102 protein-coding genes and 1 pseudogene (2 of these 103 running past the window's edge) are annotated in these 114,237 nt (G+C 59.6%); 43 read left to right on the top strand and 60 right to left on the bottom strand.

The window, feature by feature from the left end; translation table 11 throughout:
- Nucleotides 1-11: part of a retention module-containing protein coding region (locus AC3ZVB_RS00770; RefSeq protein WP_490145530.1), annotated on the bottom strand (this coding region is incomplete at its 3' end). 2,799 nt of the annotated region lie to the left of the window's left edge; the window shows 11 of its 2,810 annotated nt.
- 600 nt (nt 12-611) lie between these two features.
- Here AC3ZVB_RS00770 and AC3ZVB_RS00765 point away from each other — a divergent pair.
- The 3 genes from AC3ZVB_RS00765 to AC3ZVB_RS00755 all read left to right on the top strand — a co-directional run bounded on the left by AC3ZVB_RS00765 (nt 612) and on the right by AC3ZVB_RS00755 (nt 5,639).
- Nucleotides 612-1,970 carry a TolC family outer membrane protein gene (locus tag AC3ZVB_RS00765; RefSeq protein WP_162436863.1) on the top strand — a complete coding sequence of 453 codons (1,359 nt, stop codon included), beginning with the start codon at nt 612-614 and terminating at the stop codon, nt 1,968-1,970.
- A 132-nt stretch (nt 1,971-2,102) separates the two neighbouring features.
- Nucleotides 2,103-4,262 (top strand): type I secretion system permease/ATPase, encoded by a 2,160-nt coding sequence (locus tag AC3ZVB_RS00760; protein ID WP_162436864.1) that lies wholly within the window; start codon nt 2,103-2,105, stop codon nt 4,260-4,262.
- A gap of 9 nt (nt 4,263-4,271) precedes the next feature.
- A complete protein-coding gene (locus AC3ZVB_RS00755; protein WP_162436865.1) occupies nt 4,272-5,639 on the top strand; it encodes an HlyD family type I secretion periplasmic adaptor subunit in 1,368 nt (455 codons plus the stop codon).
- A 148-nt stretch (nt 5,640-5,787) separates the two neighbouring features.
- Here the strand turns inward: AC3ZVB_RS00755 and AC3ZVB_RS00750 are convergent, their stop codons facing one another.
- Both AC3ZVB_RS00750 and AC3ZVB_RS00745 read right to left on the bottom strand, forming a co-directional pair.
- Nucleotides 5,788-6,384 carry a tRNA-uridine aminocarboxypropyltransferase gene (locus AC3ZVB_RS00750; protein ID WP_490145529.1) on the bottom strand — a complete coding sequence of 199 codons (597 nt, stop codon included), beginning with the start codon at nt 6,382-6,384 and terminating at the stop codon, nt 5,788-5,790.
- A 13-nt stretch (nt 6,385-6,397) separates the two neighbouring features.
- The gene (locus AC3ZVB_RS00745; RefSeq protein WP_490145528.1) at nt 6,398-7,294 is read right to left on the bottom strand and encodes a LysR family transcriptional regulator; all 897 of its coding nucleotides are present in this window, start codon (nt 7,292-7,294) and stop codon (nt 6,398-6,400) included.
- 357 nt (nt 7,295-7,651) lie between these two features.
- Here AC3ZVB_RS00745 and speB point away from each other — a divergent pair, with 357 nt between their 5' ends.
- From speB to AC3ZVB_RS00720, 5 genes are all read left to right on the top strand, one after another.
- Nucleotides 7,652-8,602 (top strand): agmatinase, encoded by a 951-nt coding sequence (gene speB, locus AC3ZVB_RS00740; RefSeq protein WP_162436868.1) that lies wholly within the window; start codon nt 7,652-7,654, stop codon nt 8,600-8,602.
- A 9-nt stretch (nt 8,603-8,611) separates the two neighbouring features.
- Nucleotides 8,612-9,034, top strand: a complete 423-nt coding sequence (locus AC3ZVB_RS00735) for a YybH family protein (RefSeq protein ID WP_490145527.1) — start codon at nt 8,612-8,614, stop codon at nt 9,032-9,034.
- Between the two features lie 54 nt (nt 9,035-9,088).
- On the top strand, nt 9,089-10,600 hold the full coding sequence (locus AC3ZVB_RS00730; protein WP_490145526.1) for a purine-cytosine permease family protein: 1,512 nt from the start codon (nt 9,089-9,091) through the stop codon (nt 10,598-10,600).
- A 192-nt stretch (nt 10,601-10,792) separates the two neighbouring features.
- A complete protein-coding gene (locus tag AC3ZVB_RS00725) occupies nt 10,793-12,172 on the top strand; it encodes a sodium:solute symporter family protein (protein ID WP_162436871.1) in 1,380 nt (459 codons plus the stop codon).
- 169 nt (nt 12,173-12,341) lie between these two features.
- A complete protein-coding gene (locus AC3ZVB_RS00720; RefSeq protein WP_162436872.1) occupies nt 12,342-12,593 on the top strand; it encodes an acyl carrier protein in 252 nt (83 codons plus the stop codon).
- A gap of 63 nt (nt 12,594-12,656) precedes the next feature.
- Here the strand turns inward: AC3ZVB_RS00720 and AC3ZVB_RS00715 are convergent, their stop codons facing one another.
- Both AC3ZVB_RS00715 and ptrR read right to left on the bottom strand, forming a co-directional pair.
- Entirely contained in the window at nt 12,657-12,785 is a 129-nt protein-coding gene (locus tag AC3ZVB_RS00715) for a PA1414 family protein (protein WP_268932885.1), read from the bottom strand.
- 139 nt (nt 12,786-12,924) lie between these two features.
- Nucleotides 12,925-13,818, bottom strand: coding sequence for a putrescine utilization regulator PtrR (gene ptrR / locus AC3ZVB_RS00710; protein WP_162436873.1), 894 nt, complete (start codon nt 13,816-13,818; stop codon nt 12,925-12,927).
- Nucleotides 13,819-13,921: 103 nt separating this feature from the next.
- Here ptrR and AC3ZVB_RS00705 point away from each other — a divergent pair, with 103 nt between their 5' ends.
- Nucleotides 13,922-15,103: an MFS transporter gene (locus tag AC3ZVB_RS00705; protein WP_490145525.1), complete on the top strand. Its 1,182-nt coding sequence runs from the start codon at nt 13,922-13,924 to the stop codon at nt 15,101-15,103.
- On the opposite strand, the gene AC3ZVB_RS00700 is transcribed toward AC3ZVB_RS00705, so the two are convergent.
- The 3 genes from AC3ZVB_RS00700 to AC3ZVB_RS00690 all read right to left on the bottom strand — a co-directional run bounded on the left by AC3ZVB_RS00700 (nt 15,048) and on the right by AC3ZVB_RS00690 (nt 17,442).
- The gene (locus tag AC3ZVB_RS00700) at nt 15,048-15,980 is read right to left on the bottom strand and encodes a DMT family transporter (RefSeq protein WP_490145524.1); all 933 of its coding nucleotides are present in this window, start codon (nt 15,978-15,980) and stop codon (nt 15,048-15,050) included. The genes AC3ZVB_RS00705 and AC3ZVB_RS00700 overlap by 56 nt on opposite strands.
- A gap of 166 nt (nt 15,981-16,146) precedes the next feature.
- On the bottom strand, nt 16,147-16,539 hold the full coding sequence (locus tag AC3ZVB_RS00695) for a DUF2177 family protein (protein WP_162436876.1): 393 nt from the start codon (nt 16,537-16,539) through the stop codon (nt 16,147-16,149).
- A 66-nt stretch (nt 16,540-16,605) separates the two neighbouring features.
- The gene (locus AC3ZVB_RS00690) at nt 16,606-17,442 is read right to left on the bottom strand and encodes a CvfB family protein (protein ID WP_194690697.1); all 837 of its coding nucleotides are present in this window, start codon (nt 17,440-17,442) and stop codon (nt 16,606-16,608) included.
- Between the two features lie 349 nt (nt 17,443-17,791).
- Between AC3ZVB_RS00690 and AC3ZVB_RS00685 the strand changes: the two genes are divergently transcribed.
- The 3 genes from AC3ZVB_RS00685 to AC3ZVB_RS00675 all read left to right on the top strand — a co-directional run bounded on the left by AC3ZVB_RS00685 (nt 17,792) and on the right by AC3ZVB_RS00675 (nt 19,851).
- Nucleotides 17,792-17,980: a PFL_1563 family small protein gene (locus AC3ZVB_RS00685; protein WP_017337097.1), complete on the top strand. Its 189-nt coding sequence runs from the start codon at nt 17,792-17,794 to the stop codon at nt 17,978-17,980.
- 207 nt (nt 17,981-18,187) lie between these two features.
- Nucleotides 18,188-18,904 carry a TorF family putative porin gene (locus AC3ZVB_RS00680; protein WP_162436878.1) on the top strand — a complete coding sequence of 239 codons (717 nt, stop codon included), beginning with the start codon at nt 18,188-18,190 and terminating at the stop codon, nt 18,902-18,904.
- 77 nt (nt 18,905-18,981) lie between these two features.
- A complete protein-coding gene (locus AC3ZVB_RS00675; RefSeq protein ID WP_194690699.1) occupies nt 18,982-19,851 on the top strand; it encodes a DUF6279 family lipoprotein in 870 nt (289 codons plus the stop codon).
- A 119-nt stretch (nt 19,852-19,970) separates the two neighbouring features.
- On the opposite strand, the gene AC3ZVB_RS00670 is transcribed toward AC3ZVB_RS00675, so the two are convergent.
- Nucleotides 19,971-20,360 (bottom strand): transcriptional regulator, encoded by a 390-nt coding sequence (locus AC3ZVB_RS00670; protein WP_162436880.1) that lies wholly within the window; start codon nt 20,358-20,360, stop codon nt 19,971-19,973.
- 177 nt (nt 20,361-20,537) lie between these two features.
- On the opposite strand from AC3ZVB_RS00670, the gene AC3ZVB_RS00665 reads away from it, so the two are divergent.
- Entirely contained in the window at nt 20,538-21,269 is a 732-nt protein-coding gene (locus AC3ZVB_RS00665; RefSeq protein WP_162436881.1) for a DUF899 domain-containing protein, read from the top strand.
- A 94-nt stretch (nt 21,270-21,363) separates the two neighbouring features.
- A complete protein-coding gene (locus AC3ZVB_RS00660) occupies nt 21,364-21,639 on the top strand; it encodes a hypothetical protein (RefSeq protein WP_162436882.1) in 276 nt (91 codons plus the stop codon).
- Nucleotides 21,640-21,780: 141 nt separating this feature from the next.
- On the opposite strand, the gene AC3ZVB_RS00655 is transcribed toward AC3ZVB_RS00660, so the two are convergent.
- Nucleotides 21,781-23,127 carry a DEAD/DEAH box helicase gene (locus tag AC3ZVB_RS00655; RefSeq protein ID WP_090181378.1) on the bottom strand — a complete coding sequence of 449 codons (1,347 nt, stop codon included), beginning with the start codon at nt 23,125-23,127 and terminating at the stop codon, nt 21,781-21,783.
- A 193-nt stretch (nt 23,128-23,320) separates the two neighbouring features.
- Here AC3ZVB_RS00655 and AC3ZVB_RS00650 point away from each other — a divergent pair, with 193 nt between their 5' ends.
- Nucleotides 23,321-24,619 carry a mechanosensitive ion channel family protein gene (locus AC3ZVB_RS00650; protein ID WP_162436883.1) on the top strand — a complete coding sequence of 433 codons (1,299 nt, stop codon included), beginning with the start codon at nt 23,321-23,323 and terminating at the stop codon, nt 24,617-24,619.
- 82 nt (nt 24,620-24,701) lie between these two features.
- Here the strand turns inward: AC3ZVB_RS00650 and AC3ZVB_RS00645 are convergent, their stop codons facing one another.
- From AC3ZVB_RS00645 to AC3ZVB_RS00635, 3 genes are all read right to left on the bottom strand, one after another.
- Nucleotides 24,702-25,568 carry a carboxylate/amino acid/amine transporter gene (locus AC3ZVB_RS00645; protein WP_162436884.1) on the bottom strand — a complete coding sequence of 289 codons (867 nt, stop codon included), beginning with the start codon at nt 25,566-25,568 and terminating at the stop codon, nt 24,702-24,704.
- A 337-nt stretch (nt 25,569-25,905) separates the two neighbouring features.
- Complete coding sequence (locus AC3ZVB_RS00640; protein ID WP_162436885.1) at nt 25,906-26,505, bottom strand: FMN-dependent NADH-azoreductase; 600 nt, start codon at nt 26,503-26,505, stop codon at nt 25,906-25,908.
- 264 nt (nt 26,506-26,769) lie between these two features.
- On the bottom strand, nt 26,770-27,099 hold the full coding sequence (locus tag AC3ZVB_RS00635) for a 3-phosphoglycerate kinase (protein WP_162436886.1): 330 nt from the start codon (nt 27,097-27,099) through the stop codon (nt 26,770-26,772).
- 49 nt (nt 27,100-27,148) lie between these two features.
- Here AC3ZVB_RS00635 and AC3ZVB_RS00630 point away from each other — a divergent pair, with 49 nt between their 5' ends.
- From AC3ZVB_RS00630 to aqpZ, 5 genes and pseudogenes are all read left to right on the top strand, one after another.
- On the top strand, nt 27,149-28,072 hold the full coding sequence (locus AC3ZVB_RS00630; RefSeq protein ID WP_490145523.1) for a PA3225 family LysR-type transcriptional regulator: 924 nt from the start codon (nt 27,149-27,151) through the stop codon (nt 28,070-28,072).
- A 14-nt stretch (nt 28,073-28,086) separates the two neighbouring features.
- Nucleotides 28,087-28,892 (top strand): annotated as a pseudogene (locus AC3ZVB_RS00625) (alpha/beta fold hydrolase).
- A 3-nt stretch (nt 28,893-28,895) separates the two neighbouring features.
- A complete protein-coding gene (locus AC3ZVB_RS00620; RefSeq protein ID WP_490145522.1) occupies nt 28,896-29,453 on the top strand; it encodes a peptidylprolyl isomerase in 558 nt (185 codons plus the stop codon).
- A gap of 84 nt (nt 29,454-29,537) precedes the next feature.
- Complete coding sequence (locus AC3ZVB_RS00615; protein WP_490145521.1) at nt 29,538-31,370, top strand: ABC transporter ATP-binding protein; 1,833 nt, start codon at nt 29,538-29,540, stop codon at nt 31,368-31,370.
- A gap of 296 nt (nt 31,371-31,666) precedes the next feature.
- Entirely contained in the window at nt 31,667-32,362 is a 696-nt protein-coding gene (gene aqpZ, locus AC3ZVB_RS00610) for an aquaporin Z (protein ID WP_490145520.1), read from the top strand.
- Nucleotides 32,363-32,377: 15 nt separating this feature from the next.
- Here aqpZ and AC3ZVB_RS00605 read toward each other — a convergent pair whose 3' ends face one another.
- A complete protein-coding gene (locus tag AC3ZVB_RS00605) occupies nt 32,378-33,502 on the bottom strand; it encodes a GNAT family N-acetyltransferase (RefSeq protein ID WP_490145519.1) in 1,125 nt (374 codons plus the stop codon).
- Nucleotides 33,503-33,783: 281 nt separating this feature from the next.
- Here AC3ZVB_RS00605 and AC3ZVB_RS00600 point away from each other — a divergent pair, with 281 nt between their 5' ends.
- Nucleotides 33,784-35,115 (top strand): putative porin, encoded by a 1,332-nt coding sequence (locus AC3ZVB_RS00600; protein ID WP_162436893.1) that lies wholly within the window; start codon nt 33,784-33,786, stop codon nt 35,113-35,115.
- 227 nt (nt 35,116-35,342) lie between these two features.
- On the opposite strand, the gene AC3ZVB_RS00595 is transcribed toward AC3ZVB_RS00600, so the two are convergent.
- The 3 genes from AC3ZVB_RS00595 to aceK all read right to left on the bottom strand — a co-directional run bounded on the left by AC3ZVB_RS00595 (nt 35,343) and on the right by aceK (nt 42,915).
- A complete protein-coding gene (locus AC3ZVB_RS00595; protein ID WP_490145518.1) occupies nt 35,343-36,464 on the bottom strand; it encodes a beta-ketoacyl-ACP synthase III in 1,122 nt (373 codons plus the stop codon).
- A 438-nt stretch (nt 36,465-36,902) separates the two neighbouring features.
- A complete protein-coding gene (gene hrpA, locus AC3ZVB_RS00590; RefSeq protein WP_490145517.1) occupies nt 36,903-40,814 on the bottom strand; it encodes an ATP-dependent RNA helicase HrpA in 3,912 nt (1,303 codons plus the stop codon).
- 382 nt (nt 40,815-41,196) lie between these two features.
- Entirely contained in the window at nt 41,197-42,915 is a 1,719-nt protein-coding gene (gene aceK, locus AC3ZVB_RS00585) for a bifunctional isocitrate dehydrogenase kinase/phosphatase (RefSeq protein WP_490145516.1), read from the bottom strand.
- A 237-nt stretch (nt 42,916-43,152) separates the two neighbouring features.
- On the opposite strand from aceK, the gene AC3ZVB_RS00580 reads away from it, so the two are divergent.
- Nucleotides 43,153-44,061 (top strand): DMT family transporter, encoded by a 909-nt coding sequence (locus AC3ZVB_RS00580; protein WP_490145515.1) that lies wholly within the window; start codon nt 43,153-43,155, stop codon nt 44,059-44,061.
- Nucleotides 44,062-44,223: 162 nt separating this feature from the next.
- On the opposite strand, the gene AC3ZVB_RS00575 is transcribed toward AC3ZVB_RS00580, so the two are convergent.
- From AC3ZVB_RS00575 to AC3ZVB_RS00550, 6 genes are all read right to left on the bottom strand, one after another.
- Nucleotides 44,224-45,804 carry an aldehyde dehydrogenase (NADP(+)) gene (locus AC3ZVB_RS00575; protein ID WP_490145514.1) on the bottom strand — a complete coding sequence of 527 codons (1,581 nt, stop codon included), beginning with the start codon at nt 45,802-45,804 and terminating at the stop codon, nt 44,224-44,226.
- A 119-nt stretch (nt 45,805-45,923) separates the two neighbouring features.
- Nucleotides 45,924-46,919, bottom strand: a complete 996-nt coding sequence (gene araD1 / locus AC3ZVB_RS00570) for an AraD1 family protein (RefSeq protein WP_490145513.1) — start codon at nt 46,917-46,919, stop codon at nt 45,924-45,926.
- A gap of 30 nt (nt 46,920-46,949) precedes the next feature.
- Nucleotides 46,950-48,125, bottom strand: coding sequence for an L-rhamnonate dehydratase (locus AC3ZVB_RS00565; protein WP_122476260.1), 1,176 nt, complete (start codon nt 48,123-48,125; stop codon nt 46,950-46,952).
- A 329-nt stretch (nt 48,126-48,454) separates the two neighbouring features.
- A complete protein-coding gene (locus AC3ZVB_RS00560) occupies nt 48,455-49,459 on the bottom strand; it encodes a 4-hydroxythreonine-4-phosphate dehydrogenase PdxA (protein WP_162436900.1) in 1,005 nt (334 codons plus the stop codon).
- Nucleotides 49,456-50,412: an amidohydrolase family protein gene (locus AC3ZVB_RS00555; protein WP_194690712.1), complete on the bottom strand. Its 957-nt coding sequence runs from the start codon at nt 50,410-50,412 to the stop codon at nt 49,456-49,458. The genes AC3ZVB_RS00560 and AC3ZVB_RS00555 overlap by 4 nt, the downstream gene beginning before the upstream one ends.
- Nucleotides 50,405-51,751 (bottom strand): MFS transporter, encoded by a 1,347-nt coding sequence (locus AC3ZVB_RS00550; protein ID WP_194690713.1) that lies wholly within the window; start codon nt 51,749-51,751, stop codon nt 50,405-50,407. Before AC3ZVB_RS00550 ends, AC3ZVB_RS00555 begins: the two co-directional genes overlap by 8 nt.
- Nucleotides 51,752-52,128: 377 nt before the next feature.
- Here AC3ZVB_RS00550 and AC3ZVB_RS00545 point away from each other — a divergent pair, with 377 nt between their 5' ends.
- The 4 genes from AC3ZVB_RS00545 (at nt 52,129) to AC3ZVB_RS00530 (ending at nt 56,269) form a co-directional block, all read left to right on the top strand.
- Nucleotides 52,129-53,145, top strand: coding sequence for a Bug family tripartite tricarboxylate transporter substrate binding protein (locus tag AC3ZVB_RS00545; protein WP_162436903.1), 1,017 nt, complete (start codon nt 52,129-52,131; stop codon nt 53,143-53,145).
- Nucleotides 53,146-53,198: 53 nt separating this feature from the next.
- Nucleotides 53,199-53,732 carry a tripartite tricarboxylate transporter TctB family protein gene (locus tag AC3ZVB_RS00540; protein WP_162436904.1) on the top strand — a complete coding sequence of 178 codons (534 nt, stop codon included), beginning with the start codon at nt 53,199-53,201 and terminating at the stop codon, nt 53,730-53,732.
- On the top strand, nt 53,729-55,258 hold the full coding sequence (locus AC3ZVB_RS00535) for a tripartite tricarboxylate transporter permease (protein ID WP_162436905.1): 1,530 nt from the start codon (nt 53,729-53,731) through the stop codon (nt 55,256-55,258). Before AC3ZVB_RS00540 ends, AC3ZVB_RS00535 begins: the two co-directional genes overlap by 4 nt.
- 69 nt (nt 55,259-55,327) lie before the next feature.
- On the top strand, nt 55,328-56,269 hold the full coding sequence (locus AC3ZVB_RS00530; RefSeq protein ID WP_162436906.1) for a LysR family transcriptional regulator: 942 nt from the start codon (nt 55,328-55,330) through the stop codon (nt 56,267-56,269).
- Between the two features lie 48 nt (nt 56,270-56,317).
- On the opposite strand, the gene AC3ZVB_RS00525 is transcribed toward AC3ZVB_RS00530, so the two are convergent.
- The 4 genes from AC3ZVB_RS00525 to cysK all read right to left on the bottom strand — a co-directional run bounded on the left by AC3ZVB_RS00525 (nt 56,318) and on the right by cysK (nt 59,853).
- Complete coding sequence (locus tag AC3ZVB_RS00525) at nt 56,318-57,181, bottom strand: DMT family transporter (protein WP_162436907.1); 864 nt, start codon at nt 57,179-57,181, stop codon at nt 56,318-56,320.
- Between the two features lie 97 nt (nt 57,182-57,278).
- A complete protein-coding gene (locus AC3ZVB_RS00520) occupies nt 57,279-57,443 on the bottom strand; it encodes a hypothetical protein (protein ID WP_194690716.1) in 165 nt (54 codons plus the stop codon).
- A 253-nt stretch (nt 57,444-57,696) separates the two neighbouring features.
- Nucleotides 57,697-58,635, bottom strand: a complete 939-nt coding sequence (locus AC3ZVB_RS00515; RefSeq protein WP_490145512.1) for an aspartyl/asparaginyl beta-hydroxylase domain-containing protein — start codon at nt 58,633-58,635, stop codon at nt 57,697-57,699.
- A gap of 243 nt (nt 58,636-58,878) precedes the next feature.
- Nucleotides 58,879-59,853: a cysteine synthase A gene (gene cysK, locus AC3ZVB_RS00510; protein WP_162436909.1), complete on the bottom strand. Its 975-nt coding sequence runs from the start codon at nt 59,851-59,853 to the stop codon at nt 58,879-58,881.
- Between the two features lie 127 nt (nt 59,854-59,980).
- Here cysK and AC3ZVB_RS00505 point away from each other — a divergent pair, with 127 nt between their 5' ends.
- From AC3ZVB_RS00505 to AC3ZVB_RS00495, 3 genes are all read left to right on the top strand, one after another.
- A complete protein-coding gene (locus AC3ZVB_RS00505) occupies nt 59,981-61,057 on the top strand; it encodes a DUF748 domain-containing protein (protein WP_490145511.1) in 1,077 nt (358 codons plus the stop codon).
- A 188-nt stretch (nt 61,058-61,245) separates the two neighbouring features.
- A complete protein-coding gene (locus AC3ZVB_RS00500) occupies nt 61,246-62,091 on the top strand; it encodes an AAA family ATPase (RefSeq protein WP_162436913.1) in 846 nt (281 codons plus the stop codon).
- Between the two features lie 11 nt (nt 62,092-62,102).
- Complete coding sequence (locus AC3ZVB_RS00495) at nt 62,103-63,281, top strand: vWA domain-containing protein (RefSeq protein WP_122837858.1); 1,179 nt, start codon at nt 62,103-62,105, stop codon at nt 63,279-63,281.
- A 93-nt stretch (nt 63,282-63,374) separates the two neighbouring features.
- Here AC3ZVB_RS00495 and AC3ZVB_RS00490 read toward each other — a convergent pair whose 3' ends face one another.
- The 4 genes from AC3ZVB_RS00490 to AC3ZVB_RS00475 are packed head-to-tail and all read right to left on the bottom strand — an operon-like array spanning nt 63,375 to nt 67,073.
- A complete protein-coding gene (locus AC3ZVB_RS00490) occupies nt 63,375-64,292 on the bottom strand; it encodes a 5-oxoprolinase subunit C family protein (protein WP_490145510.1) in 918 nt (305 codons plus the stop codon).
- Nucleotides 64,289-64,993: a 5-oxoprolinase subunit B family protein gene (locus tag AC3ZVB_RS00485; RefSeq protein WP_490145509.1), complete on the bottom strand. Its 705-nt coding sequence runs from the start codon at nt 64,991-64,993 to the stop codon at nt 64,289-64,291. The genes AC3ZVB_RS00490 and AC3ZVB_RS00485 overlap by 4 nt, the downstream gene beginning before the upstream one ends.
- Nucleotides 64,990-65,742: a 5-oxoprolinase subunit PxpA gene (locus AC3ZVB_RS00480; RefSeq protein ID WP_194690721.1), complete on the bottom strand. Its 753-nt coding sequence runs from the start codon at nt 65,740-65,742 to the stop codon at nt 64,990-64,992. Before AC3ZVB_RS00480 ends, AC3ZVB_RS00485 begins: the two co-directional genes overlap by 4 nt.
- 44 nt (nt 65,743-65,786) lie before the next feature.
- The gene (locus tag AC3ZVB_RS00475) at nt 65,787-67,073 is read right to left on the bottom strand and encodes an MFS transporter (protein ID WP_490145508.1); all 1,287 of its coding nucleotides are present in this window, start codon (nt 67,071-67,073) and stop codon (nt 65,787-65,789) included.
- 173 nt (nt 67,074-67,246) lie between these two features.
- Here AC3ZVB_RS00475 and AC3ZVB_RS00470 point away from each other — a divergent pair, with 173 nt between their 5' ends.
- From AC3ZVB_RS00470 to AC3ZVB_RS00455, 4 genes are all read left to right on the top strand, one after another.
- Nucleotides 67,247-68,176, top strand: a complete 930-nt coding sequence (locus AC3ZVB_RS00470) for a LysR family transcriptional regulator (protein WP_162436918.1) — start codon at nt 67,247-67,249, stop codon at nt 68,174-68,176.
- Nucleotides 68,177-68,286: 110 nt separating this feature from the next.
- Nucleotides 68,287-70,206 (top strand): IucA/IucC family protein, encoded by a 1,920-nt coding sequence (locus AC3ZVB_RS00465; protein WP_490145507.1) that lies wholly within the window; start codon nt 68,287-68,289, stop codon nt 70,204-70,206.
- Nucleotides 70,196-71,353 (top strand): MFS transporter, encoded by a 1,158-nt coding sequence (locus AC3ZVB_RS00460; protein WP_490145506.1) that lies wholly within the window; start codon nt 70,196-70,198, stop codon nt 71,351-71,353. The genes AC3ZVB_RS00465 and AC3ZVB_RS00460 overlap by 11 nt, the downstream gene beginning before the upstream one ends.
- Nucleotides 71,354-71,416: 63 nt before the next feature.
- The gene (locus tag AC3ZVB_RS00455; RefSeq protein ID WP_490145505.1) at nt 71,417-73,528 is read left to right on the top strand and encodes a TonB-dependent receptor; all 2,112 of its coding nucleotides are present in this window, start codon (nt 71,417-71,419) and stop codon (nt 73,526-73,528) included.
- Between the two features lie 196 nt (nt 73,529-73,724).
- Here AC3ZVB_RS00455 and AC3ZVB_RS00450 read toward each other — a convergent pair whose 3' ends face one another.
- The 3 genes from AC3ZVB_RS00450 to AC3ZVB_RS00440 are packed head-to-tail and all read right to left on the bottom strand — an operon-like array spanning nt 73,725 to nt 75,586.
- Nucleotides 73,725-74,267 (bottom strand): DUF2937 family protein, encoded by a 543-nt coding sequence (locus AC3ZVB_RS00450; RefSeq protein WP_162436922.1) that lies wholly within the window; start codon nt 74,265-74,267, stop codon nt 73,725-73,727.
- A gap of 11 nt (nt 74,268-74,278) precedes the next feature.
- On the bottom strand, nt 74,279-75,055 hold the full coding sequence (locus AC3ZVB_RS00445; protein ID WP_162436923.1) for a class II glutamine amidotransferase: 777 nt from the start codon (nt 75,053-75,055) through the stop codon (nt 74,279-74,281).
- 33 nt (nt 75,056-75,088) lie between these two features.
- Entirely contained in the window at nt 75,089-75,586 is a 498-nt protein-coding gene (locus tag AC3ZVB_RS00440; protein ID WP_162436953.1) for an MFS transporter, read from the bottom strand.
- 180 nt (nt 75,587-75,766) lie between these two features.
- On the opposite strand from AC3ZVB_RS00440, the gene AC3ZVB_RS00435 reads away from it, so the two are divergent.
- Both AC3ZVB_RS00435 and AC3ZVB_RS00430 read left to right on the top strand, forming a co-directional pair.
- Nucleotides 75,767-77,821, top strand: coding sequence for a S9 family peptidase (locus tag AC3ZVB_RS00435; protein WP_490145504.1), 2,055 nt, complete (start codon nt 75,767-75,769; stop codon nt 77,819-77,821).
- Nucleotides 77,822-78,070: 249 nt separating this feature from the next.
- Nucleotides 78,071-78,544, top strand: coding sequence for a Crp/Fnr family transcriptional regulator (locus AC3ZVB_RS00430; RefSeq protein WP_490145503.1), 474 nt, complete (start codon nt 78,071-78,073; stop codon nt 78,542-78,544).
- Here the strand turns inward: AC3ZVB_RS00430 and AC3ZVB_RS00425 are convergent.
- The gene (locus tag AC3ZVB_RS00425; protein WP_162436926.1) at nt 78,541-78,831 is read right to left on the bottom strand and encodes a hypothetical protein; all 291 of its coding nucleotides are present in this window, start codon (nt 78,829-78,831) and stop codon (nt 78,541-78,543) included. The two genes, AC3ZVB_RS00430 and AC3ZVB_RS00425, sit on opposite strands and share 4 nt — an antisense overlap.
- Nucleotides 78,832-78,924: 93 nt before the next feature.
- Here AC3ZVB_RS00425 and AC3ZVB_RS00420 point away from each other — a divergent pair, with 93 nt between their 5' ends.
- The 4 genes from AC3ZVB_RS00420 to AC3ZVB_RS00405 all read left to right on the top strand — a co-directional run bounded on the left by AC3ZVB_RS00420 (nt 78,925) and on the right by AC3ZVB_RS00405 (nt 81,196).
- Nucleotides 78,925-79,611 (top strand): spermidine synthase, encoded by a 687-nt coding sequence (locus AC3ZVB_RS00420; protein WP_162436927.1) that lies wholly within the window; start codon nt 78,925-78,927, stop codon nt 79,609-79,611.
- 48 nt (nt 79,612-79,659) lie between these two features.
- Nucleotides 79,660-80,034: a YajD family HNH nuclease gene (locus tag AC3ZVB_RS00415; protein ID WP_162436928.1), complete on the top strand. Its 375-nt coding sequence runs from the start codon at nt 79,660-79,662 to the stop codon at nt 80,032-80,034.
- A gap of 221 nt (nt 80,035-80,255) precedes the next feature.
- Nucleotides 80,256-80,726, top strand: coding sequence for an RNA methyltransferase (locus AC3ZVB_RS00410; protein WP_007911337.1), 471 nt, complete (start codon nt 80,256-80,258; stop codon nt 80,724-80,726).
- A 92-nt stretch (nt 80,727-80,818) separates the two neighbouring features.
- A complete protein-coding gene (locus tag AC3ZVB_RS00405) occupies nt 80,819-81,196 on the top strand; it encodes a YgaP family membrane protein (RefSeq protein ID WP_162436929.1) in 378 nt (125 codons plus the stop codon).
- 95 nt (nt 81,197-81,291) lie between these two features.
- Here AC3ZVB_RS00405 and AC3ZVB_RS00400 read toward each other — a convergent pair whose 3' ends face one another.
- Nucleotides 81,292-82,521 (bottom strand): hypothetical protein, encoded by a 1,230-nt coding sequence (locus AC3ZVB_RS00400; RefSeq protein WP_490145502.1) that lies wholly within the window; start codon nt 82,519-82,521, stop codon nt 81,292-81,294.
- A 42-nt stretch (nt 82,522-82,563) separates the two neighbouring features.
- The gene (locus tag AC3ZVB_RS00395) at nt 82,564-83,013 is read right to left on the bottom strand and encodes a YcgN family cysteine cluster protein (protein WP_162436931.1); all 450 of its coding nucleotides are present in this window, start codon (nt 83,011-83,013) and stop codon (nt 82,564-82,566) included.
- A gap of 281 nt (nt 83,014-83,294) precedes the next feature.
- On the opposite strand from AC3ZVB_RS00395, the gene AC3ZVB_RS00390 reads away from it, so the two are divergent.
- Nucleotides 83,295-83,888 carry a nitroreductase family protein gene (locus tag AC3ZVB_RS00390; RefSeq protein WP_490145501.1) on the top strand — a complete coding sequence of 198 codons (594 nt, stop codon included), beginning with the start codon at nt 83,295-83,297 and terminating at the stop codon, nt 83,886-83,888.
- Between the two features lie 92 nt (nt 83,889-83,980).
- Here the strand turns inward: AC3ZVB_RS00390 and AC3ZVB_RS00385 are convergent, their stop codons facing one another.
- From AC3ZVB_RS00385 to AC3ZVB_RS00360, 6 genes are all read right to left on the bottom strand, one after another.
- Nucleotides 83,981-84,913 (bottom strand): D-2-hydroxyacid dehydrogenase, encoded by a 933-nt coding sequence (locus AC3ZVB_RS00385; RefSeq protein WP_490145500.1) that lies wholly within the window; start codon nt 84,911-84,913, stop codon nt 83,981-83,983.
- A gap of 134 nt (nt 84,914-85,047) precedes the next feature.
- Entirely contained in the window at nt 85,048-85,341 is a 294-nt protein-coding gene (locus tag AC3ZVB_RS00380) for a YcgL domain-containing protein (protein ID WP_007898694.1), read from the bottom strand.
- Nucleotides 85,338-86,471 carry a ribonuclease D gene (rnd, locus tag AC3ZVB_RS00375; RefSeq protein ID WP_490145499.1) on the bottom strand — a complete coding sequence of 378 codons (1,134 nt, stop codon included), beginning with the start codon at nt 86,469-86,471 and terminating at the stop codon, nt 85,338-85,340. Before rnd ends, AC3ZVB_RS00380 begins: the two co-directional genes overlap by 4 nt.
- A 123-nt stretch (nt 86,472-86,594) precedes the next feature.
- Entirely contained in the window at nt 86,595-87,257 is a 663-nt protein-coding gene (locus AC3ZVB_RS00370) for a class I SAM-dependent methyltransferase (protein ID WP_490145498.1), read from the bottom strand.
- Nucleotides 87,258-87,327: 70 nt separating this feature from the next.
- A complete protein-coding gene (locus tag AC3ZVB_RS00365) occupies nt 87,328-88,977 on the bottom strand; it encodes a phosphoethanolamine transferase (protein ID WP_490145497.1) in 1,650 nt (549 codons plus the stop codon).
- Nucleotides 88,978-89,155: 178 nt separating this feature from the next.
- Nucleotides 89,156-90,538 carry a glutamine synthetase family protein gene (locus AC3ZVB_RS00360; RefSeq protein WP_194690731.1) on the bottom strand — a complete coding sequence of 461 codons (1,383 nt, stop codon included), beginning with the start codon at nt 90,536-90,538 and terminating at the stop codon, nt 89,156-89,158.
- Nucleotides 90,539-91,222: 684 nt separating this feature from the next.
- On the opposite strand from AC3ZVB_RS00360, the gene AC3ZVB_RS00355 reads away from it, so the two are divergent.
- From AC3ZVB_RS00355 to AC3ZVB_RS00345, 3 genes are all read left to right on the top strand, one after another.
- Nucleotides 91,223-92,407 carry a cyanate transporter gene (locus tag AC3ZVB_RS00355; RefSeq protein WP_490145496.1) on the top strand — a complete coding sequence of 395 codons (1,185 nt, stop codon included), beginning with the start codon at nt 91,223-91,225 and terminating at the stop codon, nt 92,405-92,407.
- Nucleotides 92,408-92,423: 16 nt separating this feature from the next.
- Nucleotides 92,424-93,344, top strand: a complete 921-nt coding sequence (locus tag AC3ZVB_RS00350; protein WP_490145495.1) for a DMT family transporter — start codon at nt 92,424-92,426, stop codon at nt 93,342-93,344.
- Nucleotides 93,345-93,417: 73 nt separating this feature from the next.
- Nucleotides 93,418-94,350 (top strand): LysR family transcriptional regulator, encoded by a 933-nt coding sequence (locus tag AC3ZVB_RS00345; protein ID WP_490145494.1) that lies wholly within the window; start codon nt 93,418-93,420, stop codon nt 94,348-94,350.
- Here AC3ZVB_RS00345 and AC3ZVB_RS00340 read toward each other — a convergent pair.
- The 17 genes from AC3ZVB_RS00340 to AC3ZVB_RS00260 form a co-directional block, all read right to left on the bottom strand.
- Complete coding sequence (locus tag AC3ZVB_RS00340) at nt 94,347-94,712, bottom strand: 5-carboxymethyl-2-hydroxymuconate Delta-isomerase (RefSeq protein WP_162436941.1); 366 nt, start codon at nt 94,710-94,712, stop codon at nt 94,347-94,349. The genes AC3ZVB_RS00345 and AC3ZVB_RS00340 overlap by 4 nt on opposite strands.
- Before the next feature lie 57 nt (nt 94,713-94,769).
- A complete protein-coding gene (locus AC3ZVB_RS00335) occupies nt 94,770-95,696 on the bottom strand; it encodes a LysR substrate-binding domain-containing protein (RefSeq protein ID WP_490145493.1) in 927 nt (308 codons plus the stop codon).
- Between the two features lie 72 nt (nt 95,697-95,768).
- Nucleotides 95,769-97,883 carry a DUF6311 domain-containing protein gene (locus AC3ZVB_RS00330; RefSeq protein WP_490145492.1) on the bottom strand — a complete coding sequence of 705 codons (2,115 nt, stop codon included), beginning with the start codon at nt 97,881-97,883 and terminating at the stop codon, nt 95,769-95,771.
- The gene (locus tag AC3ZVB_RS00325) at nt 97,880-98,266 is read right to left on the bottom strand and encodes a GtrA family protein (RefSeq protein WP_490145491.1); all 387 of its coding nucleotides are present in this window, start codon (nt 98,264-98,266) and stop codon (nt 97,880-97,882) included. Before AC3ZVB_RS00325 ends, AC3ZVB_RS00330 begins: the two co-directional genes overlap by 4 nt.
- Nucleotides 98,263-98,973, bottom strand: a complete 711-nt coding sequence (locus tag AC3ZVB_RS00320; protein WP_490145490.1) for a class I SAM-dependent methyltransferase — start codon at nt 98,971-98,973, stop codon at nt 98,263-98,265. The genes AC3ZVB_RS00325 and AC3ZVB_RS00320 overlap by 4 nt, the downstream gene beginning before the upstream one ends.
- A gap of 2 nt (nt 98,974-98,975) precedes the next feature.
- Entirely contained in the window at nt 98,976-99,956 is a 981-nt protein-coding gene (locus tag AC3ZVB_RS00315; protein ID WP_490145489.1) for a glycosyltransferase family 2 protein, read from the bottom strand.
- Nucleotides 99,957-100,170: 214 nt separating this feature from the next.
- Nucleotides 100,171-100,875 carry an NAD(P)H-dependent oxidoreductase gene (locus tag AC3ZVB_RS00310; RefSeq protein ID WP_490145488.1) on the bottom strand — a complete coding sequence of 235 codons (705 nt, stop codon included), beginning with the start codon at nt 100,873-100,875 and terminating at the stop codon, nt 100,171-100,173.
- A gap of 9 nt (nt 100,876-100,884) precedes the next feature.
- Nucleotides 100,885-102,555 carry an ABC transporter ATP-binding protein gene (locus AC3ZVB_RS00305; RefSeq protein ID WP_490145487.1) on the bottom strand — a complete coding sequence of 557 codons (1,671 nt, stop codon included), beginning with the start codon at nt 102,553-102,555 and terminating at the stop codon, nt 100,885-100,887.
- Between the two features lie 2 nt (nt 102,556-102,557).
- Complete coding sequence (locus AC3ZVB_RS00300) at nt 102,558-103,385, bottom strand: ABC transporter permease (RefSeq protein ID WP_162436948.1); 828 nt, start codon at nt 103,383-103,385, stop codon at nt 102,558-102,560.
- Nucleotides 103,386-103,388: 3 nt separating this feature from the next.
- Complete coding sequence (locus AC3ZVB_RS00295; RefSeq protein ID WP_194690742.1) at nt 103,389-104,348, bottom strand: ABC transporter permease; 960 nt, start codon at nt 104,346-104,348, stop codon at nt 103,389-103,391.
- A gap of 242 nt (nt 104,349-104,590) precedes the next feature.
- Nucleotides 104,591-106,192 carry an ABC transporter substrate-binding protein gene (locus tag AC3ZVB_RS00290; RefSeq protein WP_490145486.1) on the bottom strand — a complete coding sequence of 534 codons (1,602 nt, stop codon included), beginning with the start codon at nt 106,190-106,192 and terminating at the stop codon, nt 104,591-104,593.
- A 107-nt stretch (nt 106,193-106,299) separates the two neighbouring features.
- A complete protein-coding gene (locus AC3ZVB_RS00285; protein ID WP_490145485.1) occupies nt 106,300-107,715 on the bottom strand; it encodes an aldehyde dehydrogenase family protein in 1,416 nt (471 codons plus the stop codon).
- Nucleotides 107,708-108,898 carry a pyridoxal phosphate-dependent aminotransferase gene (locus tag AC3ZVB_RS00280; protein WP_490145484.1) on the bottom strand — a complete coding sequence of 397 codons (1,191 nt, stop codon included), beginning with the start codon at nt 108,896-108,898 and terminating at the stop codon, nt 107,708-107,710. Before AC3ZVB_RS00280 ends, AC3ZVB_RS00285 begins: the two co-directional genes overlap by 8 nt.
- A 36-nt stretch (nt 108,899-108,934) precedes the next feature.
- A complete protein-coding gene (locus AC3ZVB_RS00275) occupies nt 108,935-110,542 on the bottom strand; it encodes a 5-guanidino-2-oxopentanoate decarboxylase (protein ID WP_490145678.1) in 1,608 nt (535 codons plus the stop codon).
- A 10-nt stretch (nt 110,543-110,552) separates the two neighbouring features.
- Complete coding sequence (locus AC3ZVB_RS00270; RefSeq protein ID WP_490145483.1) at nt 110,553-112,652, bottom strand: acetate--CoA ligase family protein; 2,100 nt, start codon at nt 112,650-112,652, stop codon at nt 110,553-110,555.
- Nucleotides 112,653-112,670: 18 nt separating this feature from the next.
- Entirely contained in the window at nt 112,671-113,831 is a 1,161-nt protein-coding gene (locus tag AC3ZVB_RS00265; RefSeq protein WP_194690746.1) for an acyl-CoA dehydrogenase family protein, read from the bottom strand.
- Between the two features lie 52 nt (nt 113,832-113,883).
- Nucleotides 113,884-114,237: the 3' portion of an enoyl-CoA hydratase/isomerase family protein gene (locus tag AC3ZVB_RS00260; RefSeq protein ID WP_194690747.1), read on the bottom strand. 438 nt of this gene lie beyond the right edge of the window; 354 of the gene's 792 nt are visible here — the last part of the coding sequence; its start codon lies off the right edge, out of view — the gene reads right to left on this strand; the stop codon is at nt 113,884-113,886.

Genomic DNA, 114,237 nt, shown 5'->3' with positions numbered 1-114,237 from the left:
AGCGTAGCCATGTGCATCTCCTCTGCCGCCAACCAGTGCCGGCAACCAAATTTTTTTGCGAAGAAAGTGCCCATGTCTGAAGCGAGCCGCTTTGCGAAAACACCTGCCGGACAGCTTGATTTACGTTACGTAATCCGCTGCCCTGGCGACACTCTCGCCAAACCTGTCGCTCATCGATGACCTGCGCCGGAATCGGACAAACCCAATGTAATCAACGACTTTGGGATCCCGTTTGGCAGAAATGATCACCTCCGAGCGATGCGTAACAGTCCTGAATCAGCAAAGTGACAAAAAAATGTCACCCCCTCAACTGCCCCGCCTCCCTCCCCTCCAGCACCTCTTCGTCCCTTATCGATAAATGGATGGAACTTAAATTTTGCCCTTGCAAGCTCCCTAGGGCTCGTAATACAAGGGTTCCACGAGAGAACAATGTGCTGGATTTTTCGGAGCGCATAAGTTTTTTTTGGCATAAGGCTTATGAGAAATATTTCTTAGCTATGCGCTAGAATGTTCTTAGCTGTGTTGTTACAAGCTTGAAACGGTTTTCACTATAAATGCCGTCAAATATTTGGCGACTGATAAGCATCATTAGGACTCAGGGAGATTCATCCATGCGCGTTTTAACCCCCCTCTGCAGCGCGATCCTGCTGGCAATGGCCTGCACATCTCAGGCTAACGCCATGTCGTTAACCGAGGCGATTCAGAGCACTATTGCCACACACCCGGAACTGGCTTCACGCGTGGACTCGCGCCTGTCCGCGGACGAAGAAGTCAAAGTCGCCAAAGGGGGCTTTTATCCATCGGTTGACCTGAACGCCGCATACGGGCGCGGGTACAGCGATAACACCAACACACGTTCGCTGGGCAATCACAACACCAAGATCCTGACCTACACCCAATCCGAGCTGCGTCTGCGGCAGATGCTGTTCGATGGTTTCAACACGGCCAACGAAGTCGAGCGCACCAAAGGCGTGGTCAACTCCCGTGCCTATTACGCGCAAGGCACCGCCCAGGACCTGGCACTGCGCACCATCGAGGTCTACCTCGAAGTGCTCAAGCGTCGCGAACTGGTGACCCTGGCAAAAAACAACTTGCAAGCCCACCTTCGGGTCAACGACCAGATCGGTCTGCGGACCGAGCGCGGTATTGGCAGCACCGCCGACTCCGACCAGTCCACCGCTCGTCGGGCACTGGCGCAAAACAACCTCGACACCGCGGAAGTGGATCTGGCCGATGCCGAATCGAATTTCTTCAGCGTTGTAGGGCGCCTGCCGGATGAGCTGGAAACTCTGCCATCGACGCGCGGCGAATTGCCTGCCACCTTGACTGAAGCCCAGCAGAGCATGGTGGATAACAACCCTTACCTGAAATCTGCCCAAGCCGACGTGCAATCGGCCGAAAGCCAGTACGAAGTTTCCAAGTCGCCGTTCTTTCCCCGCTTCGACGCCGAAGCAGCGGTGGGCGCGAACAACAACGTGCAAGGCGACGAAGGTCACGATAACGAGTGGCGCGTCGGTGTGGTGATGAACTACAACCTGTTCCGCGGCGGCAGCGACAAGGCCCGCCTGCAGTCCAATGCGCACCAGATCAACCAGGCCATGGACATCCGCAACAACGCCCTGCGCCAGCTCAACGAGAACATCCACCTGGCGTGGAACGCCATGCTCAACGCGAAGAAGCAAACGCCGACCGCCCGCGAATACGCCGAGACGACCAAGCGTGTACGTATGGCCTACCAGGATCAGTTCGGCCTCGGCCAGCGGACCCTGCTCGACCTGCTCGACAGTGAAAACGAACTCTACAACGCCAACCGCCGCTACACCGAAGTGCGCTACACCGAGGAATACTCGATGTACCGCGTGCTGGCGAACATGGGTCAGTTGTTGAGCAAGCAGCGTGTGGTGTTGCCTGCCGATGCGGTCGCCCAGTCTGAAGTGAAAAGCGAAGCTCGTTTGCCTGAACTGAGATAACCCCACAGGCTCGGGCCGTGTTCGGACGATCTTTTGATGTGATTCTGAAAAAAACAAAATCAAAAGATCGCCGGCTGCGGTAGTTGCTTCAGGGATTTGTATTGATGTGACAGTTCAACTGGAGCGATCAATGTGACCAGCATGGAACCCGGCAACATCGGTGTCGATCCGCGTCTTAGCTTCGATGACCCCCTTCTTGATGGTCTCTTGATCCTCTGCAAACTCCACGGTGCGACGGTCAGTCGCGCCAGTCTCAGTGCCGGCCTGCCGTTGAACAAGCAGCGCCTGAGCCTGGACCTGCTGCCTCGCGCAGCGGCCCGGGCAAGTTTGCAGGCGCGCATGCTGCGTCGTGAGCTGGCGGACATTTCCCCCCTCAACCTCCCTGTGATGCTGATCCTCAATAACGGTCGTACCGCGATTCTGCGGCGCTTCGGCGATGACGGCCGCTTGCTGATCCTGCCCAGCGAAGCCGACGGCGGGGAACAATGGGTCAGCCGTGAAGAGCTGGCTGAAAATTACAGTGGCCAGGCGTTGTTCGCCCGGCCGCGCCATGAACTCGAAGACTTGCGCTCACCGCTGGTGCCGCGCGTCGAGGCCTGGTTTCGCGACACGCTGAAACTGTCGAAATGGCTGTACAGCGATGCGATCCTGGCGAGCTTCCTGATCAACCTGCTGGGTTTGATGGTGCCGCTGTTCGTGATGCAGACCTACGACCGGGTGGTGCCAAACCAGGCCACCTCCACGCTGTGGGTGCTGTCCATCGGTTTGTTGATCGGCACCGGTTTCGAGCTGGTCCTGCGCGTGGTCCGCGCGCATTTGCTGGACACGGCGGGCAAGAAAACCGACGTGATTTTGTCGGCCACTCTGTTCGAACGCATTACCGGCATGTCGATGAAATCGCGACCTGCCACGATCGGTGGGTTTGCCCAAAGCATTCACGATTTCCAGGGCCTGCGCGAATTCCTCACGGCGGTCACGCTTACCAGTCTGATCGACCTGCCCTTCGCCGTACTGATGCTGGTGGTGATCGGCTTGCTCGGTGGCTGGCTGGTGGTGATTCCAATGCTGGCGTTCCCGATCACCATCATCTTCGCCATGGTGATTCAGGTCCGCCTGCGCGATACCGTGCAAAAAAGCCTGAGCCTGGGCGCCGAACGCCAGGCCTTGTTGATCGAAACCCTCGGCGGGCTGGAAACCCTCAAGGCCTGCAGCGCTGAAAGCGAGCGCCAGCACAAATGGGAAAGCACCCACGGCGCCCTCACCCGCCTCGACAGCCATGCGCGCAACCTCTCGGCGATGGCCACCAACGGCACGTTATTCATCCAACAATTTTCGGGCATGGCGACCATCGTTGCCGGGGTCTACAGCATCATTGCCGGCAACCTCAGCGTCGGCGCACTGGTGGCGACCTACATGCTGGGCAGTCGGGTACTCGCGCCACTGGGGCAGATCGCCGGGTTGATCACGCGCTACCAGCAAGCGCAACTGACGATGAAAAGCACCGATGCGCTGATGGGGCTGCCGCAGGAACGCGACGGCAAACAGCGGCCACTGGAACGCACGCAACTCCAAGGCGCTTTGGACGTCAGCAACGTGACCTTCCACTACAACGGGCAGAATGCCCCGGCGCTGCACAACGTCAGTTTCAGCATGAAACCCGGTGAGCGCATCGGCATCATCGGCCGCAGCGGCTCGGGCAAAAGCACGTTGGCGAGGTTGGTCATGGGTTTCTACGAACCCGAAGAAGGCCAATTGCTGCTCGACGGTCTGGACCTGCGGCAACTCGACGTCGCCGACTTGCGCCAGCAGATTGGCTACGTCGCCCATGACCTGCCACTGCTGGCCGGCAGCCTGCGCGACAACCTGACCCTCGGTGCCCGCTACATCAGCGACTCCAGAATGCTCGAAGTGGCGGAGCTCACCGGCGTGACCGAACTCGCCCGCTCGCATCCTCAGGGTTTTGACCGGCCCGTGGGAGAACGCGGTCAACTGCTTTCCGGTGGCCAGCGTCAGGCTGTGTTGCTGGCCCGAGCCTTGCTGCTCGACCCGCCGATCATGCTGCTCGACGAACCCACCAGCGCTATGGACAACAGCAGCGAAGACGTCCTGCGACAAAAACTGCACAGCTGGGTCCAGGGCAAAACCTTGCTGCTGGTGACCCACCGTACCTCCATGCTCAGCCTCGTGGATCGTCTGGTAGTCCTCGACAACGGACGGATCGTCGCCGACGGTCCGAAAGAAGCGGTCATCGATGCACTGCGCAAGGGCCGTGTCGGCTCTGCGGCGGTCTAGGAGTAGCCCATGGCTGGTACATCGTCCGACGCTTCAAAGGATCGCGGCTACTTCGGCAGCTTCAGCAAAAGTGCCGAAAGCGAATTCATGCCGGAAACCGCCGGCGCCGCGTTGCAGGACTCACCGCGCTGGTCGCGGATCACCGTCTGGCTGGCGGCCGGTCTGCTTATCAGCGCGGTGGTCTGGGCCAAGTTTGCCGTGTTGCAGGAAGTCACCACGGGTGAAGGCAAGGCGATCCCGTCGAGCAAGGTGCAGGTGATCCAGAACCTGGAAGGCGGCATCGTCACTGAAATATTCGTGCGCGAAGGGCAAATGGTGAACAAGGGCGACAAATTGCTGCGCCTGGATGACACGCGGTTTCTGTCGAACAAGGGTGAAAGCGAGGCGGACCGTTATGCCTTGACGGCGCAGGTCGAACGGTTATCTGCCGAGGCCGAAGGACGACCTTTCAAGCTGTCGGCAGAAGTGATTGCCAAGGCACCGCAAGTGGCCGAGGACGAACGCTCCCTGTACGAACAACGGCAGCGTCGACTGGCCAGCGAACAGCGCACGTTGAGTGAGCAACTTCGGCAAAAAACCCAGGAACTGGCGGAATTTCGCTCCAAACAGGGCCAGTTCAGTTCGAGCCTCGCTCTGCTGCAACAAGAGATGAACATGTCCGCGCCCCTGGTGGGAACCGGGGCGGTGTCCCCGGTGGAAATCCTGCGCCTCAAACGCAGCGCCGTGGAGATACGCGGCTCGCTGAACGCCACGACGCTGGCGATTCCCCGAGCCGAATCGGCGATCAACGAAATCAAAAGCAAGATTGACGAGTCGGAACAGTCATTCCGCTCGGACGCCGCCAAAGAGCTGAATGAGAAACGCACCGATCTGTCGAAAATCACGGCATCAAGCATTGCCATCGACGACCGCGTCACCCGCACCACGGTGGTCTCGCCAGTGCACGGGATTATCAAGGTGCTGAAGGTCAACACCATTGGCGGCGTGGTGCAGCCGGGCAGTGACATGGTGGAAATCGTGCCCTTGGAAGACAACCTGCTGATCGAAGCCAAGGTCCGGCCGCAAGACGTGGCATTCCTGCACCCCGGCCAGAAAGCCATGGTCAAGTTCAGCGCCTACGACTACACGATCTATGGCGGGCTGAGTGCGAAGCTGGAGTTGATCGGGGCGGACACCATTACCGACGACAAGGGCAACAGCTTTTATCTGATCCAGGTAAGGACCGACAAGAATCACCTGGGTGGGGACGTGAAGCCTTTGCTGATCATTCCCGGGATGGTGGCGACGGTGGATATCATTACCGGGGAGAAAAGTGTGTTGGATTACCTGCTTAAACCGGTGCTCAAGGCACGGACCGAGGCGATGCGCGAACGATAGATCAGGCCAGAATCTTCATTGACTGTGCACTGGCTATCGCTAGCAGGCTAGCTCCCACAGGGGATTTGGGAGCGATCAAGACTTTGTATTCTCAACTGATCAACTGTGGGAGCTAGCCTGCTGGCGATCAGGCCAGCACTAGCAACACCTATCTCGGCCCATGATTGCGCTGGAAGGTATCCTCCCCCATCGCCGCAATCTGCCCCTCGATCAATGCCTCGAACGGCTTCAGCAACGGCTCGAAAGAGCTCGGCGCTTCCAGCGTTTGCAAGGCCTGGACGATCGCTTCAACCGTCGACAACGCACCCGGTCCCGGCGCCTTGCGCAATCGATATCGCGACACCCCGCCCTCAGCCAGGGTCACCCGGGGCAACGCTGCCAGCAGCGGATTGAGGTGCAGCATTTTGCGCGCCTTGCGCCAGGTACCGTCCGGCACGACCAGCAACAGCGGTTCCTCGTGTTCGGTGTACGCCTGCAACGTCTGCGCATCATCGGCAGGAAACAGCAATCGCGCCCTATAGCCTGGGCGATTCAACAGCGCCGGCAAATCCTCGAACACTTCGCCGACGACCAGCTCGGCATTCTTCAGCCCCAATGCCGCCAACCGCGCGGTGTTCAGCGCATGGTTCACCTCACTGGGATGCTGTAACAGCAACACCCGGGTGCGGCTATCGAGGTGCGGGATCAGCGGGCACAGGCAGTGGGTTTGCGGGCGCAGGCAGCGTGGGCATTGGAGTCTGGACATGCTTGCTTTTCCTTTAAGCAGCCTGATTGAGCTGTGCTTTGAGCAAATCGCGGAAGGTCTGGATCAACGGTTCACGGCTGCGGCCACGGCGCACGATCATCGAAAATGGCGCCTGATAGCCGAACGTCGCCGGCAACAGCACGCGCAAATCGCCCTTGTCGGCCCAGGCCTGGGCGTAATGCTCCGGCAAATAACCGATGTAGGCGCCCGACAGCACCAGAATCAGCTGCGCCTCCATACTCTCCACCGTCGCCGCGCTGTGTTTGAAGCCATGACGCGCCAGTTCCGCCTGGCTCCAGTAGCCGCGCCCCACCATGCGCTGCTGGGTGATGACTTGCTCGGGGATACGTCGTTCGGTGAACAGCGGATGGCGACTGCTGCAATACAACCAGTGCTGTTCACGGTACAGCGGCATGTAGACCAGACCGCTCATGCGCGTCGAGAAAGCACCGATGGCCAGGTCGAGGCGATTGTCCTGCACGCCGAGTTGCAGCTCATAGGGGCTCATGACCGACAGGTGCAAATGCACCGCCGGGTGTTCCTGGCTGTAGGCGCCGATGGCTTCGGCGAAGGGCAAGGCCTTGTCGCTGACGGTAGAGTCGATCACCCCCAGATTCAGCGTGCCACGCAGCTCGCCTTTGAGGGCCGCGGCGTATTGCTCGAAACCTTCGAGCTCGGCCAACAGGCGCAAGGTTTCCTGATGAAACAGTTCGCCCTTGCTGGACAGGCTGAAACCACCTCGACCGCGATGGCAGAGCACCAGGCCAAGCGCAGCTTCGAGCTGGCTCATGTAAGTGCTGATCGCCGACGTGGAAAGGTTGAGCTCATGCTGGGCAGTGGCGAACCCCTGATGACGGACCACGCTGACGAAGATGCGCAATAGTTTCAGGTCGGGTAAAGCGTTGGCCATGGGGGCTCCAGACAGCAGCTGATCATTTCCTGAGTTTCTCCGCCGCTTTGTAGGAGCTGTCGAGTGAAACGAGGCTGCGATCTTTTGATCTTGATGGTTGAAGATCAAAAGATCGCAGCCTCGTTTCACTCGACAGCTCCTACAGGAGATCAGTCGCGCAGTCGCGCAGGGCGAGGTCCTCAGGCGGAGAAGTCTATCGCCCCTCCCGTCATTAGTTTAGAAAAATCTGAACTAAGTATTTGCCCGTAGCGATTCTTCCCGGGCACTACATTTCGCAGAATCGGCCCACAGCGGTACCCGTGCTTCCATGAACGGCGTAACCGACATAAATAAAACAACGACGATGAGGCCCTACCCGTGGACAAGATTCTTCACCAACCACTGGGCGGCAACGAAATGCCGCGCTTCGGCGGCATCGCCACCATGATGCGACTCCCCCATTTGCCTACCGCTGCTGGTCTGGATGCTGCCTTTGTTGGCGTCCCGCTGGACATCGGCACCTCGCTGCGCCCTGGCACCCGTTTCGGGCCTCGCGAAATACGCGCTGAATCGGTGATGATCCGTCCTTACAACATGGCGACCGGTGCTGCGCCGTTCGACTCCCTGTCGGTGGCCGACATCGGTGACGTCGCGATCAACACCTTCAACTTGCTGGATGCCGTGCGGATCATCGAAGAATCCTACGACAACATCCTCGAACACGACGTGATCCCGTTGACTCTGGGCGGCGACCACACCATCACCCTGCCGATCCTGCGTGCCATTCACAAGAAGCACGGCAAGGTCGGCCTGGTGCACATCGACGCCCACGCCGATGTGAACGATCACATGTTCGGCGAGAAAATCGCCCACGGCACCACCTTCCGTCGCGCCGTTGAAGAAGGCCTGCTGGACCCGGATCGCGTGGTCCAGATTGGTCTGCGCGCCCAGGGCTACACCGCTGACGATTTCAACTGGAGCCGTAAACAGGGTTTCCGCGTGGTGCAGGCCGAAGAATGCTGGCACAAATCCCTGGCTCCCCTGATGGCTGAAGTTCGCGAGAAAGTTGGCGGTGGTCCGGTGTACCTGAGTTTCGACATCGACGGCATCGACCCGGCTTGGGCACCGGGCACCGGCACTCCGGAAATCGGTGGTCTGACGACCATTCAGGCAATCGAGATCGTGCGGGGCTGCCAAGGCCTCGACCTGGTGGGTTGCGATCTGGTAGAAGTCTCGCCCGCTTACGACACAACCGGCAACACCTCACTGCTGGCCGCCAACCTGCTGTACGAAATGCTCTGCGTACTGCCAGGCGTGGTCCACCGCTGAGAATCGGTCATGAACGAACGCGATCAGGTACTGAAAGCCGCCGCCGATCTGGTGTCGGCCTTTGCCCGTAACGATCGCGAAGCCTACTTCGGCGCCTTCAGCGCCGATGCCAGCTTCGTGTTCTACACCCTCGAGCAACCCCTGCTGTCGCGCGATGCCTACCAGGCGTTGTGGGACACCTGGCGCTCGGAGGATGGCTTCGAAGTGCTGTCGTGCACTTCAAGCAACGCCTTTGTCAGCCTGCAAGGTGATGTGGCGATTTTCATCCATGACGTGGCCACCGAGCTGCGCATGCAAGGGGAGCAACACTTCAGCCAGGAGCGCGAGACGATTGTTTTCAAAAAACAAGCGTCTGGCCGAGAACAACAAGGCCTATGGCTGGCCTGTCACGAACATTTGTCCGCCATGCCGGAAGGGCTGCCACCCCCTTAGCCAAACAGGTGACGCTCACGCACGATGAGCGCGCCTTTATGATCGGAGCAGATCATGAATAACAACAACAAAGAAAAAAGCCTTAGCAGCATTGAAACAAACGGGGTCGAACAGATTCCGGATCATGAGCGTGACGCCCGACCCAGCGACCTGTTTCGCTTGATCTTCGGCGGCGCCAATACCTTTGCTACCGCAGTGCTTGGCAGTTTCCCGGTGTTGTTCGGACTGTCGTTTCAGGCCGGTGTCTGGGCGATTGTGCTGGGCGTATTGCTGGGCGCGCTGATCCTTGCACCGATGGGCTTGTTCGGCCCGATCAATGGCACCAACAACGCCGTGTCTTCCGGTGCGCATTTTGGCGTGCACGGGCGGATCGTCGGTTCGTTCTTGTCGCTGTTGACCGCCATCGCCTTCTTCTCACTGTCGGTCTGGAGTTCGGGCGATGCGTTGATTGGTGGCGCCAAACGCTTGATCGGCCTCCCGGAAACCGACCTGACATTGGGCCTGGCCTACGGTCTGTTCGCGATCCTGGTGTTGACCGTGTGCATCTACGGTTTCCGATTCATGTTGTGGGTCAACCGCATTGCGGTGTGGGCTGCCAGCGCGCTGTTCCTGCTCGGCATCTTCGCGTTCGCCCCGACGTTCGACAGCCATTTCGCCGGCACTGTCGCTATGGGTCAGGCCGGTTTCTGGGCCGCCTTCATCGGCGCGGCACTGGTCGCCATGAGCAACCCGATTTCCTTTGGGGCGTTCCTCGGTGACTGGTCGCGGTACATTCCACGGGAGACCCCGAAAGGTCGAATCATGCTTGCCGTGGTCGGCGCACAGATCGCCACCCTTATCCCCTTCCTGTTTGGCCTCGCCACCGCCACGATCGTTGCAATCAAGGCGCCGGACTACATCGCGGCCAACAACTATGTGGGCGGGCTGCTGGCGGTTTCCCCGAGCTGGTTCTTTTTGCCGGTGTGCCTGATCGCCGTGATCGGCGGCATGTCCACGGGCACCACTTCCCTCTATGGCACCGGGCTGGACATGTCCAGCGTGTTTCCGCGCGTGTTGTCGCGGGTCAAGGCGACCTTGCTGATCGGTGTGATGTCGATCGCCTTCATCTTCATCGGACGCTTTGCGGCCAACCTGGTGCAGAGCGTGTCGACCTTCGCCGTGCTGATCATCACCTGCACCACCCCTTGGATGGTGATCATGATCATCGGTCTGCTGGTGCGTCGCGGCTTCTACTGCCCGGATGACCTGCAGGTGTTTACTCGCGGCGAGAAAGGTGGCCGCTACTGGTTCACCCACGGCTGGAACTGGCGTGGCCTGGGTGCCTGGATCCCGAGTGCGCTGGTGGGTTTGTGCTTTGTGAACCTGCCGGGCCAGTTTGTCGGACCTTTGGGCAATCTCGCCGACGGCATCGACATCAGCCTGCCGGTCACGCTGGGCCTGGCGTCAGTGGTGTATTTGGCACTGCTGAGCCTGTTCCCGGAATCGGCTGCTGTGTTCGGGCCAAATGATTCACGTAGCAAGGGCACGGATTCGCTCGTTAAACCGGCGATGCGGCCAGTCGCCTGATTCGAAAAAACGGTGGTTAACGGAACCTCTGTGGCGAGGGAGCTTGCTCCCGCTCGACTGCGCAGCAGTCGCAAAAGATTTGGGGCTACTGCGTAGCCCAGCGGGAGCAAGCTCCCTCGCCACAAAAAGCGGCCTGATTGCCACATTGCTTTTCAGCCTCACCATAAAAAAGACAATCGGAGACACGCCATCATGGCTTTGGATTTATTCGTCGTACTCATCTACGCCGCCGCGATGCTGGTTCTCGGCTACTTCGGCATGCGCAAGGCCAAGACCCACGAAGACTACCTGGTCGCCGGTCGTAACCTCGGCCCGAGCCTCTACATGGGCACGATGGCCGCGACTGTGCTGGGTGGCGCGTCCACCGTCGGCACTGTGCGCCTGGGCTACGTCCATGGTATCTCCGGTTTCTGGCTCTGCGCCGCACTGGGTTGCGGGATCGTCGCGCTGAACCTGTTTCTCGCCAAACCCCTGCTCAAACTTAAAGTGTTCACCGTCACCCAGGTGCTGGAAAAACGCTACAACCCAATGGCCCGTACCGCCAGCGCCACCATCATGCTGGCCTATGCCCTGATGATCGGCGTGACCTCGATCCTGGCAATCGGCACCGTGCTACAAGTGCTGTTCGGTCTGCCATTCTGGATATCCTTGCTGCTGGGCGGCGGTGTCGTCGTGATCTACTCGACCATCGGCGGCATGTGGTCGCTGACCCTGACCGACATTGTCCAGTTCGGGATCCAGACCGTCGGCCTGATGTTCCTGCTGTTGCCGATCTGCCTGTACCGCGTGGGTGGCTGGGATCAACTGGTAGCGCAATTGCCGGCTACCAGCTTCAGCTTCACGGCCATTGGCTGGGATACCATCATCACCTACTTCATGATCTACTTTTTCGGGATCCTGATCGGCCAGGACATCTGGCAACGGGTGTTCACTGCACGCAGTGAAAAAGTCGCCAGGTACGCCGGCACCACTGCGGGCATCTACTGCATCATCTACGGTCTGGTGTGCGCCCTGATCGGTATGGCCGCTCACGTGCTGATCCCGGACCTGGACAACGTCAACAACGCCTTCGCCGCCATCGTCAAACTGTCCTTGCCGGACGGCATCCGTGGCCTGGTGATCGCTGCGGCCCTGGCAGCCATGATGTCCACCGCCAGCGCCGGCCTGCTGGCCGCCTCCACCACCCTGACCGAAGACCTGCTGCCGAAACTGCGTGGCGGTAAACAGTCGAGCCTGGGCATCAACCGTATATTCACCCTGCTGACCGGCCTCGTGGTGCTCGGCATCGCACTGGTCGTCAACGACGTGATCAGCGCACTGACGCTGGCCTACAACCTGTTGGTGGGCGGCATGCTGATTCCGCTGATGGGTGCGATCTTCTGGAAACGTGCAACCACCGCAGGGGCCATCGCCAGTATGGGCATGGGCTTTGCCACTGCGCTGGTGTTCATGTTCAAGGATGGTCTGGACGCCAACACCCCGATCTACTACAGCCTGGGCGTCGGCTTGGTGAGTTTCGTGCTGGTCAGCCTGATGTCCCGTCGCCCGACCATGGTGGCGAGCGCACTCTGATCTGAAAAGAATGCCTTAACGTTTTCTTCGACGGGTGTGGCGTCGGTTGCCACACCCGTTTTTTTCGCCTGCAGAAAGGTGCTGCACAGACGAGTGGCAGGGCTGGCGTTGCGCAAGCCTGCTGTACTCAAGAACGGGAAAACTATAATAACGCCCTCGAAGAACGACCATGAAAAGAGCCGCCATTCGTGCCGCCGTGCATCGCTTTATCAGCCGCTTACTGGAATCTCAGGATGACTTCGACGACAACGCGAGCCTGGAAGCGTTGGGACTGGATAAACAGGAAATTGAAGAGCTGATCTTCCATTTGGAGGATGAGCTGGGATTGACCGCGTTTACGGGCGAGGAAGATCAAATGCTCAGAAACGCAAAAACGGCCAATGACTTGAGCCGTTTTTTAATAGAGGTAGGTAGGCATTGAGGGATAGGTCATCTATCCCTCTGACGAAACCAGGTCTGCAGTACTACCGAACCTGACTCAGCTTTACCGGCGGCGTGGCTGGCGTCGACGCTGCTCGTCGTCGGTACGGATTGGCACAGGTTGCAGAGGCGGTTCGATCAAACCGAGTGCGATACCCAGGTCGTGCAGCCAGTTTTGGATTTTCTCTTTCATGGTGCCCCCTTCAGGGTAGTGCCGAGCGGCCGGAATTCTGTAGCCGCTTCGCACTGATAATAGTCCGAAGTCCTACGCAATGCTCGGCAAAAGTCGCAATGATCTGTTACTGAATTGATCCAAATCATTCAGTGATAGTTCAAGCAATCGCCTGAACCGGATGTGTGGCCGACGGATAGACCGTTTGTTGCTGTTCGATCCACGCATTCAGATTGGCACCCACCATGCCTTTGCGCCACATCAACCAGGTGGTCGCGCTCGCGAACGGCTCGGCCAATGGGTGCACCGCCACGCTTTCGCGCCCCGGCAAGCTGGCCAGCATTGACTCTGACATGAGCGCCACTCCAGAGCCTGCGATCACACACGCCAGCATCCCCGGGTAAGACTCAATCTCCATCGCCCGTCCCATGGCCGCGCGGTCATGGGCGAACCAGGCTTCCAGTCGCATGCGGTATGAGCAACCCTGGCGGAACGTGAACACCGAGCGCCCCTCCACATCCAGGGCACTGCGCACGGGTGGATGATCAGCCTCGCTGATCAGCACCAACCGCTCGTCGCATAATGGCACGCCGTCGAGCCCGGCCAGTTCCAGCGGCCCGTCCACCAGCGCCGCATCGAGTCGACCGGTCAGCAAGCCTTCCAGTAATTCTCCGCTGGGTCCCGACTGCACCTGCAGGTTTACCGCCGGGTAGCTGCGGTGATAGCGCGCCAGCAATGCTGGAAGGTGGATGGCGGCGGTGCTGTACATCGTGCCCAGCACGAAGTCGCCAGCCGGCTCCCCGCCCTGCACGGCGGCCCGTGCTTCGTCGTGCAGGCTGAACAGCCTGGCGGTGTAGTCCAACAGGACTTTTCCCGCAGGGGACAGTTGCAAACGCTGTCGCTCGCGAACGAAAAGTTCGACACCGAGCTGCTCTTCCAGCTGCTTGAGCCGGGTCGACAGGTTAGACGGTACGCGGTGCAGGCGCTCAGCCGCTCGGGTGATCGAGCCTTCTTCGGCGACGGCCTGAAAGATCCGCAATTGACTGAATTCCACACCATTCTCCAAATAAGAACAAGTTACTCACTATTATTCATTTTTAAAGAAAGTCAATCAGTCCTAGCCTGACGGTCATTGATCCTCTGCCGGAACTCAGACCATGTCTCCTCTGATTCGCTTACTCGCCTGTTTCATCGCGCTCATGATGGCCATGGGTATCGGCCGTTTCGCCCTCACCCCGCAACTGCCACATTTGATCAGCGAAGGTCAGATAGACCTGACCGCTGCGGGCCTGATTGCTGCCGCGAACTACCTGGGCTATTTCGTCGGTGCCGTGGACGCCATGTTTTCCCGACGCCCTGATCAGGTTCGCCGGCGCCTTTTGGGCGGATTGTGGCTGTGTGTGCTGCTGACCCTGGCGTCTTTCTGGGCCAGTGGTTTCTGGTCCCATCTGCTATTGCGCTTTGGCACGGGCGTCGCCAGCGCCTGGGTCTTGGTCATGATCACCGCATTGAGCCAGCCATTGGCAGCGGCAGCCGGTCGCCCACGACTGGGTGCGCTGGTATTTGCCGGACCCGGCCTGGGTATTTTTCTGACAGGACTGTTGGCGCTGGGCTCGAACCTGCTGGGCCAGACGTCCGCCACGCTGTGGCTGGTGTATGCCGCGGTCGGGCTGGTGATGTTGTTGGCGATCCTGCCCTTCTTGCCGCAACAGGTCGCGAACGTCACCGCACCTATGAATGATGCCGGCACAGGCAGCCCGGGCATCGGCCGCTTGGGCGTGATCTATGGCTTGTATGGCTTGGGCTACATCATCCCGGCCACATTCCTGTCGCAAATGGCCAACGCGCAATTTCATGGGCAATGGCAGGCTGACCTGTTCTGGCCCTGCTTTGGACTGGCGGCAGCGACGGGCGTGGTCGTGGTGAGTTTGCGCCGACACAATCCGGACGCAACGCGGCATTGGTTGATGGCGACATTGTGGCTGCAAGCGGCCGGGGTTTTCGCTTGCCTGCTGGGCAGCGGCCTGGGCCTGGCGCTGGGCGTCATCTTGTGTGGCACACCGTTCCTGGCCTGCATGCAATTGGTGATGCAACGCTCCCGGGAGCTGGCGCCACACGCCACGCAACGCAACGCCGGATTGCTGACCGCCTGCTTTGCCGTGGGTCAGCTCGCCGGCCCGCTGCTGGCCGCGCTAAGCAGCCATTTCAGTGGCGGCCTGCAAGCCGCATTGATCTTCGCCGGCAGTGGCCTGCTGATCGCGGGGGTACTGTCGATCAGTGGGATCACGACTGCCCGAGGGCTTTGCGCAAACGACGGCGTACCCACTGTTCAGCGCTGACAAACGTGATGCCAAGCAATACCAGCACCGCGCCAATGACGAAGTTCAGGCTCAATTCTTCGCCCAACAGCACAACGCCGAAGGTGACACCGAATAACGGCGTCATGAACGAAAACACAGCCAGGTTTGCCGCCATGTAACGGCGCAGCAGCCAGAACCATGTCAGGTAACTGAAGAACGAGACGATCAGCCCCTGAAACAGCACGCTGGCCACCGCAACGGTGGTCAGGCTGACATGGGTCACCTGGCCGCTGATGATCGCGATCAGCAACAGACCGATAAAGCCCACCATCAATTGATAAAACAACGTCAGGGTTACCGGTGCTTCAGACAGACGCGAAGCGCGCACGACCACGGTTGTCGCGCCCCACGCAGCGCCAGCCAGTACGCCCAAGGCATCCCCCATCAACATGCGTCGATCGAGGTTGTCCCAGGAAACGCCACCGGCGAACGCGACGGCGATGCCAATGAAGGACAGAAAAATGCCCAGCCATTGCACCGGCCTCAGACGTTCGCTGGGCAATAGCCAGTTCACGCCCAGCGCCGTAAAAATGGGAGCGGTGTACAGAAAGACGGACATGTGGGCCGCTGTCGTCAGTTGCAGGCCTTCGGAGATGAAGAAAAACTCCAGCCCGAACAGCGCACCGGCCAGCAAACCGCCGCGCCAGGTGGTACTTACCTGATCCCAGCCGCCTTTCCAGCAGATCAACAAGCCTACGAGCACGGCGGAAATGCCTGACCGCCCTGCTGCCTGCATGACCGGAGCAATATCCGGCGCCGCCCATTTGATCATGACCTGCTGGACACCCCAGATCAGGCACAAACCGAGCATGACTTGCAGGGCAAACCCATCGGCGCTACGCCGGGTGGCGCTCACCGGAACACCTCGACAACACAATCCATGGCAGAAACTCGTCAGTCAACGCAAAGCCCCGACCATCCATTGAGCAATGGCGTCGGGGCGAAAAATTATACGTTCGATTATTAACCAATCGGGCAGGAAATAGCGTCTGCAAGAGACATTTGAATCTCTGGTTGCGTCATCACCCGGCTTTGCGCATTGCCCAATAGCCAACGGTGCACGCAACACAGGTCAGCAGCGCGCCCCACGCCATGTCCATCAAGGCCAGTTGCGCAGACCATCCCTTCAGGGTCGCCCAGTTGGTCAGGTCATAGGTGCCGTACGCGACCAGCCCCAACAACGCGCCCATACCCGCCGCACGTTGCCAGCTCGTCGCCGGTAGCACGACGAACACCACGCAACCGAGCACATAGAGAAGGTAGAAAACCGCAGCCGGGGCCAGCAGCGGCCGGTCGAGCATCAGCGAACCGAGCAAAGACCGGTACGTGCGCGCCATCAGCACGCCCAGCCAGAGGCCGTCGAGCACGAGAAACGCCAGCAAGGTGCCTGCGTAGGCAAACAACATTCTTTTCATGATTTGCGACCCCAAAGCCAATGTAGGCACTGCTACGGACAGCGCCTACAAGAGGCCGTGTCGAGGTCAGCTTAGTTCAATGCGATCCGCATGAATCACGATCTGGCCGTTCTTGTACAACGCACCGATGGCTTTCTTGAAGTTGCCTTTGCTGACGCCAAACAGGCTGCTGATCACGGTCGGATCGCTTTTGTCGCTGACCGGCAGGCTGCCGTTGTTTTCACGCAACTTGGCGAGGATCTTCGAGTTGAGGCTGGTGGCGGCTTCTTCGCCAACCGGTTGCAGGCTCAAGCTGATCTTGCCGTCGGGACGGACTTCCTTGATGAAACCCTTCTCTTCTTTACCGGCACGCATGAATTTGAAGATTTCGTTCTTGTGAATCAAGCCCCAGTGCTTGTTGTTGATGATCGCCTTGAAGCCCATATCGGTCGCTTCGGCTACCAGCAAATTCACTTCCTGGCCCGGCGTGTAGTTGGCCGGGGTCTTGTCCAGGTAACGATCCAGACGTGCCGTCGCGGTGATGCGGCGGGTGTGTTTATCGAGATAAACGTGCACCACGACATACTCGCCGGCCGTCATCTGACGTTTTTCTTCCGAATACGGCAGCAGCAGATCCTTGGGCAAACCCCAGTCCAGGAAAACGCCAATGCTGTTGACTTCAACTACTTTCAAACTGGCGAAGTCACCGACTTGAACTTTCGGCTTTTCAGTCGTTGCGATGAGTTTGTCATCGCTGTCCAGGTAAATAAAAACGTTGAGCCAGTCTTCATCTTCGCTGGGAATATCTTTGGGAATATAACGATTAGGCAGAAGGATTTCGCCGTCCGCGCCACCGTCCAGATATAAACCGAAGTTAGTGTGTTTAACCACTTGCAAACTGTTGTAACGCCCGACTAAAGCCATGTCCAATACCCTCATTGCGTGGGCGGCATTCTACCCGGTTTTGCGGGCCGCGCTCACCGACCGGTCCAGCGGCGACAGAAAATCTGGTCAAAGGACTGGTTTTTTCGGATTTCAGGCACAGAGCGGCCACTCGTCTGACTATGCCGATGAATAATGTTCTGGCATCGCCGCTATAAATTGCTTTTTTCAGAGGCACGTTTTTAGTTAAAACAGCAGCTTAGGGTGATAATACGAAGACAGTTTCCCGACGACACTTCAGCCCGGCAAAAGAGTTTCAGGGGGATATTTGCCAAGCAATTGTCAAGTATTTCCTGTACGATGCATGGCCAAGTTAATTTTCTACAGGTTAATGGCCGCCATGCGTGTAAAAGCATCCAACAGCAAAGCAAAGCCTGCTCCAGCCGTTGAAACCAGCGAATCGATCAACAACCAGATCGCTGCGTTCCTCAAGTCTGGCGGCGAAATCCAGCAAATTGCCAAAGGCGTCAGCGGCCAGACGTTCGGCCCGTCCAAGCAGATCACGCTGGGCAAAAAGTAACATCCGCTGCAACTGGTCCCTGGGTGCTTTGAGCTTCAAAGCGCCTGGACTGGAACCTCCCCGCAACACCCTCCTCAATAAACCAATATTTCAAAAATCGACGAACGGCCTTCGAAGCCGAGCATTCGCCGGTATGCTTGCACACGTCTAGATCAAGCGTTTGCGTAGGTTTTTGGTTCCTGCTCCTCGCTGTTCATGGAGTGACGCATGCTCAAGCCCCCCCTCATATTGCTCGGCACCTTGTTGTCGTGCTCGGTCGCCAATGCGCAAATTTTTCAGCGTGAAATGGGCGACTTCGACCTGAAACTGGGTACGACCCCAAGCCGCAGCATGGCTCAAGGGCTGGTCAAACCCGCCAGCACCGGCTCCTTCCACGGAGGCCTGGACCTGAGTCACGACAGCGGTTTCTATGTGGGCCAATGGGCGCCGAGCATGGGCCTGAGTCCGGGAAAGAACCTCGAGGTCGATTCCTACGTAGGTTTTAAACAACCCTTCGACCAAACCCTCGGCTACGAAGTCGGCATGATCCATTACAGCTATCCGAAAGTGGACACGCTCGACAGCCAGGAGCTTTTCGGCGGCCTGACGTTTCTGGGCAGTCGTTTCGGTGCGGCCTTCAGCAACGACCCCGACAAACAGAACAGCACCGTCTTCGCCGATCTCGGCGGCAACCAGCCCTTTGGCATCGGGATCAGCATGAAATACACCACCCATCAGCTCAACGCGCCCGTCTCCGTCGATGGCGGCTACATAGGGAGCTTCACCGATTGGTCGGTGCAACTGTCCCGCCCGTTCATGGGCATTGACCTGGACCTGATCTACAGCGATTCCAACCTCAGCGGCAACGACTGCTCCGCCTATTCCGGGCACAACAGCCAGTGCGACGGCCTGGTGACCCTCAAGGCTGAACGCGCCTTTTATTGATAGGCTGAACTGCGAGGCTCATCCTGCGTTCACATGAGCATCCCCTCAAGAAGCCAGGCTTTCGCAAGGACTCGCCCATGTCGCGCTGGTTAAAATATCTCGCCGTCGTTATCACCCTCAGCCTTGCTCTCGGCGCCTGCAGTCGCGTGGGGCTGGCCTATCGCAACCTCGATGTGATCATTCCGTGGACGCTCAGCGACTACCTGGACATGAACGGCGAGCAGAAAGGCTGGTTCAACGAACGCCTCAAGGAGCACCTGAGCTGGCATTGCACCACGCAGTTGCCCGGCTACCTGGATTGGCTGGACCGGTTACAGGGGATGGTGGAAACCAATCAGGTGACCGATGCCGCCCTGCAAGCCCGCACCCAGGAAGCCAAAGCGGCCATCGCCCAGACCGCTCGTGAAATCACCCCGTCGGCCATTGAGTTATTGAAAGGACTGGACGACAAACAAGTCGCGGAGATGAACGACGCGTTCGCCAAGGATCAGCGCAAACGCCAGGAGGAATACCTCAAGCCGTCTCTCGATCAGCAGATCAAAGAACGTGCGCAGCGGATGGAAAAGCGTCTGGACGACTGGCTCGGCCCCTTGAGTGAAACCCAACGGCAACGTGTCATCGCCTGGTCAACAGCCCTGGGTGACCAGAACACTCAATGGATCGCCAACCGCGTTCATTGGCAGAAGCAATTCAGCGCCGCCGTTGCGCAACGGCAAAGTCCCGAATTCCCACAAAGAATCGAGACGCTTCTGGTGAATCGCGAGAGTTTGTGGACGCCGGCCTACCGCGAAGCCTATGCCAAGACAGAAGCCCAGGCGCGGGGATTGTTCGTTGATTTGATGGCAGAGAGCACGCCGATGCAACGTCAGCGTTTGCTGAAAAAGATTGAGGGGGTGAGGAAGGATTTCAACGATCTGAAGTGTCTGAAAGCAGCACAAAAAAGTTAAATGCTCGGCAACCCCATGTAGGAGTGAGCCTGCTCGCGATAGCGGTTTCACAGCCGACAACGACGTTGACTGACCGACCGCTATCGCGAGCAGGCTCACTCCTACATTGAGAGATGCGTTCAGGCGATCTGTGCCTTGGACGCTACTTCATCAAATGTCAGCTCATCCAGCGCATCTTCCTGCTCATCCAGCACCTGCCGTGGATGATCATTCCCCGGAATGCTGCTGTCGATCAGGCTCAACAGGCTTGAGCCACGGGGCGTCAAAATGTAATTCGAGCCTGTACCGCCCTGCTCTTCAGGCCGAGGTTCAATATATCCGCGCTCCAGCAGTAACTTTTCATACTCGCCTGCCACCGCCTTCAGGTGATCGAGGTTTTCAGTTTGTTCGCCTTCCGAGGCTTTTTCCGCGGCGTATTGCTCGGCGTAGGGTCGCGGCGTAAAGCTGCTCGCGCCGTTTTGCACTTCGTGCAGCAGGCGCTCGATTAGATCCCAGTTATAAGTCGTCATCCTGATTCAACCTCCAAGCCAGAGAGTGAGGTGGCCTTCATAACGTGTGACCTGCGCGTCGGGCAGCCGTTCAGCCGAGGTTTTCAACCATGCCGACCGGCGGCATGTCGAATCACGCCAGGGTGCAACGACTAGTCTGTGTAAGTCACCTCCCCGCTGCTCGCAGGAGAATCTCTCATGAACCTTCAGAATCATCCGGTCGTGTCCCGAGAAGAATGGCTCGCCGCCCGCCGACAACACCTGGCTCACGAAAAAGCCTTTACCAGGGAACGGGACAAACTCAGCGCTGAACGCCGCGCCCTGCCCTGGGTGAAGATCGACAAGGATTACCGCTTTCAGGGGCCCAATGGCGAATTGAAACTCGCCGACCTGTTCGGTGGGCGCAGCCAATTGGTCATCTATCACTTCATGTTTGGTGAGGGCTGGAAAGAGGGCTGCTCCGGCTGCTCTTTCCTGTCCGACCACATTGATGGCGCCAATCAGCACCTGGCGCATCATGACGTTGCCGTGGTCGCGGTTTCTCATGCGCCGTTTGCCGAATTTCAGGACTTTAAACGGCGCATGGGCTGGAGATTCGACTGGGTATCGTCAGCCGGTTGCGATTTCAACTATGACTTTGGCGTCTCCGCCCGCGCAGACGAAGTCGCCGCTGGCACGTCCACCTACAACTACGAAAAATCCGACGGCGCGGAAGAAGAACTTCCCGGCCTCAGCGTCTTTTATCGCAACGATGCGGGCGAAATCTTCCACACGTATTCCACCTATGCCCGCGGCCTGGACATGTTGGTCGGCGCCTACAACTACCTGGATCTGACGCCGAAGGGGCGCAATGAGGAGGAAATCATGGAATGGGTGCGCCATCACGACCGCTATGACGAAAAGGCATCTTCAAGCTGCTGTCACAGTTAGCAGTAAGGAGCGAGCGGTGCGTGTGCTGATGAACTTTTTGCGCGTTCGGACCCTCAACCAGATATCCCGCCTTAACCGGAACTGAGGCCTGCCCATGAAAACCCTGCTGAAACTCACCCTCGCCGCCACCCTCGCCTGCGCCCTGCCCGTTTGGGCTTGCACGCCCGAGGAAGCTACCGCCAAACGCGAACAGCTGGCCAAGGAAGTCACCAAGCTGACCGAGCAGAATCCCGCCAAAGCCAAGGAGATCAATGCCGAATTGCAGAAGATGGACCTGGGAACGGCCAGCGCAGATTTGCCGGACAAATGTCAGTTGATTGATCAGCGGCTGAAGGAATTGGGTTCAGCTGAGAAGAAGGCTGAAGGCTAAAGGCAAAATCAAAAGATCGCAGGCTGCGCCAGCTCGTACATGAGATTGCAATTCGCTGCAGTAGCTGGCGCAGCCTGCGATCTTTTGACGTAAAAAAACCCGGACATCGGTCCGGGTTTTTTTATGGGGCGCTACACGTGCTTATTCAGCCGCCGGCGCTTCTGGCTTGCGGCGCTTGAGCGGCGCCATGCCGTCCTTGCTGACCAGCGACAAGGCGTCGGTCTTCGGCCGATTGGCGATCTTGCGCTTGGTGGGCGCCTTGGCGCCGGTTTTCTTCTTGTCGCCCTTGGCGTCGACCTTTTTCTTCTTCACGCCAACAGCCTTGCCCGAAGCCTTGACCTTCTTCGGCCCGCCGTAGGTGCCTTTGACTTCCTTGATGGTGCGGCGCTCGAAGCTCTGCTTGAGGTAGCGCTCGACGCTCGACATCAGGTTCCAGTCGCCATGGCAGATCAACGAAATGGCCAGGCCATCGTTGCCGGCACGGCCAGTACGACCGATACGGTGAACGTATTCGTCGCCGCTGCGTGGCATGTCGAAGTTGATGACCAGGTCCAGACCTTCCACGTCGAGGCCGCGAGCAGCAACGTCGGTGGCAACCAGGATCTTCACGCCGCCCTGTTTCAGACGGTCAATCGCCAGTTTGCGGTCTTTCTGGTCCTTGTCGCCGTGCAGGACAAACGCTTTGTAGTCCTGAGCCACCAGGCGACCGTAGATGCGGTCTGCCATGGCACGGGTGTTGGTGAACACGATGGCCTTCTGATAGGTCTCGTTGGCCAGCAGCCAGTTCACGATTTGTTCTTTGTGCTGGTTGTGGTCAGCCGTGATGATCTGCTGACGGGTCGTCGCATTCAGGTCACTGACGTTATTGAGTTGCAGGTGCTCTGGATTGTTCAGCACCTTGGCAACCATTTCGCGCAGGCCCGAGCCACCGGTAGTGGCCGAGAACAGCATGGTCTGCTGGCGGTTGGTGCACTCTTCGACCAGACGCTGGACGTCTTCGGCAAAGCCCATGTCGAGCATGCGGTCGGCTTCATCGAGCACCAGTACTTCGACTTCTTTCAGGTCGAGGTTGCCGGCGTTCAGTTGCTCAATCATCCGGCCCGGCGTGCCGATCAGGATGTCCGGCACCTTGCGCAGCATGGCGGCCTGGACCTTGAAGTCTTCACCGCCGGTGATCAGGCCGGACTTGATGAACGTGAACTGCGCAAAGCGCTCGACTTCCTTGATGGTCTGCTGGGCCAGCTCGCGGGTCGGCAGCAGGATCAGGGTCTTGATGCTGACGCGAACCTTGGCCGGACCGATCAGACGGTTGAGGATCGGCAAAACGAAAGCAGCGGTTTTGCCGCTACCGGTTTGCGCTGTCACCCGCAGGTCACGCCCTTGGAGCGCCAGCGGAATAGCCGCTGCTTGCACAGGCGTTGGCTCGACAAATTTAAGCTCGGCCACGGCTTTGAGCAGGCGTTCGTGCAGGGCGAATTGGGAAAACACGGGTGCTACCTCGAAGAAATACAAAAAAACAGCTGCATAGGGTAACGGTTTCGAGCGCCGAGGCCGAGTTTCTTTATACAAACGGCGCTAATCAGTGGTTTTTTTGTTGCCTGATTTGTCTCCAAACGTAATACAAAGCGTCTTAGATGCTCTAATCGCCCTGTCGCGTCCTACAGAAGAATCGTTTTTGCTTATGGATATCAAACAGCTCTGGCTCAACGTCCAAGACCTTTGGGGGGCGCTTGATCAGCACCCGCTCCTGCATTCAAGCCTGGCACTGATAGTGTTGCTGGTGATTGCGCTGGTCCTCGGACGAGTGGCGCGTTACCTGATTTTACACGCAGCCAAGTTGCTCGGCCGCCAACCGGCCCTGCATTGGCTGAACGACCTGCGCCACAACAAGGTTTTCCATCGACTGGCGCAAATGACGCCGTCGCTGGTGATTCAGTTCGGCCTGCATCTGGTGCCGGAGCTGAGCAAGACCAGCCTGATTTTCCTCGGCAACGTCGCGCTGGCATTCACCATCCTGTTCCTGCTGCTGGCCTTCAGCGCCCTGCTCAGCGCGCTACTGGACATCTACGCACGCACCGAACACGCCCGCACGCGTTCGATCAAAGGCTACATACAACTGACAAAAATGGTCTTGTATGTGTTTGGCGCGATCATCATCGTTGCCACGCTGATCGATCGTTCGCCGTTGTTGCTGCTGTCCGGTCTGGGCGCCATGTCGGCAGTGATTCTGTTGGTCTACAAGGACACCCTGCTGTCGTTCGTCGCCAGCGTGCAGCTGACCAGCAACGACATGCTGCGGGTCGGCGACTGGATCGAGATGCCGCAAGTCGGCGCCGACGGCGATGTGGTGGACATCACCTTGCACACGGTGAAAGTACAGAATTTCGATAAGACGATCGTGTCGATCCCGACCTGGCGCCTGATGTCCGAGTCGTTCAAGAACTGGCGCGGCATGCAGCAGTCCGGTGGCCGCCGGATCAAGCGCAGTCTGTTCATCGACGCCAGCGGCGTGCGCTTTCTGCGTGATGACGAGGAGCAGCGCCTGTCTCAGGTGCACCTGCTGACGGACTACATCGGCCGCAAGCAGGCCGAACTGAAGGCCTGGAACGCAGCACAGGGCAATGTCGCGGCAATGTCGGCCAACCGCCGGCGGATGACCAACCTCGGCACTTTCCGCGCGTACGCGCTGGCGTATTTGAAGAGCCACCCGGAGATTCAGCCGAACATGACCTGCATGGTCCGCCAGATGCAGACCACGGCGCAGGGCATACCGCTGGAGATTTACTGCTTCACTGGCACCACGGCGTGGGCTGATTACGAGCGGATCCAGGGGGATATTTTCGATTACCTGCTGGCGGTGCTTCCGGAGTTCGGCTTGAGCCTTTATCAGCAGCCCAGCGGTGGAGACCTCAGGGCCGGTTTACTTCCGGCAATGCTCGGCGCAAGCCACATCCCCGAGCAAGAAAAACACATCATGTGACCGCTGAAAAACCCTGTAGGAGCTGGCGCAGTCTGCGATCTTTTGATTTTCAAGATCAAAAGATCGCAGGCTGCGCCAGCTCCTACACGGGTTGAACGTGTGGTTTGATACCCAGCCGGCTGATCCACACCGCCGCCAGAATCACCATCCCGCCGAAGAATAACCGCCCCAATTCCTCATGCTGATTCCAGATCAGCAAGTTGATCAGCAACCCCACCGGCACATGCAGATTGTTCATCACGGCCAGCGTGCCGCCGTTGACCATACAAGCGCCCTTGTTCCACCAGTACAACCCGAGCGCGGTGGAGACCAGGCCCAGGAACACCAGCACGCTCCACTGCAGAGGCGCTTCGGGCAGGAAATTTTGTTTGCCGAACAGCAGAAATGCCGGCAACGCCACCGCCAGTGCACCCAGGTAGAAGTAACCAAAACGCCGGTAATGGGGCAGATCGCTCGGGTGACGCGCCACCAGATGTTTATAAAGCACCTGCCCGGCGGCGTAGGTGAAGTTGGCCAGTTGCAGCAGCACAAAGCCCATGAAGAAGTCCGGATTGATCCGGTCGTAGCGAATCACCGCGGCGCCGAGCACCGCCACCAACGCCGCCACCAGCGCCCACGGATTGAAGCGCCGGTTCAGCGCGTCCTCGATCAAAGTCACGTGTAACGGCGTGAGGATGGTGAACAGCAACACTTCCGGCACCGTCAACACGCGGAAGCTCAGGTACAGGCAGACGTACGTCACGCCGAACTGCAGCGCACCGATCAGCAACATGCCGCGCATGAATGCGGGTTCCACCGACCGCCAGCGGGTCAGGGGAATGAACACCAGTCCCGCCAGCACCACACGCACCAGCACTGCGAAGTAACTGTCGACATGCCCGGCCAGGTATTCGCCGATCAGGCTGAAGGAAAACGCCTGAATCAGCGTGACAAAAAGTAGATAGCCCATGTGCGCCTCATTTTGAATGGCGGCGACGATAGCGGGTTTTGCCCGTTATCGCGAGAACCCCTAAACCCTGTGGGAGCCGAGCTTGCTCGCGATGACGGCGGCACATCCACTATTGATACCCAGTGACACACCGCCATCGCGAGCAAGCTCGGCTCCCACAGGGGATCTGTGCCGTTTCACTAAATTGCAGGCAAAAAAAAGCCCGATCTCGCTAAAGCGTTCAATCGGGCTGCAGCACTCAGGAGCAACAAGTGCAAAGGGAGGTCGATGCGCGTACAGGCTTGAAGGGTTGCGCCAGGTCACTAGAACATTCAGCGATTATCTGGCGATTAAACGGTCAGGCGACTTGCGAAAGCTTGGCGTTGGCCTGGTTGAGGCCCTTCTCCTGGAAGTCGCCACCCAGGTTCATGCCTTCAGCGTGAATAAAGGTCACGTCGTGAATCCCGATGAACGCCATAACCTGACGCAGGTACGGTTCCTGATGATCCGCCGGACCGCCAGCGTAGATACCGCCGCGTGCAGTCAGGACATAAGCACGCTTGCCAGAGAGCAAACCCTGAGGGCCGGTGTCGGTGTACTTGAAGGTCACGCCGGCACGCAGCACATGGTCGAGCCAGGCTTTGAGGGTGCTCGGAATCGCGAAGTTGTACATCGGCGCGGCCATGACCAACACGTCGGCGGCGAGCAGTTCGTCAGTCAGCTGGTTGGAGCGTTCCAGCGACGCCTGTTCGATGTCGTTGCGTTGCTCGGCAGGCTTCATCCAGCCACCCAACAGGTTGATGTCCAGGTGCGGCACCGGGTTGACGGCCAGGTCACGTACGGTGATCTGGTCAGCCGGGTGCGCGGCTTTCCATTGGCTGATGAAGGTCTGGGTCAGTTGACGGGAAACCGAGTCTTGCTGACGGGCGCTGCTTTCGATGATCAGAACGCGTGACATGGGATGTAGGCTCCATCTGAGAATGCTGTAAGGCGATGGAGTGAAGGTTAAACAGAACCATATCGATGAAAAAGCGCAAATAACTGCTATAACCCATCAATAAATTCGTTTATAAGCAGAGCACACCGATAAGGTTGGGCATAGATCCTGTAGGAGTGAGCCTGCTCGCGATAGCGGTGTGTCATGAACATCTCTGCACCTGACACACCGTTATCGCGAGCAGGCTCACTCCCACAAAATCTTCCTCGGCCTCCGGATTCGGTGCTATTTCGGCGTGCAGGTCAGGTCGATGCGCATTTTGATGATGGTGCGGGTGAACTTGGCAGTCGCATTTTTGTGTTTGCCAGCCGGCACATCGATCTTGCGGGTGCGGGGCGCTTCGGGGCCATTGCTGAAAACCACCTTGCAGGTCGCATCGGTGGTGCCGTAGTTGTTGACCTGAATGGACGCGATGTCGTTATCCGTGTCGTAGGCGTTGTAGTCGATGCTCAAACCATTCAACTGTTTCTGCACATCGATCGGATAAGCAAAAGCCGTCAGCGGCAGCATCGCCAGCAGTACGCAACCTGACACGACACAACAAAGTTTTTTCATTCGGCAGTCTCCAGTAAGGACCGCCAGCTTAGGACAAGAGGAGCTCAACATGAAAGCGCCCCGCGTGACCCTTGATCAATGGCGAACGCTACAGGCCGTGGTCGATCACGGAGGTTTCGCCCAGGCCGCCGAAGCGCTGCACCGTTCGCAATCGTCGGTCAGCTATACCGTGGCGCGCATGCAGGACCAGCTCGGCGTGCCGCTGCTGCGTATCGATGGCCGCAAGGCCGTGTTGACCGAAGCGGGTGGCGTATTGCTGCGCCGGTCCCGGCAACTGGTCAAGCAGGCCAGTCAGCTGGAAGACCTGGCCCACCACATGGAGCAAGGCTGGGAAGCGGAGGTGCGGCTGGTGGTCGACGCCGCTTACCCAAGCGCCCGCCTCGTGCGCGCCCTGACCGCGTTCATGCCGCAAAGCCGTGGCTGCCGGGTGCGGCTGCGCGAAGAAGTTTTGTCGGGTGTGGAAGAAGTGTTGCTCGAAGGCGTGGCCGACCTGGCCATCACCGGTTTCAGTATTCCCGGATATCTGGGCGCGGAGTTGAGCGACGTCGAATTTGTCGCCGTCGCTCATCCCGATCATCCCTTGCATCGGCTTAAGCGCGAACTGAACTTCCAGGACCTGGAAAGCCAGATGCAAGTGGTGATCCGCGACTCCGGTCGCCAACAGCCACGGGACGTCGGCTGGCTCGGTGCCGAACAGCGCTGGACCGTGGGCAGCCTGGCCACGGCGGCTACATTTGTCAGCAGCGGGTTGGGTTTCGCCTGGCTGCCTCGGCATATGATCGAACGGGAACTCAAGGAAGGTTCGCTCAAGCTGCTACCGTTGGATCAGGGTGGAAGTCGTAATCCAAGCTTCTATCTGTATTCGAACAAGGACAAACCCCTGGGCCCGGCAACGCAAATTCTCATCGACCTGCTGCGTACCTTTGACACCGCGCCACTGGATGCGCCGTTTGCCGCCCCTGAACAAGCCTGACATGGAGTGACTGCATGGCCTATTTCGAACACGAAGGTTGCAACCTGCACTACGAGGAATACGGCCACGGCACCCCTTTGCTGCTGGTCCATGGTCTCGGCTCCAGCACCCTGGACTGGGAGATGCAGATCCCGGTGCTGTCAGCCCGCTACCGGGTGATCGTACCCGATGTGCGCGGCCACGGACGCTCCGACAAGCCGCGCGAGCGCTACAGCATCGCCGGGTTCAGCGCGGATCTGGTGGCACTCATCGAGCACTTGAACCTGGGCCCCGTACATTACGTGGGACTGTCCATGGGCGGGATGATCGGCTTCCAGCTGGCAGTCGATCAGCCGCAACTGTTAAAAAGCCTGTGCATCGTCAATAGCGGGCCCCAGGTCAAATTGCGCAGCCGCGACGATTACTGGCAGTGGTTCAAACGCTGGAGCCTGATGCGAGTCCTCAGCCTGGAGACCATCGGCAAGGCCTTGGGCGGCAAGTTGTTTCCCAAGCCGCAACAAGCCGCTCTTCGTCAAAAAATGGCCGAGCGCTGGGCAAAAAACGACAAACATGCTTATCTCGCCAGCTTCGATGCCATTGTCGGTTGGGGTGTTCAGGAACGACTTTCGAAGGTGTCCTGTCCAACCCTCATCGTCAGCGCCGACCGTGACTACACACCGGTCGCGCTAAAAGAGAATTACGTAAAACTGCTGCCCAATGCGCGACTGGTGGTGATCGCCGATTCACGCCACGCCACGCCGCTTGATCAGCCGGAACACTTCAATCAAACCCTGCTCGAGTTTCTCACCGAAGTCGACACCACCCCACTCAGGATCACTGACCCATGCTGAAAAAAATCGCCCTCGCCGCTGGCACCGTTCTGTTCGCCGCCAACCTGATGGCCGCGACGCCTGCCAAGGCTCCCCATGTGCTGCTGGAAACCACCAATGGCCAGATCGAAATCGAACTGGACCCGGTCAAGGCACCGATCAGTACCAAGAACTTCGTTGATTACGTGAACAGCGGCTTCTACAACAACACGATTTTCCACCGCGTGATCCCGGGCTTCATGGTCCAGGCCGGCGGTTTCACTCAACAGATGCAACAGAAAGAAACCAAGGCGCCGATCAAGAACGAGCACAAGAATGGCCTGGTCAACGTTCGTGGCACCTTGTCCATGGCCCGTACCTCGGCGCCGGATTCGGCCACCAGCCAGTTCTTCATCAACGTCAAGGACAACGATTTCCTCGACCAGGGTGATGGCTACGCAGTCTTCGGCAAGGTCGTCAAAGGCATGGACATTGTGGACATCATCGTCAATTCGCCGACCACCAGCCGCGGCGGCATGAAAGACGTGCCAGCCGATCCGGTGTTCATCAAGTCGGCCAAGGTCATCGACTAAGCTTCACCCGATGTATGAGCGGCGACCGTATGGCGGCGTCGCTCACACTGTTCAAGGAAAAGCCCGAGCGCGGGCGGAGATCCGATGCTTTATCGCCGTTTCGAACAACTGATCGACATTTTCCGCGACGCACCGACGGCGGCTCCGCCGGACCGGGTTCTCCCCTTCTATACCTATTACCTCAAGCAGGTCTGGCCGAGTTTCGCCGCCCTGTTGGTCGTCGGCTTGATCGGTGCACTGATCGAAGTGGCACTGTTCAGCTACCTGAGCCGCATCATCGACCTGACCCAAGGCACGCCCAACGTCAATTTCTTCCAGGAACACGGCATCGAGCTGGCCTGGATGGCGGTGGTTGCCCTGGTTTTTCGGCCGATATTCGTCGGCCTCCATGACCTGCTGGTGCATCAAACGCTGAGCCCCGGCATGACCAGCCTGATTCGCTGGCAGAACCACAGTTACGTGCTCAAACAGAGCCTCAATTTCTTCCAGAACGACTTCGCCGGCCGCATCGCCCAACGCATCATGCAGACGGGTAACTCGCTGCGCGATTCGGCCGTGCAAGCGGTGGACGCGCTCTGGCATGTGCTGATCTATGCGGTCAGTTCACTGGTGCTGTTCGCCGAGGCGGACTGGCGCCTGATGATCCCGTTGCTGACCTGGATCGCCGCCTACATCGGCGCGCTCTGCTACTTCGTCCCTCGGGTCAAGGAGCGCTCGGTGGTGTCCTCCGATGCGCGCTCCAAACTCATGGGTCGCATTGTTGATGGCTATACCAACATCACCACGCTGAAGCTGTTCGCCCACACCAACTTCGAGCAGCAATACGCCAAGGAAGCCATCGAAGAACAGACCGTCAAAGCCCAGCTCGCCGGCCGCGTCGTCACCAGCATGGATGTGGTGATCACGAGCATGAACGGCTTGCTGATCGTCGGCACCACCGGCCTGGCGCTGTGGTTGTGGACGCAATCACTGATCTCGGTCGGGGCGATTGCCCTGGCGACGGGCCTGGTGATTCGCATCGTCAACATGTCCGGCTGGATCATGTGGGTGGTCAACGGCATCTTCGAAAACATCGGCATGGTTCAAGACGGTTTGCAGACCATCGCGCAACCGGTCAGCGTCACCGACCGCGATCAGGCCAAACCGCTGACCGTGCCCCGTGGTGAAGTGCGGTTCGAACACGTCGATTTCCATTACGGCAAGAAACGCGGAATCATCGGCGATCTCGATCTGACGATAAAACCCGGCGAGAAAATTGGCCTGATCGGTCCGTCTGGTGCCGGTAAATCCACCTTGGTGAACCTGCTGCTGCGTCTCTACGACGTCGAGGGCGGGCGGATACTCATCGACGGTCAGAACATCGCCGACGTTGGCCAGGAAAGCCTGCGCGAGCGCATCGGCATGATCACCCAGGACACCTCGCTGCTGCACCGCTCGATCCGCGACAACTTGCTGTACGGCAAGCCCGACCCCACTGACGCCGAACTCTGGGAAGCGGTGCACAAAGCCCGTGCCGACGAGTTCATTCCGCTGCTGTCGGACGCCGAGGGTCGAACCGGTTTTGACGCGCATGTCGGTGAGCGCGGGGTGAAACTCTCGGGCGGACAACGGCAACGGATCGCCATTGCCCGTGTGCTGCTCAAGGACGCGCCGATCCTGATCATGGACGAAGCGACCTCGGCACTGGACTCGGAAGTCGAAGCCGCTATTCAGGAGAGCCTGGAAACCTTGATGCAGGGTAAAACCGTGATCGCCATCGCCCACCGGCTCTCGACCATCGCCCGGATGGACCGGCTGGTGGTGCTGGAGAACGGCAAGATCGCCGAAACCGGCAGCCACGCGGAACTGCTGGCCCATGGCGGTCTGTATGCGCGGTTGTGGCAGCATCAGACGGGTGGGTTTGTGGGGATCGACTGAGCTGCATTCATTGCTGTTCCGGTGGGAGTGAGCCTGCTCGCGATAGCGGATTAACATTCGACATTTACGTCGACTGAAACTCCGCAATCGCGAGCAGGCTCACTCCCACAGGGATTTGCGTCCCCCTGTTAAACCGCCACACGCCTTTCATCACGGGCTCTGGCGGTTTTTCTACGACTGGCATTCCGTAAAAACCCTGCTGTACTCAGCCAAGGTTCTGGAGATGAGCCTGTCGTAAGTTTGCAGGATGCATAACTCGATGCAGTCTCGATAGGAAGCCTATCAAGGACGCTCTCATGTCTCTGTTCAAACGTTCAGTCACTGAGTTGTTAGGTACGTTCTGGCTGGTGTTGGGGGGTTGCGGCAGTGCGGTTCTGGCCGCGTCTTCTCCGCTTGGAATCGGGGTGCTGGGTGTGGCCCTGGCGTTTGGCCTCACGGTGCTGACCATGGCGTTCGCCATTGGCCATATTTCCGGATGCCACCTCAACCCCGCCGTTTCCGTTGGTTTGTTCGTCGGCGGTCGATTCCCCGCCAAGGAATTGCCGGCCTACATCATTGCCCAGGTGATCGGCGGGGTCATTGCCGCCGCGCTGCTCTACTACATCGCCAGCGGCAAAGAAGGGTTCGATCTGTCAGCGGGCCTGGCCTCCAACGGCTACGGCGAACACTCACCCGGCAAGTACTCGATGGCCGCAGGTTTTGTCTGCGAACTGGTGATGACGGCAATGTTCGTGCTGATCATCCTCGGTGCCACCGACAAGCGAGCACCGCCAGGGCTGGCGCCCATCGCCATCGGCCTGGCGCTAACGCTAATCCACTTGATCTCGATCCCCGTGACCAACACCTCGGTCAACCCGGCCCGCAGTACCGGCCCGGCACTGATCGTTGGCGGCTGGGCCTTGGCGCAGTTGTGGATGTTCTGGGTAGCGCCGCTGCTCGGCGCCGTGGTTGGCGGCGTGGCATACCGCTGGCTGGGCAAGGAAGGCACCTAGCCCCCGGCGCGAGGATCACGCTTGCCGATAAGGCAGCGCGGTCCTCGCTTCTTCGGCATAGGCCAGTACCCCCAAACGCTCCTGGTGCAGGAAGTCTTTGACCGCCGCCTTCAGGCCTGGATGCCGCAAGTAGTGCCAGGAATGGGTGATCACCGGTTCGAAGCCACGTATCAATTTGTGCTCGCCTTGAGCCCCTGCGTCGAAGCGCTGAAAGCCATTGGCAATTGCGTAATCCATGCCCTGGTAGAAACACGTCTCGAAGTGCAAGCGGTCGAACTCCGCCAGACAGCCCCAGTAACGTCCGTAAAAACTGCCACCGCCCACCAGGCTGAAGGCCATTGCCACCGGCCGTGAGCCTTGTTTGGCCAACACCACACGTATGGCTTGCGGCATGCGCTCGGCCAGCAGACTGAAAAACGCCCGCGTCAGGTACGGCGCTTGCCGACGCACCGCGTAGGTATTGGCGTAGCAGGCATAGACAAAATCCCACTGCACCTCAGTCAGTTGCGATCCCTCGAGCCATTCGAAATCAATACCCTGCCCCGCCACCTGCTCGCGCTCCTTGCGCATCTGCTTGCGCTTGCGCGAACTGAGGACGTCGAGGAAATCCTGAAAATCCCGGTACCCGCGATTCTGCCAGTGATACTGACAGCCAATCCGCTGCAGCCAGCCCGGTTGCTCGGCCAATGCGGCGTCGGTGAACGGATCGGTGAAGTTGATGTGGGCGCTGGAAAGCCCTTCGATCTCAAGGTATCCCGGCAGGCTCTTGAGCAGTTCGAAGCCGTCTTCCACCGTGGCCGCCAACAGCCGCGGACCACTGACCGGGCTGAACGGCACCGCAGTCAACAACTTGGGGTAATAGTCGATGCCGGCACGCTCGCAGGCATCCGCCCAGGCGTGATCGAAGACGTACTCGCCGTAGGAGTGCCACTTGCGATAAGCGGGCAGCGCAGCGATCAGCCGATCGCCCTCGATGTGCAACAAATGCTCGGGTTGCCAGCCGGTATGAGGGCCAACGCTGCCGCTGTCCTCCAGGGCACTGAGGAAGGCGTGACGCAGAAACGGCTGAGCGTCCGGCACCAGGGCATCCCAGTTGCGCGGTGAAATGTCGGACAGGTTTTCCAGTCGTTGCAGCGGCATAAATTCCTCTTCACCTAATGCGTGAAAGCTTGGCGAGTATCGCTTATCGCGCAGCAACCTACACGACCTATCCGACCGCAGTGCTCTGGAAAAGGGTTTTCAAACGACTCTGTATCGTCATCGCAATGCCATCACTTCGCCACTGCACTGTCATAAACCATCGCGATACTGGCGCCTGTTTTTAGAGCGTCGGGTTCTAACCCGGCCACTGTTTTCCGTCCATCAATGGTCGGTTGTGCCCTGGATGGCTCAGTCATCCACTCTCATCTTCGGAGATTGATATGCGTCTTGCTTCCACGAAAACTGCGGCAGCCCTGTGTGGCGGACTGCTGCTGGCCATGAGTGTTCCGGCCAGCGCCGCAGTCGACGCCAAACTGCTCGACATGCTCAAGGCAAACGGCTCGATTACCAACGCGCAGTATGGCGAGCTGCAAGCCGAGTTGGCCAGGGATCAGAAAGACCAGCAGATCGCCCGTCAGGCTCAGCAAGAGACCAACGAGCAGATCGCAGCCACTGCGAAGAAAACCGACACACTAAGCGCCTTCGACCAGAAACTGGCGTGGGCAGCCAAGACCCAGTTCAAGGGCGACGTGCGTTTCCGCCAGGAAACCATCAAGAACGATGGCGTTTCCAACAACAGAGACTCGGACCGCCAGCGCATTCGTGCCCGTCTGGGTGCGTACACCGAGATCAACCCGCAGGTCGACACCGGTATCCGCATCGCCACCGGCAGCAGCGACGACGCGCGTTCCACCAACCAGGACCTGAACAACTATTTCGACAAGAAGTCGATCTGGCTGGACCAGGGTTACGTCGACTACCACCCCGACGCGATCAAAAACCTGCACCTCGTTGCCGGCAAGATGCCGCAACAGTGGGTGAGCATGGGCGACATCATCTGGGATAGCGACATCAGCCCGGAAGGTCTGGCAGTGACCTACAAGTACCCACTGGGCGGCAGCACTGAACTGTTCGGTAGCGCCGGTCACTACACCCTCAAGGACAACGTCGACGGCGAAGGCGTGCAGTTCAAACACGATCTGCGACTGTACGCTGGCCAGTTGGGCGCGCGTTTCGCGATCACCGACAACCTCAAAATGACCTTGGGCGGCAGCCTTTACGCCTACGACAACGATGACAGCAGTGCTTGCCCGACGACTGGCGCCGTCACGGCTCCGTGCGCACTGGCCGTCAACGGCAACAGTCCGGGCGAGCAATTCAAACTGTACGAAGGCTTTGGTCAGCTGGATATCGGCGGGCTGCCAATGCCGCTGTCGTTGTATGGTCAGATCGTCAACAACGACGACGCCAGCAACGATCAGGACATGGGCTGGCTGGCGGGTGTGAAGACCAAGCTCTACGGCTTCGCAGTGGACTACAACTACCGCGATGTGCAGCGCAACGCCGTGGTTGGCGCCTTCACCGACTCCGACTTCGCCAACGGCTTCACCGGTTCCCGTGGCAGCAAGTTGAAAGTGAGCTACGAAATCGACAAGAACTTCGCCCTGGGTGCGACGTACTTCATGGCTAACTCCGACTACACCAACGCCAGCGCCGGCCTGAGAGATTCGGACATCAACACCCTGCAGCTGGATGCTGAAGCCAAGTTCTGATAATCCCGCTACATCACTCGGGCAAGGAAGCCCGAGGTGTTTTTCCAAACTCGCGCTGTGGTATCGGTCCCCATCATCCGTCCGATACGGCAGCGCGAGTTTTTTTGGCCCAAAAAAAGATCGCAGCCTGCGGCAGCTCCTACACCGACCGCATTCCAGCCGCGATATCGCGTTGAAACCCGATCCCGTGTAGGAGCTGCCGCAGGCTGCGATCTTTTAAGCCGAACTCAGCGCTTACGCAGAATCACACTACCAATCGAATAACCCGCCCCGAACGAACTGAGTACGGCCAGCGAACCTGCCGCCAGGTCATCCTGGTTTTTGTGAAACGCGATCACCGAGCCGGCGGAGCTGGTGTTGGCGTAGGTGTCGAGAATCACCGGCGCTTCTTCTTCGGTGGCTTCGCGGCCCAGCAGTTTCTTCACGATCAGGTGGTTCATGCTGAGGTTGGCCTGGTGCAGCCAGAAGCGTTTCACGTCAGCAATGTTCAGCGAATTCTCTTCCAGGTGCGTAGCGATCAGCTCCGCCACCATCGGGCATACATCGCGGAATACCTTGCGGCCTTCCTGCACGAACAGCTTGTCCTTGGCGCCGATGCCCTCTTCCGCCGCGCGGTTGAGGAAGCCAAAGTTATTGCGGATGTTATTGGAGAACTTGGTGAGCAGTTTGGTGCTGACCACATCGAACTGATATTCGGACGTTGCCAGATCGGCGCGCTCGATGATCACGGCAGTCGCCGCATCGCCAAATATGAAATGGCTGTCGCGGTCACGGAAGTTCAGGTGACCGGTGCAGACTTCCGGGTTGACCATCAGGATCGCCCGGGCCTGGCCCAGTTGCACGCTGTTGGCGGCGGCCTGGATACCAAAGGTCGCCGAGGAGCACGCGACGTTCATGTCAAAACCGAAACCCTGGATGCCCAGCGCTTCCTGGACTTCGATGGCGATGGCCGGATAGGCGCGCTGCAGGTTGGAACAGGCGACGATCACGCCGTCGATGTCCGCCGCGGTTTTGCCTGCACGCTGCAAGGCTTGCTCGGCGGCGCCGATGGCCATCTGGCACAACACCGACCACTCGTCATTCGAGCGTTCCGGCAGGCGTGGCGCCATGCGTTGCGGGTCAAGGATGCCTTCTTTGTCCATGACAAAACGGCTTTTGATGCCAGAGGCTTTTTCGATAAACGCGGCACTGGATTCGGTCAAGGCTTCGACTTCACCGCGGGCGATCGCTTCGGCGTTGTCGGCGTTAAACTGCGCAACGTAAGCGTTGAAAGACTGCACCAGCTCTTCATTGGAAATGCTGTTGGCCGGGGTATACAGGCCGGTGCCGCTGATGACGACGTTATGCATGGTCGTTTCTCTAATCTGTTCAGGCAGAAAGCATTGGTACCGACGTACCAACGCACAAGGGGTCTATTCCCATCCGGGGGACGCAAACCTGGCATCGCTTTATTCCGACCCGCCCGCAGCCGTGAAGGCTCAAAACTGCGGGGCCGGCGTTTATAGGCGCGAAGTTTGCCATAAACGTAGGGTTTTGGCGCCATTTGCAAAAGCAACAGCAATCCTTGGGACCACCTGTGTTGCACCTTTGTGGCACCTCTGTGGCGAGGGGATTTATCCCCGTTCGGCTGCGGAGCAGTCGCAAAACCTTCACTCTCGGTCCACCTGAAGTATGAACCCAATTCTTTTAGGGCGGCTTCGCCCCCCAACGGGGATAAATCCCCTCGCCACAAAGCCAGTGCGACGTTTCGCTAAATCCCCTCGCCACAAAGCCGGCGCCCACAGGGGTCAGGGTTCGACTTGGCTCCACTGCTTGTTCAGGCGCTTGTCCGAGATCGGCACCTTGGTCCCCAGTTGCTGGGCAAACAGGGAAACCCGGTACTCCTCCAGCCACCAGCGATACAGCTCAAGCTGTGGATCGCGCTTGCCCTCCTGGGCGTGTTTGCTGGCGCGGGCCTGGTATTGAGCCCACAGCCCCGACAACTCACCGCTCCAGACTCGATCCCGCTGCACTTGCGCGCCGATTTTCTCGAAACGTTGCTCGACCGCTTTCAGGTAACGCGGCAACTCCTTGAGCCATTGCATCGGCGTTTCGCGGACGAACCCCGGATACACCAGATGACTCAGTTGCTGCTTGATATCGTTGAGCGCCACAGCCTGCGCCAGATCAATCTTGCCCTTGAAGCGCTTCTGCAGCCCGTGCCAGAGCTTGAGAATCTCCAGCGTCAACTTCGCCAGGCGTTCGGCATGCTCGGTCCAGCCGCCACGCTTACGCTCGGCCAACGCGGCCAATCCAGCGCCGTCACGGGGCAACGGGTCTTCACCCTCAAGAATGCAGCTGTCGAGGCTGGCCAACAGAATGTCCTCCACCAGGCTGTCGATGCGCCCCATGTCGCGGTACATCAGGCCCAGCTCGGTCAGCCCCGGCAACTTGCCACGCAGGAACTTCGCCGGTTCCGCCAATTGCTGCATCAGCAACCGCTGCAACGCGCGGCGATGCTGGAACTCGGCTTCGGCCGGCGTGGAGAACCGCCCTTCCTTGACCGTTCCGTTCTCTTCCACCAGCGCGGGATAGACCGTCATCGACAGCCCGGCGATCTTCTGCTGGGTTTTCTCCGCCACCGCGGCGAAGACTTTCGCCTCCACCGGCTGCTGGCTTTTCGCGGTTTGCGGCACCGCCAGTGCGGCCTGACTGGCTTCGGCGAAACGTGCCGTCAGCTCCGCCAGATCACGCCCTTCGCCGAGGAACTTGCCCTGGCCATCGACGATTTCCAGGTTCATGCGCAAATGACTGTCGACCTGTTGCGCCGCTTCGGCCCAGGCTTCATCACTGACCCGCGCACCGGTCATGCGCAGCAGTTCACGTCCCAGCGCCTGGGGCAATGAGCCTTCCGCAAAAGTCATGCGCTGCAACGCCGCTTTGACGAAATCCGGTACCGGAACGAAGTTTTTGCGCAGGGCCTTGGGCAGGTTGCGCACCAGCGCGATGCATTTGGCCTCGATCACACCCGGCACCAGCCACTCCAGTCGTTCAGGAGGCAGCATCGGCAACAGAGGCGCCGGCACCCTCAGGGTCACCCCGTCGCGGGGATGGTTGGGTTCGAAGTGGTAACTCAGTGCCAGTTCCAGATCGCCAATGTGCAAGGTGTCCGGGTAATGCTGCGCGGTGACTTCGCTGGCTTCGCGAGCCAGTACGTCTTCCTCGCGCATGATCAGCAGCTGCGGGTCTTTCTGGCTGTTGACGCGGTACCAGCTGTCAAAAGTCGCGGTCTGGTGAATCTCCGCCGGCAGCCGCGCATCGTAGAACGCGAACAGGGTTTCTTCGTCGGCCAGAATGTCGCGACGACGGGCCTTGGCTTCCAGTTCGTCGAGCTGTTCAAGGAGTTTCTGGTTGGCGCTCAGGCATTTGGCCTTCGATTGAATCTCGCCCCGCACCAGGCCTTCGCGAATGAAAAACTCACGGGACACCACCGGGTCAATCGGGCCGTAATGTACCGGCCGGCGACCGACCACGATCAGCCCGAACAAGGTGATCTGCTCGAACGCCACGACTTGTCCGCGCTTCTTCTCCCAATGGGGTTCGAAGTGGTTTTTCTTGATCAGGTGCCCGGCCAGCGGTTCGATCCAGTCGGCGTCGATCTTGGCGACCATGCGCGCATACAGCTTGGTCGTTTCCACAAGCTCAGCGGCCATCAACCATTGCGGACGCTTCTTGCCGAGGCCCGACGAGGGGTGAATCCAGAAGCGCCGCTGACGGGCTCCGAGGTAATCACCGTCTTCGGTTTTCTGGCCGATCTGACTGAGCAAACCCGAAAGCACGGCTTTGTGCAGCTTCGGATAATCCGCCGGCTCCTTGTTGAGGCTTAGCTGCATGTCGCGGCAGATCAGGCTCAACTGGCGATGGGAGTCGCGCCACTCGCGCAGACGCAGGTAGTTGAGGAAGTTCTTGCGACACCAGTTACGCAGCGGACTCGCCGTCAGCGCCTGGCGCTGTTCCTCGAAACCACGCCACAGATTGACCAGCCCGGCGAAGTCCGAGTCGACGTCCTTCCATTGCGCGTGGGCCTGATCCGCGGCCTGTTGACGCTCCGGCGGACGCTCGCGCGGGTCCTGGATCGACATGGCGCTGGCAACGATCAGCACTTCCTGCAAGCTGCCGAGCTTGGCCGCTTCCAACAACATGCGGCCCATGCGCGGGTCCACCGGCAGCCGCGCCAATTGACGACCGAGCGGGGTCAGCTGGCTGTTGCGGTCCACCGCCGAGAGTTCTTGCAGCAGGTTGAAACCGTCGCTGATGGCCTTGCCATCCGGTGGTTCGATAAACGGGAAATCAGTGATCTCGCCAAGGCGCAGATGCAGCATCTGCAAGATCACGGCGGCGAGGTTGGTTCGCAGGATTTCCGGGTCGGTAAATTCCGGGCGGCCCAGGAAATCTTCTTCGCCATACAGGCGGATGCAAATGCCCGGTTCGACCCGTCCGCAACGGCCTTTACGCTGGTTGGCGCTGGCCTGGGAAATGGCTTCGATGGGCAGGCGCTGGACCTTGGCGCGGTAGCTGTAACGGCTGATGCGCGCCGTACCGCTGTCGATCACGTAACGAATGCCCGGCACGGTCAACGACGTTTCCGCGACGTTGGTCGCCAGGACCACGCGACGACCGGGGTGCGACTGGAAAATCCGCTGCTGTTCCGCCGGGGACAACCGCGCGTACAAGGGCAGGATTTCGGTGTGCTTGAGCTGCGCCTTGCGCAACATGTCAGCGGCGTCGCGAATCTCGCGCTCGCCGGGCAAAAACACCAGCACATCACCCGGGCTCTTTCGTTCGCTGCGTTCGAACGCGGCGATTTCGTCCAGCGTCGCGAGGATTGCCTGATCCACGGTCAGGTCGTCCTCGACGCGGTTGCCCTCCTCGTCCTGTTCCAGGGTCAGCGGGCGATACCAGGTCTCTACCGGGAAGGTGCGGCCAGAGACTTCGACAATTGGCGCATCATCGAAATGCCTGGAGAAACGCTCCAGATCGATGGTCGCCGACGTGATGATGACTTTCAGGTCCGGGCGACGGGGCAGCAGGGTTTTCAGGTAGCCGAGCAGGAAGTCGATGTTCAGGCTGCGTTCGTGGGCTTCGTCGACGATGATCGTGTCGTAGCGTTCGAGGTAGCGGTCGTTCTGGGTTTCCGCCAGCAGGATGCCGTCGGTCATCAGTTTGATCAGGGTGTTGGAATCGCTCTGATCCTCGAACCGCACCTGATAACCGACCAACGCACCCAACGGCGTACCAAGTTCTTCCGCGACGCGGCTCGCCACACTGCGCGCAGCGATTCGACGGGGCTGGGTGTGACCAATGAGGCCGTACTGGCCGCGACCGATTTCCAGGCAGATCTTCGGCAACTGGGTGGTCTTGCCCGAACCGGTTTCGCCGGCAATGATCAGCACCTGATGCTTGAGCAGCGCCTCTTTGATTTCGTCGCGCTTGGCGGCAATCGGCAGGCTGTCGTCATAACGCACCACCGGCAGGCTGGCACGCCGCGCCAGCACCTGATCACAGGACGCCTGCATGCGCGCCACCCACTGAGCCAGCTTGGCTTCATCAGGTTTCTTGCGCAGCTCAAGCAACGGCCGCCGCAGCCGGTGGCGGTCGGCGAGCATGGCGTGATCGAGATTTTTCAGCAGTTTGTCGATGGAGGGCGATTCGTCAGTCATCAGGTACGCAATTCAGTCGGCTAGTGGCGCAGTGGGCGGATTGTCGCAGATTTGCGCCACTTAACACGACTGTGATGCGCTTTTGTAGAGGGGGATTTATCTGTGGTGAAGGGATTTATCTGTGCTAAGAGGACTTATCTGTGGCGAGGGGATTTATCCCCGTTGGACCGCGAAGCGGTCCCAAATACTAACAGCGGGAATTTTAAGATAATCCGCATCGAATGGTTTTGCGTCTGCTTCGCAGCCGAACGGGGATAAATCCCCTCGCCACAGATAAATCCCTTCCCACAGATTAATCCTCTCAGCACAGATTAATCCTCTCAGCACAGATAAAGCCTTGCACCACAGATAACCCCCAAACCACAGGATTCACTCTGGCGCGCTACTCGCTGTCGAAGCCCTTACGTCGATACGGGAACACATCGATCACCTTGCCGGCGCGAATGGCTTCCTGAAGGCTTTTCCAGTAATCGGCGTTATACAGCTCGCCATGCAACTGATCGAACAGCCTGCGCTGGCCGGAATCGGCAAACAGGAACGGTGGAAACTCTTCGGGAAACACATCCAGCGGACCGATCGAGTACCACGGCTCGGACGCCATCTCATCCTCCGGCGTGCGCGGCTGCGGAATGTGGCGAAAGTTGGCTTCCGTCAGGAAGCAGATTTCGTCGTAGTCATAAAACACCACCCGGCCGTGACGCGTAACGCCGAAGTTCTTCAGCAGCATGTCGCCGGGAAAAATATTCGCCGCCGCCAGTTGCTTGATCGCCAGGCCGTAATCTTCCAGCGCCTCGCGTACCTGATCGTCGTTGGCGTTTTCCAGGTACAGGTTGAGCGGCGTCATCCGCCGTTCGGTCCAGCAGTGGCGAATCAGCACCGTGTCGTCTTCCACCGACACCGTGGACGCGGCCACTTCCAGCAATTCTTCCAGGCACGCCGGATCGAACTTGCTCAACGGAAAGCGGAAATCGGCGAATTCCTGGGTATCGGCCATGCGCCCGACCCGATCGACACTTTTCACCAGGCGATACTTCTCGATCACCGTCGCACGGTCGACGTTTTTCGACGGTGAGAAACGGTCTTTGATGATTTTGAATACGGTATTGAAACCCGGCAGGGTGAACACGCTCATCACCATGCCGCGCACGCCGGGGGCCATGATGAATTGATCGTCGGTGCTCGCCAGGTGGTTGATCAGCGCTCGATAGAACTCGGACTTGCCGTGTTTGTAGAAACCGATCGAGGTGTACAGTTCGGCGATGTGCTTGCCCGGCAGGATGCGCTTGAGGAACCCGATAAACTCCGCTGGCACCGGTACATCCACCATGAAATACGACCGGGTGAACGAGAAGATGATCGACACATCGGCTTCGTCGGTGATCAGCGCGTCGATCTGGATGCCGCGACCTTCGCGGTGCAGCAATGGAATCACCAACGGCCATTGCTCGTCCTGGGTGTAGATGCGCCCCACCAGGTAGGCGCCTTTGTTGCGATAAAGCACCGAGGAAAACAATTCGACGCTCAGGTCCGGGTCCTTGCACACCCAGTCCGGCAGGTTCTCACGCAATTGCGCTTCGAGGCGGCGCAGGTCGCCGGCCAGATCAGCGTAATTCTCGCTGAAACGGTAGTCGGCAAAGATGCTCTCCAGCATCCCGGACAACTGCCCTTGGGGTTTGTAGGTGCGGGTTTGTGCGGCCCGGGCCCGACGCAGGCTTGGCCGGGTGGTGTGGATGAACATGCAGCCGTCACTGATCAGGTCATGGCTGAACAGCCCGCAGAAGATCGAGTTGTACCAGGTCTCGGACAGTTCATCGTCGAAGCGCAGGTCGATCAGCTTGATGTAGGCACTCTTGACCAGTGGCCAGCAGCTGACGTCCAGCGTGTCGCTGTCGAAGGCGATACGCAGGCGCTCTACGGTTTCGCTGACTTTTTCTTCGTACAGATTGATCCGCGCGGCCGAGGCCGATTGCGTCTCCTGCCACTGGGCCTGCTCGAATCGAGCCCGGGCGCCGTCGGTGATCTGGCGGAAATGCTCGCGGTAATCGTCAAAGCCCTCGAGGATCATTCGGGCGATGTCGGCGGCTGGCCATTGCTGCGCCATGGTGAGACCTCTGCGGGAATTCGGAGCCCTGAGCTTAGCCAGTTAACCGGGTGCAGGAGAAGCGCAATTTTGCGGTGATACGGTTTAAGGCCGCTTTGTCTTGCGACGCGACTCCGAGGTGGGTCCTGGCGATCAGTGATCGGCTCACCACCCCCGCTTAATTAATTGCCCGTTTTTCGGTTGCGACAGACCACTCACTCAGCAACACTCCCGTCCCCATCAAGGAAGGAATGCCCCGTGAACCCCGTCGATATTTTCCGTTTGCTGTCGCTGGCCGCCATCTGGGGCGCGAGCTTTCTGTTCATGCGCATCATCGCCCCGGTGATTGGCACGGTTCCGACCGCATTTTTCCGTGTATCGATCGCGGCCGTCGGCCTGCTGGTGATCCTGGGACTGATGCGTATCAGCTGGGATTTCAAAGGCAAACTCAAGACCGTGATGTTGCTCGGGGTGATCAATTCCGGGATTCCGGCGACGCTGTACTCCGTGGCGGCGCAAGTGCTACCTGCCGGGTACTCGGCGATTTTCAATGCCACGACACCCTTGATGGGGGTGTTGATTGGCGGGCTGTTCTTCAGTGAAAAACTCACCGGCGCCAAGCTGGGTGGCGTATTCCTGGGCCTGTTTGGCGTCGGCATTCTGACCCGTGCCGGTCCGGTGGCGTTTGACCTGCAACTGCTGATGGGCGCCCTCGCCTGCCTGCTGGCTACCACCTGCTATGGCTTCGCCGGGTTCCTCGCCCGTCGCTGGCTGGATCAGGCCGGCGGCCTCGACAGCCGTCTTTCGGCGTTGGGCAGCATGCTGGGGGCGACGTTGTTCCTGCTGCCGCTGTTCGGCTACAGCGTGATCAGCGAGCCACCGGCGAGCTGGGGTGGCTGGAATGTCTGGTTGTCGTTGCTGGGGCTAGGCTTGGGATGCACGGCGTTCGCGTACATTGTTTACTTCCGCCTGCTCACGTCCATCGGTCCGGTGAAGTCGATGACCGTGACCTTCATGATTCCGCCGTTCGGGGTGTTGTGGGGGGCGATGTTGCTGGATGAGCCGTTGTCGATGGCGCACATTTATGGCGGGGTGTTGATTGCGGTGGCGTTGTGGCTGGTGTTGAAGCCGGCGGTGGTGAAGCCTGTTGAGGTGGCGGCCAAGTAAAGATGCAGTGCTGCTGATGACGCCATCGTCGGAACGCCGCCCGGGGCAAGCCCGGCTCCCACAGTGATGGGTGTTGCACACAAATCTTGTGCTCAACCTCAAACCCTGTGGGAGCCGGGCTTGCCCCGGGCGGCGTTCCGACGATAGCGTCGGCTCGGACAGCTACAAAGCCGACTGACTCACCTCCCCATCCACCAACCGCCGAATCCCTAGCGGGTTGGCATTCTGCAACGCCTCGGGCAGCAAGGCGTCCGGGTAGTTCTGGAAGCACACCGGCCGCAAGAATCGGTCAATGGCCAGCGAGCCGACCGACGTCCCGCGCGAATCGGACGTTGCCGGGTACGGCCCGCCGTGCACCATGGCTTCGCACACCTCTACCCCGGTCGGATAGCCGTTGAGCAGGATCCGCCCCACCTTTTCCTGCAGCGATTCGGCCAGCCAACGGTATTCCAGCAACTCGTCAGACTCGCCGATCAGCGTCGCCGTCAGCTGCCCGCGCAAGCCCTGCAAGGCCGCGGCCATCTGCGCCTGATCCTCTACTTCAATAACGATGGTGGTGGGTCCGAACACTTCTTCCTGAAGCAACTCTTCGCCCCTGAGCAGCAGGCCGATATCCGCCTGGAACACTTGCGGTTGCGCCTGATTTCCCTGCTGCGGTTTGCCTGCAAGATGCTTCACACCCGGATGCTCGTGCAATTCGGCAAGGCCTCGGCTGTAGCTGCCCAACGCGCCGGCATTGAGCATGGTTTGTGCCGGCTGCTGGTTCATGCTCGCGCAAAACGTTTCCAGAAACAGACTGAACTGCGGCGAACGCAGGCCGATGACCAGGCCAGGATTGGTGCAGAACTGACCGCAGCCCAAGGTCACCGAACCGGCGAGCTGCGCCGCAATCTGTTCGCCACGCACCTTGAGTGCTTCAGGTAGCAGGAACACCGGGTTGATGCTCGACATCTCGGCAAACACCGGGATCGGCTGGGGTCGGGTCGCCGCCATGTGGCTCAATGCATTACCGCCCTTGAGCGAGCCGGTGAAGCCCACCGCCTGGATCGCCGGATGCTTGACCAGCCACTCACCGACGCCACCGCCAAAGATCATGTTGAATACGCCCGCAGGCATCTCGGTACGTTCGGCCGCGCGGATGATCGCATCCGCCACCCATTCGGCGGTTGCCATGTGCCCGCTGTGCGCCTTGAACACCACCGGGCAGCCGGCGGCGAGCGCCGAAGCGGTATCGCCACCGGCCGTGGAAAAAGCCAGCGGGAAGTTACTGGCACCGAACACGGCCACCGGACCTAACGCGATGCGGTACTGGCGCAGATCCGGACGCGGCAATGGCTGGCGCTCGGGCAATGCCTGGTCGATGCGCGCGCCATAGAAATCGCCGCGTCGCAGGACCTTGGCGAACAGGCGCATCTGGCCACTGGTACGGCCGCGCTCACCCTGAATACGCCCCGCCGGCAATGCCGTTTCACGGCAAACAGTCGCGACGAAGTCATCACCCAAGGCATCGATTTCATCGGCGATCGCCTCCAGGAAAAACGCACGCTTTTCAGCGCTGACGTTGCGATAGATCGGATAGGCAGCGGCTGCAGCCTTGGCGGCGGCGTCCACTTCCGCTTCGCTGGCTTGATAGAAGGTACCGGGCAGCGGCTCGCCAGTGGTTGCATCGAGGCTTTGCAGCTGTACCGTCCCGTTGGCGCTGCGACGGCCAGCGATGTAGTTGTGTCCGAGTAACGTGGACATTTGGCATTTCCTTGATCGATGGCAGACCCTGTAGGAGCGAGCCTGCTCGCGAAAAAGGTACGTCCAACACAGCTTCTGTGCCTGAACGACCTTCGCGAGCAAGCTCGCTCCTACAAGGATCAGAGTGTGCGCACCTGGCCGATGCCCAACGGTTGGGAGCTCTCGCCAATGCCGTTTTCCAGGGGCGCACCGAACGCGTCGAGGCTGATCTGGAACCGGTCACCCGGCTGGGTTTTGACCCCGTCGGCGAACGACAGCGTGGCGGTGCCGAAGTAATGCACGTGGACATCCCCCGGACGCAGAAACTGGGCGTATTTGAAGTGATGAAATTCAAGGTTGGCGAGGCTGTGGCACATGTTGTCTTCGCCGCTGAGAAATTCCTTTTCCCAGATCACTTCACCGTTGCGTTTGATGCGGCTGGTGCCGGCCAGATGCCGGGGCAACTCACCAACACGCAGTTCCGGGCCGTAGGCGCAAAAGCGCAGCTTCGAGTGCGCTAGGTACAGGTAATTGCGCCGCTCCATCACATGGTCGGAGAACTCGTTACCCAAGGCATAACCGACACGGTACGGCAGGCCATCGTCGCCGATGACATAGAGGCCGGTCAGTTCCGGTTCCTCGCCGGCGTCTTCGGCGAACGGCGGCACCGGGAAGTCCGCACCGGGTCGCACGACGATGCTGCCGTCGCCCTTGTAGAACCATTCCGGTTGCGCCCCGACCTGGCCGGCTTCAGGCTTCCCACCTTCCAGACCCCATTTGAAAATGCGCATGGTGTCGGTCATGCCGGCTTCAACCGCACCTTCTTGCTGGTGCATCTTGTCCCGCGCCGATGCACTGCCCAGATGGGTCAGGCCGGTGCCACTGATCAGGCAATGGGCCGGGTCTTCGTGATCCAGCGGCGGCAGGACGTTGCCCTGCTGCAGCAGTTGCGCGTAATCCGGGCCCGGCACGGTGCCACGGGTTGCGGCTTCTTCTTGCAGGCTGCGATTGGCGCGGATCGCCGCGAGTGCCAGTTCACGGGTGCTGCGCGTGTTCAGCAGCACCTGGACCTGTGCCCCATCGACGAGGCCGACCTGGCGTTCGCCGGCTGAGTTTTCAAATTGAATCAGGCGCATGTCGGCCCTCCGGAAAGTCAGGGATTGGGGTCATTCGATGATGTTGAAGTCGCTCAAGTATTCATCGGAAATTTCCAGGCCCAGGCCCGGCGTGTTGTCGTCGAGCTGGATGTAACCGTTGACCGGCTGCGGCTCGCCTTTGAACACGTAGTAGAAAAGTTCGTTGCCGACTTCGACGTCGAATACCGGGAAGAACTCGGCCATCGGCGACGCGGTGGTGGACATGGTCAGGTGGTAGTTGTGCATCTGCCCGGCGTGAGGAATCACCGGCACCGACCAGGCTTCAGCCATGGCGTTGATCTTGCGCGCAGCGGTGATGCCGCCGACGCGGTTGGTGTCGTACTGGATCACGTCGATGGCGCGGCGTTCCAGCAGGTCCTTGAAGCCATAGGAGGTGAATTCATGCTCACCGCCGGAGATCGGCATGATCCCCATTTTTTTCAGTTCGATGTAGCCTTCGATGTCATCGGCGATCACCGGTTCTTCGAGCCAGCGCGGCTCAAATTCGGCCAGCTTTGGCAACATCCGGCGGGCATATTCCAGGGTCCAGCCCATGTAGCATTCGAGCATGATATCGACGTCAGGACCGGCCAGTTCACGCAGCGCGCGGACTTGCTCGATGTTCTTGCGCATGCCCGCCGGGCCGTCTTTCGGGCCGTAGCCGAAACGCATTTTCAGCGCGGTGAAACCCTGGTTCAGATAGCCCTGGGCTTCTTCGAGGAACAGGTCAAGGTTGTCGTTGGCGTAGAGCTTGGAAGCGTAGGTCCAGATCTTTTCTTTGGTGCGTCCACCGAGCAGCTTGAACACCGGCTTGTTCACGGCTTTGCCCATGATGTCCCAGATGGCGATGTCGATCGCCGAGATGGCCGCCATGCCGATGCCTTTGCGGCCCCAGGCATGGCTCTGGCGGTACATTTTCTGCCAGATGTATTCGTTGTCGAACGGGTCTTCGCCAATGGCGATCGGGGCCAGGTAAGTGTCGATGATTTCCTTGGCGACACGCGGGGCCAGGGCGCAGTTACCGATGCCGACAAGACCGGTATCGGTCTCGACTTCCACCACCAGCCAACCATGAAAACGGAACGAGCCCATGGCATCGCCACGCTCGAACAGGATGTCGCTGGCATTGGTGCAGAAGTGCGCTTGAGGGGGAACGACTTTGCCTTTCCACTCGAAAACGCGGGTACGGATCGCTTTGATTTTCATGAATACAGTTTCCTTGCGCTGCCGGATTCTTGTCATTGTTGGGTCGTGTGCGCAAAGCCGCTTGGATCGCAGGCTCCAGGCATTCGATGGACCGACTGTAGCCAGCGCCAGGGGGTGGCGGATAATCACTTATGCGTATCCGACGATAACCTGAGGTGATCGCAACAACGGGTTATCAGTCAGATGAGGTTATCGGGCATACACAAACCACTGTGGGAGCGGGCTTGCCCGCGATAGCGGTCTGACAAACACCAACAAGGTGTCTGCACTGCCGTCATCGCGGGCAAGCCCGCTCCCACAGAGTGATGCGTTGTTCGGTTATCGCAAAATCAGTAGCTGTTGGTCCCCATCCGGCAGGCAATCTCGAACGCCTGGCGGATTGCACCGACGTTGGCCTTGCCCTGGCCGGCGATGTCGAACGCGGTGCCGTGGGCCGGGGTGGTGATCGGGATCGGCAGGCCGCCCTGCACGGTCACGCCGCGGGAGAATCCCATCAACTTGATCGCGATCTGGCCCTGGTCGTGATACATGGTCACGACCGCGTCGAAGGCGCTGGCATCGCCCTGCACCTTGAGGAAAATAGTATCGCCCGGATAAGGTCCTTCTGCCGCTATCCCAAGTGCCTGCGCCGAACGCACCGCCGGGCCGATGATGTCCAGTTCCTCGCGACCGAACGAACCGTTGTCTCCGTTGTGCGGGTTCAAGCCGCAGACGCCGATGCGTGGTTTTTCCAGGCCGTTGCGTTTGAGCGCGGTGTCGATCAGCTGGATCGCCTCCACTACGCGCGCTTGAGTCAACATGCCCGGGACTTCGGACAAGGCCACATGGGACGTGACCCGCGACGTCCAGAGATTATCGAGCACATTGAATTCGCAGAACGGCCCGTGGAAATCCAGCAGCTCGGCGAACCAGTGCAACTCGTCGTTATGCGCCATGCCAGCCATGTGCAGCGAGGTCTTGTTCAGTGGCCCGAACAGCACGGCATCGGTGGTCCCGGCCTCGGTCAGGCGCAGCGCTTTTTCCAGGGTATCGAGGCTGTAGCGACCACCGATGACGCTGGCTTCACTGCGGGGAAACTCACCCAGGGTGTCGCCGCGAAAATCGTAGAACAACGGCGTGTCATCGGTGAACGACAACTGCTCCAGCGACGCCACACGACGGTAGGGAAACTCCACGCCGGCAATGCGCATGCCGCGCTGCATTTCCGCCTCGTCAGCAATCAAAATCACGTTCGCCTGGCTGCGCACGGCAGGCTCCGCGAGCAGGCGTGCGATCAGTTCCGGGCCGATGCCCGCCGGGTCACCCAGGACCATGGCGATGGTTGTCTTGTTCATGCTTCACTCCTCAAGGGTTCTGGCCATGTCCGCTCAATGGCGCAAGGCTCGCAGCGATAAACCCGCTGCGCGTTACTGTAGAAAAGTCGTTGCTGATCGGCGCTCGGCAGATCAGCCACGATGGATTTGAATCCGCTGTAAATGTCATCGAACGAACCGCACAGGCTGTCCACCGGAAAGTTGCTGGCGAACATCACTCGATCGGTTCCGAACATGGCGATGACTTCGCGCACGATCCAGGCGTTGTCCTTGGCGCGCCAGGGTTGGCCGGCCTGGCCGAGGCCGGAAACCTTCACCTGCACGTTGGGCCACTGGGCCAGTCGCGACATCGCCAGACGCCACCCCGCCAAGCCTTCGGCGCTACGGTCATTGGGCAACCCGGCGTGGTTGAGAATCAGCGTGGTGCGAGGAAAATCCCGGGCCAGGCGTTCGGCCTCGTGCAGGTTCCACCAGGGTGACTGCAAATCAAAATGCAGTCCCAGACCTTCCAGCGCGGCATAACCGCGACGCCAGCGCTCATCACTCATCAAGCTGCGCACATGACCCACCTGCTCTGGCGTAGTCGGTCCGCCAGGCTTGTGACGCACGCTGCGTACGCACTTGAATGCGGCCTGTTCGGTCAGGACCGCGATGGCGTCCGGATGATCGAGCCAGGCTTGCGCCACGATCGCATTGGGGACGCCATAGCGAGCGGCCAGGCCCTCGATGAAACGGGTTTCGCCAATCGGGTCCTGCGGGTTCCACTCGGTCTCGATGTACACCGTTTGCACGACGTGATGAGGACCGGCATCCGCGAAGTAATCGTCGGGAAAATAACGACGCTTGATCGCACTGTAGTCGCCGTAGCGAAACGCAATATTGGCCTCCGGGGCGAGCCAGGGATGGTCGTTGATCGCAGGGTCCCAGAAATGATGATGGGCATCGATGATCGGGCCATTCCACAACTCACCCATGACGCACCTCATCAAGACTGATGAACAGCGTAGCCAGCACGAAGATCGCCGAGCACACCGCAAAGAAACCCAGGACCGGCGCAAAACCGCCTGACATCTGCAGGATCACGCCCACCAGAATCGGCACCGCGATGCCGCCGGTGCTGCCCGCCATGTTCATCACGCCGCCAATCAAACCGACCCGTGCCGGCGCGGCCAACAACGCCGGAAAGCTCCAGTAGAGGCTGCCCCACATAAGAAAAAAGGCGGTCATGGCCAACAACGCCACGGCCGCAAAAGGATCACTCAGGGTCGGTAGCAACAGGAACGCACCCAGGGCCACCAGACCGGAAAACGCCAGCAGGCTCTTGACCGCAACCCCTCGGCTGACGCCCTTGCGGATCAGGCCGTCGCAGAGAAAACCGCCGGTCAACGACCCCAGAGCGCCGCACACAAAGATCACGAAAGTGGCGGCGCCGATGCCTTTGATATCGAACCCGCGGGCCTGTGCCAGGTAGCTTGGCCCCCAGGTCAGCAGCCCGAAATACACCATCGCCCAGCTGGCGCGACCGATCAGCAATCCGCTCAGGGAACGCGCGGCAATGCCCAGGCCTTTGACCGGAATGCGTGCGGCTTCAGCGGCTGGGGTGGCGCGGCCGGCGTTGATCTTCTCCAGCTCTTCGGCGTTCACCTGCGGGTGCGTGGCCGGGTCATCGCGCAGGTAACGTTGCGCCACCCAGGCCAGCACCAGTGTCGCGATACCGGCAATCACAAAGGCCAGGCGCCAGGAGTCCAGTGAAGCGATCAGGTAGGCAATGATCAACCCGCCAACCGCCACACCCAATGGACTGCCACTGTCCATCAGCACCGCGCCACGGCTGCGCTCGCTCGGGGCCAGCCACAAGGAGATGAGCTTGCCGCCGGAGGGAAACAACGGTGCTTCTGCGGCGCCCAGGGCAACCCGGGCGAACAACAATGACAGCCCTCCCGTAGCGAATGCCGCGATCACCTGAAAGGTGCCCCATAACCCGGTGGACCAGCTGATGACCCGGTGCGGACCGAAGCGATCGATCAGCCAGCCGCCAGGAATCTGCAGCAAGGCATACGCCCAGAAGAAACTGCTGAGAATCAGCCCTTGCATACTCGGTGACAGGGAAAATTCATGGGCGATGGTCGGCATCGCGATGGACAACGACACCCGGTCGATCAGGTTGACCATGGTCAAGGCGAAAACAATCGCGAAGATTTTCCAGCGCACATTGCTGGCGGTGCGAGTGGTCGCCTGCGGTGTTGCCGCAGTCACTGCCGCTGACTGAACATCTGCACCAGGCAGATGCAGGGAAGCACTGGGACGAGCCATGGTGCGTACCTCTGTTTATTATTTTTGTGGATGCAACGACACCGTTTATACGGCGTCTGGTGAGCACTATCGAAGGCTCGGTGATAACCGTCTAATCAATACTTGAAATCAGGCGATAGCCTTGGGTTATTGCATACCCTGCTTTCACCGGGCTTTCACTGCCTCGCGTCTGAAGAGCTTTTCATCGCAAAACGCTCTGGCACAAAGCGCTGGGGGAAAACTGTCATTTTTGATGTTGGCACCTATAACCCCAGGCTATCGGTGTATGTATTGTTTTGACTAGACGCGAGGCAAACACCTTCCCACACTCGGACCAGGCTTGCGGCTTTCGAGCGCAGACAAGTCACTCATAACAACTACAAAAACGAGGCCCTTCCATGCGAAATGCATTCGTCCGTCGTACGTCCCGTCTGTTTCTTGGCTGCACACTGGTCGCCGCCGGCGCCCTTCCTGCACTCGCTCACGCAGCCTGGCAACCGGACAAGAACGTCGAAATCGTCGTCGCCGGCGGTCCTGGTGGCGGCACCGACCAGCTCGGCCGTCTGATCCAGTCGATCATCACCACTCACAAACTGCTCGACGTTAATACCATCGTCCTCAACAAGGGTGGCGGCAATGGCGCCGAAGCCTTTCTCGACCTGAAAATGAACAAAGGCGATCCCGACAAACTGGTGATCGGTACCAACAACATCTACTTGCTGCCCCTGGTGTCCAAGCTCGGTTATCAATGGCAGGAACTGACACCCGTGGCCGCAGTGGCTGAGGACGACTTCATCCTCTGGAGTTACAAAGGCGCGCCCTGGAAGAACGCCAAAGGATTCTATGAGGCCGTCAAGGCTGACCCGTCAAACCTGCGCATGGGCGGCAGTCAGTCCAAGGATGTCGACCAGACCCTCACCCTCCTGCTGAACCAGACCACCAACAGCAAACTGGTGTACATCCCGTTCAAAAGCGGCAGTGAAGCAGCCACTCAACTGGCCGGCAAACACATCGCCGCCAACGTCAACAATCCCAGCGAAAGCATCAGCCAATGGCGTGGTGATCAGGTCGAGCCGCTCTGCGTGTTCAGTAAAGAGCGCATGGCCTACACCGAGAAAGTCGCTGGCGACAAGTCGTGGGCCGATGTCCCGACGTGCCATGAAGAAGGCCTGGGGGTCGATCAGTACCGCTTCCCGCGCACCGTGTTCATGCCTGGCGAAGTCACCGCCGAACAGCGCGCGTTCTATGTCGAGTTGATGCGCAAAGTCACCGAGACGCCTGAGTTCAAGGCGTACGTCAAACAGAACGCTCTGGTGCCGACCTTCCTCGAGGGCGAGCCGCTGACCGCCTACATTGAAAAAGACACCGCTCGCGTGACCCCGGTGTTCAAGGAAGCCGGCTGGCTGAAAAACTGAGTTGCCCACGGCCGTCCGCCTGCGCACGGCCGTCACCTTCTGGAGGTGCTTTCATGTCTCATTCTTCGGATTCACCCGCGCTGGTCGGCACCCGCTGGGTCGAACTCGGCCTGACATTGTTCACCACGCTGATCGGCGCGGTGGTGATGTTTGGCAGTATCGAACAAGGTATCGGCTGGGGCGATTCCGGCCCCGAGCCAGGTTACTTTCCCTTCTACATCGGCCTGATGTTGAGCGCGGCCAGTGTGGGCAATGGCGTATTGACCCTGGTGCGCTGGCAAGCCCTGAGCATTTCATTCGTCAGCCGTAGCGCGTTCAAGCAAGTGATATCGGTGTTTATCCCGATTGCGCTGTTCGTGGCGGCCATGCCGTTGACGGGCATTTATGTCGCCTCAGCCTGTTTCATCGCCTGGTTCATGTGGCGTGACAAGGTCCGTACCCAGCCCTACAGCAAGTTGATGATCGCCACCGTATCCCTCGGTGCCGTGCTTGCCAGCTATCTGATTTTCGCACTGTGGTTCAAGGTCCCGCTGGATGCCGGCCCGATGGGCGACTGGATTGCCCAGGTCGGGAGATCTTTCAAATGAGCGAGTTCGATTCCCTGTTGCAAGGCATGAACCTGATCCTGACCCCGGGCCATATCGGCCTGATGGTGATCGGCGTGCTGCTGGGCATTCTGGTCGGTGTGTTGCCCGGTCTCGGTGCCCCTAATGGCGTGGCGCTGCTGTTGCCGCTGACGTTCACCATGTCGCCGGTTTCGGCGATCATCCTGTTGTCGTGCATGTATTGGGGCGCGCTGTTTGGCGGCTCGATCACCTCGATCCTGTTCAACATTCCCGGTGAGCCCTCATCGGTGGCGACCACCTTCGACGGCTATCCGATGGCCCGTGAAGGTCGCGCCGCTGAAGCCCTGACCGCAGCGTTCAGCTCGGCACTGATCGGCGCGCTGGCTGGCGTTTTGCTGCTGACCTTTTTGTCGACGCGCATTGCCGAATTCGCCATGTCCTTCAGTTCGCCGGAGTTCTTCGCGGTGTACCTGTTGGCGTTCTGCACATTCATTGGTATGAGCAAAAATCCGCCGCTGAAAACCGTGGTCGCCATGATGATCGGTTTCGCCATGGCCGCAGTTGGCATGGACACGGTGTCAGGCAACCTGCGCCTGACTTTCGATCAACCGGCCCTCATGACCGGCATCAGTTTCGAAGTGGCGGTAATCGGCCTGTTCGGTATCGGTGAAATTCTCTGCACCGTCGAGGAAGGCCTGGTGTTTCGCGGCGAGCACGCACGCATTACACCGATGGTGATCTTGCGCACCTGGGCCAAGTTGCCGCGTTACTGGTGGACCATTTTGCGCAGCACGCTGGTGGGTTGCTGGATGGGCATTACGCCTGGCGGTCCGACGGCGGCATCGTTCATGAGCTACAGCCTGGCGCGACGCTTCTCGAAGAACCGCGACAACTTCGGCAAGGGTGAACTTGAAGGGGTGATTGCTCCGGAGACCGCTGACCATGCGGCGGGCACCAGTGCCCTGCTGCCGATGCTGACCCTGGGCATTCCCGGCTCTGCCACGGCAGCAGTGATGCTTGGCGGGTTGATGATCTGGGGCCTGCACCCTGGGCCGACGCTGTTCGTCGAGCAGCACGATTTCGTCTGGGGACTGATTGCCAGCATGTACCTGGGTAACGTCGTGAGCCTGATCGTGGTGTTGGCCACGGTGCCATTGTTCGCTTCGATCCTGCGTATCCCGTTTTCCATCATTGCGCCGATCATCATCATGGTCTGCACCATTGGCGCGTACTCGGTGCACAACTCGTTCTTCGACGTGGTGCTGATGCTGGGCTTCGGTGCGCTGGGGTACCTGTTCAAGAAGCTCGGTTACCCGATTGCGCCACTGGTACTGGCCGCTGTTCTGGGGGACAAGGCTGAAGATGCGTTCCGTCAGTCGATGCTGTTCTCAGACGGACAACTGGGGATTTTCTGGTCCAACCCCTTGGTGGGTTGCCTGACGACGGCGGCGCTGCTGATGCTGTTCTGGCCACTGATTTCCAAGGCGTTGCAAACCCTGATGGGCTTGCGCAAACCCGCTGTCGCCAAACCAAAATCGGTGCTGTGACACAGCAATGCTGGCAACGCCTGACATTTGTTGTCAGGCTTGCCGCAGTCTTTTTTGCGAGTCGAGCCCATGACCCGAATTCCAGAAGCCAATGTGATCCACAGTCGACTGCGTCTGCGCCAATTGCGGCTGATGCTCGCGTTGGAGGAATTCGGTTCGTTGCGCCGCGCCGCTGACCACATCGGCATGACCCAACCCGCCGCAACCAAGATGCTCCATGAAGCCGAGGACCTGCTGGGCGTCGAGCTCTTCGAACGTCTGCCTCGGGGCATGCGCGCTACCCCGTTCGGGGAAACCGTCACCTATTACGCCCGCATGGTGTTCGCCGAACTCAGCGGCATGCGCGAAGAACTGGTGGCGCTGCAGTCCGGCAATCTGGGTCGAGTTGCCGTCGGCGCGATTCCCGCTTTGGCCTCGGGACTGTTGACCCGCACCATCGCGACCTTGAAGCAAAGCCATCCCCGGTTGTCCATGAGCATCCAGGTCGACACCAGCGACGTGCTGGTGCAGGCGTTGTTGCAGGATCAACTGGACATCGTGCTCGGGCGGATTCCGGCGGGTGCCCGGGCCGAAGAATTGCTGTTCGACAGCCTCGGCGAAGAGGCGTTGTGCGTCATCGCTGGCGCGCATAATCCGTTGGCAAAAGAGACACAACTGAGCTGGGCCGAATTGCAGAACATGACCTGGGTGCTGCAGCAGCAGCCAAGCCCGATGCGCGCGATCATCAATCAGGTGTTCCACAATGCGCGGGTCGATATCCCCAGCAGCATTGTCGAAACCACATCGATCATGACCTTGCTGTCGTTGATTCAGCAGACCGACATGCTCGGTGTCACGCCGGTGTCGGTGGTCGAGGATTATGCCGGTCGAGACTTGCTGGCGGTGTTGCCGATCAAGTTCGAAGCGCGGCTGCCGCCTTTTGGGCTGATCACCCGGCGGCATCGCATTCAATCATCGGCCATGCAGGCGTTCATGAATTCGGTGCGGGCGGAGCACGCGCTGACCAAATAAAAAAGGCCCGGAGCAGTACTCCGGGCCTTCTGGTTTCTTCGCGCGCTCTTATGCCGGTTTGCGGAACACAAACACCAGCCCGACGATGATGAGCAACATGCCGAGCATGCTCAGCGTCGCCAACCGATTACCGAAAAACAGGTAATCCATCACCGCCGTCACCGCGGGCACTAGGTAAAACAGACTGGTGACATTCACCAGATTGCCCCGAGCGATCAAGCGGTACAGCAGCAGCGTCGCCAGCACCGAAACTACCAAGCCCATCCACAACACCGGCACGATGAAACCGCTGCTGTGCTCGAAGTGAAATGGCTGGAACGGCACGAAAATCCCGCACAGCAACAGGCCGGCGAGGTATTGCACAGGCAGCGTGCCGAGGGGATTTTCAGTGATGCGCTTTTGCATGATCGAACCGAACGTCATGCTCGCCAGCGCCAACAGGCCGAAGACCATCCCAGCCAGCGACATCCCGGCCAGACCGATGCCTTGGTAAACCACCATGATCAATCCGGCCAGCCCCAGCGTCAGCCCGAACATCCGGCTGATCGATCGCTGCCGCTCCATGATCACCACGGTCAGGATCGGCTGCACGCCCATGATCGTCGCCATGACGCCAGGCGTGACTTTGAGGTCCAGGGCCAGCAGATAAAAAATCTGATAGGCCCCCAACAGCACCACGCCCGTGGCCATCGCATACAACATCGGCTTGCCGCCCTTGGGCAGTTTCAGTTTGAGCAACGGCGTCAGCAGCACCAATCCACAAAGGGCAATGGCGAAGCGAATGATCAGAAAGGCAAAGGGTGACGCGTGGGCCAGCCCCCATTTGGAGAAGATCGCTCCGCTGCTCCACAGCAGAACGAACAGGCTCGTGGACGCCGCCGCGAGCGCGGTTTTTTTCGAAAGGACAAACATGAATACCACCTGTAGTCAGGCAAAAAGCCAATCCAGCCGGAGCTGAAGTTCAGTAGGTTTTTTCAGGCGGGCGCGGGGAACAGCAAGACGAAGCTGATCAGCCCGAAACGCCGACGCCCGGCGGTGATACGACTGCGTACACCGGCGTGCTACGAACAGGTGGGGGGTAATGACTGATCTGCACAGGCTGCTGATTCCCGCACGGCACGACGCCAGCGTTGACCGCTGAATCGACTACCGCGTTGAGGAAGGAAGCTGGCATGGGCTGATCTTTTTTGATGAGTGGACGGCGGGTTGGAGAACACCGAGCGGCGACTATAACCAGTGGGTGATATGGATTGCAATGGACGAATATCGAACGTAATACAACCTGTAGCAGCTGGCGCAGCCTGCGTCCGGCTGCGAAGCAGTCGTGCATCAGGCGACACGGGGCTTCAGAAAAACCTCACTTTAAACTCTTGCGACTGCTTCGCAGCCGGACGCAGGCTGCGCCAGCTGCTACAAAAAGCGTGTTTTTAACCAAACAGCCAATACCCCAACGCCACCAGCACCACCACCGCCAATACTGGCCGCAGCACTCGGTAAGCCTTGGGATGACGACGCTTCCACTGTTTGATCACGCCACTGAACCGGTCGCTGGAGTTCTTGCTCCAGGCATAAACCTGATTGATCCCGCCAACACGTTCGTCATCCAGGTTCTGCGGCGCCGTGGCGCGGCCGAGCCAGCCACTGATGAAACGGTTGATACGGGTCATGAACCGATTGCTGAGCGGTCGCTCGATGTCACAGAACAGGATCACTCGAGTCTTTTCGGTTTCATTCTTGACCCAGTGAACATAAGTTTCATCGAACATCACGTCTTCGCCATCCCGCCAGGCGAATTCCTGACCATCGACGAAGATCCGGCAGCTGTTGGAATTAGGCGTCGACAGTCCCAGGTGATACCGCAGGGAGCCCGCGAACGGATCACGGTGCGGGTTCAGGTGACTGCCCCCAGGGAGCAACGCGAACATCGCGCCCTTGACGTTGGGGATGCTGCTGACCAGTGCCACGGTTTTCGGGCACAGGGCTTCGGCAGAAGGCAGCGGTTTGTCGTACCACTTGAGATAGAAACGCTTCCAGCCCTTCTTGAAGAAAGAGCCGAAACCGGCGTCGTTATTCTTTTCCGCGGCGCGAATATAACCCTCGTCAAACAGGTGCATCGCTTCGTCACGGATGTCTTCCCAATTGTCCTTGAGTACGTCCAGCTCCGGGAATTTACTGCGGTCCAGATAAGGCCTGGACGGCACGGCGGAGAACACATACATCAAGGCGTTGTAGGGCGCGAACAGCGCTGAGTGGTTGACGAACTGTCGCAGGACAGGCAATCGCGCCTTGCCGCGCAAATGGACATAGAGGGTGCTGCCCAAAAACAACAATAACAGCGACGCCTTCGCGGCAAAGGAAAAGGTCATCAACAACTCCTTGAGAATAGGCAACTCTGCACTACGCCATTTACCCGACGTGGCAGCCGGCCATGATAATCACTACCGGCCTCGGGAAAAACCCGCTTTATTTAACATTCAGTATTGAAGATTGCGTAACAAAGCACTTCATAACACGGGATTACTGAACGGGAGCTGACCTGAGTCAGCACCTTGCTACCCTCAATGCCAGCTGCTACAGAGAACGCGTTCCACCAGCGAAGGCATTTGCTCCTATGCCTGATTTTCCTGATCGGTAAACAGATCACTGAACAACATGCTCGACAGGTAGCGCTCGCCAGAGTCCGGCAAAATCACCACGATCGTCTTGCCCTGCATTTCCGGCGTCTCAGCCAGTCTCACTGCCACCGCCATGGCAGCACCGCAGGAGATACCGCACAAGATCCCTTCTTCCTGCATCAGGCGCAGCGCCATGGCTTTGGACTCGTCATCCGTCACCAGCTCCACCCTGTCGACAATCGACAAATCCAGGTTTTTTGGCACAAAACCAGCACCGATACCCTGAATCTTGTGCGGGCTCGGCTTGATTTCCTCACCCGCCAGCGCTTGCGTGATCACCGGGGACACGACCGGCTCCACGGCTACCGAGATAATGGGTTTACCCTGGGTATTCTTGATATACCGCGAAACGCCGGTAATAGTTCCACCGGTTCCAACGCCAGCCACCAGCACATCGACGGCACCGTCAGTGTCGTTCCAGATCTCTGGCCCGGTGGTTTTTTCATGGATGGCCGGGTTGGCCGGGTTCTCGAACTGCGCCGGCATGAAGTAAGTGGAGGGATTGCTCGCCACGATTTCGGCGGCCTTTTCAATGGCGCCTTTCATGCCCTTGGCCGGTTCGGTCAACACCAGCTCGGCACCCAAAGCCTTGAGCACCTTGCGGCGCTCGATACTCATGGACGCCGGCATGGTCAGCATCAGCTTGTAACCCCGTGCGGCCGCCACGAAGGCCAGGCCGATGCCGGTATTGCCGGAGGTGGGTTCGACGATGGTCATGCCGGGCTTGAGTTTCCCGGAGCTTTCCGCGTCCCAGATCATGTTGGCACCGATCCGGCATTTAACCGAATAACCCGGGTTGCGCCCTTCGATCTTGGCCAGGATGGTCACGCCGCGCGGAGCGATCCGGTTGATCTGCACCAGCGGTGTATTGCCAATGGAATGGGCGTTGTCAGCGTAGATACGGCTCATGGCTGGGTCCTTGTACAGCGTTGAAATAGCGCTCAAAGGTAAGCCTGTTGCTCGTGGTCGTCCAGTCAGGTCGAACGTCCTGTAACAAGAACAGTCAATGGCTTTACATCGCCGGAGATTTGTCATCATGAAACGTCGTTACAGTTGGCCCTTGTGGTCCTTTGCAGGCCTCGTCGTACTGCTGATAGCGCTGCATATCGCCCTGCCCTATCTGGTGCGCGACTACCTGAACGACAAGCTGGCGGACATGGGCGACTACCGCGGCCAGATCACCGACGTCGACCTGGCGTGGTGGCGCGGCGCTTACAAAATCAACGGGCTTAAGATCGTCAAGGTTGACGGCAAAGTCCCGGTACCGTTCGTCAATGCGCCGCTGATCGACTTGTCCGTCAGCTGGCACTCGCTCTGGTACGACCATGCGGTGGTGGCCCAGGCGCAGTTCTTCAATCCCGAAGTGAACTTCGTCGACGGCGGTGCCAACAAACAGAACTCCCAGACCGGTCAGGGCACTGACTGGCGCGCTCAGTTGAGCAAACTGTTGCCCATTACCCTGGACGAAGTCCGGATCCACGACGGCAAGATCAGTTTTCGCAACTTCAACTCCAAGCCGCCGGTGAACATGAACGCGACCCAGGTGAATGCCAGCATCTACAACCTGACCAACGTGGTTGATAAAGAAGGCAAACGTGATGCCCGCTTTGAAGGCAAAGCACTGTTGCTCGGGCATGCACCGCTGGAAACCACCGCCACGTTCGACCCGTTAAGCAATTTCGAGGATTTCGAATTTCGCCTGCGGGCCAGGGACATCGAACTCAAGCGCATGAATGATTTCGCATCGGCTTATGGCAAGTTCGACTTCAATGCCGGCCATGGCGATGTGGTGATTGAAGCCGAGGCCAATAAGGGGAAACTCAAGGGCTATATCAAGCCGTTGTTAAAGGACGTCGACGTTTTCAACTGGCAGCAGGATGTGGAGAACAAGGACAAAGGGATCTTCCGCTCAATCTGGGAAGCCATCGTCGGCGGCTCCGAAACGGTGCTGAAGAACCAGGTCAAGAACCAGTTCGCCACACGCGTGGAGCTCAGCGGTAATGTGCATCGCCAGGACATCAGCGCGTTTCAGGCGTTTTTGCAGATTTTGCGCAACGGATTCGTTCAGGCGTTCAATGCCCGGTATGAGCGGCCAAAGTCTGAGGCGGGTTGAGGTTTACGCGTGACGGTAGTTGTTGCCCCGCCTCGCAACAAGTCAAGAAGTGACGCGCCATTCAGAGACTGAATAAGCCGTCTGCGTTCACAGTCGACTGGCCTGCGAGTTATAGTCGGGCATCACAATGAATTAGCCCGCCCCGCCCTGCATCGTCCAGGTCGGCGTCACCGTTCGAGGATTACCCGATGAAGTTCGAAGGCACCCAGGCCTATGTCGCCACCGATGACCTGAAGCTGGCGGTCAACGCTGCCATCACCCTGGAGCGGCCACTGCTGGTCAAGGGCGAGCCAGGCACCGGCAAGACCATGCTCGCCGAGCAACTGGCCGAATCCTTTGGCGCCAAGCTGATCACCTGGCACATCAAGTCCACCACCAAGGCCCATCAGGGCCTGTACGAGTATGACGCGGTCAGCCGACTGCGCGACTCGCAACTGGGCACAGACAAGGTCCACGACGTTCGCAACTACCTGAAAAAGGGCAAGCTGTGGGAGGCTTTCGAGTCCGACGAGCGGGTGATCCTGCTGATCGATGAAATCGACAAGGCCGATATCGAGTTCCCGAACGACCTGCTGCAAGAACTTGACAAGATGGAGTTCTACGTTTACGAGATCGACGAGACCATCAAGGCCAAGAAACGCCCGATCATCATCATTACCTCCAACAACGAGAAAGAGCTGCCGGATGCTTTCCTGCGCCGTTGCTTCTTCCACTACATCGCCTTCCCGGATCGCACCACGCTGCAGAAAATCGTCGACGTGCACTACCCGGACATCAAGAAAGACCTGGTCAGCGAAGCGCTGGACGTGTTCTTCGACGTGCGCAAAGTGCCGGGTCTGAAAAAGAAGCCATCGACCTCCGAACTGGTGGATTGGCTGAAGCTGCTGATGGCCGACAACATTGGCGAAGCGGTGCTGCGTGAACGCGATCCGACCAAGGCCATTCCGCCCCTGGCCGGCGCTTTGGTGAAGAACGAACAGGACGTGCAATTGCTTGAGCGCCTGGCGTTCATGAGCCGTCGCGGCACTCGATAAGGGCCCACGCCATGCTGCTCAACCTGTTCAATGAAATGCGTGCTGCCAAGGTTCCGGTCTCGGTGCGTGAGCTGCTGGACCTGATCAACGCGCTGAAACAGCGCGTGACCTTCGCCGATATGGACGAGTTCTATTACCTGTCCCGGGCGATTCTGGTGAAGGACGAAAAGCATTTCGACAAGTTTGACCGAGCGTTCGGTGCTTATTTCAATGGCCTGGAAAAGCTCGATGACCACCTTCAGGCGTTGATTCCTGAAGACTGGTTGCGCAAGGAATTCGAGCGTTCCTTGACCGACGAAGAACGGGCCGCGATCCAGTCCCTGGGCGGTCTGGACAAACTCATCGAAGAATTCAAGAAGCGCCTGGAAGAACAGAAGGAACGCCATGCCGGTGGCAACAAGTGGATCGGCACTGGCGGTACCAGCCCGTTCGGTTCCGGTGGCTTCAACCCGGAAGGCATTCGGGTAGGCGATGCCGGTAAACGTCAGGGCAAGGCGGTCAAGGTCTGGGATCAGCGCGAGTACAAAAACCTTGATGACTCGGTCGAGCTGGGCACGCGCAACATCAAGGTCGCGCTGCGGCGCCTGCGCAAATTCGCCCGCCAGGGTGCGGCGGAGGAACTGGACATCGATGGCACCATCGACCACACCGCGCGTGATGCGGGCCTGCTGAACATCCAGATGCGTCCGGAGCGGCGCAACACCGTGAAGCTGTTGTTGCTGTTTGACATCGGCGGCTCGATGGACGCCCATGTGAAAATCTGCGAGGAGTTGTTCTCGGCTTGCAAGACCGAGTTCAAACACCTGGAGTACTTCTACTTCCACAACTTCATTTATGAGTCGGTGTGGAAGAACAACATGCGCCGCACTTCCGAGCGCACGTCGACCCAGGACTTGCTGCACAAGTACGGTGCCGACTACAAAGTGATTTTCATCGGTGATGCCGCCATGGCGCCGTATGAAATCACTCAGGCCGGTGGCAGCGTCGAACACTGGAACGAAGAAGCCGGTTACGTGTGGATGCAGCGGTTCATGGAGAAGTACAAGAAAGTCATCTGGATCAATCCTTACCCGAAAGACACGTGGGGCTATACCTCATCGACCAACATCGTGAGGGACTTGATTGATGATCAGATGTACCCGCTGACGTTGCGGGGGTTGGAGGAAGGGATGCGGTACCTGTCCAAATAACATTGTGGCGAGGGAGCTTGCTCCCGCTGGGCTGCGCAGCAGTCCTTTTGGGGCTGCTTCGCAACCCAGCGGGAGCAAGCTCCCTCGCCACAGTTAAAACCGTTTCAGATACTCGATCTGCTCCCGATGCGCCACGTCCTGCACCACCGGCCGCAGCCGCACCTTCGCCCCCGGCAAACACTGAGCCAAATGCGCCAACGCCAACGGCGTCAACGCGCCCAGTCGTGGATACCCGCCAATGGTCTGCCGATCATTGAGCAGCACAATCGGCTGACCATCCGGCGGCACCTGAACGGCACCGAGCGGGATGCCTTCGGAGATCATTGGCTTGCCCTGATACTCCAGTGCCGTTCCCAGCAAGCGAATGCCCATCCGGTCGGCCCGGCTGTCCAGGGTCCAGGCATTGTTGAACGCGTCGAACGAACTCTGCCCGCTGAACGCGCCTATCTGCGCACCCAGTACCAGGTCCAACGGCCTGTTGTCGTGGAAGTCCGGTCGATGTGTCGAAGGCAATTCCCGAAGCAGTAACAGCGAGCTCCCCCGATAACTCAACTGCGCGTCCTTGGCCAGCGCCCGACCCATTGCGTCCGGCCCACCCAGCGCCTCTCGAACCACAGTTGAACTGCTGCCCAATACCTTCGGCGCATCAAACCCACCGGGTGCCGCCAAGTAAGCCCGAGCCCCAAGCAGCGGCTGAGTCAGTTGCAAGCGCTGACCTTTGTTCAGCCTGAAACTGCGCCATGGTGCCAGCGCCTCGCCATCCACGTGGGCGCCGAGGTCCGCTCCCGCCAGCGCCAGCACGCAATCCTCTTGCGCGACCACGGTAAACCCGCCGAGGGTGATTTCAATCACCGGGGCATCCAGCTCATTGCCCAGCAGCCAGTTCGCCCACGACATTGAACGCCAATCCAGCGCCCCGCCCTGTGTCACACCCAGATGCCGCACGCCGAACCGACCCGCGTCCTGCAACAGGCACAACGGTGTGCTTGCTTCTATCGTTAGACGGCTCATGCCTGTGCCTCCAGTGGCGTGTCATCGCCACCCAGGTTGAGGAACTCGGCGTGACTGACCGCCTCGAAGCGTACCGTATCGCCTGGTTGCATCAGGCTGTAGCCATCGCGTTCACGGTCGAACAATTTGGCCGGGGTTCGGCCGATCAGGTTCCAGCCACCGGGCGATACGACCGGGTAAGCCGCGGTCTGCCGCTCGGCGATACCCACGCTGCCGGCCGCGACTTTTTTGCGTGGCGTATCCAGACGCGGCGCCGCCAGCACTTCCTCGACCAGCCCCATGAAGGCAAATCCCGGCGCGAAGCCCAGGGCGAACACTTGATATTCATGCTCGCTGTGACGGCGGATGACGTCAGCCACCGCCAACCCGCTGCGTTGCGATAACAGGTTCAACTCCGGGCCGACGCTCAGGTCGTACCAGACCGGCAATACATGACAGGTGCCGCGGGTGCGCGCGTTGGGCGACAGATCGATCAACGCGGCACTGATCAACTCCCGAGCCTGGGACGGATTCAATGCGCTGAGGTCGTAATGCACCATCAAGGTTGTGTAGGACGGCACCAGGTCGATCAGATGCCCGGCGAACGCCGTCCGCAGACTTTCACTGGCCGCGAGCATCCAGGGCATGTTGGCCTCTGCGATCTCATCGAACAGGCGGACCATCAGGCAATCCAGCGCCACCACTTCCACCCGCAGCTTCATGACGCACGCTGCTGATCGAGGGCTTCGCGGATACGTCGCACGGCAGCGACTGAACTGCTGTTGTCGCCATGAACGCAAAGGGTGTTGGCCTGCAGATGCAAGGCACTGCCATCGCTGGCAGTGAGGTCGCCGCCCCGGGCAATGGTCAGCGCCTGTTCGATGATTTTTTCCGGATCATGGTGCACGGCGCCTGGCTGTTGACGCGAAACAAGCCTGCCGGCGCTGTCGTAGGCGCGATCGGCGAACGCTTCGAACCACAGCGTGATCCCGTATTCATTGCCAAGCTGCTGCGCGACGCTGTTGTCACGTGTCGCCATCAGCATCAGCGGCAACGTCCGGTCATACGCCGCTACCGCCTGCAGCACCGCTCGCAATTGCGCGGGGTTGGCCATCATGTCGTTGTACATCGCGCCGTGGGGTTTGACGTAGCTCACCCGCCCGCCCTGAGCGCGACAAATGCCATCCAGTGCACCGATCTGGTAAAGCAGGATATCTTGCAGTTCCTCGGCGGTGTAAGCCATGGAACGCCGACCAAATCCCACCAGGTCCTGATAAGCCGGATGCGCACCGATCAGCACGCCATTGCTCACGGCGAGGCTGACGGTCTTGCGCATGATGCTCGGGTCGCCGGCGTGGAAGCCGCAGGCAATGTTGGCGCAATCAATGAAGGGCATGACCTCGGCGTCCAGACCCATGGTCCAGTTGCCGAAACTCTCGCCGATGTCGCAGTTCAATAGCAGGCGGCTCACGGTGAACACTCCTGTAGGCTTTATTCTTTTCAGATGCAGGCAGATTACTGCGCATCCAATTGCTTGCCACGTGTTTCCGGCAGACTTAATGCCGCGAGTATGACCACCCCGTAGGACACCGCCGCAAATGCCCCGATGCCTACGCTCAATGGCACCTTCTGGCTAAGCAAGCCGATCAACAGCGGAAACAATGCCGCCAGCGCCCGGCCGATGTTGTAGCAAAAGCCCTGACCCGAACCGCGAATCCGTGTCGGAAACAGCTCCGTGAGAAACGCCCCCATACCGCTGAAAATCCCCGAGGCAAAAAAGCCCAGCGGGAAGCCCAGCCAGAGCATCACGCCATTACTGACGGGCAACTGGGTGTAGAGCAGCACAATGGTGAAAGAGCCGACGGCAAACAGAATGAAGTTTTTCTTGCGGCCGAGGATGTCAGTCAAATACGCGCTGATGACATAGCCGACGTAGGAGCCGACGATCACCATCGCCAGATAACCGCCCGTACCCAGCACGCTCAACCCTCGCTCATTCTTCAGAAAAGTCGGCAGCCAGGAGGTGATGGCGTAGTAACCGCCGAGTGCGCCCGTGGTCAGCACCGAAGCGCGAATCGTGGTGAACAGGATGCCCGGAGCGAAGATCTCGTAAAACTTCGCCTGATTGCCCGGTACCTGTTTAGCCTTGGCTTCGCGGTAGATTTCCGGGTCCTTGACCAGCCGCCGGACGAAAATCACGAAGATCGCCGGCACAATCCCCAGGATAAACAACGCGCGCCAGGCATCTTCCGGCGGCAACACCGAGAACAGCAGCGCATACAGAATCGCCGTCAGCCCCCAACCCAGCGCCCATCCCGATTGCACCATGCCCACCGCTTTGCCGCGGTCCTTGGCGCGAATCACTTCGCCCATCAACACCGCGCCAGCGGTCCATTCGCCGCCGAAACCGAAGCCCATCAACGTGCGGCTGATCAGCAGTTGTTCGTAGTTTTGCGCGAAGCCGCAGAGGAGGGTGAAGAACGCGAACCACAGCACCGTCAGCTGCAAGGTGCGAACGCGACCGATGCGATCGGACAGGATCCCCGCCACCCAGCCGCCAATGGCCGAAGCGATCAAGGTACTGGTGTGAATCAGCCCGGCTTCACCGGTGGTAATACCCCACATGGCAATCAGGGTGGGCACCACGAAGCTGAGCATCTGGGTGTCCATGCCGTCCAGGCCATAGCCGATCTTGCAACTCCAGAAGGTGCGACGTTCCTGCTGATTGATGTTGTGATACCAGTCGAAGGGTCCCGGGCGAGCCGTGGCCTTGGGGGTATCGAGCGTGTCGGGCGCACTCATGGCGAATCTCCGCGCAAATTTTATTGGTATTGTTCTGAGCCCCGACGACGCCTATCGTGGGAACCGGATGCGTCGATTTTTGGACGCCCGCCCCTACTGCGTCCAACTAATAAAAACCCGCCTTAGGCATAAGAAAAATTTATCCCCCCGGTTTAAGCCTGCGAGTTGATTCCATGAACTTGAAGTTTCTTGAGACCTTTGTCTGGGTTGCCCGACTCAAGAGTTTCCGCCTGACGGCAGACAAGCTGTTCACCACTCAAGCATCGATTTCCAGCCGGATCGCGGTGCTCGAAACCGAGCTTGGCGTGAAACTGTTCCTGCGCGATTCCCGCGGCGTCAGCCTGACGCCCGAAGGCCTGAAAGTGCTCGAATACGCCGAGCAGATGATGGACACCATGCAGGCGCTCAAGCACTCGATCGAGACCCGCTCCTGCAAAGTCGGACGGATCCGCATCGGCGTGATGGACACGGTGATTCACACCTGGCTCAGCCCGTTGGTGGCGCAGATGACGGACCACTATCCGCTGGTGGAAATCGAGTTGGTGGCCGATACCTCGCTCAACCTCTGCGATCAGCTGCAAAAAGGCTTTCTCGACGTGATCCTGCAAACCGACCTGCTGCGCCAGGAAAGCGTGCGCAGCCTGGAGCTGGCCAGTCATCCCATTGGCTGGATCGCGGCCAGCAACTCCCTTTACAACCGGGAGTATTCGGGCATCACCGACCTCGCGCGAGAACGGATCATCACCTACTCGAAAAACTCCCACCCGCATCAGGACATTTTGAGCCTGATGCAAGCGAATGGAGTGATGGCACCGCGGCTGAACTGCGTGAATTCGGTGTCCGCCATCACCCGCTTGCTGCGGGATGGCTTTGGTATCGGTGCATTGCCGCCGGTGCTGGTCGCCGAGGAATTGGCGCGGGGTGAACTGACGCTGTTGAATATTGATCAACGGCCACCGAACTTGCAGGTGGTGGTGTCGTGGCGGGTGGGCGTGGAATGGGTCGAGGAGATTGTGGCGTTGTGTCAGCAGGTGCTGGTGGAGTACGCGCAGAAGGTGGGTGAAGGGTATGTCAGCTTGAGCAAACCGTTACCAAACGTATGAACAGGAAGCCTCCTACACGATAATAGGAATCGTCTTCACTACCATTGTTTTCGAAAATAATACTCTTTGCGCGCTTTCAGCTAACGACTGTCGACAAGGAGTCGAACTCAATGCGCGCCTACACGCTACTACAGCAGCAATTGCTCACGCACTGGAGTGAGGCCCTCGAAACAGAAGCGTTTCAGGACCATCGCATTACGCTCGATCATCTGATCAAAGCGCTGGAACCCGCCACTCAACGGAGCTTTCAGCGCCTGATGCAGGCGCTGTTTCGAGAGAAACTGATCAACCCTGATATTTGCACTTACGACGATGTCGGTCGTTGCTGGTTGCCCATTGGAGATGACGCGCACCTTTGCTTTGATCATTTGACCGGTGCAGGAATGGACAGCTGGGACCTGCGCGGCAGTGTCACCCTTTTCCCTGCCGGTCATTTGCCCCACAAAATCCTGACGCCCGGCGAACTGCTCGCGCAGCTCAGTATTCACTTCTCCCCCGCCCCCTGCGCCATACTCGAACGTCTGTCCACGGAACTGGAGGACAGCCTGCGCAATGACACCCTTTGCCTGGCGTTTCACCACAAGTGGACTGAGCGTTTAAGAGAGGAAATTGACACCGAACACGACGGCAATCTTTTGGGCTGGCTTAAAGCCGGCCTAGCTTCAGAGATTCCGACGTTACTGCTCGAGCAATGGGGCACGCTTGGCCATCCCTGGCATCCGAACTACAAAACCAAGCTGGGCTTGAGCGCCACGCAGGTCATTGCACTGTCCCCGGAATTCGACGCGAGTGTTGCGATTGTCCTTTGCGCGTTACACCGGGGGTCCGCCCATGTCGAAGCACTGGACGGTACTCCCGATTATCGGGAGTGGTGGCACGCTCACTTCCCCCAGGCCTGCGAGCAACTCCATCAACATCTGGAGCAAATGGGGCTCAAGTCCGAGGACTACCTCCCCTTGCCCGCTCATCCCTGGCAGGCGCAAGAGGAACTGCCCCACACCTTCGCGGAGGCACTCGCCGATAACCTGTTGGTGATCACCGACATCGTTGCGTTCATTGCCCACCCGACCATGTCCTTTCGCACGGTATTACCGGAGGCGAGCCAGACAGCGCCGATGGTCAAATTACCGGTGTCATTACGCCTGACCAGCGTGCAGCGCACCGTCTCTGCGCGTTCGGCCAGGATGGGCCCACGCATCAGCCAATTGCTTCTGCACATTCTGGATCTGGAGCCAGATATACGCCGCAAGCTGAACATCGTCCCGGAGCGAATCGGTGTTCATTACTCACCTCAGCCAGCCGATGACGAACGTTCCCGACATCTGGCCGTGGTGTACCGCGACAACCCGCATACCTTGATTCAAAACGGTGAATTGGCGGTACCGGTCGGTAGTCTGTTCGCCGTCAATGAGCTCGAACGACCGCTGTTGCGTGATTGGGTCCAACTGGCTCAGGGCAGTGACGACAGGGAGGCAATGCTTGCGTTCTTCAATGACTACGTGTCGATTGCCGTACCGGGTTTGCTGGGTATGTACCTCCTGTACGGCATAGCGTTCGAAGCGCACCAGCAAAACAGCTTCATGGTGATGGGCGCTGACGGGCAGTTGAGTCGACTGCTGCTGCGCGACTTCGGCGATGTTCGTCTCCATCGCCAGACGCTGCACGCAAAGGGTCTCGACCTGCTGTTGCATGACCCGAAAATGACCCTCTACGACGACCCCGGCTTTGTCCGCGACAAACTTCTGCACACCACCTTCATGTGCCATCTGGGCGAGCTGGCGTTGCTGTGCGCCCGACACTGGAACGTGCCTGAACGGCTGCTTTGGGAGCGGATGGCCACTCACGTTACCCATTGCTTCGATACCTTGCGCGAGCACATTGAACCTCAGCGTTGGGAAACCGAGCGCCTCGCCTTGCTGGAACAGGATTGGCCAGCCAAATCGTTTATGCGCATGCGTTTGCTCGACTGTCACACCGATATCGTCGGGCGCTTGAACAATCCATTGCGATCAAGCGCACATGCGCGCTAACGGGCGGGCGCTGCCACTGCTGATCAGCATCCAGTTCTTTTCCATGGGCGCCATGGAAATGAGCGGCCCGTTCTGGCCCTTGCAGATCCAGCACCTACTCGGGCCAGAGGATGTCGGTTACACCTCGTTGTTATCAACACTGGTCTACGCCGGCCCGATGCTCGCAGCCATGGTGATGACGCCCGTGTGGGGCCGATTGGGAGATCGTACCGGGCACAAGGCGATGATCATCCGCGCACTGCTGGCACTCGCGCTATGCCAAGGCCTGGCGGCCGTTATCGTCGATCCATGGTGGCTTGTAGGCCTACGCGTGGTGCAAGGCGCGCTGGCCGGTTTTCTCGCCGCCGCCCAAGCCTATGCACTGGCTTTCTGCGACGGGTACAGACGCGGTCACACCCTTGCCCGCTTGCAGTCAGCGACGGCTGTCGGTTCGTTAATCGGCCCCATTGCAGGCGGATGGTTGATGGACGTCTCGGGGTTTGCCCTTCTCTGCTATGGCGCGACAGTGGTGTGCCTCGTTTGCGTCGCGGGCAGCCTTCTCCTGCCTGCCGACACGACTCGCAGGGCGCGTGAAAAACCCGTTGCGTCAATGCCTCTGCCCAAAGGCTGGCTCGTCTCAATGCTGCTGGTGATCGTACTGATCCAGGCCGCGAAGACGATTCCTCAGCCGTTTTACGCCCTGTATGTCGCCAACATTTTACAAGCACCCAATTGGCTGATCGGGGCCACTTACGCGGCAAGCGCCGCGACCCTTGCGCTGTCCGCACCGATGTGGGGGCGCTTGTTCGATCGTTGGGCGCCGGCTCAAACCTTGCGCGTTATCGAAGGTGTGGCCTGGCTGTGCGCCCTGACGCTCGCCGCGACAGCACTGGCTAACGAATGGGTGGGGTTTCTCGTCAGTCGGCTCATCTGGGGCATCTGGCAAGGCGCCCTGCTTCCCGTCGCTTATGCATTGATCGCCTGCACCGTCACCCCAAATCAACTCGGTTTCGCCTTGGGCCTTGGCAACAGCGCGGCAAAAGCCGGTGCCTTGCTAGGCGTTGTTGTCGGCGGCGTCGGCATGGGTGTGATCGGTCTGGCTCACAGTTTCTGGCTGGTGGCGGTGGCTTACGCACTGGCTGCTCTCGGGATTCGCTGGATTCGTTAGCTCGCCTCAGCACCCGGCATCAAAACGCTTTCTACCACTTCAATCATAAAAAAAGACCACAACATGACCCAATCCAGACTGTCGTACCTCATTCCCCTGCTCGGCGCTTTCAGCCCCTCCAGCCTCGCCGAGGAGATCGAGCCGCCGCCCGGCACCCTGAACCTCCAGGCCACCGTCGTCTCTGCTACACGCAACGAAGTGAGCATCGCCTCGATTCCTGGCTCCGTTCAGGTCATCGATGAACAGCAGGTCCGCGAGCAGAGCGGTGCAGGTCGTCGGGTCTCCGACATTCTCGGGCAACTGGTTCCCGGCCTTGCACCTTCCAGCGGCGGAATGAGCAACTTTGGGCAGACCCTGCGCGGGCGCAACATGCTGGTGCTGATCGATGGCGTGTCACAGAACGCCACGCGCGATAATTTTCGTCAGCTCAACAGCATTGCGCCGGCGAGCATCGAACGCATCGAAGTGATCTCCGGCGCCAGCAGCGTCTACGGTGCCGGTGCCTCAGGCGGCATCATCAACATCATCACCAAGCGTAATCAGGGTCAGGACATCGCCTATAGCAGCAAGTTGGGCTTGAGCAGCGGCAACCACTTCAATGCAAAAGGCCTCGCCTATGAAGTCTTCCAGAGCGCGACCGGGCGCAGGGATGCGCTGGACTGGTACGTGTCCGCCGACCTGACCCAGCGCAACGACCAATACGACGGCAGCGGCAAGCGTATCCCTCAGGATACGTCCCAGGGCAGCAACATGGACACCGAAACCTATGACCTGCAAGGTCGATTCGGGTATGAGCTGGATGCTGACAAGAAACTCAGCCTGTCGCTGCAGAACTACAAGGACCAACAAGACACCGACTACACCAAGGATCCGAAAAACCGGCAGCAAGCCATGGCGGTCAAAGGGTTGAAACTGGGCGACCAGCCTTACACCCATAATCAGGCAGTCAACCTCAATTACACCGACAAGGACTTCTACAACCAGGGTCTGCAACTGGAAAGCTACTGGCGCAAGGCCGACGCGTTGTTTTTTCCGGACCTGTCGCGGGGCAAGGCCGGCATCGCCGACAACAACAGCGTGCAGGATGTCTACGGCCTGCGTGCAGCCATTGATTCGGCGCTTCCAGCCATTGGCAATGCCACGGGTAATCTGGTGTGGGGCGCCGACTACGATCACGAACGCTCCCGACAGCGTGGCGACCAATACACCCTCAATGGTTTGACCTACACAAAAACCGGCACGACCTACGAAATGGGACCTGACATCGAAACCACCACCAAAGCGCTTTTCGGGCAGATGTCATGGGAAATCGGTGATTGGACGTTGCGTGGCGGTATTCGCCGTGAATGGATCAAAAGCGAGGTCGCCGACAGTATTGCTTACGGTGAAATCGTTCAAACCGGTGTACGCGCGACGTTGCCGGGCGACACCCTCCAGTACAGCGCCACGCTGTATAACCTGGGTGCGGTCTACCACCTGAGCGAAAACCAGGACATTTTCGTCAACTACAGCCAGGGTTTTTCGCTGCCGGACATCCAGCGTTTCATGCGTGATGTCAGGAGCACTTTCAACATCCAGAGCCTCAATGCGCAGGCTATCAAGGTCGACAGTTACGAGCTGGGCTGGCGTGGCAACTGGAGCCAGTGGCAAGCCGATGTCACGGCGTATGAAAACACGTCGGATGTGACCCAGTTCTACGATGCCAATGATCGCGTATTGCGTCTGATCAATCAGAAAGAGCGGGTTCGAGGTATCGAAAGCAGCCTGACGTATCGTGTCACCGATGACTGGTCGCTCGGCGGCACCTACGCCTGGGCCAAAGGGGAAACCGAACAGAACGGCAAATGGATCGACCTGCCGGCCACCCGTATTTCACCCGCTAAAACTACGTTGTTTGCCGGCTACGCCAGGGATGATTACGCCCTGCGTCTGCAAGGCATGCGCCTGGCCAACTACGATGCCGCCGCCAAGGACAACAACGGGCGAGATATCAATGGCTATACGCTGGTGGATTTACTCGGTTCGGTGCACTTGCCGGTCGGGCGTCTTGAAGGCGGGGTGTACAACCTGACTGACCGCACGTACAAAAATCTGTTTGCTCAAGCCAACGCGCGAGCGCCTTACGCGAACGCTCAAGGCCGGACGCTGAGCGTGAGTTATTCGGTAGATTGGTGAAAGTTAAGCAGGCATGCCGATCAGTCAAGCCTCACGACAACCTGTAGCAGCCTGCGTTGGGGCGCGAAGCGGACCTGATTTTTCAAACCGGTATCACGGTGCCTGGACAGCGACTGCTTCGGTCGAGCGCGCCCCCGGAGCAAACGCAGGCTGCGCCAGCTGCTACAGGGATTTGGGTGTATCTGGTGCAGTCTAGTTACAACCCCCGCACATCCCGATCTTCAATCGGCCGGCTCTGGCGCAGACGCTTGCCGCCCAACACCACCCAGTCGATCAGGCGGAACAGGCATTCGATTCCGAACGACAGCAGCAAGGCGCCGCTCATGCCCCAGATCATCGCTTCCGGGGTCAGCAGAATCTGGTAGCTGTAGCCATTCCAGGTTTCCTTGCGGATATCCGGGTCGGCGGCCAGGGCCACTTGCAGGACGCGGATATACCACGGGCCCTGCATGGCCTGAAACTGTTTATCGAGGGCGATCTGGCGGGTGAGCAAGGTGCTCAGGCTGTCGGCGTCGCTGCGAAAAATCGGGTCTTCGCTGGCGCGGTAATGCGCGACCAGTGCCTGCATGTCGCCTTTGAAGAACTGATTGGCGGTGCCTTGAAAACCGCTCAAGCCGGTCTGCGCCTCAATCAGATGGGCTTCGACCCGCTTGGCGTAATCGCTGATAAAACCCGGCACTTGCACGCCGATCAACAGGCCCGCCGCGAACAACACCAGTCGTACATAACTGAGCAACATCGGGACGGTCCTTATTCGGTCTTGCCCTGGCTGACGCATTCACCGCGTCGCCACAGGCTCCATTGGCCCGGTTCGTAACGGGTCCAGGTTTCGTTTTCGGTCAAGGGTTCGGTGGCAATCACGGTCACCACGTCGTTGGGCGTGGTTTCGGCCTGGAAGTCGACGATCACATCGACATCTTTCAAGCGCGCCGGGCCAAACGGTGCGCGGCGGGTAATCTGGGCAAGTTTGGTCGAGCAGTAACAAAACAGCCAGTCGCCATCACTGAGCAGGCAGTTGAAGACGCCTTTATTGCGATACTCGGCGCAGGCGGCGACCAGGTCGGGCAACAGTGCTTCGACGTCGACCGGTTCAGGAAAGGCGGCGCGCACGCGGTTAAGCAAGTCACAGAACGCCGCTTCGCTGTCGGTATCGCCCACGGGACGGTAAAAGCTGGTGATCGGTTGAAAATCCGCCAGTTGGCCGTTGTGGGCGAAACACCAGTTGCGTCCCCACAGCTCGCGGACGAACGGGTGAGTATTGGACAGGCAGACCTTGCCGACGTTGGCCTGGCGGATGTGCCCGATGACCACTTCGCTCTTGATCGGATAGCGTTGCACCAGATTCGCCACTTCAGACTCGCAGCTCGCTGCCGGATCCTGAAACAAGCGCAATCCGCGACCTTCATAGAACGCGATACCCCAACCGTCACGGTGCGGACCGGTACGCCCGCCGCGCTGCATCAGCCCGGTGAAGCTGAACACGATATCGGTCGGGACATTGGCGCTCATGCCCAATAACTCACACATGCTCGGTCTCTCGATGAAAAGCTGGGGCCAGTGTTACAAACGCGGTTCGACCCGCATACGCTGAGGGTTGCTCGGTACCGGTGGACGGCCGTATCGATCATCCCCGGCACCGCCGAACAGATGCTCGTCTTCAGGTTCTTCCGCCCGGGCAGCTTCCCGGGCAGCGGCGGCCTGTTCCTTGCGAGCGTTGGCGGCGCGTTCGATAGGGAAGCGGATAGCCACGAAGATGAGGTAGAGGGCGAAGGCGATCATCCCGTACATGAACAGGTCGGAAATCGCCCGCCAGGCGTTATTACCGACTTTGAACATCAGGTCGAGGGCGGTAATGGCGATCGCCGGTGCAACTTTTTCCTTCACGGGATCAATAATGGTCGGGCTGAACAGCAACACGGCCACCAGCAGCCGCAGCGGCTCGCGTAGCCAGCGCCACATCCAGCGGGTCAGGCGCAACCACACCAACAGGCAGCCTATAGCGGCGAAGGCGTAGAGGCCCCAAGCGATCAGATAGTCGTTCTCGGTCATGGTGTCCATGGCAAGGGAGGCAAAGAGGCGCTTATAGTAACGACTTTTCACCCATCAGGCTTGTCCATGTAGGAGCACAGCTTGCTCGCGATGGCGCCAGTCCAGTCGACATCGACTGTGGATGCCAGCGCTGCAGGGCAGCAGACCTTCCTGCAGAAACCTATTCCGTACTTCGTTCGAGAGCCCTTCATGCCCCTATCCGCCAACGTTTCCGATGCACCCCTAGCCCACAGGGCTGAAGGTTCCGACCCGTATGCCTGGTTGCAGGAGCGGGACACCGACGCGGTGCTCGACTACTTGAAGGCTGAGAACCGCTATCAGGAAGCGCAGACCGCCGATCAGGCCGGGCTGCGTGAAACCCTGTTCGAAGAAATCAAGGGCCGGATCCTCGAGACCGACCTGTCCCTGCCCTCCCCGTGGGGCCCGTATCTGTACTACACCCGCACCACCGCCGGCGACGAGTACGCGCGCCATTACCGCTGCCCGCGCCCGGCCGATGACGGCCTGCAGCTGGATGAAAGCCAGGAACAGCTGCTGCTGGACCCGAACGAACTGGCCAACGGCGGTTTCTTCTCTCTTGGGGCGTTCAGCATCAGCCCGGACCACCAGCGCCTGGCCTACAGCATCGATTCCACAGGTGATGAGGTGTACACGCTGTTCGTGAAGGAACTGTCCAGCGGACGGGTCAGTGAACTGGAATTCCAGGACTGCGATGGCAGCATGACCTGGGCCAACGACAGCCTGACGCTGTTTTTCGGCGAACTGGACGACACCCATCGCCCGCACAAGCTGTTCCGCTATCGACTGGATGGCACTGCGGCCGAAGAAGTGTTCCATGAGCCGGACGGTCGATTCTTCCTCCATTGCTACCGCTCGAGTTCCGAGCTGCAATTGCTGCTGGCATTGGGCAGCAAGACCACCAGTGAAGTGTGGGTCCTCGACGCCGCGCAGCCCCAGCAAGCGTTCACCTGTGTTGCACCGCGCGTGGACGATCATGAATACGATGTCGATCACGGCGCGCTCGACGGTGAATGGACCTGGTTCATTCGCACCAACCGCGACGGGATCAACTTCGCGCTGTATCGCGCCGTCGATACCGGCGTTGCGCCGACCGAGGCCGATTGGCAGAAACTGATCCCGCACAGCGATACCACGATGATCGACGGCATGAGCCTCAACGCGGGGGCTTTGACCCTGAGCCTGCGCGAAGGCGGTTTGCCCATCATCGAGGTGCACCCGCAAGACCTGCCAAGCTACCGCGTCAATCTGCCGGATGCGGCCTACAGCCTGCATGTACAGAACAGCCTGGAGTTCGTCAGCGAGCGCATCCGCCTGCGCTATGAAGCGTTGAACCGGCCAGCGCAAATCCGCCAGCTGGAATTGGCAAATGGCGAGCAGAAAGTCCTCAAGCAAACCCCGGTACTGGGTCCGTTCGATGCCGATGCCTACGTCAGTCAGCGCCTATGGGCGACCGCGCCGGACGGGACGCAAGTGCCCATCAGCCTGGTGGTCAAACGCGAAGCACTGGGCAAACCGACACCGCTCTATCTCTATGGCTATGGTGCTTACGGCGAAAGTCTCGACCCTTGGTTCTCCCACGCACGCCTGAGCCTGCTGGATCGCGGCGTGGCGTTTGCGATTGCGCATGTGCGCGGCGGCGGTGAACTGGGTGAAGCCTGGTATCGCGCAGGCAAGCAGGAACACAAGCACAACACCTTCAGCGACTTCATCGCGTGTGCCGAACACTTGATCGCCAACGGCTACACCACCGCCCCGCAACTGGCGATCAGTGGCGGCAGCGCGGGTGGCTTGTTGATCGGTGCGGTGCTCAATCAGCGTCCGGATCTGTTCGGCGCGGCGATTGCTGAAGTGCCGTTCGTCGACGTGCTGAACACGATGCTCGACCCGGACCTGCCGCTGACCGTCACCGAATACGACGAGTGGGGCAATCCCGAAGAGCCGGAGGTGTACGAGCGAATCAAGGCTTACGCTCCGTATGAAAACGTCACTGCCCAAGCTTACCCGGCGACACTGGTGATCGCCGGCTACAACGACAGCCGCGTGCAGTATTGGGAAGCGGCCAAATGGGTAGCCAAGCTGCGAGCGACCAAAACCGACACGAATCCGCTGTTGCTCAAGACCGAACTGGGCGCCGGGCATGGCGGGATGAGCGGTCGTTATCAGGGACTGCGTGACGTCGCGCTGGAATACGCATTTGTCTTCAAGGTGTTGGGGATTGCCTGAGTAGCAGGCCCTGCCGGACGTACCCCTGTAGCAGCTGGCGCAGCCTGCGTCCCTGTGGCGAGGGGATTTATCCCCGTTCGGCTGCGCAGCAGTCGTATAGATTTTGGGGCCGCTGCGCGACCCAGCGGGGATAAATCCCCTCGCCACAGGTTCGCAGGCTTCGCCAGCTGCTACAGGGTTGTGGTATTCAGCATCATCGGTGTCGGCCAGGCCTGAACCCGCAATAAAACCCGATAAAGACACAACGACATGTCAGAAAACACTCAGTTGAACAACGAAATCCGCTATTGGCTGATGGATTGCGGCCTCTTCGATCACTTGCTGCCAGCGGACTTCGCGGCGGCGTCCGGCTACTTCAGCATCAGCACCGTCCCCGAGGGCGAAGTGATTTTCCACGAAGGCGATGCCGGCAGCTTCATGTGCATCATCCACAGCGGCCAGGTGGCCGTGCAGAAGACCAACAGTGACGGGCAAGCCGTGACCATGGCCACCCTGCGCAGCGGCCGGGCGTTCGGCGAAATGGCCGTGCTGGATGGCGAACGCCGCTCGGCCAGTTGCGTGGCGGCGAGCAACTGCCAGTTGCTCAACCTGGGCAAGGATTCGCTGGAGAAGATGCTCAACGATTCGCCAAAAATCGCCGCCAAGATCATCCGCGCCCTTGCCGTTTCGCTTTCCAAACGCCTGCGCATGGCGGATGGACAACTGCTGTCCCAGCAAATTTAACCGCCAGGGGATTTAATCCTGGTGTTGTTCTGCTCAAGGCCCGGCAAGGTCTGGTCCTTGGGCGGATTGGGCATTTCAATCCGCGGCAACAAGGGCGCGCTGCCACTGCCAGGACCGGCCCTCGGCACACTGGTCGGGGTAATCTGCGGGTACGGTGTCGGTGTCGCGGTGCCGGGTGAACCGGACATCGGCGCGGGACTGGTGGGAATGACTTGCAGTTCCTGGGCCTGCACTGCAGGAATCGAGAGCGCGGCCAAGGCAATGACCGTTAGAATGGTGCGCTTCATCAATGGCTCCGTTAGCCTTGTTGTCTATTTGCAGGCTACTCCCAACTGCGCGTGTTTGCCCTCCCCAATACCCAATCTTCTCAAGAGAGCCTCATGAAACGTTTCGTACTGCTCGACACCACTCCGATTCCTGAAAATGGCGGTGCCCTGTGCCTGTTCGAATACGGTGAGGATTTCGTCATCAAGATCCAGGGCGGCGATGGCGGGCAGCTGATGAATACCCGCATGCATGGTTCTGAAGATGCCCTAGCGGAGATTCCTTGCCGCAAGGTTGCCGGCCGGCCGGACTCGCGGGTATTGATCGGTGGCCTGGGCATGGGCTTCACCCTCGCCTCGGCCCTCAAGCACCTGGGCAAAACCGCGCAAGTGGTCGTGGCCGAACTGGTGCCCGGTGTCGTTGAATGGAACCGCGGACCGCTCGGCGAAAAGGCCGGCAACCCGCTGCTCGACCCGCGCACCGTCATCCGTATGGAAGACGTGGCCAAAGTCCTGCAAGCCGAACCCCAGGGCTTTGACGCGATCATGCTCGACGTCGACAACGGCCCTGAAGGCCTGACTCAAAAAGCCAACAGCTGGCTGTATTCCGCGGGTGGACTGAGCGCGTGCGCCAAAGCACTGCGCCCTAAAGGCGTGCTGGCCGTCTGGTCGGCGAGTGCCGATCGGCAGTTTTCCGACAAACTGAAAAAAGCCGGCTTCAAGGCCGAGGAAGTGCAGGTCTTCGCCCACGGAAACAAAGGCACCCGCCATACCATCTGGATTGCCGAGAAGCTCAAGGGCTGAGCTAAACTCCCTCTATAACCGTCATTAGTCTTTTACAAAGGTGAACCCATGAGTTCGTCAACGCCTCCAACCAACACGTCGAAGTTGGACCGCATCCTTGCCGATAACCAGCGCGACAAGGAAATGGGTTACCGCGACAAGGCTCTGAAGATGTACCCGCACGTGTGCGGCCGCTGCGCCCGTGAGTTTTCCGGCAAGCGCCTGAGCGAACTGACCGTGCATCACCGCGACCATAACCATGACAACAACCCGCAGGATGGTTCGAACTGGGAGTTGTTGTGCCTGTATTGCCACGATAACGAGCACTCGCGCTACACCGACCAGCAGTATTTCAGCGAGGGGTCGTTGGGTTCGCCGAAGATTGCCAAGGCGACGCATAACCCGTTTGCTGCTTTGGCCGGGTTGATGAAGAAGGAAGATTAATATCTCCAGTGCCTCGGCGGGCACTATCGCGAGCAGGCTCGCTCCTACATGTATTGATGTCGTACACAAACTCTGTGCTCGATAGTTGAACCTGTGGAAGTGAGCCTGCTCCGGGAGGCGTTCCGACGATAACGGTCTTCCATACACCGCCAATCTCAAACCAAACACCCCTCCCCCAATCCCCGTATAATCGCCGTTTTTTCCCCGAAGGCACCCCGCTCGTGGCAGACAAACGGTACAGCTGCATTGGTTTGTATAACCCCAAATCACCGGAAAACGTCGGTTCGGTCATGCGCGCCGCCGGCTGCTATGGCGTGGCCTCAGTGTTCTACACCGGCAAGCGTTATGAACGCGCCGCCGACTTCGTGACCGACACCAAGCGCGTGCACTACGACATCCCGCTGATCGGCATCGATGACCTGAAGAAAATCCTGCCGCTCAATTGCGTACCGGTCGCCGTGGAACTGGTTGAAGGCGCCCGTCCGCTGCCCGAGTACACGCACCCGGACCGTGCGCTGTACATCTTCGGTCCGGAGGACGGCTCGCTGGATAAAGAGATTCGCGACTGGTGCGAAGACGTGGTGTACATCCCGACTACCGGCTGCATGAACCTCGCCGCCACGGTCAACGTCGTGCTCTACGACCGCATGGCCAAGGGCCTGAATACCCGCTCGGGGCCGAAATTCCGCTGAATCGCCGCACATCCAATGGAACAAGCCGGCCGCTTCGGCAGTCAGCTTAATTATCTATTCTTGAAGCAGCCATTTCCGCCAGGAGACAGATCATGAGCGAACTCAAACGCGTAGAACGCATCGAATCCACCCCGTTCCAGACCTACCCGGACCAGAACGTCCATGGCTGGGAGCGCATCGGTTCCCTCGCCGGTGGTGTCGTGATGATGGGCAAAGGCCTGCGCCGTGGCGGTATTTTCGGTTTGATTCAAGTGGCGATTGGCGGCGTGGCGCTGGCACGTGGCATTACCGGGCACAGTTCGGCCAAGAGCCTGCTGGAAAAAAGCCGTCAGGACATGAACAACGTGCGGGCGAAGATTGAGCGGGCCGGGGAAGAGTTGAGCCGATTGAAGGCGAATGCCGAGGCAGCGACCAACACCGCGACGGTGACCGGGAATGATTCGTTGAAATCCCCTAAAACCGGGGTTTGATTTTTTAAGATCAAAAGATCGCAGCCTGCGGCAGCGCCTACAGAGGTCTCGAGTACACCCTGTAGGAGCTGCCGCAGGCTGCGATCTTTTGGTTTTTACTCAAGCAACTCGCTATCGAGGACCTTGGAAGGTTCGCCGATGACGCTTTCGGCAAGTTGCACAAATTCCCTGGTGTCGACACTCTCCAGACGCATCGCCCCGCGCAGCACGTCATCCAGCGACCGCTTGTTACGCGTCTTGATTCGGATCTCCTGATCCAGCTCACTCAGCAACAACACCGCTTTGCCAACCTGAGCCGAATTAATCTGTTCACCCCGCAAGGTCGAGACTTTCTGGCCATCCCTGGCCAATTTCTGCTGCAAGCTCGCATACCGTTCATCACTCATGCCCCCGGCACGCCGCACCAGTTCGATGGCGTAATACTCGGCAAACCCTTCGCCGATCCAGTCGCTGCGCTGCTTGTCGTTGATGCGTCCGAACACCTGAGCCAACTCGCGCACCAGCGCACTCGAGCCATTTTCGCTGACCAGCGGCAAACGCGTGTTCAGGTAGATCGACTCCCGCGCGGCAAGGCTGCCGCGCCACATCGGGTCGTTCGCGCCGACGATCAGCAGTTTGGTGGGATGACGGGGAAATACAGCCTGTACCTGCGGCCAAACAAACGTCAGCAACGTCAGCACATCCATACGCCGCATGCCCTGCCCCTGAGGCGAAGCAACCGTCACTTCGGTTTCCCCCAGTCGTGTGCGGCGCGTGCCGAGGTGGCCGGCGAGCATCCAGCCCGTGGGTCGGTCAAACAGCCGGGAGACGTTATCGATGCGGAATTTGTTTTTGCCAATCCTGGGCCAGGAGGTTTCTACACTTTTCCAGCCGTTGGGTAATTCGAATTCAAGGCGTGAAACCAGTTCGATACCGTCCTGCTGATCGAGCATCGCGGCGGGTACCAGATCATCGCCGCGCATCAGTGCCCAGGTCGGCGTCATGCGTGTGTCGAAGCTGCCACTCTTGCGCCCGTGGCTGATGCGCACGCGGTAGGTCAGGCTGGCCTTTTCCGCAATGGGGCGCCAGACGCCACGCGTGTGCTTGCCTGGGCTGAGCTGCCACTGGCCGTCGGCCTTGAAATCGCTGTAATGGCTGCCATCACCGAGATCGAAATCCAGACTGCGAACCGCCGAGCCTTGGGCCAGGGTCAACCGCACCTCCGCCTGATCACTTTGCGGCAACAGGCGTACGTGATAATCCAGATCGACCTTCTTCGCCGCCCACACGGACGAACTCAGGGCCAGTAGCCCAACCGCCAACGCCAGCCGCAATCCCACAGCCATACACACTCCGTCGTGAAAGGTTAAAACGTCCGGCGCTTGACCTTACCCTGCGCGAAAAATCAGATGGTCTTCCCAATCGTCCTCGGCCACGCTGCCTTCGGCGAGCATGCGTCCCGATTGTGAAATTCGTTCGTGGTGCACCGCATCGCGATCACCGCTCACCAGGTGATGCCAGAATGGCAGGTCCTTGCCTTCACTGACCAGGCGATAACCGCAAGTGGGCGGTAGCCATTTGAACTCGTCGGCCTTGCCCGGTGTGAGCTGGATGCAGTCCGGCACCGACTCACGGCGATTGGGGTAATCGCTGCACTGGCAGGTTTTCAGATCCAGCAGTTTGCAGGCGATTCGGGTGTAATAAACGCTGTTGTCGTCTTCGTCTTCGAGCTTTTGCAGGCAGCACAGGCCACAACCGTCGCACAGCGATTCCCATTCCTGCTGATCGAGTTGATCGAGGGTTTTGTGTTTCCAGAACGGTTCGACGGGGGTGGCCATGGGTTCGAGCATCGACATCAGGTGGTGAAAAGGCCGCCAGTCTAGTGCGCGCAGCCCCTCGGGCCAAGCATTGGCGACTGCCGGTAGATCTGGACTTGTCAGCCAGGGCGCCGCCAAGTAGTTTTGCCAATCGCATCGAGCCAGATCTGCGTGCCATTAACGCCCGACCGCGTTGCATTCAGATGAAGTGCCAGGCTCACGAAAAACCTCATCGCCCAGCCCAACTGCGCCCGCCGGTTTTCATTCGATTTTCTGACTCACACGTAGCAAGGAATCTCTGCATGAGTAACAACCCTCGCGTTGCCGATTACGTCATCCACCCACAGTTCACTGATCGCTGGTCGCCCCGTGCCTTTACCGGCGAAGCCATTCCTGAAGAAACCCTGCTGAGCTTCTTCGAAGCCGCTCGCTGGGCGCCGTCGGCTTACAACTCTCAGCCGTGGCGGTTTCTGTACGCCCGTCGCGACACGCCAAACTGGGAGCGTTATCTGGGTCTGCTGAACGAATTCAACCGGGGTTGGGCGCAACATGCGTCGGCACTGGTGATTGTCATCTCGAAAACCACCTTTACCGCCCCGGGCGCTGCCGAAGAAACGCCAGCCTTGTGGCACACCTTCGACACCGGTTCGGCCTGGGGCCATCTGGCGCTGCAGGCGAGCATCAGCGGCTGGCACACCCACGGCATGGCCGGGTTTGATCAGGAGCTGACCCGCAAGGAGCTGAACATTCCCGAGGGATATGCGCTGCATGCGGCGGTGGCGGTGGGCAAACTGGGGGACAAGTCGACCCTGGCGGACTACCTGCAAGCGCGTGAAGTACCGAGCCCGCGTCGTCCGTTGAGCGAGCTGGTTGCCGAGGGTGATTTCACGCTTTAAAAACAAAAGATCGCAGCCTTCGGTGTAGTGGTTCAGTTTTTTTAAACCATCCTGTAGGAGCTGCCGAAGGCTGCGATCTTTTCGGGTGCAATTCAATACCCGCGATTGAAATCCACTTCCCCGCGCAACGCTTCGCCCGCCTGGTACGCCCGCAGGTTTTCGACAAACAGATTCACCATCATCGAAGGCGAAGTCGGTGCCGAGCTGTGCCCGGTCAGCAACAACCCCCACGCCGTCCAGAACGGATGACGTTGCGGCAGCGGTTCCTGACGGCAGACATCGATCACGGCGCCGGCCAGATGCCCTTCTTTCAACGCTTCCACCAGGTCTGCATCGACCACCGCCACGCCGCGTCCAACGTTGATGAACAATCCGGTCGGCTTGAACAGCTTGAACAGCGCAGCGTCGTACAGGTCGTGGGTATTGGGGGTGTTTGGCAGCAGGTTGATCACGTAATCCACTTCACCGACCAGGCGCGGCAAGTCCGCCAGCACGCCCACTTGCTTGAACGGGGCCTGCTCGCGAGCTTCGCTGGCGATGCCGTAGAGCTCCACACCAAACGGCTGCAGAAATTGCGCCACCGTCTGGCCGATGTCGCCCGTACCGACGATCAATACCTTGCGACCTGCCAGGCTCTGGCCCTGGCGGTTATCCCACTTGCGCTCGACCTGGCTGACCAGTCGCGGCAGCACTTCACGCTCGTGGCCGAGCATGTAGGTGAGGACGTATTCGGCCATGACCTGACCAAAAATCCCTACCGCGCGAGTCAGGCGATAGTGGCGTGGCAAACCGTCGGCCAGCAACGGCGTGATGCCCGCCCAGGTCGATTGCAGCCATTGAGGTTCATGCCCCTGACGCAACAGGGTGGCCAGCAGATCCGGCTGTCCGAGCCAGATCGGGCAATCCGCCGCCAGGCTGGCCAGTTCGGCAGAATCGCCACTGGTCAATACTTCCAGCTCAGGCGCAGCCTGACGCAACAGTTGGGCATACACGGGGTGGTCGTGTTCAGCAATCAGAACGCGCATGGTTCAAACCTTTCAAAAGCAGCGCAGACGACCGTCGGCGGAGTCGTGCTCCGTCATCGCGGCCATCGGCAAGAATTCAGTTCCAGTCTTTCAAGAGAGGGCGCGTCACAGGTGATGTGAAGCGCCCCAGCCGATCACATCGGATCGTTGCGTCGCAGCAACTCTTCCGGCAGGTGTTCGATGTACTCGTCTTCGGCCGGCGGCATCTGCAGGTGGTAACCCTGCTTCTCGAGATTCTCCAGGACCACGGTGATGTCCTCGCGCGACAATTTGCGCTCGGGGGTCAGCACCAGGTCGAACGCATGATGGGGTTTGCCGAAGGCGGCCATCAGCGATTCCGGGACACGCTCCAGTGCATCGCTTTTGAGCACATAGAGGTACATCTCGTTTTTCTTCAGGCTTCGGTAGATGGAGCAAATACGTTTCAAGGCTGTTCTCCGGGGGTGGCCAGGCTGTCGAGCAGCGCTTGGCCCATCAATTCGCGGCGCCAGCCACGCAGCGAATCAGGCAATTGGTAAGGACCATTGGGGTAGCCGCTCTTGAGCAGCGCTTCCAGGGTTTTCTTGCGCAGCATCAATTCCGGCGCGATGTTCAGGCGCTCGGCTTCAGCCTGACCGATCGCCCGCAGCTGCTTGATCAGCGCAGCAGCATCCACCGGCAACGGCTCAGGCACGGCGGGCGGCCATTGATCAGGCGACACACTGCCAAAGCGCTTGATCAGATCAAGCAGAAACTCGCCATCCTGACGCACGGTACGCGGGTGCATGTCTTCGATTTTCCCCAGGGCACCGAGGCTATCCGGCTGGGTACGCGCCAATGGCCACAGGGAATGCTCGCGGACGATACGGTTGCGCGGCAGATCGCGGGCGCGGGCTTCGCGCTCACGCCAGGCGCACAGTTCACGCAATACCGCGAGTTGGGCGCGGGACAGCTTCCAGGCCAGCTTCGCTTCGCGATAGAGCTCGTACGGGTCCACCTCGCGACGCAGGTTGGCGACCAGTTCAGCGCCGTCTTCCAGCACCCAGTTGTACTTGTCGTCAGACAGCTTCGGACGCATGCGTACGAAAACTTCCGCCAAGTGCAGGGCATCTTCGGCGGCGTAGCTGATCTGCGTGTCGGAAAGCGGGCGTTGCAGCCAGTCGGAACGGGTTTCGCCCTTGGGCAGGTCGATACCGAGCACTTCCTGCACCAACCGCGAATAGCCCATGGAGAACCCGAGGTTCAGGTACGCGGCGGCCAGCTGGGTGTCGAACAGCGGAGCCGGCAGACTGCCGGTCAGGCGCAGCAACACTTCGAGGTCTTCACTGCACGCGTGAACGACTTTGACCACGGCCGGGTTTTCCAGCAACGCGGCCAGCGGCTGCCAGTTGTCGATGGTCAGCGGGTCAATCAGGTAAGCGCGTACGCCATCACCGATCTGCAGCAGGCCTGCAATCGGATAAAAGGTGTCGACCCGCATGAATTCGGTGTCGAGGGCAACGAATGGCAGTTTCTGCCACTCGGCGCAAAACTGACCGAGGCTATCGTTGTCGCGAATCCAGTGAATATCGATGGCCACACGGCTCTCCCTTGAAGAATGGCGCGCAGTATATATCGCGACCGGCGATTTCCGCGCATCCACTGAACAAGAGCTTTAGCGAAAAGACGCACCTGGCAGCAAGAAATGTCTGACAGGCGGGCGTTAACTAGCCTTACGAAGTACGTAGACCCGCATCCCCATGCAACCGGGCAGATAGTCCTGATGACTGAGGATGCGCAAACCGGCTTCCTTGAACTGGGCTTCTACCTCGGCCCGACTGACCGATCCTTGTGCGGGTGAGACCTGCGAGCGGGACCGCAGCCCCTTGAATAGGGCTTCGACCCGCACCGCGACAATGACCGTATCGCGACCGACCCGATGAAACTCCTTGAGCATGGCCAACCGATACTCGGCACCGTCGATGTGCTGAAACAGTTGCATGCAAAAAATGCTGTCGACCGCGTTCGCTGACAAGCCGATCGAAAACGCAGAACTCTGAAACGTCTTGATCCGTTTGAGCACGTCGTGCGGATGATGGGTCTGGGCGTGATTGAGCATGTCCTGGGACGGATCGCAGGCAAGAATCACCCGGTTGGCATGTTCGGCCAACACTGGCCAGAACCGCCCCGCACCGCAGGCCACATCCAGGATCAACCCCGGTTCGCCCGCCACTTTCAACGCGTGACGCACCAGTTGCTCCGAGCGCCAGAACGTCAAACGCTCCGCCAGACCACGCGGTTGCGCCTGTCGGCAGACGCGGGCATGTTCCTGGTCGTAGCGCCGGGCGAACTCAAGCTCGACAGCAGAGGGTGGCAACGCGGACATGTGCATGACTCTTCGGGAAATAAGTACCGGCCGCCGATTAGCGGCCGTCGCGTGAAAAAAGGTCGAGCACTTACTCTTTGGCCAGCACGCCATCGATCACGGCGCCGCGGCAACCGGCGAACATATCCAGGTCCTGGTTGTAGACCTTACTGCTGACCTCCAGTAACCCGAGCATCGAATGAAACAGGTTGTCCTGGCTCAAGGGTTTTTCCCGACTCAGTTGCAGGCAATGGGTATCTACCGAGAACGACTTTTGATAACTGTCGGAGAACCAGGCCAGCATGGCCACGCGCTTCTGTTGTTCCGGCGCCAGCATGTAAGGCGTGCCGTGAAGGAACAGGTTGTACTCGCCCAGGGACTCTCCGTGGTCCGACAGGTAGAGCATGGCGGTGTCCACTTTGTCCTGGTTGCTACGCAGCACATCAATCAGTGACGACAGCACATGGTCGGTATAGACCAGCGTGTTGTCGTACCCGTTCACGATACTTTCGCGACTGCAATTGTTCAGCGCATTGCTTTCACAAACCGGTGTGAAGCGTTCGTACTCTTTCGGATAGCGCTTGAAGTATTCCGGACCGTGACTGCCCATCTGGTGAAGGACCAGCACGGTGTCCTTGTCCAGGTTGTCGATGAAATGCTGCAGACCCTGCAGCAGAATCTCGTCGCGACACTCGCTATTGGCGCACAGCACCGGGTCTTTCAGTTTGCTCACATCGTCAAGGGTGACGCGGTCGCACGTACCCTTGCAGCCGGATTGATTGTCACGCCAGATCACGTCAAGGCCCGCCCGTTTGAGCACGTCCAGCAGGCCTTCCTCGTTTTTCGCCTTGCCGGCGTTGTAGCCCTTGCGACCCATATTGGAAAACATGCAGGGCACCGAAACGGCTGTTTCCGTACCGCAGGAATGCACATCGGTGAAAGCAATCAGACCTGGCTCTTTATCCAGTTTTGGTGTGGTATCGCGGTCGTAACCCAGGATGCCGAAGTTTTCCGCACGAGCACTTTCACCCACCACCAGCACGGTCAGGGATTTGCGCCCATGGGTCTCCCAGGCCGGGTTGCGCTGGGCGTCTTCGCCGATCTTGACGAAGGGTTGCCGAGCCGACACGACTTGCTCGCGCAGAAAGCCCACTGACGCACCAATGTAGTTACTCGGTACGACCATCAGGCGCAATTCATGGTGATTGCGAAACAGCGAGGACAGGCCTTGGTAGTTAATCAGAGCGATACCGCCGATGACGGCAATCGACGCAACGCTGACCAGCACTTTGCTGACTAACTCACGGTGCCAACGACGGTAATCAACCGGAACTTTCCATAACAACCAGGACGGTAAAACACCGAGTAAGAATATATAAACCAGCAACTTTATTGACAGTAAGTCACGCACTTCCGTGGCGTTGGTTTGTGCAAAGTTACGCAGCATACCGATGTCCATCAGTACGCCATATTGGTTCATGAAATAAGCCACGCCGGCACTGCACATAAAAATCAGCGTCAACACGGGCTTCAATACCGGCCTAAAGGCCAGCAGGGTCAATACAATGTTGAAAGCCGCCAGGATCATCACCCCGAACGCCACGCGCATGACGATGCCCTTACCGTCTGAGGTGGTGATGTCGAACAGGTGCTGCCAGAGCACGACATTGCAAGCCGTTAACAAAAACGCGCTGGCAATCAGAGTCACCCACTCGGGGCGAACGGCTTTTAACTTCAACATGATGGTTGGCTGTTCCTGAAAGAAGTGCCTGCGGTAAATGTGAAAATTTCATTTATCGCGACAGCACCAACTTTAGGCAGCCAACCATCAATTTTTTGTGAAAAAGAAGCCAACAATTAGTTGGCTGATGGCACTAGGCCAAAACTTTTAACTTATTTGAGAATTGTTCAGCTTCTGTTCAGGCCTGGTGCAAGTACCAACGCCAATCCTGCTCCCCTACCTCGCCCATGAACTGCCGATACTCGGCACGTTTCACCGCCAGGTAAACACCGAGGAACTCGCCGCCGAAGGCTTCACGGGCCCACGTCGAACCTTCGAGTGCCCGCAAGGTGGTCAGCCAATCGGTCGGCAGCAGTTCCGTCGCCTGGGCGTAACCGTTGCCCTCCACTGGCGCACCTGGGTCGAGTTGTTCACGAATGCCACGATGAATACCGGCCAGAATCGCTGCAGCGGCCAGGTAAGGGTTGGCGTCGGCGCCACAGATGCGGTGCTCAATGTGGCGCGAGAACGCTGGTCCGCCGGGCACGCGCAAACTGACGGTGCGGTTGTCCACGCCCCAGGTGGCCGCCAGCGGCGCATAGCTGTTGGTCTGGAAGCGGCGGTAAGAGTTGGCGTTGGGGCAAAACAACAGCAGCGAGTCGAGCAAGGTACTGAGCATCCCGCCAACCGCGTGTTTAAGCAGCGGCGTGCCGTCGGGGGCTTCGCTGGCGAACAGGTTGTTCCCGTCCTTGTCCGCCAGACTGACGTGCATGTGCATGCCAGTGCCAGCAAGGTCATCGAAGGGTTTGGCCATGAAGCACGCTGTCATCCCGTGCTTGTGCGCGACGCCCTTGACCAGTCGTTTGTAACGCACCGCTTCGTCCATCGCCTGTAACGCGTCGGTGCGGTGTTCGAGGGTAATTTCCACTTGCCCCGGCGCGTACTCGGAGATTGCCGTGCGGGCGGGAATGCCCTGGAGTTTGCAGGCACTGTAGAGGTCGGCCAGGAACGGCTCGATCTGCTCCAGTTCACGCAGGCCATACACCTGAGTGCTGCGCGGGCGACCACCATCGACGTCTCGCGCAGGTTGCGGACGACCGTTGCTGTCGCGTTGCTGATCCAGCAAATAGAACTCGAGTTCCGCGGCCATGACCGGGTAGTAACCGTCGGCCTGCAGGCCTTCGATGACCTTCGCCAGTAAATGACGTGGATCGGCAATGGTCGCCGGCATCCCCTCTGTCGGGTGCATGCTGACCTGCACCGCCGCCGTCGGGATCAACCGCCACGGCATGCGCGTCAAACTGCCACTGACCGGGTATGCCCGACAATCGATGTCGCCCACGTCCCACACCAGGCCAGAGTTTTCAACGTCATCGCCATTAATGGTCAGTCCCAGAATGGTGCTCGGCAACGGCCGCCCGCTGTCGTAAACCGCCAGCAGTTCATCGCGATGGAGCAACTTGCCCCGCGGGACGCCGTTGTTGTCGAGGATGAACAGCTCGAACATCTCGATATCCGGGTTCTGCTCCAGAAAGGTCAGGGCTTCTTGTTTCGTGGCGAAGGGAGTCGTGGCACTGCTCATGGACATTCTCTTTGTTTGCGTTTCAGGCGAGCGCGCAGGCTAGGCCCGGTAGATCTCGAGGAAAAGCTCAAGACCTGTAGGAAAAATCAACGGCAAACGCAAAAATCCGGTGGGCGCGCGTGACGGCAGTGCCACAGCGCCCAGAAGGCCAGATCGGATGGAAGTGTGACGGCGCAACCGTCCATAGAAGAGACCGCAGAGAACAGATAACCCGCAGCGTCACACGGGTGGTTGCGTCGTTCAATCGGCATTTGAAGAACTTCGGGTGCGGATTGGCTAAACAATCAAAAGCCACTGCGCCCTGTAGCCGCTGCCGAGCCTGCGTTATGGCGTTATGACGTTTTGGCTTTGGGGCGTCGTGGCTTTGTGTAGCAGCTGCCGAGCCTGCGAGGCTGCGTCCGGCTGCGAAGCAGTCGTAAAATCAGACGATGCGTCATTCAGGTGGATCGCGTCACCTGGGTTGCGACTGCTTCGCAGCCGGACGCAGCCTCGCAAGCTCGGCAGCTGCTACAGGTACGGTGTTGTTTTCATAGACGGTGGTGTTTTGATAGACGGTGTTTTTTTCATGGGCGGTGGTGTTTTCACGCGGGGTATTTAGTTTTTAAATAGTGGTGCGGACTTTCTGATTTGCGGCGTTTCGGCCCTCGCGCGCCTAATCGTTTCCTTTCATTCAAGGTCCGATCGATGGAACACGTTCGCGCAATCACCCGCCCCGCTGTCTTGCTGATGTTGGGCATTGTCCTCGTCGCCCTTAATCTGCGCCCTTCCATGGCCGCCATCGGTCCTCTGCTGTCAGCCATTCGCGGCGACATCGACTTGAGTTTCAGCCTGGCGTCATTACTCACCATGCTGCCGGTGATGGCGATGGGGCTGGCCATGTTCTTCGGCATCAAAGTCAGCCAGCGACTGGGCGAGCAGCGCACGGTGGTGCTGTCGTTACTGATCATCGGCCTGGCCACCGCGTCACGCCTGTTCCTCGATTCTGCGGCGCAACTGATCCTCAGCGCCGTGATTGCAGGCGTCGGTATCGCCTTGATCCAGGCGCTGATGCCGGCGCTGATCAAATCCCGTTTCCGCGATAACGTTGCCCTGTGCATGGGCCTCTACGTCACCTCGATCATGGGCGGCGCCGCCATCGCCGCCTCCTTTGCACCCTTGGTGATGGCGCGCACTGGCAGCTGGCGCATGGGCCTGGCGATCTGGGCCGTACTGGCGCTGGTGGCATTGCTGTTCTGGATTGCACAGCCCGCGCAGAGTCCTCCGCTGGAATCGAAACCCTCCAGCAATGCCCCCTTTTTCGGCAATTCCCGCGCCTGGTTACTCGCCATCTTTTTCGGCCTGGGCACGGCTTCCTACACCTGTGTGCTGGCCTGGCTGGCGCCTTATTACGTGGAAAAAGGCTGGAGCGAACAAAACGCCGGATTGCTGCTGGGATTCCTCACCGCCATGGAAGTGATATCCGGCCTGGTGACGCCCGCCATTGCCAACCGCAGTCGTGACCGACGCCTGGTGCTGGTGGTGTTGCTGGTGCTGATCATGGCCGGTTTCTGTGGACTGATCCTCACCCCGCAACACCTGAGCCTGCTGTGGCCCTGCCTGCTGGGGCTGGGTATCGGCGGGCTGTTCCCGATGAGTCTGATCGTGTCGATGGATCACCTGGCCAGCCCCCAGCGCGCGGGTGGCCTGACCGCGTTCGTACAAGGCATCGGCTACCTGATCGCCGGCCTGTCACCGCTGATCGCCGGACTGATCCGCGATCAGCTCGGCAGCTTCGAATGGGCCTGGTGGTCGCTGACCGGGGTCATGGCGTTGATGATTCTGATGGTCCTGCGTTTCGATCCGCGGCATTACGCCCGCCACATTCACTAACCGGGGGAACACCTGCATGAAACACTCTTTCGCCAGCGCCCACCTCGGCATGCTGCTCTGGGCGCTGCTGATCGCAGGCTCGTTTTCCGCGGCGGCGCAGGTCAGTCAGGCCATCGACCCGATCCTGCTCACCGCCCTGCGCCTGCTGCTCTGCGCCGTGGTGTTCCTGCCGCTGTTGCTGTTCAAGGGCGACACCGCCATGACCGCCCGAGGGCTGATCAGCCATGCCGCGCTCGGCTTGTTGCTGGCGGTGTATTTCGGTTCATTGTTCGAAGCGCTGCGCTACACCTCGGCGGTGAACACCGGAACGATGTACACCCTGGTGCCTCTGTTGACCTTGCTGTTTGAAGCCGTACTGATGCCCGACGAGCGCCAGAAACGCCAAGTACTGCCGATGCTGATATCGGCCGGCGGCGCGGTGTTGCTGGTGCTCAAAGGGTCCGGTCCCGGCGAATGGCCGTCGCTCTACGCGATGCTGGTGTATGGCGTGGGTTGCCTGGCGATGGCGCTTTACTCACCCCTGAGTCAGCGGCTCAAAGCCAACAATCTGAAGGGGCGCGGGCCGGTGGCCATGACCTTCTGGAACATGCTGTTCGGCGCCGTGTTTTTGTTGGCATTGTGCGGATTCAGCGGTGGCTGGCGTACGGCGACATTGCTGACCTTCAACGACCTTTACTGGCTCATTTACCTGGCGCTGTTCGCCACCCTCGCCACCTTCTGGCTGTTGCACCGGGCCATCGGCGTCATCGCGCCCTCCTCGGTCATTTCATACATTTACCTGAGCACACTGTTCATCACGCTCTTCCATTGGTTGTGGCTGCGTCAGTCGCCGCTGCCCCAGGAAATCGTCGGTGCAGTGCTGGTAGCCGCTGGCATGTTGGCGTTGTTGCTATCCAGCCGCCGATCACAGCTGAATTCGGACAAAGCGTTCACCTGACTCCATCGTTCCGTTAGGATCTTTCGCACAGTCATGCGCCCGCCAGTGCAGGACACGCAGCGAGAGGCAATGGATGCTCAACAGTAACGCGCTTAGAAAGCTCGACACGCAGGACTTCATGGTGTTCGTCGCCCTGTATGAGCAGAACCACGTCACCGGCGTGTCCGAAACCCTCTGCGTCAGCCAGTCGACCGTGAGCTACTGCCTGAAAAAACTGCGGGCCAGTTTCGACGACGAGATGTTCATCAACACTCGCACGGGCATGCACCCCACCTACAAAGCCGACCGCATGTACCCGCACGTGCTGAAGATCCTGGAACACATCAACCTGTGCCACGCCGGCGACGCCACCTTCGACCCGACATCGCAACCCGTCACGTTCAACCTCTGCGCACCGGAATACTTCGAGCAGTTGATCCTGCCTCGGCTGTTGAAGCGTTTTGCTTCCGCAGATTGGCCGGTGATGGTCAACATGCACAAATTCGACAGCGACATTCCGGTTGAAGCCCTGCGTAACGGCAGCCTCGACCTGGTGACGTGCTTCGGCCCGGACTTTCATCGCAGCCACGGCGACTTCAGATCCGAGACCTTGCTGGAAGATGATCTGGTGTGTGTCTTTGATAGCCGCTTGGCACGCAATGGAACGCGTTTGAGCCTGGACGAATTCGTCGAACGCCGGCATGTGTTCCCGACGCCGTGGACATCCACCACCAACATGGTCGATGGCTGGTTGGCGCAACAAGGGCAGAAACGGCAGATTGTTGCGCGGGCAAACAGCTATGGCGCGGCCTTGAAGATGATCACCGGGACGGACTTTGTGGTGACGTTGCCCCGGCGTATACAGCAGGTGCTGGCGAGTGAATCGGGATTTGCTGTCTGCGAAGCCCCGCCAGGGTTACCGGGGTTCAGCCTTGATATGCAATGGTGTCAGCGCGTGGATCAGGACAACGCCAATCGCTGGTTACGCGAGCAAATCGTTTGGGCATGCGCTGAACAACAGGCTTAGAGGGTAATCGCCGTCTTGGTATACGACTCCCGATCAATATCCAGAATCTCCACACACACCTGCACTTCCACCCCCGCCGGCCATTCACACAGATCCTGCACCACCGCCAGCAGGCTCTCGGACAATTGCAGCTTGATCTGCGGCGAACGTCCGCTGAGCAGCGCGAGCTTCACGTGCACGAACGCTCGCTCCCCCATTGCCGTGCCCACCTTGAACGTCTCGACCTTTACCGCGCGGCTTTTGATGTCGAATTCAGATGCAAACTGACCGGAACCCACCAACGTGTTGTTGAGCCGGATCAGGGCCACATCGGCGTTCAGGCCGGGCAGGTTGGCGGTGTATTCCATATGCAGGTGGGGCATGACGGTGCTCCTGAAGGGTGGCGGAAAGGTCCTACGTATATCACAGAGTTGTCCGACTCAAGGCGGGGTAGATATCAGGTCCCGATCGCTCATGAAGGTTTCCAGGCGCTTGCGCAGCCAGCGTTCGGCGGGGTCGGTGTCGACGTGGCTGAGCCATACCATCGACAGGTCCAGGGTGGGTGTCTTGAACGGGAACGGCTCTTTGAACAAGAGTCCGGATGCCGCCATGGCTTCGGCGGTGTAGTCCGGCAAACTCGCGATCAGGTCGGTGCCGGCCAGTAAGGCCGGCAGCGCGCTGTATTGCGGCACGGACAGCACAACCTGGCGGGTACGCCCGATCTCTGCCAGCCATTCATCGGCGTAGCCACTGACGTTGGCGGTGTGGGACACCAGCACATGAGGGCGTGAGCAATATTCATCGAGGGTCAGCGGTGTGTCGGAGGCATCGGCGCGCAATATGCTGGGCTGGATGTGCCGCAACAATTTGCGCTTGGCATTGGCCGGGAGGCCGCGGGTCTGGCTGATACCGACGGTGATGTCGCCGGACGCCAGCAAGTCGGGAATGCGCCAGTAATCGACATGCTGAACCACGAACACCACCTTCGGTGCTTCCTGGCGCAAGGCTCGCAACAGCGGTGGCAACAGGCCGAACTCAACGTCATCGGACAAGCCGATGCGGAAGGTCATGGTGCTGATGGCCGGGTCGAAATCGTGGGTCAGGCTCAGGGCGATCGACAGCGAATCCAGGGCTGGCGAGAGGTACTTGATCAACTCTTCCGCACGCGCCGTGGGCTCCATGCGATGACCGACGCGGATGAACAACGGGTCGTTGAACATTGCCCGCAGACGGTTGAGTGCCGAACTGATGGTCGGCTGGCCGAGAAACAGCTTCTCGGCGACTCGAGTGACGTTGCGCTCGAGCATCAATGTCTCGAACACCACCATCAGATTGATGTCGGCCTTGCGTAGCTCATTGCGATTCATCCATTGCCCCCGTCCCCAGATCATTCCGGCAGTGTAGAAAGGCGCGCCGAGGGCGTCTACGTGGACCCACCATCAATAGATCGTCAAGGTCTTCAGCCCGATCGCCAATTCGCGCGCATCCGCCCCCAATCCGAACTGTTCAGGGCTGGCCACATCGGCAAACTGCATGTTCATTTTCAAGAATCCCTGTTTTGACACCCGATCTTGTACTTCGGGTGGAAGGGGCACATCGATAATGTTGTTATCGGACTGCGTAAGCTGGGTCGTCAAGGCCGGCATGCCATTCACGCTGATGACCACACGCTGACTGGAATGCCCGGGAGGCAGGAATGCTGTCGTCTCCAGACGCAAGGACGTCACGGGCTTTGTTACCCGGAACATCACTTCAGATTCGCTTCCTTCGGACCAGGCCCCCCAGGTTTCGGAGTCATACCAGCCCCTGGACAGAAACACTCTTCCTTCACTGCCCCACGCGAATGACGTTTTTTGTTCAGGCTCAAGGATTGGAAGCAACTCGACCGGGTTTATTTGAGGGGTCTCTTTCAGGCAGGCATTGCATTGCTTCCACCCCGGAGCCAGGACTGTGAAACCGTCAATCCTGGTTAAGAGGTCCTTTGAGGTGTCAACGTTTATCGCCGCCTGGAGTAGCGCGCGATCATCGAGCAGGTACAGCGAGTCGGCGTCATACTTTCCCGTCGCCATTGCACGAGCCGTCTCCTGCTCGGTTTTCTTCCAATTGGCAGTATCCATACGGCCCAGATAAACAGCGTTCGTTGCCAGACCATGGGCGCCGGCAAATGCCGTCACTGCCATCCAGTGTGGGGAGAGGTTCTGCGGAACAATCCAGCGAATTTTCTGGTAATGGTCCGCGGCACTTTTCCAGAAGGGATCGACCATTGGCGATACCCAGGTCGAAGCAGGCTTGACCATCAGCTGTTTGCGAACGTTTACCCAACCTGCATGGGTGTCCAGAACCTGAATCAGCAACGCCAGTGACAGTAAGATGAAGGCCGTACGCGGTGTATTGGCTCTGATCACCAGAAAAATAATGGCGAAGATAATCGCGTAGTAGACCGGCCAGAACATTCGTCCCGAGGCTCGGAAAATATTGGCGACAGCGATGAGTTCCGGCGGTAATGGAAAGGTAAAGTCCAGCGCCCCCAGGGCGACGTGATTGGAAATCGAGAACAGGCTCAACCCCGCCAACGCCAGCAGCAAAACTGGCCACCGCCCCAATCGCTGAAGAAAACCGGCATGACCCTGCAGCAGACCAACCAGCGCACAGATGCCCAGCGTCAATATCCCGAGCCCCAGAAAAGCAAACGCCTCTCCATCACCGAAACCTTGAACACCGGGCAGGTCCTTCAGCAGATACGACCACTGCCCTGGGTCGATCAATGAAAGCAGGTTCAACGCATACATTCCGAAACCTTCGGAAATTGCCCCTTCGCTGCCAACCGAAAAATAGCCTGCCTGCCAGCAGCAAATGCTGACCAGCGCAAACAGCAGGAAAAACTCCGTCACTGCTGCTGGTAACGTCAGTTTTTTCTTGAGATATCCAGCTATCAGATCCGCAATCCAGATCAGTGCGACCATCGCCAGGAAGTACGCATGGATCAAGGCACACGAGGCCAGCAATGCCCCCCAGGCTAAACGGCGATGACGCAGCTGCGGATGCAGTGCCAGATAGAGCGACGCCAGCACCAGAAAATGCCCGCCCAGGGACAAATGGAACGGCAAGCGCATGATCATCGGAGGCGCAAAGAGAAACAACGCTGTGCTGACAGCGCGCAAGCCTGAGTGCGGAGAAATCAACCCCACCAGTTTCCATGCGAACCAAGCCTGCAAGACGAAACAGGCCATGAACCAGATGCCGAAATACTGGAATGGCTCCGGCAACAGCGACGCGAAGGGTTTGAACAGAAAAGCCAGCAACGGATTGGAATCAGAAAAAATGATGCCATTCCCCAATTCCAGCCCATAGGTCGGATTGAGGCCTATGGGAAAGGACCAGGGCGACTGACTGAAAAACAACCATCCCAGGTAATGAGTAGCGGGATCGCCGTTTCCAAGCCAGGCAATGTTTTGAGGATTCAAAGCTCTGGGGCCAATCACAATGAAGAAGGCCAAGACCCCTATCAACAGTGGCAATAGGGTGGTCGCCAAGCGTTTAGCGGAATCCTTCATCGATACGTCCAGAAGTTGTGCATGACAAAAGTGAATGCCGGAATGGTCAGCGCCACTGCACCGATCCCCAGCAAATAATTGAACCCGGCCATCTGCGCGGCCCAAGCCACCGACATCGCCAGCAGGAATCCTGCTCCAGAGACTGTCATGAAGCGCAGCAATGAACGGCCATGCAGTCGGGCGGAAAAGCTCCAGGTGGTGTTGATCAGGTACGACACCACAGTCGCCACGGCAAACGCCACGCCGTTGGCCAGCGGCGGCTGTGCCAGCACATAGTTGATGAACAGCACGGCAACCAGTGCGTGCAGTGCGGTCACAAACAATCCGGTGACGGCAAAGCGCAGACCGCGCTGGATCAATGCGGATTTTTCGGCTGCTGTCACGGCTTTTGCGCCAGAACGAACACCGTCAACCCCGCCAGACGGTTGCTCTTCATAAATGGCAGTTCGAGCGAGCACAGAGACTTCAACACACCATTGATCAGCGGATGGTGCTGACTGAGCTGAGAGCGAGGCGTCGAAGGTTGCGCGCCTTTGGACAGCAACCGTAGCGTCGCCGCCAGCGGAAACACAAACCCGAAGTAGTACGCGCCCTGCTTCACGGTCAACCCGGCGTCCCTGGCTACCGTCTCGAACTGGGTCAGGGTGTAGCGGCGTTTATGTTCGAGAAAATCATCGTGCCCGCTCCACAGAAACTGGAACGCCGGCACGGTCATCAGGAAACGACTGCCCGACGGGACTTTCTCGACATAGGCCTTGAGCAGTCCGACGTCGTCGTCGACGTGCTCCAAAACGTCCATCAGCAGCACCAGATCAGCATCGACGGCGTCAATCGAGCGGCGATAGTGCACCGGTTTACCGGCAGTGATAGCGTCTGAGTCGGTGTCATAGCTGATGTCCACGCACCAGGCTTCGATGGCCGCTGTATGCGTCAACAAATGATGAGTAAAAAACCCGGAACCGGCCCCCACATCGAGAATTTTCCTGACCGGCGTGCTGCCCAACCATCGGCGGGTCGCTCGGGCTTTTGAACAGTAATACCAGTGCTGGTCGATGCTTGAACCGAGGATGTCGGTTTCCTTGAGATCCATGGTCAGTCCTTGGCGTCATAGACGCGGCGCACCAGATAAACAGGGCGGCGTTTAGATTCAATGTAGGTTCTGCCCAGGTACTCACCCAGCACGCCTATGCCGATCAATTGCAAGCCGCCGAGAAAGGTGACGGCCACCATCAGCGAGGCGTAGCCCGGTACATCGACGCCGGTAAACAGCGTGCGCAGCACAATGAAAATGGCAAACGAAAATGACACCAGCGAGACGCACATCCCGAGGTAAGTCCAGACCTTGAGCGGATCAGTGCTGAAACTGGTGATGCCTTCCAGGGCGAAGTTCCACAAGCGCCATCCGTTGAATTTGCTCTCACCCGCCACTCGTTCCGGTCGCTCGTAGTCGACATGGGTGGTGCGAAACCCGACCCAGGCAAACAGGCCTTTCATGAAGCGTCGGGATTCGGGCAACGTCTGCAAGGCCTCGACCACACAACGGTCCATCAGCCGGAAATCACCGACGTTTTCCGGAAGCGGCTGCTCGGAGATTTTATTGTGCAGTCGGTAGAACCAGTTGGCCGACGTCTGCTTGGCCCAAGAGTCGTTGCGACGGCTCACACGATGGCCCAGCACGACTTCGTAACCTTCGCGCCAACGGGCGATCATCTCGAGAATGACTTCGGGAGGATCCTGCAGGTCGACGTCGATGGGCACAACGACCTGGCCGGTGACGGCCTCCAGACCGGCCGTCAACGCCGCTTCCTTGCCGAAGTTACGGCTCAGGTCGACGATGCGTATGCGTGGGTCCGTGCTCTGGCGCTGCAAGAGCAGTTCCAGGGTGGTGTCGGTGCTGCCGTCATTGACGAACACCATTTCCAGGCTCACCAGCGCCTCCGCCTTGAAGACGTCAGTGATCCGCGCAATGAACAAATCGACGGTGGCGGCTTCATTGAAAACCGGGATGACAAGCGACAGCTCCAGATGCTCGCCCAGTTGCGTTCCATGCTGATAGGTCAAGTGATTGCCCATTTTGTGATTGTTATTCAATCGAAGGCCGTCGACGGGGTCTCGACCTTCAGGAGCCGACCCGTATTAAGCAGGAGCACAAAGTGTGACGCAAGGGCGAAACAGCAGGGGTATTGGCCATTTACCGGGGGTTCGGTAACCCGAAGAGCGTCTCTTGACCGGGCAGAATCAACGCCCAGGCTGTCCATGCGGACTGGACAGCCTGGGCGTGCTCAACTCAAACAGGCAGCGGGTACAGCGCCTCATCGAACTGCGACAGACGCGGGAATGTCAGCGGTTGCTCATCGCTCAAGTGCTCCAGACGCTGTGCGTAGTCCTGCAAAAACTCCTTGCGAGCAGCGTCGCTGATGTACGGCACGTGCCAGGCCACGAACGGCTGCAGGACGTCGAAGCCGACGTACGCCAGCGTGCCGCGCAGGATCGGGCGCAGCATGTCTTCCAGCGGACCGTGAATCGCGCCGTCGCCGAACATATGCTCGCGTCCGCCCAAGGTAACGGTCACCAGCGCTTTCTTGCCGCTCAAGCCGCCCTGATCGTAGAAGCGCTTGCCGCCGTAGCAAACGCCGGACACCAGCACGCGATCGATCCAGCCCTTGAGAATCGCCGGGGTCGAGAACCAGAAAATCGGGAAGTTGAGGATCAGCAGGTCAGCCCACAGCAGCTTGTCGAGTTCCTGCTGGATGTCCGTCGCCAACGACTGGCTCTTGACGCCCAGACGTTGCTCCAGGGCATAGACCAGGTAGTCCGGGTTTTCCCGCGAGGAAAAGTCCTCGGCGCTGGCTACCGGGTTCCAGTTCATCGCGTACAGGTCACTGACCTTGACCTCATGCCCTTGGGCTTGGAGGGTGGCGACAGCCTGGTCACGCAGGGCGGCGGTGAAGGAGTTCGGCTCCGGATGAGCGTGAACGATCAGTACTTTCATGGCAGTTCCTTAAACGCTTTCAAGCTTGGTGTTGGAAGAGAGTGTGGGGGTAGCGAGCTCCGCCCGCGAGGCCAGTAACCGGTCAAGCCAGTCGGGGTCCATTTGCGGTTCGGAAGAAAACAGCAGCCCGGTGTAATCCTTGTGTGGCGGCGTGAAAATCGCGTTGCGTGAACCGTGGTCGACCACCCTGCCCCGCTGCATCACCAGCACCTCATCGGCGATCGCCCGCACGGTGGCGACGTCATGGGTGATGAACAGGTAGGAGACGCCCAATTGCTGTTGAATACGGTTGAGCAGTTTGAGCACGCCTTCGGCCACCAGTTGATCCAGCGCCGACGTCACTTCGTCGCAGATGATCAGCTGCGGATCGGCCGCCAATGCGCGGGCGATGCACACCCGTTGCTTCTGCCCGCCGGACAACTCCCGGGGTTGGCGCTCCATGAAGGTCGCCGGATCGAGTTCGATCATTTCCAGCAACTCGGCCACCCGCGCGCGCATCGCCTTGCCTTTGAGGCCCAGGTAAAACGTCAATGGTCGGCCGATGATGTCGACGATGCGCTGACGCGGATTCAACGCCGTATCGGGGATCTGGTAGATCATCTGGATGCGGCGCAGTTGCTCTTTGCTGCGCTGACGAAAGTCCGCCGGCAGCACTTCGCCGTCGTACAGCACCTGGCCTGAAGTCGGCGCCAGCAGGCCGGTGATCAGCCGTGCGGTGGAACTCTTGCCGCTGCCGGACTCGCCGATGACCGCCAGGGTCTGGCCGCGATACAGGCTCAACGAGACATCGTGCAGCACCGGTTGATGGCCGTAACTGGCGCAGCTCTTGCGCAATTCCAGCAGCGGTTTTTCCTGCTGCGGGCATGGCTTGGGTTCGGTGTGGAAACTGCGCACTGCCCACAGCGATTTGGTGTAGTCCTCTTGAGGATCGGCGAGCATGGTGCGCGTTTCGGCTTCTTCGACCAGCTTGCCGTGACGCAGGACCATGATGCGGTCGGCCATTTGCGCTACTACCGCCAGGTCGTGGCTGATGTAGATCGCCGCGCTGCCGAAGGTCGCCACGGCATCGCGAATGGCCGCCAGCACTTCAATCTGCGTGGTGACGTCGAGGGCAGTGGTCGGCTCGTCGAAGATGATCAGGTCCGGATGGCACGCCATCGCCATGGCCGTCATCACCCGCTGCAACTGCCCGCCGGAGACCTGGTGCGGATACCGCTGGCCGATCTGTTCGGGGTTGGGCAAACGCAGTACCCGATACAGCTCCACCGCTTCCGCCATGGCCTGTGCCCGGCTCATGCCGCCGTTCTTGACTGCCGTTTCGACGTGCTGGTCGATGAGTCGATGGGCCGGGTTGAACGACGCCGCCGCGCTTTGCGCCACGTAAGCGATGCGCAAGCCACGCAATTTGCGCAGGGCTTCAGGTTTGGCTTGCAGCAGGTTGATGCCATCGAAATGCACCGAGCCGCCGGTGATCCTGCAACCGTCCCGGGTGTAGCCCATGGAGGCCAGACCGAGGGTCGACTTGCCGGCACCCGACTCGCCGATCAGCCCCAGCACTTCACCTCGTTGCAGGGTCAGGTCGATGCCTTTGATCAGCGGATGCCACGCATCTTCGTAATGACCTTCGATGTGCAGATCTCGTATTTCCAGCAGCGGCTTTTCATTGTTGAGCGTGGTCATGTTCAGCACTCCTTGAGGCCGCTGGATTTATGCAGCATCCAGTCGACGACGAAGTTCACGCTGACCGTGATCAACGCCACCGCCAGGGCTGGCAGCAATGGACTGATGTCGCCGAAGGTGATCAGCACCGCGTTGTCGCGCACCATGCTGCCCCAATCGGCGGTCGGCGGTTGAATACCCAGGCCGAGAAAGGACAGCGCACTGATGAACAAGAACACAAAGCAGAATCGCAGGCCGAATTCGGCAATCAAGGGGGCGGCGGCATTGGGCAACACTTCGCGCGTCACCAGCCACCACAGACCTTCACCCCGCAGGCGCGCGGCTTCGACGAAATCCTGCACCACCACGTTCATCGCCACCGCCCGTGACAGGCGGAACACCCGAGTGGCGTCCAGCAGGGCAATCACCAGCACCAGCGACGTGGCGGTAGTGCCGACCACGCTGAGGATCAGCAAGGCGAAGATCAATTGCGGAATCGCCATCAGGATGTCCACCACCCGCGACAATCCCTGATCCACCCAACCGCCCTTGATCGCTGCGATCAACCCGCTCAAGCCACCGAGCAGGAACGCCAGCGTCGTGGTCAGGAAGGCGATGCCGAGGGTGTTGCGCGCACCGTAGAGCAGGCGGCTCAACATGTCGCGACCGAGGTTGTCGGTGCCCAGCAGGAACTGGCTGCTCCAGGGCGCAAAACCTTCGCCCACTACCTGGGTTTCGCCATAAGGCGCCAGTACCGGGGCGAACAGCGCGACGAGGATGTACAGGACGATGACCAGCAGGCCGAACTTGGCGCTCACAGGCGCCCGGAATATCTGTTTGAGCAGGCTCATGTACTACCCCTTCGGATGCATCAGGCGTGGGTTGCTGGCGATGGACAGCACATCGGCGGAGGTGTTGAGCAGGATGTAGGTCGCGGCGAAAATCAGGCTGCACGCCTGAACCACCGGAATGTCGCGCTTGGCCACCGAGTCCACCAGCAGTTGGCCGAGGCCCGGATAGACGAACACCACTTCGACCACCACCACGCCGACCACCAGGTACGCGAGGTTCAGCGCTACCACGTTGACGATAGGCGCCAGGGCATTGGGTAAAGCGTGACGGAAGATGATGCGTGACTGGCTGATGCCTTTGAGCCGCGCCATCTCGATGTAAGGGCTGGCCAACAGGTTGATCAACGAGGCGCGTGTCATGCGCATCATCTGCGCAATCACTACCAGGCTCAGGGTGGCGACCGGCAATACCGAGCGCTCCAGTATCGTGCCCAGTGAGGCGTCGGGTGCGAGGTTGGAGATACTCGGAAACCAGTTGAGCTTCACCGCGAACACCAGGATCAGCAGATAGGCAACGAAGAACTCGGGAAACGACACCGCGCTCAGGGCCGAGGTGTTGAGCACGCGGTCGAACCAGCTGTTGCGATAGAGCGCTGCGAGCATGCCCAGCAACAAAGCCAGCGGCACTGAAACCAGCGCGGCCAACAGGGCCAGGCTGAAGGTGTTGCCCAGGCGCGAAGCGACGAGATCGGCGATGGGCCGTTGATTGGCCAGGGAGACGCCGAGGTCACCTTGCACCACGTTCCATATCCAGTGCCCGAAGCGGGTGAGCGGCGGGAGGTCCAGCCCCAGTTGAGTGCGATAGGCCGCGACGGTTTCCGGCGTGGCGGACTGGCCGAGCATGGCCTGGGCGATGTCTCCCGGGAGCATGCCGACGGCCAGGAAAATGATGACCGATACCGCGAACAGCGATAGCAGGCCGAGTGCCAGACGTTGTAATAGCAACTTGAAAATACTGTTCACTGCACAGTTCCTCGTTGGAGCAAGCAGGCATTTACGCCTTGCGCAAACCTGTAGCAGCTGGCGAAGCCTGCGTCCGGCTGCGAAGCAGGCGTAATACCTGCTTGCTCGATTGACCTGAAACACCGCGGGCCCTGATTTCACGACTGCTTAGCAGCCGAACGCAGGCTTCGCCAGCTGCTACATGAGACTTGCGGTAATTCCACCTGCGGTAGCAGCTCGGAATTACCGCAATAGCGACAGCTTTACGCCTGCCACCAGCGCTCGATGACGCGCAAGCCGTCCAGTTCACCGTACGGCGCGGTCTGGCTGCCGTGGGCGACGCGGTTGGAGCGCGCCGCCACCGAGCTGGCGAACAACGGCACGATCGCCCCGCCGTCATCCCGGCACAACGACTGCATCTCGTTGTACATCTCGCGACGCAGTGGGTCGTTCAATTCGCCCCTGGCAGCGTTGAGCAACTGGTTGAAGCGCGGGTTGTCCCAGTGCGTTTCGTTCCAGGCGGCCCCCCTGGCGTAGCCGATGCTGAACATGCGGTCGGCGGTCAGGCTGCTGTACCAGAACGAAGTGGTGAACGGCTGTTTCATCCAGACGTTGGAGAAGTAGCCATCGACGGGTTCGCGGACCACATCGATATCGATCCCTGCCTGGCGCGCCTGCTCCTTGAACAGGACTGACGCATCCACCGCGCCGGAGTAGGCGGCGTCGGAGGCCTGCAAGCGAACTTTCAGAGAATCGACCCCGGCCTGGCGCAAATAGAAACGCGACTTGTCCGGGTCGTAGGTCCGCTGCTCCAGCGCCGTGTTGATGAAACGGCTACCGGGCTGGATCGGGTGATCGTTACCCACCAGGCCATAGCCATACAACACCGACGCCAGCAGCGTTTCGCGGTTGACGGCGTGCTTCATGGCCATGCGGATATTGTTGTCCTTGAACTGCTGGGCGTCGCACAACATCGGGAAGGTGTAGTGCTGGGCGCCTTTGGTTTCTTCGATCACCAGATTGGGGTTGCGCTTGAGCAATGCCACGGTTTTCAAGTCGACCTTGTTGATCACGTCGACCTGCCCGGTCACCAGCGCATTGATGCGTGCGGCGCCGTCGGCAATCGCAAGCAGCTCGGCACTGGCGAAGTGTGCGCGGCCGGGTTTCCAGTAGTCGGGGCTGCGCTCCAGGCCCATGCGCACACCCGGTTCGAAATCCTTGAGGCGATAGCCACCGGTTCCGATGCCGGCCTGCCAATCCGGCACACCGTCTTTGCTCGGCATGATCACCAGATGGTAATCGGCGACCACGTATGAGAAGTCCGCGTTGCCCGAATGCAGTTCGAACACCACGCTGTCGGCGCCTTGGGCGCTGACCTTGGCGACGTCGCCCAACACGGTCTTGGCGGCGGACGTGGATTTTTCACCGAGGTGATGCTGGATCGAGGCAACGACATCCTCGGCCGTCAGCGTTTTGCCGTTGTGGAAGGTCACGCCCGGACGCAACTTGAAGGTCCAGATGCGAGCGTCCGGGGTCGAGGTCCAGCTCTCGGCCAGTTCCGGGATTGCCGTGCCGTCCACGGCGATTTCGGTGAGGGTGTTATAGATCGCGGAGAAGCCGACGAAGGTGAAGGTATCGACCCAGGTGCCGGGATCCCGGGAGTCGGTGGTGCTGCCACCGGCCAGGCCAAGGCGCAAGACGCCGCCCGGTTTTGGTGTGGCTTCTGCGGCGAAGGCGCCCATTGGCAAGCCCATGGAAAACGCCCCGGCGACTGCTACTGCAGTGGCGCTGTACCTCAAGAAGTCTCTGCGAGGAAAACTGAAAGTCTGGTTCGCTTGAGTAATTTTGTTGTTGTTATCGCTCATTGCATTGCCCCTGATCAAACGCTGCCAAAAGTAATGAAATATCGGTTCGAAACCACGCAAAGCACCGGGCCATGGCCCGGTGCATCAATCGTTTACCTCATCAGGACTCACACCTGAATCGCCTTCACTTCGACGAATTCGTTGAGCCCTTCCTCCCCCCATTCACGGCCATTGCCCGATTGTTTGTAGCCACCGAACGGCGCTTGATAATTGAACGCCGCGCCATTGAGAAAGCACTGTCCCGCGCGCAGTTGCCGCCCCAGGTTCAAGGCCCGTTCATGACTGCCGGCCCAGACCCCGCTGGACAGGCCGAACGGTGAATCGTTGGCGATCTCGATCGCCTGCGCTTCGTCGTCGTAGGGAATCAGGCACAGCACCGGGCCGAAGATTTCTTCCTGGGCGATGCGCATGCGGTTGTCGACATCCGCAAACACGGTCGGGCTGACATAGAAACCGCGCTCGAACTCCTGCGCCGCTTCGCCACCGCACACTAATCGCGCGCCTTCCTGAAGACCGGTCTGGATGTAGTCGAGTACCGTGCGCCGTTGGGCCGCCGAACACATCGGTCCGAGGAAACTTTGCGGGTCCAGCGGATCGCCCATGCGCAGGCTTTGGGTTTCGGCAATCGCCAGTTCCACGGCTTCGGCGTAGCGACTGGCCGGCAGCAACATGCGGGTCAACGCGGTGCAGGTCTGCCCGGAGTTGATCATCACGTCCTGCACGCCGTAGCGCACGGCGGCGGCCAGGTCGGCGTCCTCGGCAATCAGCAGCGCCGACTTGCCACCCAGTTCCAGGCACACGCGCTTGACCGAGGGTGCCGCGGCTTGCGCCACCCGTACGCCCGCGCCGGTGGAGCCGGTGAACGACACCATGTCCACGTCCGGGTGTTTGGCCAGGGCTTCACCGACCTTCGAACCGGGCCCGCTGACCAGGTTGAACACGCCCGCCGGCAAGCCGATCGCTTCAATCATCTGCGCCAGCAAGAACGCGTGCAACGGGGTTTCCTGACTGGGTTTGACCACCACGGTGCAACCGGCGGCGAGTGCCGGGGCGAGTTTGCCGATCAACTGGTGCAGCGGGTAATTCCACGGGTTGATGAACGCGCACACGCCCACCGCTTCGCGAATCACCAACGAGTTGCCGACCTCGCGAACGTCGTCCATCAGGCCGGCGAGTTCGATGTATTGCTCAAGCCCTTCGATCGGCCCGTCGACCTGAACCGAACGGCACCATTGCACCGGCATCCCCAGTTCGGCGGTGATCACCGAGGCCATCTCGTCGGCGCGTTGACGCAGTTGCTCGGCGAGGGCGCGAATGTAGCCGGCACGCACGCTCGAAGGCGTGCGCGACCATGAAGCAAAGGCGCGACGGGCGGCGGCCACCGCGTGGTCGACATCGCGTTCATCGCCCAGCGGCACCGAGCCTGCGACGGCCTCGGTGGCCGGGTTGATGACCTCGGCGATACCTTGCCCCGACGGGGTCTGCCAGCGGCCATCGATAAACAGTGTGGTGTAGTCATGCATAAATCGGCGTCTCCATCAGTTCACTGGCACAACGTGCGATGCGCTGGCAGGCATCACTCAAGGCTTGCGCGTTGACCACCAGCCCCAAGCGAATATGCCCGGCAGCACTGGGGCCGAACGCTTCACCGGCCAGCACCGAGACGCCATGCCGGTCGAGCAGGCGATTGGCGAAGGCCTGAGCGCTAAGCCCGGTGTCACGAATGTCGACCATCACGAACATCCCGCCATCAGGTTTCAAGGCCCGCAGCCCTGGGCAATCGGCGAGGCTTTCGCAGACCAGGTCGCGGCGCTGGCGATAGGCTTCACGCATGGCGTCGAGTTCTGGAAGCTGGCTGTCCAGCGCCACGATAGCGGCGTCCTGGATGAAGTCCGGTGAGCCGTACAACATGCACAGCGCGAGGTTTTCCAGGTGGGTGGAAAGCGCTGGCGGCGCGACCACCCAACCCACGCGCCAACCGGTCATGGCATGGGATTTCGACAGGCTGTTGAGCGTCGCGGTGCGTTCAGCCATGCCCGGCAAACTGGCCGGACTGACGTGCTCACCCTCGAACAACAATTCGCTATAGACCTCATCGGAAATCAGCCACAGGTCGTGGGCGATGCACAGTTCGGCCAGGGCCTGCCACGTGCTTCCCGGGAGGCTGGCACCCGACGGGTTGTGCGGGCTGTTCAGCGCCAGGGCGCGGGTGCGCGGGGTGATGCGCGCCGCGACGTCTTCGGGCAGCACCCGAAAGCCATTTTCCGGACGCACCGGCACCGGAATCACCACCGCCCCGCATGCCCCGAACACCGCTTCATAAGTCACGTACATCGGCTCGGCGACGATCACTTCGTCCCCGGGGTTGAGCACGCACTGGGCGACGCAGAACAGTGCGCATTGGGCACCGGCCAACACCGTGACTTCATCGGCCGATACGGCCTGACCGCTGCGCTGCTGATGACGCCGGGCGATGCTTTCACGCAGGGCACGTTTGCCACGGACATCGGCGTAGTGAGTGTTGCCGTTCAACAAGCTGTCGATGGCGGCCTGAACGATCGGCACCGGGGTGTCGAAATCCGGATCGCCCACCGACAGCAGCAGGATGTCTTCGCCCTGCTCCTGCAGCGCCAGGGCGCGGTAATGAATGTCCCACGCGGCAGCACCGTCACCGGAGATTCGTTGTGTCAGATCGGAAAAGCGCATGGCCTGCTCCTTTTGAAAAGCGCCGAAAAATGGGAATCAATGCGCACAGGCATGCTTGAGTTCGATCAGCGTGACGCCGTTACGCTTGAAGCCATGGCGCAAATCGGTTTGCAGTTCGGCCAGGCTTTGCGGCTGGGTCACGGTGCAACCGAACGCGCGACCCAGGGCGGCAAAGTCCGGATTGCGTGGCAGCACGCCGATCGGCTCGATGTCCAGGCCCAGCATGTCGTCGCGAATCTGCCCCAGGGCGTCGTTGTTCCACAGCAGCACCACCAGCGGGCTGTCCAGTTCCTCGACCGCCGTCGCCAGTTCCTGCGCGGTGTAGAGGAAACCACCGTCGCCGACCAGTACCAGGCCAGGTCGCGTTGGCGCACCGAACTTGGCGCCGATACCGGCGGGCAGGCCATAACCCAAGGTGCCATAGCCGGTCGGGTGTAACCAGCTGCGGGGCGCCAGGCTGTCGAAGGCGTAATTGCCGGTGTAGGCCAGCTGGGTCATGTCGGTGCTGATGAAGGCATTGACCGGCAACTCGGCAGCGATGCGCTCGAGAATGGCCTGGTGAATCGACTGCAAAGCGCCGTGGCCGTTTTTGACGGCTTCACGCAGTTGGGTGACCGCTTCAATTGCCGCCGTGGCATCACGAGGGGCGGATGGCAGGCGCTCGAGCAAGCCCGCGAGGGTCTGCTGCGCATCGCCTTGCAGCGCCACCGCGCAAGGGTAGAAGTCGTTGAACTTGCGCGGGTCGATGTCCACACGCAGCAGTTGGGCGTTGAGCGGCAAGCGCTCGCGCCAGAAATCGGTATCGGCCATTTCAGTACCGACTGCCAACACCACATCGGCTTCGGCGATCAGGCTCCAGCCGGGTTCCACGCACAGGGACGAGCCGGCGTTGAGCGGCGCGTCCGGTGGCAGCAGGCCTTTGCCTGCAACGCTGGTGAACAATGGCGCGGCCAATTGGGTGCTCAGTGCCTGCAGTTCCTGCGCCGCATTGAGTGCGCCACCACCGGCGATGATCATCGGCCGTTTGGCGTTTTGCAGCGTGGCGACGGCCTCGTCCAATGCGCGGGTCGACGCCGGGCCACGACCCGGACGGCGTACGACGTCGTTACTCCAGTCGCGGGCCACGTGTGCCGACAGCACGTCCAGCGGCACCGAGATGTGCACCGGACGCGGGCGTTCGCTGTCGAACACGGCGTAGGCGCGGGCGATCAGTTCGGGCAGGTCCTCGGCGCTAAACGCAACCGCCGAGAACGCCGTGATCGGCGCAGTCATGGCGCGCTGATCCTGAGTTTCGTGCAGGCACCCCCAGCCTTTTCCGAGGCTGGCCGTGTGGTTGACGCTGGAGATCACCAGCATCGGAATCGAGTCGGCGTACGCCTGGCCGATACCGGTCGCAGCGTTGGTCACGCCCGGCCCGGTGATGATGAAGCACACCCCCGGTTTGCCACTGACGCGGGCATACCCATCGGCCATGAAACTGGCGCCTTGTTCATGGCGGGTCAGGACGTGGCGAATGCCGCTGCCCGGCAGGCCGCGATACAGTTCCAGCGTGTGCACGCCGGGAATGCCGAACACGGTGTCGACGCCGTAGTTGGCCAGCAGACGGACCAGGGCCTGGCCGCCGGTCAATGTCGTGGTTTGCATGTTCATATCCTCACTCGTGGCCAAGGCGAATCAACGCGTCGACCGCAGTCGTGCCATGGGCACCGACCAACAATGGGTTCACATCGAGTTCCAGCAATTGATCGGCGTTCTCACAGGCGTAATCGGCCACCGAGCGAATGGCCGCGACCAGCGCCTCCAGGTCAGCCGCTTCACGACCGCGAAAACCCTGCAGCAATGCGGCACTGCGCAGGCTCAGCAACGCAGCGCGAATAGCGCCATCGGTGGTCGGCAGCAGCAGGCTGCGACTGTCCTTGAGCAGTTCCACCAGAATGCCGCCAGCGCCGATCACGAGCGCCAGGCCGAAGTCATTTTCGCGCTTGATACCGACGATCAACTCAGCCAGTGGTGCTGAAGCCATGGGTTCCAGCAACACCTGATCAAAGGGCAACTGCGGCGCGTAATCGGCGATGCTCGCGCGCATCGTTTCCAGCGCGTCGGTCAGGGCTGCGCCATCCTTCAAATTGAGCGCGACGGCACCGGCTTCGGTTTTGTGCGGCAACTGCGCGCTGACGGCTTTGAGCACCAGCGGGTAACCCAACGCGTTGGCGTCGGTGAGTGCCTTTGCCGGCGTGCTCAGTACACCTTTGGGGGTCGGCAGGCCGAAGGCGCGCAGCGCCTGTTTGGAATCCCACTCGTTGAGCAAGCGGCCCTCCCCTTCCAGCGCCTGGGGGCACAGCGGCACGAGTGCCGATTCGCCCAGCGCGAGCAGCGCCTCACGGTTGCGCTGATAACCGGCGATCAGTCCCCAGGCGGTCAAGCCGTCTTCCACACCTTGCAGCGCAGCGACGCCTCGGGCATGCAGCAATTCACGCGCGCTGGCCGGCAGCAATTCAGGGAAGGCCGAGGTGACAAAACCGGTCTTGCCGTGACGGACCAGCGCGGCGCAGTAAAGCTCCAGCAGCAGGTCGCATTCCTTGCGTTCACCGGTGGACTCCGTCGGGTAATCGAGCACCAGCATGGCCGCATCGGCTTCGGTGCGCAGGGCGCTGTCGAGCATGCGGTTCAGCGCTTCGCCGTCACCCCAGATCGCCGTGGTGAAATCCAGCGGATTGACCAGATTGGCGTAGCTCGGCAGCACCTGGGCAAGCTCTTCGCGCTGACCTTCATCGAGCTTGGGCAACGTCAGGTCGTTGCGTTCGGCATAGTCGGCAATCAGCCCGGCGTCGCCACCGGAACAGGCCAGTGCAATCAGGCTATTGCCCGAGGGTAATTTTCCGCACGCAGCAGCCTTGAGCGTTTCGACAAAGCTCACCGGACCACTGACGCGGATCACGCCAAGACGCGCGAAAAGGCTGTCGTACAGCGCATCGGAACCGGACAGCGAACTGGTGTGGCTGAGGGCGAGTTCGGCGCCGATCTGCGACACACCGGTTTTCAGGGCAATAATCGGAATGCCCTTTTCCAGCGCCTTGTGCGCGGCCCGGGCAAATCCCGGAACGTTTTTCAGCCCTTCCATGTGCAGGCCGATGGCGGTGACCCGAGGTTCGTCGAGCAACACGTCCATCAATTCAGCGACGCCCAGTTGTGCCTGATTACCGACCGATGCCATGTACGCAACCGGCAGCGAGCGGTCGCTCATGGACAGGTTGTAGGCAAAGTTGCCGCTCTGGGTCAGCACGGCGACACCCTTCTCCACCGGCTTGCCGCCGTGGGCCACCGGCCATAACGCCGAGCTGTGCAAGTAGTCGAGCAAGCCGTAGCAGTTGGGACCGAGCAGGGCCATGTCGCCGGCCGCCTCGAGCAACTGTTGCTGCAGGGCCTGGCCTTCTGCTCCGGTCTCGGCAAACCCGGAGGCGTAGCAGATCACACCGCCAGCGCCTCTTGCCGCCAGCTGCGCCACGGCGGTCAGGGTCAGCTCGCGATTGGTGGCGATGAACACAGCGTCCGGGCCACAGGGCAGCGCGTCAATGCCGGGCACACAGGGCACACCTTCGAGGCTTTCATGCTGCGGATTCACCAGCCACATTTGTCCCTGGTAGCCACCTTCGGCGCAACGCTTGAGCGCGCGCGCCATGCTGCGGCCACCGACGAACGCCAGGTGGCGCGGCGCGAGCAGGCGTTTGAGGTTTTCACGAATAGTCTGCGACATGCTTGTTCTCCAGGCCGATCAGCGCAGCAGCGGCCGCAGTAGCTCGCGGGAAATGATGTGACGCTGGATTTCCGAGGTGCCTTCCCAGATCCGCTCGATCCGCGCGTTACGCCAGATGCGTTCCACCGGTCCTTCATCCATCAGGCCCATGCCGCCGAAGATCTGCACCGCCTCATCAGCCGCGCGGCCGAGCACTTCACTGGCGAACAATTTGGCCATGCCGGCCTCGCCGTCGGTCATCGTGCCCTGGTCCATTTTCCAGGCGGTGTGCAGGGTCAGAAGCTCAGCCGCACGAATCTGCGTGGCCATGTCCGCGAGCTTGAACGAGATGCCCTGGTAGGTACCGATCGGCTGGCCGAACTGCTTGCGGTCCGCCGCCCATTGCAGCGACACGTCGAGTGCCCGTTGGGCCTGGCCGACGCAGTTGGCGGCGACCATCACGCGCCCTGCCGTCAGCCAGGCATTGGCCACTTCCCAGCCCTTGCCGACTTCACCCAGGACTTTGCTCGCGGGTACGCGGCAGTCGTCGAAGAACATTTCGAAGGTGTGGTAACCGCGGTTGCTCACGCACTTGGGGCCACGGCGAATGGTCATGCCCGGCGTGTCGCGATCCACCAGGAACGAGGTCACGGCGTTGCGTTTTTTGCCATTGTGTTCGTAGGTGTCGGTGACCGCGAAAACGATGGCGAAATCGGCGTGGCCAGCGTGGCTGATGAAATGCTTGCTGCCGTTCAAAACGAAGTCATCACCGTCGCGCACGGCACGGGTTTTGATCGCATTCGCATCGGAACCGGCACCCGGTTCGGTGAGCGCAAAGCAGTCGATTTTCTCGCCTTGAATACACGGCAGCAGGTAGTCGCCAATCTGGCTGCCGGTGCACGCCATGAGGATTTTTGAAGGACGTGCGACGAACACGTGCAGCGCCCATGAGACCTTGGACAGCTCTCGCTCGATCAGCGCCTGGGACAGGTAATCGAGACCACCACCGCCGACTTCTTCCGGCATGTTGAAGGCATAGAATCCGGCGGCGATGGCCTTGCCGCGGATCTCGGCCGCCAATTCCGGTGAGACTTCGTCGGCACGATCAACCGCATCTTCGTGAGGCAGCAGTTCCTTGGCGACGAAGCTGCGTACTGCGTCCACCAACATTTCTTGTTCTTGGGTCAGTTGGAAATTCATGGGTGCTACCTGTTGTTCGTGTGCGGGTTAGAGGTGCAAGGCAGAAGCGGTTTTATCGACCGACAAACCGGGCCGGGCGTTTTTCCACGGAAGCGCGCAAGGCCTCGGCACCGTCCTCGCTGCGACCGCAGAGCAGGCCGGCGGCGAGCTCGGCTTGCAGTTGTTCCGGCAGGCTGCGCTGGGCGCCTTCGCGCATGAGTTTTTTGGTCTGGACGAAGGCGAAGGTCGGGCCGTTGGCCAGGCGGGTTGCCAACTCACCGGTGACGTCGAGCAGTTGCTCGTCGGCGCACACTTCACCGACGAGTCCGGTCGCCAGGGCGCGGTCTGCCCCCCACAACTCATCGAGAAACAGCAGGCGCTTGGCTTGCTCAGTGCCGATCAACCGAGGCAGGTGCCAGCTGGCACC

The organism is Pseudomonas sp. MDV22-iso1 (genome assembly GCF_058145095.1).
The sequence above is the reverse complement of the archived record's forward strand: the minus strand, read 5'-3'. Positions and strand labels throughout refer to the sequence as shown.

Bases quoted from the DNA above. Each gene is read 5' to 3' on its own strand.
- AC3ZVB_RS00765 (WP_162436863.1), top strand. From the start codon at position 612: ATGCGCGTTTTAACCCCCCTCTGCAGCGCGATCCTGCTGGCAATGGCC.
- AC3ZVB_RS00755 (WP_162436865.1), top strand. From the start codon at position 4,272: ATGGCTGGTACATCGTCCGACGCTTCAAAGGATCGCGGCTACTTCGGC.
- AC3ZVB_RS00750 (WP_490145529.1), bottom strand. From the start codon at position 6,384: ATGTCCAGACTCCAATGCCCACGCTGCCTGCGCCCGCAAACCCACTGC.
- AC3ZVB_RS00745 (WP_490145528.1), bottom strand. From the start codon at position 7,294: ATGGCCAACGCTTTACCCGACCTGAAACTATTGCGCATCTTCGTCAGC.
- AC3ZVB_RS00735 (WP_490145527.1), top strand. From the start codon at position 8,612: ATGAACGAACGCGATCAGGTACTGAAAGCCGCCGCCGATCTGGTGTCG.
- AC3ZVB_RS00730 (WP_490145526.1), top strand. From the start codon at position 9,089: ATGAATAACAACAACAAAGAAAAAAGCCTTAGCAGCATTGAAACAAAC.
- AC3ZVB_RS00725 (WP_162436871.1), top strand. From the start codon at position 10,793: ATGGCTTTGGATTTATTCGTCGTACTCATCTACGCCGCCGCGATGCTG.
- AC3ZVB_RS00720 (WP_162436872.1), top strand. From the start codon at position 12,342: ATGAAAAGAGCCGCCATTCGTGCCGCCGTGCATCGCTTTATCAGCCGC.
- AC3ZVB_RS00715 (WP_268932885.1), bottom strand. From the start codon at position 12,785: ATGAAAGAGAAAATCCAAAACTGGCTGCACGACCTGGGTATCGCACTC.
- AC3ZVB_RS00705 (WP_490145525.1), top strand. From the start codon at position 13,922: ATGTCTCCTCTGATTCGCTTACTCGCCTGTTTCATCGCGCTCATGATG.
- AC3ZVB_RS00695 (WP_162436876.1), bottom strand. From the start codon at position 16,539: ATGAAAAGAATGTTGTTTGCCTACGCAGGCACCTTGCTGGCGTTTCTC.
- AC3ZVB_RS00690 (WP_194690697.1), bottom strand. From the start codon at position 17,442: ATGGCTTTAGTCGGGCGTTACAACAGTTTGCAAGTGGTTAAACACACT.
- AC3ZVB_RS00685 (WP_017337097.1), top strand. From the start codon at position 17,792: ATGGCCGCCATGCGTGTAAAAGCATCCAACAGCAAAGCAAAGCCTGCT.
- AC3ZVB_RS00680 (WP_162436878.1), top strand. From the start codon at position 18,188: ATGCTCAAGCCCCCCCTCATATTGCTCGGCACCTTGTTGTCGTGCTCG.
- AC3ZVB_RS00675 (WP_194690699.1), top strand. From the start codon at position 18,982: ATGTCGCGCTGGTTAAAATATCTCGCCGTCGTTATCACCCTCAGCCTT.
- AC3ZVB_RS00670 (WP_162436880.1), bottom strand. From the start codon at position 20,360: ATGACGACTTATAACTGGGATCTAATCGAGCGCCTGCTGCACGAAGTG.
- AC3ZVB_RS00665 (WP_162436881.1), top strand. From the start codon at position 20,538: ATGAACCTTCAGAATCATCCGGTCGTGTCCCGAGAAGAATGGCTCGCC.
- AC3ZVB_RS00660 (WP_162436882.1), top strand. From the start codon at position 21,364: ATGAAAACCCTGCTGAAACTCACCCTCGCCGCCACCCTCGCCTGCGCC.
- AC3ZVB_RS00650 (WP_162436883.1), top strand. From the start codon at position 23,321: ATGGATATCAAACAGCTCTGGCTCAACGTCCAAGACCTTTGGGGGGCG.
- AC3ZVB_RS00645 (WP_162436884.1), bottom strand. From the start codon at position 25,568: ATGGGCTATCTACTTTTTGTCACGCTGATTCAGGCGTTTTCCTTCAGC.
- AC3ZVB_RS00640 (WP_162436885.1), bottom strand. From the start codon at position 26,505: ATGTCACGCGTTCTGATCATCGAAAGCAGCGCCCGTCAGCAAGACTCG.
- AC3ZVB_RS00635 (WP_162436886.1), bottom strand. From the start codon at position 27,099: ATGAAAAAACTTTGTTGTGTCGTGTCAGGTTGCGTACTGCTGGCGATG.
- AC3ZVB_RS00630 (WP_490145523.1), top strand. From the start codon at position 27,149: ATGAAAGCGCCCCGCGTGACCCTTGATCAATGGCGAACGCTACAGGCC.
- AC3ZVB_RS00620 (WP_490145522.1), top strand. From the start codon at position 28,896: ATGCTGAAAAAAATCGCCCTCGCCGCTGGCACCGTTCTGTTCGCCGCC.
- AC3ZVB_RS00615 (WP_490145521.1), top strand. From the start codon at position 29,538: ATGCTTTATCGCCGTTTCGAACAACTGATCGACATTTTCCGCGACGCA.
- aqpZ (WP_490145520.1), top strand. From the start codon at position 31,667: ATGTCTCTGTTCAAACGTTCAGTCACTGAGTTGTTAGGTACGTTCTGG.
- AC3ZVB_RS00605 (WP_490145519.1), bottom strand. From the start codon at position 33,502: ATGCCGCTGCAACGACTGGAAAACCTGTCCGACATTTCACCGCGCAAC.
- AC3ZVB_RS00600 (WP_162436893.1), top strand. From the start codon at position 33,784: ATGCGTCTTGCTTCCACGAAAACTGCGGCAGCCCTGTGTGGCGGACTG.
- AC3ZVB_RS00595 (WP_490145518.1), bottom strand. From the start codon at position 36,464: ATGCATAACGTCGTCATCAGCGGCACCGGCCTGTATACCCCGGCCAAC.
- hrpA (WP_490145517.1), bottom strand. From the start codon at position 40,814: ATGACTGACGAATCGCCCTCCATCGACAAACTGCTGAAAAATCTCGAT.
- aceK (WP_490145516.1), bottom strand. From the start codon at position 42,915: ATGGCGCAGCAATGGCCAGCCGCCGACATCGCCCGAATGATCCTCGAG.
- AC3ZVB_RS00575 (WP_490145514.1), bottom strand. From the start codon at position 45,804: ATGTCCACGTTACTCGGACACAACTACATCGCTGGCCGTCGCAGCGCC.
- araD1 (WP_490145513.1), bottom strand. From the start codon at position 46,919: ATGCGCCTGATTCAATTTGAAAACTCAGCCGGCGAACGCCAGGTCGGC.
- AC3ZVB_RS00565 (WP_122476260.1), bottom strand. From the start codon at position 48,125: ATGAAAATCAAAGCGATCCGTACCCGCGTTTTCGAGTGGAAAGGCAAA.
- AC3ZVB_RS00560 (WP_162436900.1), bottom strand. From the start codon at position 49,459: ATGAACAAGACAACCATCGCCATGGTCCTGGGTGACCCGGCGGGCATC.
- AC3ZVB_RS00555 (WP_194690712.1), bottom strand. From the start codon at position 50,412: ATGGGTGAGTTGTGGAATGGCCCGATCATCGATGCCCATCATCATTTC.
- AC3ZVB_RS00550 (WP_194690713.1), bottom strand. From the start codon at position 51,751: ATGGCTCGTCCCAGTGCTTCCCTGCATCTGCCTGGTGCAGATGTTCAG.
- AC3ZVB_RS00545 (WP_162436903.1), top strand. From the start codon at position 52,129: ATGCGAAATGCATTCGTCCGTCGTACGTCCCGTCTGTTTCTTGGCTGC.
- AC3ZVB_RS00540 (WP_162436904.1), top strand. From the start codon at position 53,199: ATGTCTCATTCTTCGGATTCACCCGCGCTGGTCGGCACCCGCTGGGTC.
- AC3ZVB_RS00535 (WP_162436905.1), top strand. From the start codon at position 53,729: ATGAGCGAGTTCGATTCCCTGTTGCAAGGCATGAACCTGATCCTGACC.
- AC3ZVB_RS00530 (WP_162436906.1), top strand. From the start codon at position 55,328: ATGACCCGAATTCCAGAAGCCAATGTGATCCACAGTCGACTGCGTCTG.
- AC3ZVB_RS00525 (WP_162436907.1), bottom strand. From the start codon at position 57,181: ATGTTTGTCCTTTCGAAAAAAACCGCGCTCGCGGCGGCGTCCACGAGC.
- AC3ZVB_RS00520 (WP_194690716.1), bottom strand. From the start codon at position 57,443: ATGCCAGCTTCCTTCCTCAACGCGGTAGTCGATTCAGCGGTCAACGCT.
- AC3ZVB_RS00515 (WP_490145512.1), bottom strand. From the start codon at position 58,635: ATGACCTTTTCCTTTGCCGCGAAGGCGTCGCTGTTATTGTTGTTTTTG.
- cysK (WP_162436909.1), bottom strand. From the start codon at position 59,853: ATGAGCCGTATCTACGCTGACAACGCCCATTCCATTGGCAATACACCG.
- AC3ZVB_RS00505 (WP_490145511.1), top strand. From the start codon at position 59,981: ATGAAACGTCGTTACAGTTGGCCCTTGTGGTCCTTTGCAGGCCTCGTC.
- AC3ZVB_RS00500 (WP_162436913.1), top strand. From the start codon at position 61,246: ATGAAGTTCGAAGGCACCCAGGCCTATGTCGCCACCGATGACCTGAAG.
- AC3ZVB_RS00495 (WP_122837858.1), top strand. From the start codon at position 62,103: ATGCTGCTCAACCTGTTCAATGAAATGCGTGCTGCCAAGGTTCCGGTC.
- AC3ZVB_RS00490 (WP_490145510.1), bottom strand. From the start codon at position 64,292: ATGAGCCGTCTAACGATAGAAGCAAGCACACCGTTGTGCCTGTTGCAG.
- AC3ZVB_RS00485 (WP_490145509.1), bottom strand. From the start codon at position 64,993: ATGAAGCTGCGGGTGGAAGTGGTGGCGCTGGATTGCCTGATGGTCCGC.
- AC3ZVB_RS00475 (WP_490145508.1), bottom strand. From the start codon at position 67,073: ATGAGTGCGCCCGACACGCTCGATACCCCCAAGGCCACGGCTCGCCCG.
- AC3ZVB_RS00470 (WP_162436918.1), top strand. From the start codon at position 67,247: ATGAACTTGAAGTTTCTTGAGACCTTTGTCTGGGTTGCCCGACTCAAG.
- AC3ZVB_RS00465 (WP_490145507.1), top strand. From the start codon at position 68,287: ATGCGCGCCTACACGCTACTACAGCAGCAATTGCTCACGCACTGGAGT.
- AC3ZVB_RS00460 (WP_490145506.1), top strand. From the start codon at position 70,196: ATGCGCGCTAACGGGCGGGCGCTGCCACTGCTGATCAGCATCCAGTTC.
- AC3ZVB_RS00455 (WP_490145505.1), top strand. From the start codon at position 71,417: ATGACCCAATCCAGACTGTCGTACCTCATTCCCCTGCTCGGCGCTTTC.
- AC3ZVB_RS00450 (WP_162436922.1), bottom strand. From the start codon at position 74,267: ATGTTGCTCAGTTATGTACGACTGGTGTTGTTCGCGGCGGGCCTGTTG.
- AC3ZVB_RS00445 (WP_162436923.1), bottom strand. From the start codon at position 75,055: ATGTGTGAGTTATTGGGCATGAGCGCCAATGTCCCGACCGATATCGTG.
- AC3ZVB_RS00440 (WP_162436953.1), bottom strand. From the start codon at position 75,586: ATGGACACCATGACCGAGAACGACTATCTGATCGCTTGGGGCCTCTAC.
- AC3ZVB_RS00435 (WP_490145504.1), top strand. From the start codon at position 75,767: ATGCCCCTATCCGCCAACGTTTCCGATGCACCCCTAGCCCACAGGGCT.
- AC3ZVB_RS00430 (WP_490145503.1), top strand. From the start codon at position 78,071: ATGTCAGAAAACACTCAGTTGAACAACGAAATCCGCTATTGGCTGATG.
- AC3ZVB_RS00425 (WP_162436926.1), bottom strand. From the start codon at position 78,831: ATGAAGCGCACCATTCTAACGGTCATTGCCTTGGCCGCGCTCTCGATT.
- AC3ZVB_RS00420 (WP_162436927.1), top strand. From the start codon at position 78,925: ATGAAACGTTTCGTACTGCTCGACACCACTCCGATTCCTGAAAATGGC.
- AC3ZVB_RS00415 (WP_162436928.1), top strand. From the start codon at position 79,660: ATGAGTTCGTCAACGCCTCCAACCAACACGTCGAAGTTGGACCGCATC.
- AC3ZVB_RS00405 (WP_162436929.1), top strand. From the start codon at position 80,819: ATGAGCGAACTCAAACGCGTAGAACGCATCGAATCCACCCCGTTCCAG.
- AC3ZVB_RS00400 (WP_490145502.1), bottom strand. From the start codon at position 82,521: ATGGCTGTGGGATTGCGGCTGGCGTTGGCGGTTGGGCTACTGGCCCTG.
- AC3ZVB_RS00395 (WP_162436931.1), bottom strand. From the start codon at position 83,013: ATGGCCACCCCCGTCGAACCGTTCTGGAAACACAAAACCCTCGATCAA.
- AC3ZVB_RS00390 (WP_490145501.1), top strand. From the start codon at position 83,295: ATGAGTAACAACCCTCGCGTTGCCGATTACGTCATCCACCCACAGTTC.
- AC3ZVB_RS00385 (WP_490145500.1), bottom strand. From the start codon at position 84,913: ATGCGCGTTCTGATTGCTGAACACGACCACCCCGTGTATGCCCAACTG.
- AC3ZVB_RS00370 (WP_490145498.1), bottom strand. From the start codon at position 87,257: ATGTCCGCGTTGCCACCCTCTGCTGTCGAGCTTGAGTTCGCCCGGCGC.
- AC3ZVB_RS00365 (WP_490145497.1), bottom strand. From the start codon at position 88,977: ATGTTGAAGTTAAAAGCCGTTCGCCCCGAGTGGGTGACTCTGATTGCC.
- AC3ZVB_RS00360 (WP_194690731.1), bottom strand. From the start codon at position 90,538: ATGAGCAGTGCCACGACTCCCTTCGCCACGAAACAAGAAGCCCTGACC.
- AC3ZVB_RS00355 (WP_490145496.1), top strand. From the start codon at position 91,223: ATGGAACACGTTCGCGCAATCACCCGCCCCGCTGTCTTGCTGATGTTG.
- AC3ZVB_RS00350 (WP_490145495.1), top strand. From the start codon at position 92,424: ATGAAACACTCTTTCGCCAGCGCCCACCTCGGCATGCTGCTCTGGGCG.
- AC3ZVB_RS00345 (WP_490145494.1), top strand. From the start codon at position 93,418: ATGCTCAACAGTAACGCGCTTAGAAAGCTCGACACGCAGGACTTCATG.
- AC3ZVB_RS00340 (WP_162436941.1), bottom strand. From the start codon at position 94,712: ATGCCCCACCTGCATATGGAATACACCGCCAACCTGCCCGGCCTGAAC.
- AC3ZVB_RS00335 (WP_490145493.1), bottom strand. From the start codon at position 95,696: ATGAATCGCAATGAGCTACGCAAGGCCGACATCAATCTGATGGTGGTG.
- AC3ZVB_RS00330 (WP_490145492.1), bottom strand. From the start codon at position 97,883: ATGAAGGATTCCGCTAAACGCTTGGCGACCACCCTATTGCCACTGTTG.
- AC3ZVB_RS00320 (WP_490145490.1), bottom strand. From the start codon at position 98,973: ATGGATCTCAAGGAAACCGACATCCTCGGTTCAAGCATCGACCAGCAC.
- AC3ZVB_RS00315 (WP_490145489.1), bottom strand. From the start codon at position 99,956: ATGGGCAATCACTTGACCTATCAGCATGGAACGCAACTGGGCGAGCAT.
- AC3ZVB_RS00310 (WP_490145488.1), bottom strand. From the start codon at position 100,875: ATGAAAGTACTGATCGTTCACGCTCATCCGGAGCCGAACTCCTTCACC.
- AC3ZVB_RS00305 (WP_490145487.1), bottom strand. From the start codon at position 102,555: ATGACCACGCTCAACAATGAAAAGCCGCTGCTGGAAATACGAGATCTG.
- AC3ZVB_RS00300 (WP_162436948.1), bottom strand. From the start codon at position 103,385: ATGAGCCTGCTCAAACAGATATTCCGGGCGCCTGTGAGCGCCAAGTTC.
- AC3ZVB_RS00290 (WP_490145486.1), bottom strand. From the start codon at position 106,192: ATGAGCGATAACAACAACAAAATTACTCAAGCGAACCAGACTTTCAGT.
- AC3ZVB_RS00285 (WP_490145485.1), bottom strand. From the start codon at position 107,715: ATGCATGACTACACCACACTGTTTATCGATGGCCGCTGGCAGACCCCG.
- AC3ZVB_RS00280 (WP_490145484.1), bottom strand. From the start codon at position 108,898: ATGCGCTTTTCCGATCTGACACAACGAATCTCCGGTGACGGTGCTGCC.
- AC3ZVB_RS00275 (WP_490145678.1), bottom strand. From the start codon at position 110,542: ATGCAAACCACGACATTGACCGGCGGCCAGGCCCTGGTCCGTCTGCTG.
- AC3ZVB_RS00270 (WP_490145483.1), bottom strand. From the start codon at position 112,652: ATGTCGCAGACTATTCGTGAAAACCTCAAACGCCTGCTCGCGCCGCGC.
- AC3ZVB_RS00265 (WP_194690746.1), bottom strand. From the start codon at position 113,831: ATGAATTTCCAACTGACCCAAGAACAAGAAATGTTGGTGGACGCAGTA.